General features: G+C 61.6%; 105 protein-coding genes, 3 pseudogenes and 1 riboswitch (1 of these 109 running past the window's edge). Of the genes and pseudogenes, 52 read left to right on the plus strand and 56 right to left on the minus strand.

All coding sequences use genetic code 11. The features are described from left to right. On the minus strand, positions 1 to 59 hold the start of the coding sequence (locus tag BLQ92_RS07775) for an alpha/beta fold hydrolase (RefSeq protein ID WP_090683172.1). The gene continues 796 nt to the left of window position 1, outside the view; the window shows 59 of its 855 coding nt (coding positions 1–59); it begins with the start codon at positions 57 to 59; its stop codon lies beyond the left edge, outside the window. An 83-nt stretch (positions 60 to 142) separates the two neighbouring features. Then, the gene (locus BLQ92_RS07780; protein WP_090683174.1) at positions 143 to 838 is read right to left on the minus strand and encodes an alpha/beta fold hydrolase; all 696 of its coding nucleotides are present in this window, start codon (positions 836 to 838) and stop codon (positions 143 to 145) included. Positions 839 to 1,010: 172 nt separating this feature from the next. Here BLQ92_RS07780 and BLQ92_RS07785 point away from each other — a divergent pair, with 172 nt between their 5' ends. The 3 genes from BLQ92_RS07785 to BLQ92_RS07795 all read left to right on the plus strand — a co-directional run bounded on the left by BLQ92_RS07785 (position 1,011) and on the right by BLQ92_RS07795 (position 3,277). Beyond that, complete coding sequence (locus BLQ92_RS07785; RefSeq protein ID WP_090683175.1) at positions 1,011 to 1,643, plus strand: CGNR zinc finger domain-containing protein; 633 nt, start codon at positions 1,011 to 1,013, stop codon at positions 1,641 to 1,643. 106 nt (positions 1,644 to 1,749) lie between these two features. Continuing rightward, a complete protein-coding gene (locus tag BLQ92_RS07790; protein ID WP_090683990.1) occupies positions 1,750 to 2,163 on the plus strand; it encodes an LIC_13387 family protein in 414 nt (137 codons plus the stop codon). 136 nt (positions 2,164 to 2,299) lie between these two features. Next, entirely contained in the window at positions 2,300 to 3,277 is a 978-nt protein-coding gene (locus BLQ92_RS07795; protein ID WP_090683177.1) for a zinc-binding alcohol dehydrogenase family protein, read from the plus strand. A gap of 15 nt (positions 3,278 to 3,292) precedes the next feature. On the opposite strand, the gene BLQ92_RS07800 is transcribed toward BLQ92_RS07795, so the two are convergent. From BLQ92_RS07800 to BLQ92_RS07820, 6 genes are all read right to left on the minus strand, one after another. After that, positions 3,293 to 3,817, minus strand: a complete 525-nt coding sequence (locus BLQ92_RS07800) for a YybH family protein (protein ID WP_244106421.1) — start codon at positions 3,815 to 3,817, stop codon at positions 3,293 to 3,295. A 21-nt stretch (positions 3,818 to 3,838) separates the two neighbouring features. Continuing rightward, a complete protein-coding gene (locus BLQ92_RS07805; protein WP_090683179.1) occupies positions 3,839 to 5,134 on the minus strand; it encodes an NAD(P)/FAD-dependent oxidoreductase in 1,296 nt (431 codons plus the stop codon). Then, a complete protein-coding gene (locus BLQ92_RS39255) occupies positions 5,134 to 5,322 on the minus strand; it encodes a hypothetical protein (RefSeq protein ID WP_143016530.1) in 189 nt (62 codons plus the stop codon). Before BLQ92_RS39255 ends, BLQ92_RS07805 begins: the two co-directional genes overlap by 1 nt. 19 nt (positions 5,323 to 5,341) lie before the next feature. Beyond that, positions 5,342 to 5,740: a YybH family protein gene (locus tag BLQ92_RS07810; RefSeq protein ID WP_090683181.1), complete on the minus strand. Its 399-nt coding sequence runs from the start codon at positions 5,738 to 5,740 to the stop codon at positions 5,342 to 5,344. A gap of 38 nt (positions 5,741 to 5,778) precedes the next feature. Continuing rightward, complete coding sequence (locus BLQ92_RS07815; protein WP_090683183.1) at positions 5,779 to 7,311, minus strand: GMC family oxidoreductase; 1,533 nt, start codon at positions 7,309 to 7,311, stop codon at positions 5,779 to 5,781. Between the two features lie 117 nt (positions 7,312 to 7,428). Beyond that, positions 7,429 to 8,370 (minus strand): LysR family transcriptional regulator, encoded by a 942-nt coding sequence (locus tag BLQ92_RS07820; RefSeq protein WP_090683185.1) that lies wholly within the window; start codon positions 8,368 to 8,370, stop codon positions 7,429 to 7,431. A 317-nt stretch (positions 8,371 to 8,687) separates the two neighbouring features. On the opposite strand from BLQ92_RS07820, the gene BLQ92_RS07825 reads away from it, so the two are divergent. Beyond that, a complete protein-coding gene (locus BLQ92_RS07825) occupies positions 8,688 to 9,599 on the plus strand; it encodes a LysR family transcriptional regulator (protein WP_090683187.1) in 912 nt (303 codons plus the stop codon). A 12-nt stretch (positions 9,600 to 9,611) separates the two neighbouring features. On the opposite strand, the gene BLQ92_RS07830 is transcribed toward BLQ92_RS07825, so the two are convergent. From BLQ92_RS07830 to BLQ92_RS07840, 3 genes are all read right to left on the minus strand, one after another. Then, positions 9,612 to 10,292, minus strand: a complete 681-nt coding sequence (locus tag BLQ92_RS07830; RefSeq protein ID WP_090683189.1) for a queuosine precursor transporter — start codon at positions 10,290 to 10,292, stop codon at positions 9,612 to 9,614. Between the two features lie 61 nt (positions 10,293 to 10,353). Then, on the minus strand, positions 10,354 to 11,265 hold the full coding sequence (locus BLQ92_RS07835; protein ID WP_090683191.1) for a LysR family transcriptional regulator: 912 nt from the start codon (positions 11,263 to 11,265) through the stop codon (positions 10,354 to 10,356). Between the two features lie 2 nt (positions 11,266 to 11,267). Then, the gene (locus BLQ92_RS07840; protein WP_244106423.1) at positions 11,268 to 12,491 is read right to left on the minus strand and encodes a GNAT family N-acetyltransferase; all 1,224 of its coding nucleotides are present in this window, start codon (positions 12,489 to 12,491) and stop codon (positions 11,268 to 11,270) included. Positions 12,492 to 12,863: 372 nt separating this feature from the next. Here BLQ92_RS07840 and BLQ92_RS07845 point away from each other — a divergent pair, with 372 nt between their 5' ends. After that, positions 12,864 to 13,325, plus strand: a complete 462-nt coding sequence (locus BLQ92_RS07845) for a YybH family protein (RefSeq protein ID WP_090683193.1) — start codon at positions 12,864 to 12,866, stop codon at positions 13,323 to 13,325. Positions 13,326 to 13,392: 67 nt separating this feature from the next. Here BLQ92_RS07845 and BLQ92_RS07850 read toward each other — a convergent pair whose 3' ends face one another. Together BLQ92_RS07850 and BLQ92_RS07855 are read right to left on the minus strand one after the other, a co-directional pair. Then, positions 13,393 to 14,226, minus strand: coding sequence for an NHL repeat-containing protein (locus tag BLQ92_RS07850; RefSeq protein WP_090683195.1), 834 nt, complete (start codon positions 14,224 to 14,226; stop codon positions 13,393 to 13,395). A gap of 170 nt (positions 14,227 to 14,396) precedes the next feature. Continuing rightward, complete coding sequence (locus BLQ92_RS07855) at positions 14,397 to 15,500, minus strand: alkene reductase (protein ID WP_090683198.1); 1,104 nt, start codon at positions 15,498 to 15,500, stop codon at positions 14,397 to 14,399. 233 nt (positions 15,501 to 15,733) lie between these two features. Here BLQ92_RS07855 and BLQ92_RS07860 point away from each other — a divergent pair, with 233 nt between their 5' ends. Then, positions 15,734 to 16,660 (plus strand): LysR family transcriptional regulator, encoded by a 927-nt coding sequence (locus tag BLQ92_RS07860; protein WP_090683200.1) that lies wholly within the window; start codon positions 15,734 to 15,736, stop codon positions 16,658 to 16,660. A 1-nt stretch (position 16,661) separates the two neighbouring features. Here the strand turns inward: BLQ92_RS07860 and BLQ92_RS07865 are convergent, their stop codons facing one another. Beyond that, positions 16,662 to 17,336: a peroxiredoxin-like family protein gene (locus BLQ92_RS07865; RefSeq protein ID WP_090683202.1), complete on the minus strand. Its 675-nt coding sequence runs from the start codon at positions 17,334 to 17,336 to the stop codon at positions 16,662 to 16,664. 236 nt (positions 17,337 to 17,572) lie between these two features. On the opposite strand from BLQ92_RS07865, the gene BLQ92_RS07870 reads away from it, so the two are divergent. The 4 genes from BLQ92_RS07870 to BLQ92_RS07885 are packed head-to-tail and all read left to right on the plus strand — an operon-like array spanning position 17,573 to position 21,806. Continuing rightward, complete coding sequence (locus tag BLQ92_RS07870) at positions 17,573 to 18,316, plus strand: DUF3348 domain-containing protein (RefSeq protein WP_090683204.1); 744 nt, start codon at positions 17,573 to 17,575, stop codon at positions 18,314 to 18,316. Between the two features lie 10 nt (positions 18,317 to 18,326). Next, entirely contained in the window at positions 18,327 to 20,489 is a 2,163-nt protein-coding gene (locus BLQ92_RS07875) for a DUF802 domain-containing protein (RefSeq protein ID WP_090683206.1), read from the plus strand. Then, complete coding sequence (locus tag BLQ92_RS07880; RefSeq protein ID WP_090683208.1) at positions 20,486 to 21,133, plus strand: OmpA family protein; 648 nt, start codon at positions 20,486 to 20,488, stop codon at positions 21,131 to 21,133. The genes BLQ92_RS07875 and BLQ92_RS07880 overlap by 4 nt, the downstream gene beginning before the upstream one ends. A 13-nt stretch (positions 21,134 to 21,146) precedes the next feature. After that, on the plus strand, positions 21,147 to 21,806 hold the full coding sequence (locus tag BLQ92_RS07885; RefSeq protein WP_090683210.1) for a DUF2894 domain-containing protein: 660 nt from the start codon (positions 21,147 to 21,149) through the stop codon (positions 21,804 to 21,806). Between the two features lie 67 nt (positions 21,807 to 21,873). On the opposite strand, the gene BLQ92_RS07890 is transcribed toward BLQ92_RS07885, so the two are convergent. Beyond that, a complete protein-coding gene (locus BLQ92_RS07890) occupies positions 21,874 to 22,224 on the minus strand; it encodes a winged helix-turn-helix transcriptional regulator (protein ID WP_090683212.1) in 351 nt (116 codons plus the stop codon). Positions 22,225 to 22,379: 155 nt separating this feature from the next. On the opposite strand from BLQ92_RS07890, the gene gstA reads away from it, so the two are divergent. Continuing rightward, positions 22,380 to 23,036 (plus strand): glutathione transferase GstA, encoded by a 657-nt coding sequence (gene gstA / locus BLQ92_RS07895; protein WP_090683214.1) that lies wholly within the window; start codon positions 22,380 to 22,382, stop codon positions 23,034 to 23,036. On the opposite strand, the gene dnaN is transcribed toward gstA, so the two are convergent. After that, positions 23,005 to 24,105 carry a DNA polymerase III subunit beta gene (gene dnaN, locus BLQ92_RS07900; RefSeq protein WP_090683216.1) on the minus strand — a complete coding sequence of 367 codons (1,101 nt, stop codon included), beginning with the start codon at positions 24,103 to 24,105 and terminating at the stop codon, positions 23,005 to 23,007. The two genes, gstA and dnaN, sit on opposite strands and share 32 nt — an antisense overlap. 686 nt (positions 24,106 to 24,791) lie before the next feature. Between dnaN and BLQ92_RS07905 the strand changes: the two genes are divergently transcribed. The 9 genes from BLQ92_RS07905 (at position 24,792) to BLQ92_RS07940 (ending at position 33,183) form a co-directional block, all read left to right on the plus strand. Next, the gene (locus BLQ92_RS07905; RefSeq protein WP_280517437.1) at positions 24,792 to 26,117 is read left to right on the plus strand and encodes a chitinase; all 1,326 of its coding nucleotides are present in this window, start codon (positions 24,792 to 24,794) and stop codon (positions 26,115 to 26,117) included. A gap of 130 nt (positions 26,118 to 26,247) precedes the next feature. Continuing rightward, complete coding sequence (locus BLQ92_RS40405; RefSeq protein WP_208449379.1) at positions 26,248 to 26,571, plus strand: hypothetical protein; 324 nt, start codon at positions 26,248 to 26,250, stop codon at positions 26,569 to 26,571. A 61-nt stretch (positions 26,572 to 26,632) separates the two neighbouring features. Continuing rightward, complete coding sequence (locus BLQ92_RS40410; protein WP_208449380.1) at positions 26,633 to 27,067, plus strand: hypothetical protein; 435 nt, start codon at positions 26,633 to 26,635, stop codon at positions 27,065 to 27,067. Between the two features lie 70 nt (positions 27,068 to 27,137). Then, positions 27,138 to 27,470 (plus strand): DUF2322 family protein, encoded by a 333-nt coding sequence (locus BLQ92_RS07915; protein ID WP_090683220.1) that lies wholly within the window; start codon positions 27,138 to 27,140, stop codon positions 27,468 to 27,470. Positions 27,471 to 27,571: 101 nt separating this feature from the next. Then, positions 27,572 to 28,084: a DUF2569 family protein gene (locus tag BLQ92_RS07920; protein ID WP_090683223.1), complete on the plus strand. Its 513-nt coding sequence runs from the start codon at positions 27,572 to 27,574 to the stop codon at positions 28,082 to 28,084. Between the two features lie 97 nt (positions 28,085 to 28,181). Next, the gene (locus tag BLQ92_RS07925; RefSeq protein ID WP_090683225.1) at positions 28,182 to 28,673 is read left to right on the plus strand and encodes an SRPBCC family protein; all 492 of its coding nucleotides are present in this window, start codon (positions 28,182 to 28,184) and stop codon (positions 28,671 to 28,673) included. Between the two features lie 46 nt (positions 28,674 to 28,719). Then, positions 28,720 to 30,708, plus strand: a complete 1,989-nt coding sequence (locus BLQ92_RS07930; RefSeq protein WP_090683227.1) for a S9 family peptidase — start codon at positions 28,720 to 28,722, stop codon at positions 30,706 to 30,708. Between the two features lie 147 nt (positions 30,709 to 30,855). Beyond that, positions 30,856 to 32,667 carry an ABC transporter transmembrane domain-containing protein gene (locus tag BLQ92_RS07935; protein ID WP_090683229.1) on the plus strand — a complete coding sequence of 604 codons (1,812 nt, stop codon included), beginning with the start codon at positions 30,856 to 30,858 and terminating at the stop codon, positions 32,665 to 32,667. Positions 32,668 to 32,739: 72 nt separating this feature from the next. After that, positions 32,740 to 33,183: a hypothetical protein gene (locus BLQ92_RS07940; protein WP_090683231.1), complete on the plus strand. Its 444-nt coding sequence runs from the start codon at positions 32,740 to 32,742 to the stop codon at positions 33,181 to 33,183. A gap of 2 nt (positions 33,184 to 33,185) precedes the next feature. Here the strand turns inward: BLQ92_RS07940 and BLQ92_RS07945 are convergent. From BLQ92_RS07945 to BLQ92_RS07955, 3 genes and pseudogenes are all read right to left on the minus strand, one after another. Continuing rightward, positions 33,186 to 34,888 (minus strand): annotated as a pseudogene (locus BLQ92_RS07945) (TonB-dependent receptor family protein). Between the two features lie 194 nt (positions 34,889 to 35,082). Beyond that, positions 35,083 to 35,472, minus strand: coding sequence for a DUF2946 domain-containing protein (locus tag BLQ92_RS07950; RefSeq protein ID WP_279607938.1), 390 nt, complete (start codon positions 35,470 to 35,472; stop codon positions 35,083 to 35,085). A gap of 189 nt (positions 35,473 to 35,661) precedes the next feature. Continuing rightward, a complete protein-coding gene (locus BLQ92_RS07955) occupies positions 35,662 to 36,723 on the minus strand; it encodes a HoxN/HupN/NixA family nickel/cobalt transporter (protein ID WP_090683234.1) in 1,062 nt (353 codons plus the stop codon). Positions 36,724 to 37,203: 480 nt separating this feature from the next. On the opposite strand from BLQ92_RS07955, the gene BLQ92_RS07960 reads away from it, so the two are divergent. After that, on the plus strand, positions 37,204 to 37,722 hold the full coding sequence (locus tag BLQ92_RS07960; protein ID WP_090683235.1) for a GNAT family N-acetyltransferase: 519 nt from the start codon (positions 37,204 to 37,206) through the stop codon (positions 37,720 to 37,722). Positions 37,723 to 37,818: 96 nt separating this feature from the next. Here BLQ92_RS07960 and BLQ92_RS07965 read toward each other — a convergent pair whose 3' ends face one another. Beyond that, on the minus strand, positions 37,819 to 39,246 hold the full coding sequence (locus BLQ92_RS07965; RefSeq protein WP_090683237.1) for a DNA-binding protein: 1,428 nt from the start codon (positions 39,244 to 39,246) through the stop codon (positions 37,819 to 37,821). 351 nt (positions 39,247 to 39,597) lie between these two features. Further along, positions 39,598 to 40,932 carry a carotenoid oxygenase family protein gene (locus BLQ92_RS07970; RefSeq protein WP_090683239.1) on the minus strand — a complete coding sequence of 445 codons (1,335 nt, stop codon included), beginning with the start codon at positions 40,930 to 40,932 and terminating at the stop codon, positions 39,598 to 39,600. A 255-nt stretch (positions 40,933 to 41,187) separates the two neighbouring features. Here BLQ92_RS07970 and BLQ92_RS07975 point away from each other — a divergent pair, with 255 nt between their 5' ends. The 4 genes from BLQ92_RS07975 to BLQ92_RS07990 all read left to right on the plus strand — a co-directional run bounded on the left by BLQ92_RS07975 (position 41,188) and on the right by BLQ92_RS07990 (position 45,685). Next, positions 41,188 to 42,207, plus strand: a complete 1,020-nt coding sequence (locus BLQ92_RS07975; protein WP_090683241.1) for an ABC transporter substrate-binding protein — start codon at positions 41,188 to 41,190, stop codon at positions 42,205 to 42,207. Positions 42,208 to 42,295: 88 nt separating this feature from the next. Then, on the plus strand, positions 42,296 to 43,618 hold the full coding sequence (gene tcuC / locus BLQ92_RS07980) for an MFS transporter (RefSeq protein WP_090683243.1): 1,323 nt from the start codon (positions 42,296 to 42,298) through the stop codon (positions 43,616 to 43,618). A gap of 20 nt (positions 43,619 to 43,638) precedes the next feature. Then, on the plus strand, positions 43,639 to 44,316 hold the full coding sequence (locus BLQ92_RS07985) for a response regulator transcription factor (RefSeq protein WP_090683245.1): 678 nt from the start codon (positions 43,639 to 43,641) through the stop codon (positions 44,314 to 44,316). Continuing rightward, complete coding sequence (locus BLQ92_RS07990) at positions 44,306 to 45,685, plus strand: sensor histidine kinase (RefSeq protein ID WP_090683246.1); 1,380 nt, start codon at positions 44,306 to 44,308, stop codon at positions 45,683 to 45,685. The genes BLQ92_RS07985 and BLQ92_RS07990 overlap by 11 nt, the downstream gene beginning before the upstream one ends. Here BLQ92_RS07990 and BLQ92_RS07995 read toward each other — a convergent pair. Beyond that, positions 45,660 to 46,295 carry a cytochrome b gene (locus BLQ92_RS07995; RefSeq protein ID WP_208449381.1) on the minus strand — a complete coding sequence of 212 codons (636 nt, stop codon included), beginning with the start codon at positions 46,293 to 46,295 and terminating at the stop codon, positions 45,660 to 45,662. The genes BLQ92_RS07990 and BLQ92_RS07995 overlap by 26 nt on opposite strands. A gap of 653 nt (positions 46,296 to 46,948) precedes the next feature. Between BLQ92_RS07995 and BLQ92_RS08000 the strand changes: the two genes are divergently transcribed. The 3 genes from BLQ92_RS08000 to BLQ92_RS08010 all read left to right on the plus strand — a co-directional run bounded on the left by BLQ92_RS08000 (position 46,949) and on the right by BLQ92_RS08010 (position 48,725). Beyond that, positions 46,949 to 47,395, plus strand: coding sequence for an Ohr family peroxiredoxin (locus tag BLQ92_RS08000; protein ID WP_090683248.1), 447 nt, complete (start codon positions 46,949 to 46,951; stop codon positions 47,393 to 47,395). A 224-nt stretch (positions 47,396 to 47,619) separates the two neighbouring features. Continuing rightward, entirely contained in the window at positions 47,620 to 48,123 is a 504-nt protein-coding gene (gene msrA / locus BLQ92_RS08005) for a peptide-methionine (S)-S-oxide reductase MsrA (protein WP_090683250.1), read from the plus strand. Positions 48,124 to 48,269: 146 nt separating this feature from the next. After that, on the plus strand, positions 48,270 to 48,725 hold the full coding sequence (locus BLQ92_RS08010) for a MarR family winged helix-turn-helix transcriptional regulator (RefSeq protein ID WP_090683251.1): 456 nt from the start codon (positions 48,270 to 48,272) through the stop codon (positions 48,723 to 48,725). A 7-nt stretch (positions 48,726 to 48,732) separates the two neighbouring features. Here the strand turns inward: BLQ92_RS08010 and BLQ92_RS08015 are convergent, their stop codons facing one another. Then, complete coding sequence (locus BLQ92_RS08015; protein ID WP_090683253.1) at positions 48,733 to 49,656, minus strand: LysR family transcriptional regulator; 924 nt, start codon at positions 49,654 to 49,656, stop codon at positions 48,733 to 48,735. A 131-nt stretch (positions 49,657 to 49,787) separates the two neighbouring features. Between BLQ92_RS08015 and metE the strand changes: the two genes are divergently transcribed. Continuing rightward, complete coding sequence (metE, locus tag BLQ92_RS08020) at positions 49,788 to 52,082, plus strand: 5-methyltetrahydropteroyltriglutamate--homocysteine S-methyltransferase (protein ID WP_090683255.1); 2,295 nt, start codon at positions 49,788 to 49,790, stop codon at positions 52,080 to 52,082. A 221-nt stretch (positions 52,083 to 52,303) separates the two neighbouring features. Further along, positions 52,304 to 54,232: a TonB-dependent receptor domain-containing protein gene (locus BLQ92_RS08025; protein ID WP_090683257.1), complete on the plus strand. Its 1,929-nt coding sequence runs from the start codon at positions 52,304 to 52,306 to the stop codon at positions 54,230 to 54,232. Here the strand turns inward: BLQ92_RS08025 and BLQ92_RS08030 are convergent. Further along, positions 54,229 to 55,419: a multidrug effflux MFS transporter gene (locus BLQ92_RS08030; protein ID WP_279607942.1), complete on the minus strand. Its 1,191-nt coding sequence runs from the start codon at positions 55,417 to 55,419 to the stop codon at positions 54,229 to 54,231. The genes BLQ92_RS08025 and BLQ92_RS08030 overlap by 4 nt on opposite strands. 523 nt (positions 55,420 to 55,942) lie before the next feature. Here BLQ92_RS08030 and BLQ92_RS08035 point away from each other — a divergent pair. Then, positions 55,943 to 56,773, plus strand: coding sequence for a MipA/OmpV family protein (locus tag BLQ92_RS08035; protein WP_090683260.1), 831 nt, complete (start codon positions 55,943 to 55,945; stop codon positions 56,771 to 56,773). Positions 56,774 to 56,940: 167 nt separating this feature from the next. Then, positions 56,941 to 57,369, plus strand: a complete 429-nt coding sequence (locus tag BLQ92_RS08040; protein ID WP_090683262.1) for a DUF4430 domain-containing protein — start codon at positions 56,941 to 56,943, stop codon at positions 57,367 to 57,369. 8 nt (positions 57,370 to 57,377) lie between these two features. On the opposite strand, the gene BLQ92_RS08045 is transcribed toward BLQ92_RS08040, so the two are convergent. After that, positions 57,378 to 58,325, minus strand: coding sequence for a DUF2059 domain-containing protein (locus BLQ92_RS08045; protein WP_090683263.1), 948 nt, complete (start codon positions 58,323 to 58,325; stop codon positions 57,378 to 57,380). A 200-nt stretch (positions 58,326 to 58,525) separates the two neighbouring features. Here BLQ92_RS08045 and BLQ92_RS08050 point away from each other — a divergent pair, with 200 nt between their 5' ends. Next, complete coding sequence (locus BLQ92_RS08050; RefSeq protein ID WP_090683265.1) at positions 58,526 to 59,428, plus strand: LysR substrate-binding domain-containing protein; 903 nt, start codon at positions 58,526 to 58,528, stop codon at positions 59,426 to 59,428. 6 nt (positions 59,429 to 59,434) lie between these two features. Here BLQ92_RS08050 and BLQ92_RS08055 read toward each other — a convergent pair whose 3' ends face one another. Beyond that, entirely contained in the window at positions 59,435 to 60,838 is a 1,404-nt protein-coding gene (locus tag BLQ92_RS08055; protein WP_090683266.1) for an MFS transporter, read from the minus strand. Between the two features lie 277 nt (positions 60,839 to 61,115). Between BLQ92_RS08055 and BLQ92_RS08060 the strand changes: the two genes are divergently transcribed. Further along, the gene (locus BLQ92_RS08060) at positions 61,116 to 63,068 is read left to right on the plus strand and encodes an aconitase family protein (RefSeq protein WP_090683268.1); all 1,953 of its coding nucleotides are present in this window, start codon (positions 61,116 to 61,118) and stop codon (positions 63,066 to 63,068) included. A 222-nt stretch (positions 63,069 to 63,290) separates the two neighbouring features. After that, positions 63,291 to 64,763, plus strand: a complete 1,473-nt coding sequence (locus BLQ92_RS08065; RefSeq protein WP_090683270.1) for an MFS transporter — start codon at positions 63,291 to 63,293, stop codon at positions 64,761 to 64,763. A gap of 41 nt (positions 64,764 to 64,804) precedes the next feature. Here the strand turns inward: BLQ92_RS08065 and BLQ92_RS08070 are convergent, their stop codons facing one another. Both BLQ92_RS08070 and BLQ92_RS08075 read right to left on the minus strand, forming a co-directional pair. After that, positions 64,805 to 66,061, minus strand: a complete 1,257-nt coding sequence (locus BLQ92_RS08070; protein WP_090683272.1) for an MFS transporter — start codon at positions 66,059 to 66,061, stop codon at positions 64,805 to 64,807. Positions 66,062 to 66,162: 101 nt separating this feature from the next. Next, positions 66,163 to 67,089, minus strand: coding sequence for a LysR family transcriptional regulator (locus tag BLQ92_RS08075; RefSeq protein WP_090683274.1), 927 nt, complete (start codon positions 67,087 to 67,089; stop codon positions 66,163 to 66,165). A gap of 119 nt (positions 67,090 to 67,208) precedes the next feature. Here BLQ92_RS08075 and BLQ92_RS08080 point away from each other — a divergent pair, with 119 nt between their 5' ends. From BLQ92_RS08080 to BLQ92_RS08095, 4 genes are all read left to right on the plus strand, one after another. Beyond that, entirely contained in the window at positions 67,209 to 68,120 is a 912-nt protein-coding gene (locus BLQ92_RS08080; protein ID WP_090683276.1) for a LysR family transcriptional regulator, read from the plus strand. A gap of 262 nt (positions 68,121 to 68,382) precedes the next feature. Then, the gene (locus BLQ92_RS08085) at positions 68,383 to 69,645 is read left to right on the plus strand and encodes an ATP-binding protein (RefSeq protein WP_143016531.1); all 1,263 of its coding nucleotides are present in this window, start codon (positions 68,383 to 68,385) and stop codon (positions 69,643 to 69,645) included. A gap of 129 nt (positions 69,646 to 69,774) precedes the next feature. After that, positions 69,775 to 70,434, plus strand: a complete 660-nt coding sequence (locus BLQ92_RS08090; RefSeq protein WP_090683281.1) for a glutathione S-transferase family protein — start codon at positions 69,775 to 69,777, stop codon at positions 70,432 to 70,434. A gap of 196 nt (positions 70,435 to 70,630) precedes the next feature. Next, on the plus strand, positions 70,631 to 70,975 hold the full coding sequence (locus BLQ92_RS08095; protein ID WP_090683283.1) for a superinfection immunity protein: 345 nt from the start codon (positions 70,631 to 70,633) through the stop codon (positions 70,973 to 70,975). On the opposite strand, the gene BLQ92_RS08100 is transcribed toward BLQ92_RS08095, so the two are convergent. Then, positions 70,966 to 71,256, minus strand: a complete 291-nt coding sequence (locus tag BLQ92_RS08100; protein WP_090683285.1) for a hypothetical protein — start codon at positions 71,254 to 71,256, stop codon at positions 70,966 to 70,968. The genes BLQ92_RS08095 and BLQ92_RS08100 overlap by 10 nt on opposite strands. 438 nt (positions 71,257 to 71,694) lie before the next feature. Then, on the minus strand, positions 71,695 to 71,871 hold the full coding sequence (locus tag BLQ92_RS39880; protein ID WP_175772647.1) for a hypothetical protein: 177 nt from the start codon (positions 71,869 to 71,871) through the stop codon (positions 71,695 to 71,697). 12 nt (positions 71,872 to 71,883) lie between these two features. Between BLQ92_RS39880 and BLQ92_RS08105 the strand changes: the two genes are divergently transcribed. From BLQ92_RS08105 to BLQ92_RS08120, 4 genes are read left to right on the plus strand one after another with little or no spacing between them, the layout of a single operon-like run. Next, positions 71,884 to 73,791: an SPFH domain-containing protein gene (locus BLQ92_RS08105; RefSeq protein ID WP_244106337.1), complete on the plus strand. Its 1,908-nt coding sequence runs from the start codon at positions 71,884 to 71,886 to the stop codon at positions 73,789 to 73,791. Positions 73,792 to 73,807: 16 nt separating this feature from the next. Further along, entirely contained in the window at positions 73,808 to 74,917 is a 1,110-nt protein-coding gene (hflC, locus tag BLQ92_RS08110; protein WP_175772648.1) for a protease modulator HflC, read from the plus strand. Continuing rightward, positions 74,914 to 76,062 (plus strand): SPFH domain-containing protein, encoded by a 1,149-nt coding sequence (locus BLQ92_RS08115; RefSeq protein WP_090683286.1) that lies wholly within the window; start codon positions 74,914 to 74,916, stop codon positions 76,060 to 76,062. Before hflC ends, BLQ92_RS08115 begins: the two co-directional genes overlap by 4 nt. After that, a complete protein-coding gene (locus BLQ92_RS08120; RefSeq protein ID WP_090683288.1) occupies positions 76,059 to 78,206 on the plus strand; it encodes a heavy metal translocating P-type ATPase in 2,148 nt (715 codons plus the stop codon). The genes BLQ92_RS08115 and BLQ92_RS08120 overlap by 4 nt, the downstream gene beginning before the upstream one ends. A 58-nt stretch (positions 78,207 to 78,264) precedes the next feature. Here BLQ92_RS08120 and BLQ92_RS08125 read toward each other — a convergent pair whose 3' ends face one another. The 7 genes from BLQ92_RS08125 to BLQ92_RS08150 all read right to left on the minus strand — a co-directional run bounded on the left by BLQ92_RS08125 (position 78,265) and on the right by BLQ92_RS08150 (position 82,951). Then, positions 78,265 to 78,501, minus strand: coding sequence for a hypothetical protein (locus tag BLQ92_RS08125; RefSeq protein WP_090683289.1), 237 nt, complete (start codon positions 78,499 to 78,501; stop codon positions 78,265 to 78,267). Positions 78,502 to 78,957: 456 nt separating this feature from the next. Beyond that, positions 78,958 to 79,092, minus strand: coding sequence for a hypothetical protein (locus BLQ92_RS41065; protein ID WP_279607940.1), 135 nt, complete (start codon positions 79,090 to 79,092; stop codon positions 78,958 to 78,960). 144 nt (positions 79,093 to 79,236) lie between these two features. Beyond that, complete coding sequence (locus BLQ92_RS08130) at positions 79,237 to 79,584, minus strand: hypothetical protein (protein WP_090683291.1); 348 nt, start codon at positions 79,582 to 79,584, stop codon at positions 79,237 to 79,239. A gap of 174 nt (positions 79,585 to 79,758) precedes the next feature. Then, positions 79,759 to 80,769 carry a DUF2891 domain-containing protein gene (locus BLQ92_RS08135; RefSeq protein WP_090683293.1) on the minus strand — a complete coding sequence of 337 codons (1,011 nt, stop codon included), beginning with the start codon at positions 80,767 to 80,769 and terminating at the stop codon, positions 79,759 to 79,761. 21 nt (positions 80,770 to 80,790) lie between these two features. Beyond that, entirely contained in the window at positions 80,791 to 81,741 is a 951-nt protein-coding gene (locus tag BLQ92_RS08140; RefSeq protein WP_090684000.1) for a DUF979 domain-containing protein, read from the minus strand. Continuing rightward, on the minus strand, positions 81,741 to 82,430 hold the full coding sequence (locus BLQ92_RS08145) for a DUF969 domain-containing protein (RefSeq protein ID WP_090683294.1): 690 nt from the start codon (positions 82,428 to 82,430) through the stop codon (positions 81,741 to 81,743). The genes BLQ92_RS08140 and BLQ92_RS08145 overlap by 1 nt, the downstream gene beginning before the upstream one ends. Positions 82,431 to 82,708: 278 nt before the next feature. Next, positions 82,709 to 82,951, minus strand: a complete 243-nt coding sequence (locus BLQ92_RS08150; RefSeq protein WP_090683296.1) for a hypothetical protein — start codon at positions 82,949 to 82,951, stop codon at positions 82,709 to 82,711. Positions 82,952 to 83,883: 932 nt separating this feature from the next. Here BLQ92_RS08150 and BLQ92_RS08155 point away from each other — a divergent pair. From BLQ92_RS08155 to BLQ92_RS08165, 3 genes are read left to right on the plus strand one after another with little or no spacing between them, the layout of a single operon-like run. Next, positions 83,884 to 84,579, plus strand: a complete 696-nt coding sequence (locus BLQ92_RS08155; protein ID WP_090684002.1) for a helix-turn-helix transcriptional regulator — start codon at positions 83,884 to 83,886, stop codon at positions 84,577 to 84,579. After that, on the plus strand, positions 84,552 to 85,871 hold the full coding sequence (locus tag BLQ92_RS08160) for an MFS transporter (RefSeq protein WP_143016532.1): 1,320 nt from the start codon (positions 84,552 to 84,554) through the stop codon (positions 85,869 to 85,871). Before BLQ92_RS08155 ends, BLQ92_RS08160 begins: the two co-directional genes overlap by 28 nt. A gap of 13 nt (positions 85,872 to 85,884) precedes the next feature. Then, a complete protein-coding gene (locus BLQ92_RS08165) occupies positions 85,885 to 86,475 on the plus strand; it encodes a thiamine phosphate synthase (RefSeq protein WP_090683298.1) in 591 nt (196 codons plus the stop codon). Between the two features lie 22 nt (positions 86,476 to 86,497). Here BLQ92_RS08165 and BLQ92_RS08170 read toward each other — a convergent pair whose 3' ends face one another. From BLQ92_RS08170 to BLQ92_RS40600, 11 genes are all read right to left on the minus strand, one after another. After that, positions 86,498 to 87,802 (minus strand): NAD(P)/FAD-dependent oxidoreductase, encoded by a 1,305-nt coding sequence (locus BLQ92_RS08170; protein ID WP_090683299.1) that lies wholly within the window; start codon positions 87,800 to 87,802, stop codon positions 86,498 to 86,500. Then, positions 87,802 to 89,103, minus strand: a complete 1,302-nt coding sequence (locus BLQ92_RS08175) for an NAD(P)/FAD-dependent oxidoreductase (protein ID WP_090683301.1) — start codon at positions 89,101 to 89,103, stop codon at positions 87,802 to 87,804. The genes BLQ92_RS08170 and BLQ92_RS08175 overlap by 1 nt, the downstream gene beginning before the upstream one ends. Positions 89,104 to 89,173: 70 nt before the next feature. Continuing rightward, a complete protein-coding gene (locus tag BLQ92_RS08180; RefSeq protein WP_090683303.1) occupies positions 89,174 to 90,766 on the minus strand; it encodes a DUF3138 family protein in 1,593 nt (530 codons plus the stop codon). A 37-nt stretch (positions 90,767 to 90,803) separates the two neighbouring features. Further along, positions 90,804 to 91,712 carry an ABC transporter permease subunit gene (locus BLQ92_RS08185; protein WP_090683304.1) on the minus strand — a complete coding sequence of 303 codons (909 nt, stop codon included), beginning with the start codon at positions 91,710 to 91,712 and terminating at the stop codon, positions 90,804 to 90,806. Further along, positions 91,709 to 92,683, minus strand: a complete 975-nt coding sequence (locus BLQ92_RS08190; protein ID WP_090683305.1) for an ABC transporter permease subunit — start codon at positions 92,681 to 92,683, stop codon at positions 91,709 to 91,711. The genes BLQ92_RS08185 and BLQ92_RS08190 overlap by 4 nt, the downstream gene beginning before the upstream one ends. Next, positions 92,680 to 93,849, minus strand: coding sequence for an ABC transporter ATP-binding protein (locus tag BLQ92_RS08195; protein ID WP_090683306.1), 1,170 nt, complete (start codon positions 93,847 to 93,849; stop codon positions 92,680 to 92,682). Before BLQ92_RS08195 ends, BLQ92_RS08190 begins: the two co-directional genes overlap by 4 nt. 202 nt (positions 93,850 to 94,051) lie before the next feature. Continuing rightward, positions 94,052 to 95,185 carry a polyamine ABC transporter substrate-binding protein gene (locus tag BLQ92_RS08200; protein WP_090683308.1) on the minus strand — a complete coding sequence of 378 codons (1,134 nt, stop codon included), beginning with the start codon at positions 95,183 to 95,185 and terminating at the stop codon, positions 94,052 to 94,054. Between the two features lie 76 nt (positions 95,186 to 95,261). Next, positions 95,262 to 96,698, minus strand: a complete 1,437-nt coding sequence (locus BLQ92_RS08205) for an aspartate aminotransferase family protein (protein ID WP_090683310.1) — start codon at positions 96,696 to 96,698, stop codon at positions 95,262 to 95,264. Between the two features lie 35 nt (positions 96,699 to 96,733). Next, complete coding sequence (locus BLQ92_RS08210; protein ID WP_090683312.1) at positions 96,734 to 98,068, minus strand: glutamine synthetase family protein; 1,335 nt, start codon at positions 98,066 to 98,068, stop codon at positions 96,734 to 96,736. Positions 98,069 to 98,099: 31 nt separating this feature from the next. Then, the gene (locus BLQ92_RS08215; protein ID WP_090683313.1) at positions 98,100 to 98,894 is read right to left on the minus strand and encodes a gamma-glutamyl-gamma-aminobutyrate hydrolase family protein; all 795 of its coding nucleotides are present in this window, start codon (positions 98,892 to 98,894) and stop codon (positions 98,100 to 98,102) included. Positions 98,895 to 99,200: 306 nt separating this feature from the next. After that, positions 99,201 to 99,422, minus strand: a complete 222-nt coding sequence (locus BLQ92_RS40600; protein ID WP_410815763.1) for a hypothetical protein — start codon at positions 99,420 to 99,422, stop codon at positions 99,201 to 99,203. Positions 99,423 to 99,855: 433 nt separating this feature from the next. Here BLQ92_RS40600 and BLQ92_RS08225 point away from each other — a divergent pair, with 433 nt between their 5' ends. From BLQ92_RS08225 to speB, 3 genes are all read left to right on the plus strand, one after another. Continuing rightward, complete coding sequence (locus tag BLQ92_RS08225; protein WP_090683318.1) at positions 99,856 to 100,407, plus strand: cupin domain-containing protein; 552 nt, start codon at positions 99,856 to 99,858, stop codon at positions 100,405 to 100,407. Positions 100,408 to 100,498: 91 nt separating this feature from the next. Then, positions 100,499 to 101,986 (plus strand): aldehyde dehydrogenase, encoded by a 1,488-nt coding sequence (locus BLQ92_RS08230; RefSeq protein WP_090683319.1) that lies wholly within the window; start codon positions 100,499 to 100,501, stop codon positions 101,984 to 101,986. Positions 101,987 to 102,117: 131 nt separating this feature from the next. Next, positions 102,118 to 103,083: an agmatinase gene (gene speB, locus BLQ92_RS08235; protein ID WP_090683321.1), complete on the plus strand. Its 966-nt coding sequence runs from the start codon at positions 102,118 to 102,120 to the stop codon at positions 103,081 to 103,083. Positions 103,084 to 103,111: 28 nt separating this feature from the next. Here the strand turns inward: speB and BLQ92_RS08240 are convergent, their stop codons facing one another. The 3 genes from BLQ92_RS08240 to BLQ92_RS08250 form a co-directional block, all read right to left on the minus strand. Beyond that, complete coding sequence (locus tag BLQ92_RS08240; protein ID WP_090683323.1) at positions 103,112 to 104,383, minus strand: MFS transporter; 1,272 nt, start codon at positions 104,381 to 104,383, stop codon at positions 103,112 to 103,114. Continuing rightward, positions 104,380 to 104,913, minus strand: a complete 534-nt coding sequence (locus BLQ92_RS08245; RefSeq protein ID WP_090683324.1) for a MarR family winged helix-turn-helix transcriptional regulator — start codon at positions 104,911 to 104,913, stop codon at positions 104,380 to 104,382. Before BLQ92_RS08245 ends, BLQ92_RS08240 begins: the two co-directional genes overlap by 4 nt. Before the next feature lie 100 nt (positions 104,914 to 105,013). After that, on the minus strand, positions 105,014 to 106,246 hold the full coding sequence (locus BLQ92_RS08250; RefSeq protein ID WP_090683326.1) for a D-amino acid dehydrogenase: 1,233 nt from the start codon (positions 106,244 to 106,246) through the stop codon (positions 105,014 to 105,016). 41 nt (positions 106,247 to 106,287) lie between these two features. Next, a riboswitch (glycine riboswitch) is annotated at positions 106,288 to 106,401 on the minus strand. A 298-nt stretch (positions 106,402 to 106,699) separates the two neighbouring features. Between BLQ92_RS08250 and BLQ92_RS08255 the strand changes: the two genes are divergently transcribed. From BLQ92_RS08255 to BLQ92_RS08265, 3 genes and pseudogenes are all read left to right on the plus strand, one after another. After that, positions 106,700 to 107,596: a LysR family transcriptional regulator gene (locus tag BLQ92_RS08255; RefSeq protein ID WP_090683328.1), complete on the plus strand. Its 897-nt coding sequence runs from the start codon at positions 106,700 to 106,702 to the stop codon at positions 107,594 to 107,596. A gap of 337 nt (positions 107,597 to 107,933) precedes the next feature. Continuing rightward, on the plus strand, positions 107,934 to 108,335 hold the full coding sequence (locus BLQ92_RS08260) for a nuclear transport factor 2 family protein (RefSeq protein ID WP_090683330.1): 402 nt from the start codon (positions 107,934 to 107,936) through the stop codon (positions 108,333 to 108,335). Positions 108,336 to 108,393: 58 nt separating this feature from the next. Beyond that, positions 108,394 to 109,149 (plus strand): annotated as a pseudogene (locus tag BLQ92_RS08265) (SDR family oxidoreductase). On the opposite strand, the pseudogene BLQ92_RS08270 reads toward BLQ92_RS08265, so the two are convergent. The 5 genes and pseudogenes from BLQ92_RS08270 to BLQ92_RS08290 form a co-directional block, all read right to left on the minus strand. Then, positions 109,148 to 109,291, minus strand: a pseudogene (locus BLQ92_RS08270) (SDR family NAD(P)-dependent oxidoreductase); the annotation flags it as partial. The pseudogenes BLQ92_RS08265 and BLQ92_RS08270 overlap by 2 nt on opposite strands. A 72-nt stretch (positions 109,292 to 109,363) precedes the next feature. Continuing rightward, positions 109,364 to 109,759 (minus strand): DUF427 domain-containing protein, encoded by a 396-nt coding sequence (locus BLQ92_RS08275; protein WP_090683332.1) that lies wholly within the window; start codon positions 109,757 to 109,759, stop codon positions 109,364 to 109,366. 100 nt (positions 109,760 to 109,859) lie between these two features. Beyond that, a complete protein-coding gene (locus tag BLQ92_RS08280) occupies positions 109,860 to 110,606 on the minus strand; it encodes an SDR family NAD(P)-dependent oxidoreductase (protein ID WP_090683333.1) in 747 nt (248 codons plus the stop codon). Between the two features lie 442 nt (positions 110,607 to 111,048). Continuing rightward, the gene (locus BLQ92_RS08285; protein ID WP_090683335.1) at positions 111,049 to 111,660 is read right to left on the minus strand and encodes a DUF3331 domain-containing protein; all 612 of its coding nucleotides are present in this window, start codon (positions 111,658 to 111,660) and stop codon (positions 111,049 to 111,051) included. 324 nt (positions 111,661 to 111,984) lie between these two features. Continuing rightward, positions 111,985 to 112,974 (minus strand): zinc-dependent alcohol dehydrogenase family protein, encoded by a 990-nt coding sequence (locus tag BLQ92_RS08290; RefSeq protein WP_090683337.1) that lies wholly within the window; start codon positions 112,972 to 112,974, stop codon positions 111,985 to 111,987. Between the last annotated feature and the right edge of the window lie 11 nt (positions 112,975 to 112,985).

A 112,985-nucleotide genomic window follows, 5' to 3' on the forward strand; every position in this document is an offset into this window, starting at 1 on the left:
TCGCGATAGAAAATCTTGACGCCTTCTACGTCGGCGTAACGATAGGCAATGGAGGACATGAGTTTTCTTCCCAATGTATCAAGTGGTCTGCCGGAGATGGCAGGGGGTATGCGGCTGTTGAAATGACAGGCCGTCAGCATCGTTAGTGAGCCGAAATTGCGTGCGCCGCTTCAACTATCACGCGGGTCACGGCGTCGGGGTCCGTCACGATTGGCGTGTGATCGACCGGATATGAGTGCACCCGCGCGTTCATCCGCTGCGCCATGAAATGCTGGGTGTCGCGACTGATCATCCGATCCTGCTCGGCAATCAGGAACCAGCTTGGACGGTCTTTCCAGAGTGGACGCCCGACCGCCTCGCTGATGCATGAAACGGAAATGGGCCGCTGAACCGCACCGAGCACTGTCAATTCCCGAGGCGCCGCGTGTTGCGCGAAGGCCGAGGCGAACGCCTCGTCAGGCAGCCAGATCAGCTCATGCCGGTCCGGAACCAGTTTCGGCGCCAGTGGGTGCGTTTCGCCACGGTAGAACACCTCGCCAACCGTTTCGCCTTCGTCCGGCGCAAGTGCGGCCACGTAGACCAAAGCTTTGACGTTTTCGGCGCGCGTCGAGCCGATCACCGCGCCGGCATAGGCGTGCCCGGCGAGTACCACCGGGCCGTCGATTCGCTCGAGTGCTCGATCCAGCGCGGCCGCGTCGTCGCGCAGGGAAGTGAGCGGCAGCGACGCCGCGATTGCCCTTATGCCATGAACCTCCAGACGCTCGATGACCTTGCTCCAACTCGAGCCGTCTGCCCACGCGCCGTGCACAAGCACCGCGCTCACAGTGTCAGTTGCCATTTCTCGCTCCTTTGAAGAATAGATGTGGGGATTGCCTTCGACGCTTACACATCGTTTATTTTGGTAACTATCCTAATGTGTTTTTACAGGTTACAAAGATTTTATGTAACTTGTCAAGATCGTTTTTAGTGGTTACGATGAGGCTATCGACACTTCAGTTTCATCATAAGAAATGGACTACCGTCAGATCCCCGCGATATTCGTCGCTGATGCGACCGGACTGGATTTTCTGAACTCGGTGGCGACGCCCGTTGATGAGGAGGTCGACTGGATCACCGATGGAGAGGGCCTGCTATCCTGGCTGGGGCAGGCCGGGCTTGTCCCTTCCGGGGTGCTCGAGACAATGCGGGGTCGCTGCACATCTGCTGAACTCGACGAGGTTGCGCAGCGGGCACGCGAACTACGCGAGTGGTTCAGGGATTTTGTCCGCAAGCGGAAAGGGCGGCCCTTGCTCGCCAAAGATCTGCGCGAGCTCGAGCCTTTGAATCAACTGCTTGAGCGGGACGCGCAGCATGGTGAAGTCGTCGCGAAGACGGCGGATGGCGTCACGACCTTCGAACTGCGCGCGAACCGGCGCTGGCAATCAGCGGAGTCGTTGCTGATGCCGATAGCCGAAGCGCTGGCGCGACTCGTCTGTGAGGAGGATTTCACCTACGTGAAGGCGTGCGAAGGCCCTCGCTGCACGTTGATGTTTGCCGACCATACGCGCGGTCACGCGCGCAGGTGGTGCAGCATGGCGATCTGCGGTAACCGTGCCAAGGTTGCAGCGCACCGGAAGCGGGTTAAGGAGCAGGAACACGGCTAAGTGTCAGTCTTTTTCCAGTTTCGGTACGCCATTGATCGACGAAGCGGACGGGCATAGCACGCGCCGCTGAACTCAGACGTTGGGCCCCAACAATCGGGAGAACATCTTGGCCGCAAAAATTCTCATGGCGCTTAGTGCGAGCATTATGTGTGCGCTCGGAATTGTTCACCTTGTCTATACGTTCTGGGGGCCAACGCTCACACCCCGCGACCCCGCGCTGCAAATCAGCATGAGCCAGATTTCACCTGTCATTTCGAAAGAAACCACCATGTGGCGAGCCTGGATGGGCTTCAATGTGAGCCACAGCATGGGGCTTATCTTGTTCGGCCTGGTGTTTGGTTTTCTGGCATTGGCTCACAGCGAACTTCTGTTTCGATCGCCGTTCCTGCTGGTTGTCGGGCTGGCAATGCTTGGCAGTTTTGTGGTGCTCGCCAAGGTTTACTGGTTCAGTGCGCCTTTCGCAGGCGTCAGTATTGCTTTGGCCTGCTATGTCGCCAGTATTGCGTTATCGCGGGCTTGATGAGGCCGGTTATCTCGGTGTTGCTTCCAATGATGGAAATCTGCTTCGCGACCTGCCGGCTTTGCCCGGCCATTCGCGTCACCTAAGATAGTTGTCGAAGGCTTGAGTGGCGCAGTGGATGTCTGAGGAGCCGATGATGACAAGCATGAAAGCAGCAGTGATCTACGAAGCGGGTGGCCCCGAAGTATTGAAGCTCGAAACCCGCCCGGTGCCTTCGCCGCGCAGCGGCGACGTGCTGATTCGCGTGAAAGCGTTCGGACTGAACCGCTCCGAGCTATTCACGCGTCAGGGGCTGTCACCCGGCGTGACGTTTCCCCGCATCCTCGGCATCGAAGCGGTCGGCATCGTCGAGGCCGCACCCGGTGGCGAGTTCAGGCCGGGCGACGTCGTTGCAACGGCGATGGGCGGCATGGGACGGCAGTTCGACGGCAGCTACGCCGAGTACACCTGTGTGCCTGCCAGCCAGGCGCAGCCCTTCAAATCGTCGCTGCCGTGGGAAACACTCGGGGCGATGCCGGAAATGCTGCAGACCGCATGGGGATCGCTCTTCAAGGCGCTGCGGCTCGCCGAAGGCGAGCGTCTGCTGATTCGCGGCGGCACGACCTCGGTGGGACTCGCGGCGGCCGCCATCGCGAAGCATCATGGCGCAGTCGTCATAGCGACCACGCGCAATCCTGCACGCAGCGACCTGTTGCGGGAAAACGGTGCGGACCAGGTCGTGATCGATATCGGCACCATCTCGGAGCAGGTCCGCGAGGTCTCGTCAGGTGGCGTCGACAAGGTGCTGGAACTCGTCGGCACGTCCACACTGATGGACTCGCTGCGTTGCGCGCGGCCACGCGGCATTGTGTGCATGACCGGCATGGTTGGCAACGCCTGGTCGTTTTCCGAGTTCAGCCCGATGGAGGCGATCCCGAGCACCGTTGCTCTCACCACCTATGACGGCGGCACGAGCGAGTTCATGATGATGCCGCTTGCAGAACTCACCCAACTGGTGGAAGCCGGCACCTTGCGCATCAATCCGGGCAAGCTCTTCAAGCTCGACGAGATCGTCGAAGCACACCGCTGCATGGAAGAGAATCGCGCGGCCGGCAAGATCGTCGTGCTCACCTAGCGGGAACCGCGCTGGCTAGCCTTCTCCCTGCTTCGGGTCGGTGTTGAACGTATACAAAACGATCTTCCACGTGCCGTCGATTTTCCGCAGCACGAAGACTTCGCGGTTGTAGTCCGTCACTTTCTTGCCGTTCTCAATCACGGCCGCCCCGACGTGATGGTGCGTACGCACGACAGCCGTATCGCCATATACGTTGATTGCATCGTAGGCGAAGTGGGTGGTGAAATTGGCAATCTTGAAGAGCGCGTCATAGCCCGCTACTTTCTGCTCATGTGTTGTATAGGTTCGCTTATCGTTCCACTCGGCCACGCTGTCGTCGGCGAACAGCCCGACAATCGCGTTGGTGTCCTTCGAATTGAGCGCCTCCTGATAACGGTTGACCACGTCATACACCGCCTGCTGCTCGGCTCGCACGGATGGATCGGACGAGTAGGGAAGGTTGTTCTCTTCAGCGGCGGATAAAGGTATTGAAGAAACCAACGCCAACAGTGCGGCAACCATCGCCGTTGCAATGTAGGCAATCAGGGCATGTTGTTTCATTTGAATCCTCCAGTTGCTAAGTCAGTCATGTCTTGCCAGGTTGCGAGCGCTATCTCGCGTTGTGGCCAGAAATTCATGAATACTGGCGACGACAGCCGCGCCTTCTCCTGCAGCGGCGGCAACCCGCTTGATCGAGCCGGACCGCACGTCGCCAATCGCAAACACCCCCGGCACGCTTGTTTCGAGTGGAGTCCGGATAAGCCCGGTTCGCGCTTCAAGCACGCTACCGGTCAGCACGAAACCCTTTTCGTCGGTCATGACCTGAGCGTTATCGAGCCACCCTGTGTTGGGCGTCGCGCCGGTGAAGAAGAACAGATGCGAGGTCTTCAACACGCACTCGCCCTCGGGCCCTTTGCTGCGCACCGCGGTGATCGAGCCACGCTCGTGTGCGATGCCGGCGACCTGTGTCTGCATGTGCAGCGTCACATTCGACAGGGCGCCGATCCGCTCGATCAGATAGCGCGACATGCTGGCTTCCAGATTGCTGCTCCGAACCAGTACATGGACGTGCGCCACACGCGATGCCAGATAGACGATTGCCTGGCCTGCCGAATTGCCGCCCCCGACCAGCATCACTTCCTTGCCCTTGCAGATTTCGGCCTCGACGGGAGAAGCCCAGTAATACGTTCCACGGCCCCCAAAACGGTCGAGACCGTCGATCTGGGGCCGTCGATATGCCGCGCCGGTGGCGATCACGACGGTGTGGCACTTGACGCGCCGGTTGTTGTCCAGTTCCAGCTCGATCGGCGAACAATGACAGTCGAGCGAGCGGATACGCGCGGGAACGACGATCTGCGCGCCGAATTTCTGCGCCTGGACGAATGCCCGTGCGGCAAGCGCCTGTCCCGTGATTCCCGTGGGAAAGCCGAGATAGTTTTCTATCCGCATGCTGGCACCGGCCTGGCCGCCAGGTGCGCGCGCATCGAACACGGCGACTGAGAGCCCTTCGGATGCCGCGTACACGGCCGCCGCCAGCCCTGACGGTCCAGCTCCTATCACCGCAACGTCGTACACGCGCTCGACATCGAAATGCGCGAGCCAACCCAATTGCGATGCAAGTTCGGCTTCGCTAGGCGCGCGAAGCACCGAACCGTCCGGGCAGATGACAAGCGGCAAATCCTCTTCGGACTTTGTCACGCGCCGCAACCACGCGGCGCCGTCAGGGTCGTCGAACGCGTCGATCACCGTATGCGGGTGCGAGTTGCAGGCGAGAAACTCCTGAAGCGCGACGACGCGAGCTTCGTCCTGTCTGCCGACGATGACCGGGCCACTGCCGCCCTCGATCAACCTCACGCGACGCAGGATCATCGAGCGCATCAGACGCTGCCGTACTTGTGCATCTTGCGGATGTCCGCGTCGGACAGCAGCGGATGCAGTTGACGATCGCGGCAACTGGGAGGATCGGGGAGAGTCGCCAGTTCGTCCTGGTCTTGCTTGACAAACGCGGTATAGGCACCCTGAACGATCGACGTGCTTGGGGCGCTTCGTTCCAATACTGTATTCATGATCACACCATCGCAAGCGTCACACCGCAGCGGGATTGGTGGTCGAAAACGCGTAACGCGCGATCTTCCACGTCCCCGCCACCTTCTGGAACAGGAACAACTCTTGATTGGCTTCCGCTTTGCTCTCACCGGTCGCATGTATCTTCACCGACCCGGCGGAGTTGGTCCGCGCCACTACCCAGTCAGGCGAGAGCTGGCGGATTTCCTGCACCGCGAATTTCACCGTCAACTGGATCGCGTCGAACACGATGTCATAGGCGCTTCTGATCGCCTCTGCGCCGACGCTCGACTGGAAGTGCTGCGGCATGAACACGCCATCGTCGGCATACAGCAGCATCACCGCGCGAGTACTGGACGCGTTCAATGCGGCCTCGTATTGATTCAATACGTCCGCAACGGCTTTTTCATCTGCATTCATTTCACTTCTCCTTTCAAAAGGGCGAGGCGCAATCCTGGTCAATCGTAGTAACGCTCGGTGATGTGCTCGGCCGTCGCGATCGTCGTGATGTTGGTGGCGACGGAAATGGCGTCCGGGAAAATCGACGCGTCCACCACGCGCAATCCTTCCAGTCCATGCACGCGGCCTTCTGTGTCGACCACAGCTGCCGGGTCGTTGGGGAGGCCCATCGGCGCCGTCGAGGTCGGGTGGTGATAGGTGTCGAGAGTCGACCTGATCGAATCCATGATCTGTTCGTCGTTCAGCGCCGCCGGACCCGGCGCGAGTTCAGAATCGATCAACGCCGAGAGTGGAGCGCTCTGGCCGATCCGGCGCGCGAGCTTCACACCCTCGAGCAGACGCGCGCGGTCTTCGGGGGCCGCGAGGAAGTTCAGATCGATTCGAGGCGCCGCCAGCGGAGCGCGGCTGGTGAGACGCAGGGTGCCGGCCGACACAGGCCGGGTCAGTGCTACGGCTAGCACGAACCCCACCCCGGTCGGACTCTGGTCATGCGGGAACAGGTGCGTGGCCGTGATGTGAAGGTCCATGTCGCCGTTTCTCGCTGTCGAGCTGTGGGTCCACAGCTTCGCGCCAATCGCGGGCGACTGCCGCCCGATCCGCTCGGGGCGGGCGGCATAGGCGTTGTAGTAGAACGGGTGATCCTTGAGCCGCCGGCCAACCGGCAAATCGATAAGCTCGGGAATGGCTAGCGTCTTGAGGTCCGCACCGGGACCGACACCGGAGCGCAGAAGGATCGCAGCGCTGCCGTAGGTCCCCGCGCTCACGATGACTTCGCCTGCATGGAGCCGCTCGCCGTCCGCAAGCTGGACACCGATTGCGCGCTTGCCGTCGAACAGCACCTTGTCGACCACCACACCCGCTCGAATCTGAAGGTTGTCGCGGGAGCGCACACGGTCGTTGAGATATGCCATGCCGGTGTTGACCCTCACGCCGTTCACTATGTTCATCGAGTACGGTCCGACGCCGTCTGCGTCCGGCGCGTCGAAGTCATCGATCAACCGATAGCCGTTCTCCAGCACCGCATCGATGAACGCCTGCTGCATCGGCGTTGTTTCGTTGCGGGTCAACTGGCGCACGGGGAGGGGACCGTCGTATCCGTGCAGCGCGGCACAGCCGTTATCGCGACGCTCCAGCCGCTTGAAGGACGCGAGCATGTCGTCGTAGCTCCAGCCCGGCAGCCCCCAGTTCCTGAAGTCCTGAGGCCGTGCGCGGATCGCTACCGCACCGTTGATAGCGGAGCTGCCGCCGAGCACCTTGCCGCGGATCGCATTGATGGGGTGAGGGATATAGCCCGCCTCGCTGCGAAACCCCCAGTCGTGCTCCGCGTCGCCTCCAACGGTATCGCTACTGGCGAGAACGTGAGGATACGACCACGCGGGATAGGCCGGTCCTGCTTCAAGCAGCACGACCGAGCGGCGGATTCTCTCGCTCAGACGAGAAGCCATCACGGCGCCAGCTGAACCGCCTCCCACGATCAGAACGTCGACAACCCGTTGCGTCGACGTCGCGGCGGTTGCGTTTTGCTGTTCCATCACGCTCTCCGTTCAGGACCTCTGCATGGCTAGAACGATAGTCACGGCTTGCGCTGCAGAACAGGTAGCGGATGTCGAACTCGAGGTTCGATTTGCTCGAACGCCGGCTCGCGGTATTCAGACCGCAAGCGAGCCGTTGATCAGCCCCGCGGACACCAGATTGGCGTCCCAGTGCGCGGGGTGGCCAACCTGCTCGGCAAGGAACTCGATCAGGACGTGGATCTTGGGTGGAGTGCGAACGGTCTTGCGATAGACCGCTGATATCTGTCCGCCGGAAGGGGAATAAGCCTGCAGAACGGGGACGAGCTCCCCGGCCAGTATCGGTTCCGCAGCAAGAAAGGTCGGCAGAATCGCCAGACCCAGTCCCGCACGCGTGCCCTCGAGCAGCAGGTGGCCGGAATCCGTGCGCATGCGCGTCCCGATACGGAACGACTGGCGCTTGCCGTCGATCGGCAGGCTCCACATGCCGTTCGGTTCACGGTTGTAGTAGATGAGCCCATCGTGATGGGCCAGATCGCAGGGATGGTCCGGCGTGCCCCGTTGTTCGAGGTAAGCCGGGCTCGCACAGATCACATGACGGTTCACGGTAATGGTCCGTCCCACCAGGCTCGAGTCGGACAGCTCGCCCATGCGGATCGCCATGTCGTACTGGCCGTCCTGCAGGCTGACCACCCGGTCCTGGGCTTCTACATCCAGACACAGATCCGGATGCAGCGCGGCGAACCTCGAGAGTATCGGGGCAAGGTGGCGGGTCATGAAGGCCATGGGGACTGCGAGCCGGAACGTGCCGCGCAGACTCGACTGAACCTCCTGTACCGACTCCTCCGCGCGCTCCACGTCTTCCAGAACGCGCGACGCACTTTCGTAGAACACGACTCCAGCCTGCGTCATACGCAGCGGTCGGCCGCGCTCGAGCAATGCGCATCCCAACCGTTTTTCCAGCTGCTGCACACGTTCGCTGACGATCGACTTCGTCGTGCCCAGGCGTCGTGCCGCCTCGGAAAAGCTGGCCGCTTCCACGACGGTCACGAAGGTGCTCATGTCCGAGAATTTGTTCATACGGAATCCTCAACGTGGTGTATGTAACCCCGTCGAGTTCGACTCTGTCTGTCCATGCGCGATCGGTCGAGCGAGCGCAGATGCGCTGTCGCGACAGCGATCGGATGTTACGAAGGGTATCGCACCCGGCATTGCCCGGTTAGACGGCAAAGCGGGAATCAGATTTCCATTTCTGGAAAGATCGCAGCGGCGCGCGGGCGGTTTCCGACGCACGCCGGAGCTGCCTGGCGTCTCCTCCTTGTCCGGCGGGAGGGGATGTTGCAAAATGAGGACGCAAAATCTGGGCACAAATCGAGCTTTCCACATTTGGAAAAGCGATGGCGGATCTCAACTCGCTGGTGGTATTCGCAAAGGTCGTGGAAGCCAACAGCTTCTCGGAGGCGGCACGCCGCCTCAACATGCCGATCTCCACCGTCAGCCGCCGCATAGCCGAACTGGAGGATCAGCTCGGGGTGCGCCTGCTCGAGCGCTCGACGCGAACCCTGCGGCTCACGGAGTTGGGACGGGAAGTGTTCGAGCATGCCGTGCGCGGGGCTCAACTCAGAGACGCGATCGAAAGCGTTGTTTCAAGCCGCCTTTCCGACATCTCGGGCACCTTACGGCTGTCCGCTCCGCCGAGCCTTTCCGATACCTTGCTGACACCGCTCGCGATTGTGTTTCAACGGCAGTATCCGAATCTGCGCATCCAGATCCTCGTCACCGAGCGCTTTGTCGAGCATATCGCCGACGGGGTGGATCTGGTGTTCAGGCTGGGCGCCTTGCGCGATTCGTCTCTGGTCGCGAAGCGGATTTTGACCTACCGCCACCAGCTCGTGGCGAGCCCCGGCTATCTCAAGACTTGCAAGCCGCCGCGGACGCCTCAGGATCTGCTCGATCATCGGCTGCTGGCCTTTTCGCACTGGAAGCCGGATAGCACCTGGACGTTTGTTCATAAGAATGGCAAGGACAAGGAGACGCTCACCTTTCAGCCGTCTCTCGCGATGAACGATTTCGCCGGCCTCGCGCCTGCGTTGCTGATGGGCAGCGGCATCGGCGAGCTTCCGCCAATCATGCAGCCTCATCTCCTACGCGAGGGCAGGCTCGTCGAGGTCATGCCCGACTGGCACTTTCGTACCTTCAATCTTTCTCTGGTGCATCTGGGGAACCGGCACGTATCGAAGCCATGCCGGCTTTTCAAGGACTTCGCGGCACAAATGGCGCCTACGCTTTTTCCTGACCTACCGAGCTGAAAGACCCCTGGACTAGTGTATTAAGAACGGGTTGAAATCGGTGCCGTAGTCGTAGTGATCGATGTTCTCCGAAGTCTTCAGGAAGCGGACCACCCGGTACGTAACGGGAAGCATGACCACTTCGACGACCACCTTCGCGGCCCACCCTGCAACGATCCCCTGGAGCAACAGGCTGCCGGGAAATACGCTATGCAATGCGATGCCATAGAACAGGATCGTGTTGACGCCTTCCCCTGCCACGGTCGAGCAGACGAAACGAGCCCAAAGGCGCCTGCCTTTGTCCCAGATTTTCATCTTCGCCAGAACATATGAATTGCAGATATCCCCGGCGAAGAAAGCTACGAGCCCGGCAATCGAGACCTTCACACCTGGCGAAAATATGGTCTGAAAGGCGGCGTCGTGGACGAAGAAGGCCGCAGCCGGCACGAACAGTTGCCCTCCGGCGATGGCAGATCCCGCAATCGAGCAGAACATCGAAATCCAGATCACATGACGCGCCTGAGCGTAGCCGTAGACTTCAGTCAGGATGTCGCCGATGAGATAGGTAAACGGAAAATACAGCACCGTGACAGAGACGCCCACGCCACCGGCGGAGATGATCCTCGACCCTGTAAAGTCCGATACCAACAGGAAGGTCACGTTCAGAGCCAGCAGCAGGTCGAGATATCTGGGCGTTCGGTCAAGGCGCAGCATCCGGATACCTCCGTCTTTCACCTGGGCGAATTGGCACGATCGCTTCACGCAGGTTGTCCGCTCAGACTGGCAACGAGCCGAACAGGCTGGGCACCATTTGAGAGGCAAACTCCTTGAAGACACGCACCTGTCGTGGCAGATACCGGTCGCGCAAATGCGCGATGGTGAGATCGAACACGGGAAGGTGCCATTCTGGCATCACTTCAACAAGTAAGCCGTTGCGCAGGAGTTCAGGCTGGACGATAGGGGGTAATTCGCCGATCCCGCAGCCTTCGAGCAAAGCCACGACAAGGCCCGCATAGTCGTTCATGGCGATGGCGGGTTGGAAGGAAAGCGTCTCGGCATCCCGCCCATTTGCATGAATGAAGCTCCAGCTATAGTTTGGCTTCCAGAACGAAAAGGCGAAGAGCCGGTGCTCGCGCAGATCCCTCGGCGCTTTCGGTGGTTCACAGGTGGCTAGATACGCCGGGCTCGCCACCACCTGATGCCGGTAGGTCAGCAGCCTGCGCGCAACGAGTGCCGGGTCCGTGAAGACGCCGACCTTGAGCGCGATATCGACATCTTCCGCGATCTGATCGACGATCCGCTCGGTGATGAATACCTGCACCCGGACGTTCGGATAGGCAGCCTGAAACGCGCTGACCACTGGAACGATCAACGAGTCGGAGATACTTGGGGGCGCGCAAAGACGCAACGTACCGGAGACGTCCGAGATCCGGTTCGAGATGATGTTGTCGACTGCTTCACTGACTTCGGCGGTATGCCGCGCGAGTTCCAGAACTTCGGCGCCCAGATCCGTGAGCCGCAAATGGCGGGTCGACCGGTCCAGCAGGCGCACGCCTAGCTGATTTTCGAGCTCAACGACGCGGCGACTGACAGTAGAAATCGGCATTTTCAAACGCCGCGCTGCCTCCGAGAAGCTGCTGGCCTCGGCGACCTTGGCAAAAACCAGCAGGGAGTTGAGGTCTTTCATCGTCAACGGCGCAGCGCGCGACGCACGGCGGTGACATGCAGGGCGGACCACCGATGATCAAGGCTGTTGGCAATGGTCTTTCTGACTCCGCGCAGCGCGCGGGCTAGATAACCCGCCAGCAATGGAAGTTCCGCCAACCGGCCGCGTGCGCTTAGAAACAGCGTATGCGTATCATGCAGCGTTTCACGATTTGCCCAATGCACCTTGTAGGCGGCGTAAAGCGGACGGAAATCAAAATCGCGCCCGTTCGCGTGCGCCCACTTCACACAGAATTCCTGTAGAAGATTGCCGGGCGAGCCGGCGCTGAATGCCTCGTCGTAGGTCATGATGAAGCCCTCGAAGGACTGCGGGCTGACGAGATTCACCGACGCTGCTATCGGCCTGCCATCGAGCTTCAGGAACGTGACGAGTGGTGTGGTAGACAGGTCAGTCCGCCGCGCCAGCGCGACGAAAAAGTCCCGTACCGCTTCATTCATCAAGTACTGGGTATTCAGCCCACGGGATATCGCCCAGCGCCGCTTCGTCGCAAATAGCCACGTCAAAACCGCCTCTGCATCATCGGCGCTCTTGCACCAGCCGAGTTCCGGTTGGCCCCTCGCACTCAACCATCGGAGATGGCGTCGCAAGTCTGCCCGAAGCGACTTTGACAACGTGGCGGAAAAATCGTCCCATCGCTCGAATTGTCGCAGGCGGATTGAGTAACCGGGAAGCTCATGCAATCGTTTCGGAATGAAGGGCAGCAACCACGACTGCTTGAGCGGCCCGATCGCTTCCTGCAATGCGCTATCGCTTCTTACGAAACGAATCTCGAGCGTGTCTGCGCGAACCTCCAGCGCAGCATGAAGCACTTCGGCGATAACCGTATCGCCTGCTCGCGCATGCACGAGTGGAGCGCCATATTCTTCATCGCTTCCGCAACCCAAGGGCCTGGCGATCCGCAGCAGACCCTTGCGGTAAATTGCCAGTGGCAAAAGGGCACGCAATTCGCCTTGCTCGTACACCATGGCAACGGCAACACCCGCGCCTTTTGCGAGTGCGATTTCGGCGGCCAGCTCACAGTAGGAATACGTCAGACAGAATGAATGGTCTTGCGCTGCGGCTGCGAGGTTATCCCATTCGTGGCGGAGGGCTCTGAACGAATCCATGTCCGCGAACATCCTGGCTTCGCGCCGAAACTGGAACGACCCCGGTGCATAGCTTGCGACGGGAAGTGGTTCGATCAACATCTCGGCCTCCACTCCAATGCCGAGGTTAGGAGCCTTCGCGCCATAACCTCCCCCTTACGATCGAACTTGCTGTTTTGCGAACCACTTTTCAATGCTAACGGCGCGCGAGGACGGCTCCTAGTCGGATAAAGACGGATGGGGAAACCACCCGTAGGAAACAACGCGCTCGATCATTGGGGAAAGATGGCCTCCTGCCGTAGGCAAACCCACCCGACGCCTAAAGCGATTCGAAATTCGATCGTCTTGTGATCGACTGATGATAGTGAAACGGCAATTATCAAACGAAGAGACAGAATCTACGATGCGTTCGACGGTTCGAACCCGGACCGAATCGATTCACCTTCATCGTCGTCACTCGCGAGGAGCATCGCCATGGATAGCAGATCGAACGCTTTAAGGATTCACGTCAGGGAGCAGGGGAGCGGCCAGTTTGTCGCCGAGCTGGAGCGCCGCGTCGGCATGCCCTACACGCCGGAGCAGGTTCCGGTGGCCTTCGATGCCAATTTCAACGCCGGTGATATCGACGGTGTGGTCAGCTTGTTCAGCGATAACGCGACGATGCGCATGCCGGACGGCGGAGGTGTGGTAACCGGCATCGAGGAATTGCGCCGCCAGTTTTCGGGGCTGTTGGCGAACGATGTTCGGATTTGCAACAAGGTACGCCTCTCGCTGGTGAGCGACGACGTTGCATTGGTGTTGCTGGATTGGACGCTGACCATGAGATTGCCGGACGGCCGGCACGTCGATCAAGGCGGCACAGCTACGCAGGTCATGGGGCGGGGCGGCGACGGGGTATGGAAGCTGCGGATTTCTAACCCGCTTGGGACCCGTTGATCCGCCCTGCAGACGATGGCCGACAGATAGCGCCTTGCCGGCGTACTCGCTAAATCGAATGGACGCCTCAAGCAAAGAAAGCGATGGCCTGGCCGTTTAACTTTGACATTTCGACAACTGGACCCAGGCAGCGTCCGTCGGCGAAGTCGAACGCAACGACTGAATCCCGGGCGACGCAATAGAGATATCCCTCTGGACCGAAGCGCAGACCACGGGGACGATGAAAGCTCATTTCCGGATCGACCCGGAACACGCGGACAAGATTGCCGGTCGAGCGATCGTATTCGCGGATGGTGCATACCGCATCCGGCTTGCCAAAGGGGAACTCGCTAGACACAAGAACGTTTCCGTTCGGCCCAATCGCGAGATCCAGTGGACTCACCGAGTCGTCCGTAATGAATCGGGAAGTAAGCGGTCGACCGTCCGGGTAGAAAACGACGATGTTGTTTTCTCCCTCACCGTCTGGCCCGATGCCTGAAGCCAGGAAAAGCTTTCCATCTGTACAGAAGGCGAATCCGCGAGGATACGGAACCACACCGGCGGGCAGGACGGATTGCGCGGCGCCGTCGAGAGATGGGGGGAGTGCGGCAATCGTTCTTGCGCTACGCAACCCAACGTAATAGCGCCCATCGGGTCCGAGGTTGCCGCCTCCGGCATTCAGTCCTGGAACGTGGCCTGTATCGCGTACTACTGTTCCAAGGATGTCGAGCGCGAGGACGCGGTCGTCTCCGCTATTGACGTAGAGATGCTGCCGATCCGCACTAAGGCTCATGCCGCGAGGGTCGACGATGCGAGGGTCGTCGCTGAAGGAACCTGTGAAGGTGCCGTCGAGGCGGAATGACAGGAGCGCCCCGTATCCGTCGCCGTTTGAGCCGGAGGCACTGGTAACCAGAATGTGCATATCGAGTCCTGCAAGATAGTTTGGAAGCTCTCGCCGTGCCGTGTCGAAGTGGCTAACTCAGCGACCGGCGCTGCGTTAGCGCCGGTCGCTGCGTGCTTCAGGCTGTACTTGTGTGATCAGAGTTAGGTGCCGGAATCCGCTCTTCCGGGTCCGGCTAGTGGGGGAGCGACCTACGCCGCCTGCGTTTCAGCATGGAACGGATAGTCGGTGTAACCGCGTGCGTCACCACCATAGAACGTGCTGCGGTCGTACCGATTGAGCGGCAGGTTCAGCCGCAGGCGCTCGGGCAGATCGGGGTTGGCGATAAAGTGGCGGCCAAACGCCACGATATCCGCGTGACCCGCTTCGACGATCGCGTCCGCCGTCTCTTTCGTGAAGCCGCCTGCGGCGATTAGTGTGCCGGCGAACTTCGGACGCAGGTGGCGCGCGGCAACCGGGTCGTGAGTTTCGCCGATGGTTTCCGTCCCTTTGATACGCGGCTCGACCACGTGGAGATACCCGATACCACGCTGGTCCAACTGCTGCGTCACGTAACCGAAGGTGGTTTCCGGATCGCTGTCGTGCATCGAGCCATAGGTGCCGCTCGGCGCAATGCGCACGCCGACACGGTCTGCGCCCCACACCGAAATCAGGGCGTCCGTCACTTCGAGGAGAAAACGGGCGCGATTTTCGATCGCCCCGCCATATTCGTCGGTGCGGGTGTTCGAGCCGTCCTGGAGGAACTGGTCCGGCAGGTAGCCGTTTGCGCCGTGCAACTCCACGCCGTCGAAGCCCGCGCGTAATGCCCGCTCGGCACCCCTGCGGAAGTCCTCGATAATGGCGGGTATTTCGTGCAGTTCAAGCGCACGGGGCATGGCAAATTCGACTTCGCCGTTCACGGAATACGCGTAGCCTTCGGCTTGCAGCGCTGACGGAGCGACGGGCGCCGCGCCACCTGGTTGAAGATCGGGGTGGGACTGACGGCCGACATGCCACAACTGAAGGAAGATGCGCGCGCCCTTGGCATGCACGGCATCCGTGATGCGGCGCCATCCTGCGATCTGGTCGTCGGAGTAGATTCCGGGGGCCATTGCGTAGCCGTAGCCTTGCAATGAAACAGGGGTTGCCTCCGTAATGATGAGGCCACCTTCGGTGGCGCGCTGCGTGTAGTACTCGACCATCAGGTCGCCCGGCACGTCGCCGGGCTCCGAACGCATGCGCGTCAGCGGCGCCATCGCGACGCGGTGGGAAAGGGTATAGGGTCCAACCTTGGCGGGTGAAAACAGTTTGCTCATGGAGTTACTCCTGGCGGATCAGTTAGTACCGGCTTGCGGCACGAGCGCGTTAACATGTACGACGGCTCTGGAATGGCTGCCGGACGAGATCGCGATAGCAGTTCGCCAGGCACGGACACATCGTCGTTGTTTTGGACGGGCCGCGGTAGGCAGCTTGACCGCATAACAGACATTCCCTTGAGGCATATCGGGCGACGCATGCCCTCCAGACATCCGTTCCAGGAGGGACGACGATGGATCGATTGACAGCGATGGAAACGTTCGTGTGTGTGGTGGATTCGGGTTCTTTTTCGGCGGCAGCGCGGCTGCTGAACGTTGGACAGCCAGCCGTTTCCAAGTCCATTGCGCAACTCGAAGAGCGGCTCGCGGTTCGACTGCTGCTCCGCTCCACGCGCGGCTTGACGCCGACCGAGGCGGGCCATGCCTTTTACGAGCGCGCCAAGCGGGCGATCGAAGAAGCCGACGAAGCGGAGGTTGCGGCAAGAGGATCGGCTGGCGCTCTCTCGGGGCGTCTCCGGATTTCCGCGGCGGTGACCTTTGCGCGGATTCACATCGTTCCGCACCTTCAAACCTTTCTCGATCGACACCCTGAGCTCAACGTCGACATCGTGCTGGACGATGAAAACATTGATTTGCTGGAACACGGCATCGACGTAGCGATCAGGATCGGGGTGCTCGGCGACTCGAGCATGACCGCACGCAAGGTCGGTCACGGCAGGCGTTGTGTCGTCGGCACACCAGCCTGGTTCGCGAAAGCCGGCGAACCGCGGGTCCCTGCCGATCTGCTATCGCATCAGGCGATCGTATATGAGCAGGACGGCGGCGGAAACGTGTGGTCGTTCAGGCGAGGCGATTCGGAAACGGCGGTTGCCGTCGCCGGGCGCGTCCGAGTGAACGCCGCGGAAGGCGTGCGTGCGGCCGTGCTCGCCGACATGGGCGTTGCGATTGCGTCCGAATGGATGTTCGCGCCGGAAATCGAGAGTGGTGCGGTAAAGCGGGTGCTGGCCGACTGGGAATTGCCTGGCCTCGACCTGTGGGCCGTTTTTCCGAGTGGGCGCATGGTCAGTGCGAAAGCACGCGCTTTCGTCGCCTGGGTTGAGGAGTTGTGCGGTTTTAATCCAGTCGTTCCCGACTCATCGCCGGGAACGAACGTCGGATAAATCAGGAGGCCGAAACAACCTTCTTGCGCAGGACCGGCAGCATGTCCTGCGGCTCAGGGCGGTGCGTATAGTCCGGGTTGACTTCCGAGTACAGGATCGTTCCGTCTTGTCCGACCACGTAGCGCGCCGGCATCGGCAACGTCCAGCTGCCGTCTCCGTTGAACGCTGGCAGATCGTTCTTGAGGTTCTTGTACAGATCGACGAGATAGTCGGGCAAAGCAAAGCGGATGCCGAATGCGGCCGCCACGTCGTTGTGCGTGTCGCTCAGGATCGGGAAGCTTAGCTTGTTGGTGCGGATCGATTTGCGGCTATTCACGGCATTCTGCGGTGAGATCGCCACCAGATTGGCGCCTTCGGCCTTGAACGCTGGCAGCGCTTCTTCAAGGGCCGTCAGTTCAAGATTGCAGTACGGGCACCACACGCCACGATAGAAGCTGATCACGAGCGGCCCGCGCTTGAGCAGGTCGACCGACGACACAGGATTGCCATCGGGGTCATTGAGGGTAAATTCCGGCGCGACGTCGCCCGCTTTGAGCGCGCGTGCGGCTTGACCCGAGGCCACGAGTTCAGCCGTGGCACGTTCCATGACCGGATGGATTTCCGGCGGTGCGAAGTAGGGGGCTTTGCCGCCTTTGAAATCGGCTTTGAATGCGTCGAGCCTGGCTTGTAGTGACATGACGATCTCCTTCCTGATGAGGTTTAACGCAGATTGCGTAGGAGGGATCGTCCGCCAAGGCGAACCGGTGGAGAAGGCAGCGCGGCTGCATAACTGTCATTCCGGCTGGGCATGGGCGGGCGGTGAACCACTCCCGACCGGCCTCAAAATCCCCCGCCAACCCACCCCTCAAACCCACAACCGTCGGCTTTCACCCCATCTACGTGTAAACTGCTGCCTTTTTTGACTCTGGCGGTATGGTGCAAGTCCCACAGCGCACAGCTCTGAGTGGTCCGGCGCTTATTCGCTTGCTTGCTCGCGTGACGGACCTCGATGTGGCCGAGTCCAGCCAATCGCTCTCGGACCGGCTAAGCCAATGGCTCGGCTGGACCGACGCGATCGGGCTGTCCACGGCACTGAACGGCAGTCCGCCGGCCGTCACGCCGGGCGCGCGCGGCTTCGGCAGCGCCGAGGAGGACGAGTGCGCCCGCGTGCGCACCTCGCTGGTGAATAGCATTGCCGGCGAGAGCGCGCCCAGCCGTCCCAGCCGGCGCGGGCTTCCGCAAGCGCCTGCGGCGGGCGCCGCCACGGAGGTAACGGTCGACTACGCGGTGTTCCGGCATCGCTATCTCTCCCTGCAGCAGTCCATGGAGACCAGCATCGGCAACCTGCGTGGGCGGTTGCGGGCCATACTGGCCGCCAAAACGCCCAGCATGGCCCGGCTCGCCGTCGTGGATGCCGTCATGGAGCGGGCCCTGAGCCCGCGTGAGCGGAGCCTGCTGGCCTCGGTGCCAGGGATGCTCGCGGGCCATTTCGAGCGTTTGCGCCAGGCCGAGCAAGCGGCGCTCGCCGATGCCGAGTCCGCTGGAGAGGCCGTAGCCGTCACGCCAGGCGCCTGGCTGGAAGCGTTCCGTAAGGATATGCAGAGCGTGTTACTGGCCGAGCTGGATGTTCGTTTTCAACCGGTCGAAGGGTTGCTCGCGGCCCTTCGTACCCGCTAACCGGGACGCTATGTCCAAGTATCTGATCAATTTTGTGGTTTTCCTGGCGGGTCTCGCCGCTGTGTGCTGGATCGGTGTGGGCTACCTCGGCTCGAACCCATTGGCGCTGGCCGTTACCCTGCTGATTGGCGCCTGCTACGTGGCGGGCGCGTTCGAACTGCGCCGCTATAGCGAGGCGACTGCCACGCTGGGACGCGCCGTCGCAGGCCTGTCCGGGCCGCCGGCGAGCCTGGGTACGTGGCTTGATGCGCTGCATCCGACCCTGCGCAATCCGGTGCGCCTGCGCGTCGAAGGGGCGCGCGTGGCTTTGCCGGGACCGGCGCTGACGCCGTACCTGGTCGGTTTGCTCGTGCTGCTGGGCATGCTGGGCACGCTGCTGGGCATGGTGGCGACCTTGCGTGGCACGGGCCTCGCCCTGGAAAGCGCGACCGACCTGGACGCGATCCGCGCCTCGCTGGCGGCACCGGTCAAAGGGCTGGGATTCGCGTTCGGCACCTCGATTGCGGGCGTGGCCACCTCCGCCATGCTCGGGCTGCTCTCCGCGTTGTGCCGCCGCGAGCGGATCCAGGCCGCGCAACTGCTCGACGTCAAGATCGCCACCGCCTTGCGGATCTACTCGCAAGCTCATCAGCGCGACGAAACCTTCAAGCTCCTGCAGCGGCAAGCCGAGGTGATGCCCACTCTGGTCGATCGCCTGCAGTCGATGATGGCCACCATCGAGCAACAGAGCCACGCCTTGAGCGAGCGGCAGATTGCCAGCCAGGACGCCTTCCATGGCAAGACAGAGGCTGCCTATATGCGCCTTGCTGCTTCCTTGGAGCAATCGTTGAAGGCGAGCGTTGCTGAAAGCGCCCGCACCGCCGGCGCAGCGTTGCAGCCGGTGATGGAGGCCACGCTGGCCGGACTCGCGCGCGAGTCGGCGGCGTTGCAGGGCACGGTCAGTGAGGCCACGCAACGGCAGCTGGACGCTGTCAGCGAGGCTGCGCAACGTCAACTGGACACGGTTCGCGACGCCGTGCAACGGCAACTGGACGGCCTGTCGACTGGCTTCGCGGCTTCTACCACGACTGTGGCGGATATCTGGAACAAAGCCCTGGCGGGGCACCAGCGCTCCAGCGAGGCCCTTGCCGAGCACCTGCGCAGTTCACTGGACCGCTTCACCGAGACCTTCGAACAACGTTCGGCCGGCCTGCTGGACGGCGTGTCTGCGCGGCTGTACGCTACGGCGGGCAGTGTGTCGCGGGCGTGGACCGAAGCGCTCGCGCGCCAGGAAAGCGTCGGCGAGAAGCTGGCCGCTCACAACGAGCAGGCGCTCGCCGCAGCTGCTGCGACCTTCGAGCAGCACTCGGCGGCGCTGGTACGCACGCTCGGCGAGTCGCAGGTGGGCTTGCAAGCGGAATGGGTCTCGCGTGACGAGCAACGGCTGGTGGCGTGGACCGAGGCCCTCGGTTCGATCGCCGCGACCTTGAGCAAGGAATGGGAGCAGACCGGCACGCGCACCGCGAGCCGTCATCAGGAGATCTGCGAAACGCTGGCGCAGACCGCGCGCGACATCTCGGCACAGACGCAAGCGCATGCCAGCAACACGATCGCCGAAATCTCCGGGCTTGTGCAAGCCGCTTCGGAAGCCCCGAAGGCGGCGGCAGAAGTCGTTGCCGAACTGCGCCAGAAGCTCTCCGACAGCATGGTTCGCGATACCGCGATGCTGGAAGAGCGCAGCCGCTTGCTGGCGACGCTGGAAACCCTCCTCGATGCCGTCAACCACGCCTCCACCGAGCAGCGTGTGGCCGTCGATGCGCTGGTCGCCACCTCGGCAGACCTGTTGGAGCGCGTCGGCACGCAGTTCGCCGACAAGGTCGAGCAGGAGACCGGGAAGCTCGGCGCGGTTGCCGCGCAGGTGACCGGCAGCGCCGTCGAGGTGGCGAGCCTGGGTGATGCATTCGGCGCGTCCGTGCAGGCGTTCGGCGAGTCGAACGAGAAGCTGGTGGCTCACTTGCAGCGTATCGAAGCCGCGCTCGACAAGTCGCTCGCACGCAGTGACGAGCAGCTTGCCTACTACGTGGCGCAGGCGCGGGAAGCCATCGACCTGAGCATGATGTCGCAGAAGCAGATCGTCGAAGAGCTTCAGCAGCTCGCGGGCGAGCGGGCGTCCCCCGGAGTTGAAGCAGCATGAACGAGGAAATCGACGGCGGCGCGGAAGCCACGGCTCCGATCTGGCCGGTCTTCGCCGACCTGATGTCGGCGTTGCTGGGCGCTTTCGTATTGATCCTGGTCTGCGTGATCGGGCTGCAGCTCGAACTCTCGACGAGGCTCGAGCAGGAGGTCAAGCAGCGGCAAATGGAAACGCAGCGCCGCAAGACCCTGGAGGAGGCACTGGCCGGGCCGCTGGCAGCGGGGCGGGTGACGCTGGTCAACGGGCGCATTGGGATCAATGGCAGCGTGTTGTTTGCGCTGAACTCCGATCAGTTGCAACCGGAAGGCCGCGACGTATTGAAAAGCCTGGCAGGGCCGCTATCCGCTTACCTGCGCGCCAATGATCAGATCCTGATGGTGAGTGGCTTTACCGATGACCGGCAAGTGCGGGAAGCCAACCGGCGTTTTGCCGATAACTGGGAGCTGTCGGCTCAGCGCGCGTTGACCGTGACGCGCACGTTGATCGATGAAGGTGTGCCGTCTTCCTCAGTATTTGCGGCGGCGTTCGGCTCGCAGCAACCCGTGAGCTCAAATGCCGACGACGCCGGACGCGCACGGAACCGGCGCGTGGAAATTGCGCCTGTCCCCAGGCCGTCTAACGCGATGGTGAAGCCCCGTGAATGACGGTGGTCGCGACATGACGAGCGGAGTGCGAGCGCAACTCGACGCATGGCGCGAGCGCGGCGCCGATCGCCTCGATCCTGTCCGCTTTCGTTTTATCGAGGCGCTGGATCGGCGCGCAGCTGGGCACAGCGGCGAGGTGCGGCGTCTTCTTGACGGCAGGCTGTCCGAACTGCTTGCGGTATATGCCGACGATCTGGGGCGTGCAGCGTTGGGCGTTGGCGAATCCGATAACACCGATGCGACACCAGAACCGGCTCGTGAGTCGCTTGCTGGGCTGAATGACTACATTGCCAACCACCGTGCGCGAGCCTCTGCTTCTATGGTTGGTGAGGGTCGCACTGCAGGTCACGCTTTGCCGCGGCCACATTCCTACCCGGAACTCGAAGCGCTTGAGTACTTCAGAGAAGTTTGGTCCAGGTTCCGCACCGGCCGGCAGTTGCAGCAGTCTCTTGAGCAGGTGCCGGGGAATGCCGGTCCGCTCAATTCGAGCAGCCTCGTCCACCGGTCGCTCTCGTTGATGCGCGAATTGTCGCCGGGGTATCTGCAGCAGTTCCTTTCCTACGTCGACGCCTTGTCCTGGATGGAGCAGATGAATAGCGGCGACGTGCCGACGGGTAAAGATGCGCCTCGTACGGGGAACGTAAAGAAGGGAACTCGGGGGAAAGCGCGCTAGCGCGGTCGCCGCAGCGGGAATTTGCTGCCTGAGCCTTGAGAGGGCGGGCGCGGATGCTGAGTGTTCGTTACGATGCCGCTGACTGCACTTCAATCTCTTCCTCGGCACGGCCCTTAAGCCATAGACCGAAGTCCCGCATGACTTCCACGACAGGTCGCAGACGCTCGCCGTCCTCAGTCAGCCGATACTCCACCTTGACCGGCACTTCCGGGAAAACCGTGCGATCTATCAAGCCAGCCTCTTCGAGCGCTCGAAGATCAAGCGTAAGCATACGCTGTGAGATACCTGGCGCGTCCCTGCGCAGATCGTTGAAACGTTTTGGACCATCGAGCAGGTATGAGACCAGCAACAATCGCCAGCGACCGCCGAGCAGGCGCATCGCTTCCTCCACGGAGCACCCAGTTGCGCTTTTTTTCATCGTTTAGCCTTTGCCAGGTATACTTTTTTTAACTTCACCACAAAAATCTGCCTTCTTCTCTTTTGATCCCAAGTGCGTGATATTAGCCGCGTTGCCATGAAAACGTATGGTACCGGTTACTTATTGGACACACACCGCACAGGAGAAGGGAAGGTATGAAGCTCTATCACGCACCCGGCAGTTGTTCTCATTCGATTTGCATCGTACTGCACGAAACCGGCTTGCATACGCAAACGATTAAAGTCGATGCGCGCAAGCACCTGGTCGAGGATGGAACGAGCTACCTGGATGTCGCCCCTCTGGGCTATGTGCCGCTTTTGCAACTCGACGATGGCACGTTTCTACGTGAGGGACCGGTCATTGCACAGTACCTCGCCGACCAGCGCCCTGAGACGGAACTGACACCGGCGCATGGCACCATGGATCGCTACCGGCTTCTCGAATGGCTTAACTTCCTGACTTCGGAGATTCATAAAGGTTTTATCCCGCTGCTCTATGCTGTCGCAGCGGGTAAGTACGTCGACACGGCGAGGCCAAAACTCGAGAGCCGGTATCAGTGGATCGACCGACAGCTAGCAGATAAATCATTTCTGATGGGCGAGCGTTTTACGATTGCTGATGCTTATTTGTTTGCGCTAACCAGGTGGGGTAAGGCAAGCTGGATGCAGTCGGTATACAACGTGAATATCGACCTCAGTGCGCACCGCCACTTGCAGTCCTGGTATGAGCGTGTATGGAGCCGACCGGCCGTTCAGCAGGCGCTGGAAGCGGACGGGTTCATCACTTCCGCAATGCCATCACCACGTATCTGAACGCTTCATCACCCGGTGCGACGAACAATGCGCTTAGTTTGCTGGCACTCAAACGAAAGTTAAGCGTCTCGGTTCGAAGTGTTGCCATCGCATCGAGCAAGTAGCGGATGTTGAAGCTAAGTTCAACCGGTGCGCCGTCGTAGGCAATGTCAAGCTCTTCAAACGATTCTTCATCGTCAGGGTTGTTGAGGCTGATCTGCAATCGGCCGTGGCCTGCGGAGCATTGAATGCTCCTGAATTTTTCGGTGGTGAGCACGGCGGCGCGCTGCAAGCAGGCATGAAACGCTTGTCGTTCAAGCGTGAACTCCGCCTCGAACCCGGATGGGATCACTCGCTTGAAGTCGGGATATCGGCCCGAGATGAGCTTGCATGTGAAGAAGACTTTCCCAAACGCGAAACTCGCGTACCCCGACGCGGCGGTAATCAGCACCGTCGAGTCGTCCTCCGGCAGCAGGCGAATCAGTTCGATGATCGCCTTCCTGGGGATGATCATTTCCTGCGCATCGTGGCTGGTTTGTGAAGGGATGTGGGCGGTGGCGAGCCGGTGCCCGTCGGTCGCCACTGCGGTGAGTTCGGGACCGCCAATCAACAGGGTGCCGTTCAGGTAGTAGCGAATATCGTTGTCCGCCATGGCAAAGTGCACCATATGCAAGAGGCGTTTCAGCTTTCCTGCTTCGACGGAAAACGATAGCTCAGGCTTCGCGCTACGCTTGAGTTGCGGAAAATCTTCAGAACGCCCCGCGTGGAGAGAGATCCGGCTGCCCGGCCCCTGGATGATGAGGCGGCTTCCGGACAGGGAGAGGCTAAGTTGCGCGTCGGGCATGGCACGCACGACATCCAGAAGCTTGCGTGCGTTGACGGTTAAGGCCGTATTGGACTCACTGGAGTCGATAGTCTCCGTCGCGCTTAGCTCCAACTCCAGGTCGGTGCTTTGGAACTGCAGTTGTTTTCCTTCTGTCGCAACTAGCACGCTGGAAAGAACGGGGACGGTGCTACGCCGTTCCACGATGCCGCAAACGATTTGTAGAGGGTGAATGAGGGCATCACGTGGAGCTGTCAGAAACTTCATGAAATTCCTCTAACGTTGGGAGGCGTCGCAACTCTTGTATAACCCTCGCCATACAAATTCGTCATCCTAATTGTATGGAGGGGTGCAATGTTTTCTTGTCAATCGGACTGGGTGTTACCTGTCGGTCAGCGGATTGTCTCGACCGACTGGGCCGCAAAGGGTTAAGGCTGCGTTGACATGGCCGAACAATAACCCGTGGATTTAATTGAGTCAACTGACAAGCTTCACTTGTCATCGGGCGTGTGGCCAAATCCTCCCAGAGCGAACTTTCCTTTTCGCGCCCTTGGCCTTACGTCGCGGTCATTCGCGCCGATGCGCGGATCCTTGCCAGGTTATTTCAAGCGGGACTGTATAGGCCGACGCGCAGCGAACTCACTACAATCAGCGGCTAATTGGACCGCAAGGACCTCAGCGCGAAGGGTCGAAAATTCTCTGAACACCTCATCGAGCCGCTTTAGACGTTATGGCGAGCACGCATTGCGCATGCTTTGAGTGGCATCTCATACAAATCGTTGTACTTAGCATATTTCGTTTTTGCATATCGTGAAATCTCCTTTCAAACGGGCAACCGTCTGCCAATAATGTTCTTGCTATCAACCCGGGGCCGTCGCCCGTATGGGTCATTGCAAACACTCGGCGTCCCCTTTAAAAATGGAGAAGAAATGAGACGGATGTCATCGAGGATCATGGCCGCTTCGGCCATTTTTGTGGGCGCCATGAGCAGTGCTTTCGCTTCCGGCGTCTACGTACCCTATGTGGACATGACGGCATGGCCGACGCCATTGATCGACGTGATCGGCGTCCAGCAGGGTATCCAGCAGTTCACCATGGCTTTTGTCGTGTCCGGCAATAACCAGTGTGTCCCATCATGGGGCGGTGTGCAGAATATCGGGCCTGGCAACACGTCCGATCTGCTCACCTCTATTTCCACCTCGGTCTCAAACTATCGGGCCAAGGGCGGTGAAATCTCCATATCCTTTGGTGGCGCCAACGGCTTGCCGCTGATGCAGGCCTGCACCAGTGCCTCGACATTGCAGAGCGCATACCAGACGGTGATCGACAGCTATGCGGTAACGCACATCGACTTCGATATCGAAGGTGTGTCGCAGGAAGATACCGCGTCAGTCACGCGTAATTTTCAGGCGGTTCAAGCGCTCCAGTCGGCCATGGCCGCAAAGGGCACACCGTTGCACGTCACGCTTACGCTGCCGGTCATGCCGACTGGTCTCACTCAGGATGGCCTAAACATTCTCAACGCCGCTATCGCCAATAACGTCGTATTCGACGCCGTCAATGTGATGGCGATGGACTACGGCGGTGCCTCGATCGAGATGGGGCAGGCGGCGATACAGGCCGCATCGTCGCTGTACTCGCAACTCGATACCGCATACAAAGCGGTGGGGCAGACGAAGACCGATGCGCAGCTTTGGCAGATGGTCGGTGTGACGCCTATGATCGGGGTGAACGACGTGCAGGGTGAGACATTCACGCTTGCTGACGCGCAGTCGCTGCTGAGCGTCGCCAATAGCGACGGTTTCGGCATGTTGAGCAACTGGTCGGTGGGCCGCGATCAGGCCTGTGCCAGCAGCACGGGTTCTGCGTCGCCGAGTTGTTCGGGCATTCAGCAGACGCCGTACGCGTTTGCCGCGATCTTCGGGCAGCTCAACGGCCATTGGGGATCGGGCGTAACGCAGGACCCGTCGTATGGCGGCGGATCTTCGGGGGGCACGCCGGCTGCGGGTGCGCCGTGGTCGGCCGCTCAGATCTATACGGCGGGCATGACCGTTACGTATCAGGGCGCTACGTACAAGGCTCAATGGTGGACACAGGGTGACATACCCGGCCAGTCGGCGGTATGGGTTCTCGTGTCGGGGCCTGTTCCAACATGGTCCCCGACGATGTCCTATTCCGGAGGGTCCTGTGTGATGTACTTTAATGTGAAATACTGCGCCCAGTGGTGGACCCAGGGCAACACGCCGAGCAGCGGCGGTGTCTGGGTCAAATCGAGTTGATGGCGCTTGAACTGGAACGCGCAGAGTGTCGTCGACGGGAGTTAGCTACAGCGGGATGACTGCGCGTTGCAACACGGTCACGACCGCCCAGCCAGTTCAGATTCCAATCTCCTTTGCCGACGGATAGTCAATGCGCATACCTTCGCTCGACAGAAAGATCGCGTTGCCGCTCTTCGTCTTGTCCGTCACGCAGATAATCGGCTGGGGCACGGTTGGCTTACCCGCGATTGCCGGCAGGCAGATGGCCGCCGACCTCAAGATGGACATCTCGTCCGTCTTTGCCGGCGGCTCGGTGTTGTACGTGGTCATGGGTCTGTGGGCGCCCATTTTGGCCAGAGCATTTGCCCGATTTGGTGCGCGGCGCATCATGATCGGCGGCACGCTTCTGGCTGATTGCCGCGGCGATCACACTCAACGCATTCGTCACGTTTGGGTTCAGCGCGATTTTTATTGAACTGCTCAAAGCGGTCGGGTTGCCGGCGTTACAGGCGGTCGCCTTTGGGTCAGCGCTCGGCGTGATTCAGGTCGGCGCCCGCGCGGTCGGTTTCATCGGGGGCGGCAAGTGGGACGGTATTTCAACCGGTATCTTTGCGGGCGTTGCTCTTCCCGTGGCGATGGTGCTGCTTATAGTGGGCCACGGTACGCATTCGGCGGCTGCGGTTTTCGTCGTTCTCTATGGATTGGGCAGTGGCGCACTTGCCGTTGCGCGCGCAACCATCCCGCTGGTGTTCTATGACCAGGCCGAATATGCATCGGCGGCATCGCGCATCGCACTGCCTCTGAACCTGATCTCTGCAGCTTCGCCGCCGCTTTTTATCGCCTTGCTAACCCGGTTTGGTAGCGACGCCTTGCTGGAAGTCGCCATTCTGTGTTCCGGAACGGCGCTGGTTTTGCTGATGTTGCTTACACGTCGAAGGCCGGCGTTGGATCACGCGGCGCGAGCGGTGTGAGATGCGCAGAACCCTATCGGATAAGATACGGGCCGCCACAAAATTTTTTGGAAAAGAAGGAGTGTTTTCAGTGATTCAGCCGAGCAACGTATTCAAGGATAACCTCGCCCAGTTGCCTGCCATCGACGGCATTGAGCGTATCGATCTGGTCGACGGCAAGGGCGCCGTTGTCGCGAGCATCGAGAATAAGCCGGGCAAGCAGGGCTCTCTGGCGGTGTACCACTACCTGCAGCAGACCTTCGGCACGCTGGATGCGAAGGCCGCCGAGCATGGACTCGCGGTGTTCGCCGAGCATACGGTGGACGCGCGCAGTCGTCCGGGAGCACATCCGAATGTCGACCGCCTGCTCGAGGTCGCCGCGGGTGGAGAGGCGTTGCGCATCGAGGTCATCGCAGCAGCTTGAGAGAGCGGCCGGGCGCGGCTATTTGCCGTTCCCGGCCCGCACGACGTTCGCATCGCCTGAATTCCGGGTCACCGCAGCCTCTTTATCTTCATGATTGCTTGATGCGACGTCCCTTCTTAGAGCGACAAAATCTGAGTTCAGTCCAGTCCCAAGCTGGACCTGTCGGTATCGGTGGTTGGCTCATTCTGCCGATCCTCCAATTGTGCGGAACGATCCTGAGAATTCTTTGGTACTTCGGCGATCTCGTCAGAGAATGGAAGTACACGCAAGCCATCATTGCCGGTGGCGACAGTGGTCTGGACGCCATGCGTCTGCTGCTTACTGTCTCGGCCACATTAAGCGTTGCAGCAGTCGTTGTCGCGGCGCTCTGCCTTTATGGCATCTTCGCCCGTTCACCGACAGTGCCTCGGATAATGACCGTTTTTTATATCGGGGCGGTCCTCGCAATCCTGGGTAAGAGCTTGCTGTCCCATTTCCTTTTCGAGGGCGGCGTCGCCGGTGCTCTAATGGACTCGGACAATTTCTTTGACATGATTTGCGTCATGGCGGTAGCCGCGATCTGGATTCCGTATTTCCACCGCTCGAAGCGCGTCGCGAATACCTTTCGGATTTGATGGTGACGAAAACGCTTCGGTACCCAAAATTGGCGGGCATCCAGATGTTTAGAATGGGCTAATATCTGCCGCTCAGACTTCACCTTATCTTGCCGGCATGAACTCGACCTTCGAACAAAAGTCCACGCTGCCGTTAAGCGCAGCCGAGGTATGGCGCCACGTGACGACGCCGGAAGGCATCAACGACGAACTATTCCCGTGGTTGCGGATGACGATTCCAGCCAAATTGAGGGGCAAGGCCATCGACCAGTTGCCTTGTGGCCAATACCTTGGCCGAAGCTGGTTCCTCGCACTCGGCGTACTGCCGGTGGACTTTGACGACATAACACTGGCCGAGGTCGGACCGGACTACCGGTTCAAGGAAACCTCGCGCATGCTCGGAATCCGTAGCTGGGTGCACGAGCGCACGATCCGCGACATAGGCGGGGGTAGCGAGGTGCATGATCGACTGAGCTTCGAGCTGCGGCGGCCGGGAGTATGGATTCCGGGGTGGCGGCACGTGATGATGGGTATATTGACGTTTCTGTTTCGTCATCGCCATGCGCGATTGATTCGATGGGCGGCGGATCGCGAGAAACACAGCAACTAGCGCTCAGCCAGCCCTTCACGCCCTTTCTCCAACCTCTCGCTCAGCCATGAATTCCAATTCTTCAGCCTCATCCCCGCAAGCAGGATCGCCGCGCTCTGCGGCATTTGGCAGCTGGGAATCGCCGGTTACCGCTCAGGTGGTTGTAGGCGCAACGATCCGGCTTGGACAGATTCGTAGCGGGGCCGACGGCATTTACTGGACCGAGGGCCGTCCGCAGGAGAAGGGCAGAAACGCGATCATCCGGCTTCGTGCCGATGGCGCCGTGGACGAATTGACAGCGGCGCCGTTCGACGCGGCAACGCGTGCACATGAGTACGGTGGCGGCGCCTTGGCGGTGACGAAGGCTGGCGTGTTTTTCAGCAACTTCAAGGATCAGCACGTCTATACGTTGGATGCCTCCGGCCAGCCAAAGGCGGTGACCCATACCGACGGCCTGCGCTATGCCGACCTGATTGCCGATCCGGCTCGCGGACGTCTGATCGGTGTTGGCGAAGACCATCGTGAAGGTAGCCATGAACCGGTCAATACGCTGGTCAGCATCGCTCTGGCAACTGGCGAGACCGAGGTGATCGCAGGCGGCCACGATTTCTTTTCCTCGCCATGCCTCAGCCCTGACGGCACGCAGCTCGCCTGGTTGACATGGGACCACCCCAACATGCCATGGGATGGCACGGAACTGTGGGTAGCGCAGATTGCGGACAACGGCGCGCTCGGGACACCGCGCCGGGTTGCGGGCGGAAAGGCCGAGTCGCTGTTTCAGCCGGCATGGTCGCCAGCCGGCGATCTGTACGTGGTATCGGATCGCAGCGGCTGGTGGAATCTGTATCGGTTGCGCGGCGACGCATCCGATACCGCACAGATCAATGACACGCTCGAAGCGGTTCATCCGATGGAGGCCGAGTTCGGCAAGCCGCAGTGGATCTTCGGGATGACAACCTACGGCTTCACGGCAGACGGCCGCATTGTCTGTCTTTACGAGCAGGATGGCGCCACGCATCTGGCGGTGTGCGATCCGTCAAACGGCGCGCTCGACGAAATCCCGACGCCCTACAGCACGATGCGTGACCTGCAGGTGGACGGTGAACAAGCGGTCTTCATCGGCAGTTCGCCGACTGCGGGCGAAGCGGTCATCGCACTCGATCTGCCCACGCGTACCTGTCGCGTCCTGCGCAGCTCGCAAAGCACCGAGGTGGATGCACGCTATGTCTCGGTTGCCGAGCCGGTCCGCTTCCCAACCGAAGGCGGTCTGCACGCTCATGCCTTTTTCTATCGGCCGGCAAACCCCGACTTCGAAGGGCCGGAGGGCACCTTGCCGCCGCTGATCGTGATCGCCCACGGCGGTCCGACTTCGGCGACCCATTCCGGTTTCAAATGGGCGGTGCAGTACTGGACCAGTCGGGGCTTTGCCGTCGTCGATGTCGACTACGGCGGCAGCAGCGGTCACGGTCGGGCATATCGGCAGCGGCTTGACGGGCAATGGGGCATCACCGACGTCCACGACGCGATCAATGCCGCGCGCTACCTGATCGAGCAGGGGCGCGTGAACGGCGACGCACTGGCAGTGCGTGGCGGCAGCGCGGGCGGCTATCTGGTGCTGTGCGCGTTGGCCTTCCACGATTTCTTCAAGGCGGGCGCCAGCTACTACGGGGTGGGCGACCTCGAGGCGTTGATGAAGGACACGCACAAATTCGAATCGCGCTACTTGCTAAGGCTGGTCGGCCAATACCCGCAGGAGCAGGCTCTCTACCAGGCCCGTTCGCCCATCCATTTCGTCGAGCAGATGTCGAGCGCAATGATCCTGTTCCAGGGCTCGGAAGACAAGGTTGTGCCGCCGAACCAGGCCGAATCGATCTATCAGGTGGTGCGCGCAAAGGGCTTGCCGGTTGCTCACGTGCTCTACGAGGGTGAAGGGCATGGCTTCAAGCGCGCCGAGAACATCACGCACTCGCTGGAATCCGAGCTCTATTTTTACGGAAAGGTGTTCGGCTTCGAACCCGCCGACAAGATCGAGCCGGTGGTGATCGATAATATCTGATGCGTCGCTGAGCGGCGGTGACCGGGCATGCCTGCCAGGCATGAAGCCCTGCCGTCCGCCGGCAAGCGCCGGTCTCGCCGGTATTCCGCCGTCGAATCCGCAGGACTGGCACAATCGGGAGGATCTTCTAGCCGCCAGGAAATCCCCATGTCAGATGCCGTCCCGCGTTCGTCGCGTATCGGTCCCCTGTTTGCCCTGTTTCCTTTCCTGCGACCGTACGCCGGGCGCTGGGCGCTCGCGTTCCTCGCGCTGGTGAGCTCCGCTGGGGCGACCCTGGCGTTGCCGGTAACGTTCAAATACCTGATCGACCGTGGCTTTGCCAGCGGCGACCGGGCGCACATCGACCGCTATTTCCTTGCGCTATTCGTCGTGTCGCTGCTATTGGCGGGCGCCACGGCGATGCGTTTCTACCTGGTATCGTGGCTCGGCGAGCGGGTCACCGCCGACCTGCGGCGTGCCGTCTACGACCACGTGCTGGGCATGAGTCCGCAGTTCTTCGAGACCACCCAGACCGGCGAGGTGCTGTCGCGGCTGACGGCCGACACCACTTTGATCCAGGCCGTGGTGGGGACCAGCCTGTCGATGGGCCTGCGTAATTTCTTCCTGCTGACGGGGGGAGTGGCGATGCTGGCGGTGACGAGCCCGGTGCTGTCGGGCTACATCATCGCGACGCTAGTCGTGGTGGTGGCGCCTATCGTTATCTTTGGACGGCGGGTGCGGCGGCTCTCGCGCGCCAGCCAGGACAAGGTGGCGAACGCGAGCGCGCTGGCGGGCGAGGTGCTCAACGCCATGCCGACAGTGCAGTCGTTTACCCAGGAGCCTTACGAGGCGCGGCGCTTTGCCGGCGTAGTGGAGGTGGCGTTCGACACGGCGCTTACGCGGATCCGTGCGCGGGCCTGGTTGACCGCCGTGGTAATCGTGCTGGTGTTCGCCGCGATTGTGTTCGTTCTCTGGCTCGGCGCGCAGCAGGTCATGGACGGGCGCATGACCGCGGGTCAACTCTCGCAGTTCATTCTCTACGCGGTATTCACCGCCGGCGCGGTGGGCGCACTTGCGGAGGTGTGGGGCGAATTGCAGCGGGCCGCGGGCGCGACCGAGCGTTTACTGCAATTGCTGGCGGCGCGCTCGCCGGTGGTGCAGGCCGAACCGACTATCGCGCTGCCTGCGCGCGGAGAGGGGATCCGCTTCGAGGACGTGAGCTTCTCGTATCCCTCCCGCCCGGGTATCGCGGCGCTCTCGGGCCTGTCACTGCATGTCCGCGCGGGGGAGCATGTCGCGCTGGTCGGACCGTCCGGCGCTGGCAAGACCACCTTGTTTCAACTGCTGCTGCGCTTTTACGACCCGCAGGCGGGCAGCATTCTGATCAACAGCGTGCCGACGCGGCAGGTTTCGTTTGCCGATTTGCGGCGGGCAATTGGCGCGGTGCTGCAGGAATCGGTGATTTTTTCGGGTAGCGTGCTCGACAACATTCGCTACGGCGCGCCGGAAGCCACCCTCGCACAGGTCCAGCAAGCCGCTGAAATGGCGGCTGCGGCGGGCTTCATCGAGGCGCTGCCGCAAGGCTACGACACGTTCCTGGGCGAGCGGGGCGTGCGGCTTTCCGGTGGACAACGTCAACGCATTGCGATTGCCCGGGCGATCCTGAAGAATCCGCCCATCCTGCTGCTCGACGAGGCCACCAGCGCGCTCGATGCCGCGAGCGAGCGGCTCGTGCAAACGGCGCTCGACAACGCCGCGCAGAACCGCACCACGCTGGTCATCGCGCACCGCCTTGCCACCGTACAACAGGCCGACCGGATCGTCGTGCTGGAACAGGGGCGCATCGTCGCGCAGGGACGTCACGTTGAGTTGCTGCAAAGCTCGCCGCTCTATGCGCAGCTTGCTGCGCTCCAGTTCGGCGAGCCGCTGGGGCAGACGAGGGACCGCGACACCGCGCAGGACCGCGTCGATCAGGTGTGAAGGCGTGAGCGGTCTCATCGTGCCCTTTGTGCAGATTCGACATCTAACCGCCAATGATCGACAATCAGAGGCATGACTGGCGGTAACCTGGATCGGGTGGTGGAAATGGGAAATGCGACGGTAAACAGCGGGCTGTCCGACACGAAGCGTTGGCTGAAGGAACTGGTCGAAGCGGGCGAGGCCGCGGTCGCGAACGCCGAAAGGTTCACGGCTGATAGCGGCGCGGCAGGCGAAATATTAGAGCTTGTGACTTCACAACGCGATCTGGTGCGTGGCGATGTCGTCAAATTTCGAGCCAGGCTGGCTTCACTCGACCCGGTCAAGCAGGTCGAGAAAAAATTTGCCGTAACCTTCGACCATCGCTATTGGAAGCCGGGTACTTTCGTGTATCCGATCCACGTGTTTCTCGATCCCGAGCACCGCTTCTCGGCACAACAGATTCAACAGATTCAGGCGCTCAAGGTCGGCGAGCAGATCGATCTCGCCGATGGCCGGGTGGTTCAGCGCCAGACGTAAAGCTAGAACGCGTAGCGCATCCCCGCGAACACACTTCGACCCGCTCCCGGATAGAAGATCGCGGTACTCATCGCGGTGCGCGCATCCGCGATCGTGCTGATGTCGGTCACGTAGCGCTGGTTGGTCAGATTGCGCGCGTCGACGAAGATCGATAGCCCTGTCTTGAAGTCCATCCCTGCCTGCAGGCCTAACAGCGTGTAGCCGGGCACGCGAAGCGTGTTCGCATTGTCCGCCCAGGCGCCCGCCGGCACCCAGTCAACACTCGCGGATACGTGGAAGCCGTTCGGCCGTGTGTAGCCGAGCACGCCGCGCAGCACATTGACGGGCACGCCGGCGATCCGGTTCGAGCCGAATTGCGGATCGTCCTTGAAGCGGAAGTCGCTCAGCGTCCATACACCCGTCAGCGTGACCCGGTCGCCGGCGCCCGGCCGCGACAGATTGCGCAACAGATCGACCGATGCCGCGGCCTCGATCCCCTGCAGCACCGTCTTGTTGGCGTTGAACGTCGCCGCCGGCACGTTCGGATCGGTTGTGTACGCCATCAATTGATCGCGCACGAGCGAACGGTACGCGGTCAGGTCCCAGCTAAACCGGTCACGTGTGCCGCGCGTGCCGATCTCGAGCGTCCACGCATGCTGCGCCGGCAGCGGCGTGAAACCCGTCACGCCGTTGAAGGTCTGCGTTAGATCGATGAAGTCCGGCACGTCCTGGCTGCGCGTGATGTCGATATACGCCTGCGTATTGCGATCCGGCTGCCATAGCAATCCAAGCTTCGGATTGATGCCGGAATACGTTTTGCTGGTCGACTTGTAGTTCGGATCGTTTGCCAGCCCACCATAGTCGATGTATTCGCGCACCGAGCGTAGCGCTTTCACGCCCGTCATCAGTGCGAGCGTTGGCATGAAGAACCAGCGGTTCTCCATGTACGCCTCGTAGTTGAATGCCTGTTGCGTCGAAGCGAGGGTCTGCGCGCCGCTGTTGCCGTTTACGTTCACGTACTGGTTTGCCTGGGTACGGCCGCCGAAGACGCGCGCGCCGACGATCAGGTCGTCGCGTATCCCGTTCAGCGTGAAATGACCTGTGTAGCGCGGTGCGAAGCCGTAGGTCCAGCCGTCCTGCTCGAGCACCTGGAAGATCGGATGATCGAGGCTCTTGTGGATCGCCCAGGTGTCGAACCGCAGTTCGCCGGAGTCGAGCTGGATCGTGGTGCGGTTCGCGATTCGCTCGGTGCGCGTATTGCGAGCCTGGTCGCCTGCAGCGCGAGCGGATCGATCTGGTAGTAGTCGCCGCTGCCGTCCGCGAGGTTGGTCGGAATGCCGTCCTGGAGGATTTCGAGGCCGCGCGTGTGATACGACCGCGCGATGCCCGAGCCGCGGATCGACACGCGCAGCTCCTGGCCGTAGCGGTTTTGCACAAACACGCCCGGCACGTCCTGCAGCACGTCGCGCAACGTGAATGCGTAGGTGTTCGTATAAGAACTGCTGTCGACGAAGCCGACCGAGCCGACCGTCTGCTCGAGTGTGCGCTTTAGATCTGCCGTCGTTTTCGAGGTCAGCGACGGATTCGCGTGGCCTTCGACTACGACGGCCGGCAGCGTCGCCTCGGGCTGCTGCCGCTGCTGCGGTGGCGTTTGCGCGTGCGCTTGCCATGCGAGAAACGCGAGCGCGCCGGATAGTGCGCGGGCCATCGGAGCGATGTTGGTCATGGTGATTCTTCTTGTAGGTTTTGAGTCGATACGGCCGCGATGAATGTGCCCAGGTCGCACGCGCCCAATGCGATAGCCGCGGCGTCGCGCGCACGGGCGCGACGCCGCAGGTACGGCGGAAGCCGGCTATCGATCAGGACGAGCACGAGCGCGCCTCGGGCGAGGCGAAACCTGCTGACGAAGCGCGCGAAAGATCAGGAGAGGACGGGAGGGCCGCGAGGCGCGGCAGTGGACAGCTTGCGAGACTTGAGACTGGGCGCCGCGACGAGCGGCGTGTAGACGCGATTGACGAAGCGCGCCGCTAGAGGCGGCTGCGATACGACAGGTGGCAGCGCGAAATGCGGCGTGCCCGCACAGTACGGACAATGCGCCGCCAGGAAGGATTTAACCGGGGACGGCTTCGACGTGCCCTCGTCGATCACGATGTGCCGCGCGCCCGACGCAGAGCAAAGCTGCAGCACGAGCACCGACGGCGAGTGACTGGCACTGGCCTGGGCGATCGTCGGCATGAGCGCTTGACACAGCATCGCGAATATCGCGAGCCATGCGGCCATTCCTTGACGAACGCTTACGGTTTTTTTCATAACCGTAAACTTTATCGATTTTGTTCGCGGCGATACACGACTAATTGTGCGACGCGTTGTCGCATATCGGAATCAAGCAAATTATGTATTTTGCATCGGGATCGTAGGCGCGACCTTGGGCGTTCGCGGCCATGATCAGCCCCGCCCAAGGCCGCAGCGACGGTTCGTCTGCCCGCCGCCTCAGCACGCTCAAATCTGCGGACTTGGCTCCGCCTCGTCGAAACGCTTCACCCGATAAATCACCAGCGAGGCGATCCAGCTGACGGCAAAGATGCCGATGATGATGTAGCCCAGCACGCCGAAGTTATCGTTTAGCGAGCCGATCGCATCCCAGACGGGTCCCTTCAGCTTCAACTGGTCGGCGAGCAGGCCAAGGGCCTCGATACCGCCGATCACGACGGCGACGACGATCGACACGAGCGTGATCGTCATGTTGTAGTAGATCTTGCGCAGCGGCTTCTGGTAGGCCCAGCCATAGGCGCCCAGCATCAGGTGGCCGTCCAGAGTGTCGATGAGCGACATGCCCGCGCTGAAGAGCACCGGGAAGACCATGATCGCCCATGGCGAAAGGCCTTTCGCCGCCTGGGTGGCCGCGATGCCGAGCAGGCCGATTTCGGTGGCGGTATCGAAGCCGAGGCCGAACAGGAAGCCGATCGGATACATTTGCCAGCTACGTGTCACGAGGCGAAAGAGCGGACGGAAGATCCGCGCAACGAAGCCGCGGTTGGCAAGCAGCATGTCAAAATCATCGTCGATATACGCGCCCCCGCTGCGTACGTGGCGCCACGCACGGAAAATGCCGCGCAGAATCAGGAAGTTCATCAGCGCGAGCGCAAACAGGAAGAGGGCCGAAATGACCGTGCTGACAATCCCGCCGATCGCCTGAAAGTTGTCGAAGCGGCCCTTCATCGCGCTCGTTGCGATCGCGACGGCGACCGATGCAAGCACAACCACCGTCGAGTGGCCGAGTGAGAAGAAGAAGCCCACAGCGACGGGGCGCTTCTTTTCCTGCATCAGTTTGCGTGTGACGTTGTCGATAGCGGCAATGTGGTCGGCATCGACAGCGTGCCGCAGACCGAAGCTATAGGCGAGCATCGCCGTGCCGAGCAGCACGGGATAGTCGTGGAAAGCAACGAGCGCCCATACCCAGGCCAGGACGTTGATGGCGATCAGCACGCCGTAGATGCCAAATAGTTTGCTGCGAACTCTTGAATCCGAATCGTTGAAAATCTCGATTAATCGATCGTACATATTGAATTTCCCGGAAATGACGCGTTCCGTGTCAGGTGGAAAGGAGGACACCGCGAGGTCTGACTCCGGGGTGAGGCCGAGACTACAACCCTCCCGATACAGTGGCGCGACCGCGCCGGAATTTCACCGGCTTCCCGCTATGTCCGTGTATAGGTACTGCTAGTTGGAGCTTATACATGGTCAATAGCGAAAAGTCGAATCCTTGTACGGTGCGAAATGGCAAGGCTGTCGAATGGCCTTCGATTAAGTGCTGTCGGCGATCGCAAAGTCGCTTTTCCGGGTCTTGTGGCCCGAGGCTTTTCTCGACGGGAGAGGGATGTCGCGATGTAGTTCGGAGAACTGATCTATCGGATGTCAATCTTTGTTTCTCGGTATGACAGGCGCGGAGTGAGCAAGCCGGCGAGGCGTTGCGCCAATGCCCCCGAATTTCGCGCATGAAAGTATCATAGGCGACCATTTCTTCGCAGAGGAACAGCATCAGTGAATAAGGATCAGGTCACGGTCAAGCCATTGACGATTCAAGACGCGGAGGCATTCAAGGCACTTCGCCTGAAGGCGATTTCAGATTCGCCGGCCGCCATTTGGCCGACCTACGAAGAAGAGGCCCGGACCACGCCGGAAGCGATCGGCGAGCGGATTCGACAATCCGGCACGCAGATCGTATTCGGTGCGTTTGACAGTTCACGCTTGATCGGCATCGCGGGTTTGCGGCGGCAGCCGCTCTTGCAGGTTGCCCATAAAGCGGTTTTGTGGGGAGTACTCGTCGATCCGGAATGGCGTGGAAGCGGTGTGGCCCGCATGCTACTTGAATCGATTGTTGCCCACGCTCGGGCCACCGCCGTATTGCAAATCCACCTGGCTGTGCACACTGAGAATCCGCGTGCGCAACGACTGTATCGATCGCTCGGATTCGAGCCGTATGGTTTGGAGCGTCGTGCGGTGCGCGTCGCGGACCGGTTTTACGATGAAGAACACATGGTGTTGCGCCTCGATAGCTGAGCGCCAAGAGCGGGATGAACTCGCATCAAACGAAAATGGGCGCCCGCTTGTGGGCGCCCATCTCCTGGACCTGCTCGGTGCTCCGGAAAGCCGGAATTAGCCCGCGTGGGTTTGAGCGGCCTGATCGACGATCTGCTGCTGGACTTCTTTGCGCAGCAACGGGTTACCCGGACTGACCCGAGCCAGCTCGACAATCAGTCTGCTGCACAGCGTGCTGCGGCCGACCGACTGGGCATTCACCCAGGCGGCGTGTTCCTTGAGCGGCGTAAAGTCGGCACGCAGTTGTTCGGCACGCTGCTTCCATTGCGCGCAATGCAGGATCGCTTCGTCGAGCTTTGTCTGCAGCGCCTGGCGCTCCTGAGCGAATGCCTGTTCGATCTCGGCGATACGCTGTGCCGCTTCTTCCTGTGCAGCGTGTGCCGCGCTCGGATCGGCAGCCGGCACGTGGGCGGCTTGAGCGGCGACGGCCAACTCTGCTTCGAGTTCCTGCACGCGGGCTTCAGCGGCGCAAGCACGCGCCTCGGCCAGAGCCAGTTGCTCGCTCAGGATGTTTGCGTTCTCCGGCTCAGCGGCGAGCGGTTCTTGCTGGTCGAAACCGGCGAAGCCTTCGGTGGACTCGACGGGAAGATGCGACTCGAATGCGGGCGCTTGTGCAGCTTCCTCAAACGCAGCTTCGTGATGCACGGCTTCGGTCTCGCCGAACGCGACGGCGTCAGGCGCGAAATCTTGCGCCGCATGTTCCGACACGGCGTGTTCTTGAGCGGCATCTTCCAGCACAGCATGTTCTTGAGGCGCGTGCTCGGACATTGCGTATTCTTCAACCGCATGTTCCAACACAGCATGCTCTTGAGCCCCATCCTCCGACACTACGTGTTCTTGAGCCGGATATTCCGCTTCCGCATGTTCTGCCACCACATCTTCAGACACCGCCTGCTCGTTCACTGCCTCACTCTCGAGCGATGCCTCGTGCGCGTGCTCTTCGACGAGCGGCGACGATTCTTCGAATGCTGACAGATGGCTTTCTGTTTCAGCCGGCAGATCACTCGCTGCGACCGCCGAACTCTGAGCAATAGCTGGAACAGGGTTCTCTTCAACCGGGGAAATCAAGCGCGTCGCACCGGCCGGGGAGTGCTGGAACTCTGCCAGTTTGCGCTTGTAGGCTTCCAGTTCATGAAGCGTACGCGTCAAATCGATGTACAGCATGCCGGTTTCGCGCTCGGCCTGTTCGGTGCGCTCTCTCAGCGCGCGCATTTCGGCATCGACCTGGCCGCGCACCCCTTTTTGAGCGACGGCCCAGCAACGCTCGATGGCGTCGCGCATGACATCGCCGAAATCGTCGGGCGTCGGCAAGGTTGCGAGTCCCGCATCGACGGGAGTCATTCTTTCATCGCGCCATTGCTGAAGCGTTTCCGCGATTTCCGGCAATGACTGGCCATATGCTTCCAGACAAACGGTGACAGGAGAGATGGCGCGACCTTCATTCTTCAGACGGTTCGCGATCTCAAGGACGTCATCCCTTTTCATAAGTTACCTTTGATAGGACACCGATACGGCTGGCCAACTGTTGCAGATGGTCTGTGAGCGCCGCGCCGCCGGTATCGTGCACGTGTCGAGCGAAATCGAAGAAGTTTCAAACAGAACCTAGCCTGCCCACGTAAACGGTAAACGGCCTGTTCGGCCGATACTTTAGCGGATCGTTAAATCTTTCGACACCTCTATGTGGCAACGAAGCTCAACAAAAAATAGTCACCGGATTGCCATATGGATGAGTTAGCTTACAGGCCGAAATTTTTCTATTTGTAAGGTATCTTGAGGGGCAGATGGTTTGCTTACCTAAGTGACTTCTGACCCCAGCTGTTGCATCCTCGTTTCGCCTTAGCTGTTGTCCTGAGAAACCCACGTACCGTGAAATCCTGCCGGAATCCGTCTGGGCAGATGGACCGTCGCGAGCGGGTCAGCTTCGATATTGCGTGCATCGAGGATGACCAGATCGCTCGTATCCGTTGCACGCCGGTAGACGCAGACGAGCAGCCAGCCATCGTCTTCAGCAGAAGCGGCGGGGCGACCCACAAACACCGGTTCGCTGTTCTGATCGCCTTCGGGAACCCGATATTGCTGCATCGAGCCGTGTTCGAGGTCATAGCGAACTACGCCTCGAATCTCAGTGTTGGTCGGCTGCTTTGCAGCGTAGAGAAACCGGTAAGGACGACCCGTGCGAGTTTCGTTGATACGTGGCAGCTCAATGCCGGCATCATCCGTCTGCTGCTCGATCACGGTTCCTCGATCGAGGTGAATGACGTAGCGCCACAGCACGCCAAGCGGGTTGTCCTCGAAACCTGCCGCATCGTCCGCGAGCCGGAAGAAATGGGAATATCGAACCACATCCAGCACGACGGTCGCTTCATCCGCATCGTAGGCATTCACCACGTGCTGGATAAAGCACGGCGCGATGTCGAACCAGCGCAGCTTGCCACCATGCCGGTCAATCACGCCGATGCGTGCCGCGCGCTCGTCATGCCAGCGCAACGGCATGCGAAACCCGCGCGATAGCATCGAGAAATCGTACGCAACGTTGAGGTCCAGCAGGATGCTGCGGCTCGCGGTAATCGCCATGTCGTGCATCATCGGCGCGGATGGCAGTTCGATCTCGATGTCGACGCTGGACCTGCCTGTCGCATCCGTCACCCCATAGCGTAGCCAGGGTTTTTTCCAATCGGCGCGAAAGGTCATGAGTTCGCCTGTCTGCGGATCGACTTTGGGATGCGCGGTCATGCCGCCCGCCAGTCCCAGGTGGCGACGCGCGGCGCCGAGCGTCTCGAGTTCAGCGCTGATCGCGAGCGGAGGCCCGCCTTCGGCCAGCGCCAATATTTCGCCCGCATGCTGGAGCACGTTGACGTTCGGATTGGTGTCGAGCAGAAACGGCACAAGCTCGGGATGATGCACGCGCGCCCACCGCTGGGTGCGCGTCCAGCGGTTGCGATAGCACGTGACGCGCCCGTCTTTAAACGCGATGCCATGCAGCATGGCGTCTTCCGGCCACCAGTCCAATACGTCGTTTCCTGTGAACCGGCCGCGCAGCGGGTTGGGGCCATTGCGGATCAGCACGCCGTTCAGCTCATGCGGAATTGTTCCAGTGACGCGGAGATCGGCAAGGTCTACTTCATCCACCACGGGCGCGATGGCGCCGGCGTTCAGGTCTAACGCAGCCACGGTTGTTGTCCTTGAGTTCAAGTGGTCTGCAATTTATACCCGGGTAAAAATAAAGTCAATAATACCCGGGTATAAATAAATGCCTGACGAAGGAGGAGAGGACGTCCGGCGAGGGTAAACACCCACAACATTTCGTGGCGACGGAAAGCAGGCAGAAGGCGTCGGTTTTTTATACTCCACCCACGCAAGCACAGCACCAGACGATCCGTAGATAACGGACGGTGCTTCACACCAGGTAGGTAGGAGACACCCTCAATGCCACTCTTCACCCGCATCATGGCGCTCGCCTCGACCGCCTGTGCGATCCTGTTCTCGGCGCCTCAGGCAGATGCCGAAACGCTGACGCTTATGACGGGTGGCGCGTCGAAGATCGTTTATCTGCCGGTCACACTGGCCTCGCGCCTCGGTTACTTCCGCGACGAAGGTCTGGATGTGGAGATCCTTTCCGAGCCCGCCGGCGTCGATACCGCTACCGAACTGATCGCCGGCGCCGTTCAAGGCGCGGTGGGCTTCTACGACCATACGATCGATCTGCAGAGCCGCGGTATGGAAGTGGAGGCGATCGTCGTCCTGGCGCAGTCCGCAGGACTCGCGGAACTCGCCTCGACCAAAGTCGCGCAGCCGATGCAGAGCATGGCGGACGCCCGCGGCCGGAGACTCGGCGTGACGGGGTTCGGCGCTTCGACCCATTTTCTGAGCCGCTATCTGGCGCAGCAGGCAGGCCTTGCCGCGAGCGTTTATACGGTAGTACCGATCGGTCCAGACAACGGCTTCGTCGACGCGATGATGAAAGGCTCGATCGACGCAGGCATGGTCGAAGAGCCAACCGCATCGCGGCTGCTCGCCTCAGGCACCGCCCACATGCTGGTGGACATGCGCAGCATCGAGGGCACGCGCGCGGCGCTCGGCGGCCCATACGCAGGAGCCTGTGTGTATGCGCAGCGCAAGTGGGTGGCGAGCCACCCGGACGAGACCCGTCACCTCGTGCGCGCGCTGACCCGCGCGCTCGCGTTCATTGCATCGCACAGCGCGAGCGAAATCATGGCGGTCTTGCCAAAGGACTTCGTTGGGCCAAACGAGTCGCTGTACCGCGAGGCGCTCGCGGCCTCGATTCCCTCGTTTTCTCGCGACGGCAGGATGCCCGATGGCGCACCGCAGACCGTGCTGTCCGTGCTCACCGCAGTCGACCCGTCGATCCTGCCGCGTCACGTCGACCTGGCGCGGACCTACACCAACCGGTTTGCCGACGAGGCTAACGCCATGCCGGCTCGCTGATCCGTCACGTTTCCACCTGTAACGAAGCCTTATTCGGTGGCATTGAGATCCACCGAGGACGGGCTCGTCCCTCACCATTGAGGTCATCATGACATCCTTATCTTCGTCGAGCGAAACGGCCGCGGTTGCACCGGACGCCCCAAGAGAATCGCGCGTGCGCTCGGTGTTTCGCGTCACCAGCGGCAACTTTCTCGAGATGTACGATTTCACCGTGTACGGCTATTACGCGGCCGCGATCGCGGCTACGTTTTTTCCGACCGGCAACGAATTCGCCTCGCTGATGTTGGCGCTGTCGGTATTCGGCGCCGGTTTCCTGATGCGTCCGATCGGTGCGTTGGTGCTGGGCGCTTACATTGACCATCATGGCCGCCGCAAGGGCTTGATCCTCTCGCTAATGCTGATGGCGGTGGGCACCGCATGCGTCGCGTTTGTGCCGAGCTATGCGCAGATCGGCCTCATCGCCCCCGCCATCGTGCTGTTTGGCCGCTTGTTGCAGGGCTTTTCCGCCGGGGTCGAACTGGGTGGCGTCTCCGTCTATCTGTCGGAGATCGCGACCAAGGGCAACAAGGGCTTCTATTGCTCATGGCAGTCGGCGAGCCAGCAGGTGGCCGTGGTGTTTGCGGCATCGCTCGGCGTACTGTTGAACCGTCTGATTCCCGCGTCCGAGATGAACACGTGGGGCTGGCGCATCCCGTTTATCGTCGGCTGCCTGATCGTGCCGTTTCTGTTTTATGTGCGGCGCTCGCTGCAAGAGACTGAAGAGTTCGCGGCGCGCCGCCATCATCCGAGCATGGCCGAGATCGCCCGCTCGATGTTGCAGCATTCGGGGCTCATCCTCGCCGGCATGGGCCTCGTGATCATGACGACCTCTTCGTTCTATCTGATCACGGCCTACACGCCGACCTTCGGCAAGGTCGTGCTGAAGCTGACGTCGCTGGATGCGTTGCTGGTCACGGTGTGCGTGGGCGTATCGAACTTCATCTGGCTGCCGATTGCGGGCGCCGTGTCCGATCGCATCGGCCGCCGCCCGGTGCTGCTGGCCTGTACCGTGCTCGCGATTCTTACTGCGTATCCGGTGATGCACTGGATGGTGGCGCAACCGTCGTTCGTCCGTCTTCTGATGGTTGAACTGTGGCTGTCGCTGCTCTATGCGTGGTACAACGGCGCGATGGTCGTCGCGTTGACCGAATTGATGCCGGCGCATGTGCGGACCACCGGGTTCTCGATGGCGTACAGTCTCGCTACCGTGATCGGCGGATTTACGCCGGCCATCTCGACCTGGCTGATTCATACTACGGGCGATAAGGCTTCGCCCGGTGCATGGATGTCATTTGCCGCGCTGTGCGGGGTCACGGCAACCATCGTTCTGTACCGTTCGACCAGGACGCGGGAGCAGTACAGGACGGCATGAACGCTTTGGGGATAGATGCGATGAGGCTATTGCTCGTCGAAGATAACGATCAGCTTGCGCACTGGCTTGCGCGAATCCTGCAGGACGACGGCTTCATGCTCGATCGCGTGAGCGACGGCGAAGCCGCCGAAACCGCATTGCGCTCGGTGCCCTACGACGTCGTGCTGCTCGACCTGAATCTGCCTCATCTGTCCGGCAAGAGCGTATTGCGGCGCATGCGCGAGCGCGGCGACGCCACACCGGTGTTGATCCTGACCGCAACCGGCGCAGTCGACGAAAAGGTGGTGTGCCTCGGCGCGGGCGCCGACGACTACATCGTTAAACCCTTCGATGCGCGCGAACTGGTGGCGCGGGTGAAGGTGCTGGCGCGGCGGCAGTCGTCGTCGCGCTCGAACCGGCTCAAATGCGGCAATCTCAGCTACGACATGGACCGCTGCCAGTTCGCCGTCGAAGGCGAGCCGCTGACCTTGACGCCACGCGAACACGCGGTGCTCGAGGCCTTGATCCTGCGCGCCAAGAAGACTGTGGCCAAGACCATGCTGGCGGATTCGCTCAGCAACGCGGACACGCCGACCAGCGAAGACGCCATCGAGATCTACGTATCGCGGCTGCGCAAGAAGCTGGAAAAGAGTACCGCGACCATCATCACGCTGCGCGGCCTCGGCTATCTGCTGGAAGACGGCGCCGATGACGAATAGCCTGCGGCTCAGGCTGTTGCTATGGATGCTGCTGCCGATGACGGTGTATGTCATCGCGGCGGGACTGATTGCACGCGATAACGCGCAGCGCACGGCGAGCCTGTTGCAGGACGAAGCCTTGCTGTCTTCGGCGCGTGTGATGGCCGGCGATATCCAATGGGAGAGCGGCTATCTGCATGCGGAAATCTCGCCTAGCGCGATCGAAATTCTGAGTTCGCCAGCCGGCGACGAGGTCTTTTTCAGCATTCGCGAAGTGGGCGGGGCGACGATTGCGGGCACCTCGGATTTCCCGCTGCGCGTGCCGGGCGACGCGCCGCTCTGGTATGACGCGACGGTCAGCGGACACCCGATTCGCGCGGTATCGCTGATTCGCCCCATGTACGACTCGGGCGTGACGAGGCGGATCGTGGTGTCGGTGGGACGCACGCTGATGCAACGCGATGCGACGGCTACCGCACTATGGAGACCGCAGATGCTGCATTTTGCGGGCATCGTGGCAATTGCGGTGGTGCTGGTGTGCGTGGGATTGACATTCGAGCTGCGTCCCTTGATGCGGCTGGCGAAAGACATGCTGGCGCGCGCACCGAATGTCTCGCTGCGGGTGCACGCCGATCCCCTGCGCAACGAATTGCGGCCGATTGTCAGCGCGTTCAACCAATGCCTCGATATTATCGAGCGCAAGACCGCCATGCAGCGGCGCTTCATCGCGGACGCGGCACATCAACTGCGCACGCCGCTCACCTTGCTCGGCACGCAACTGCAATACGCGAGGCGCCAGGACGATCTCGCTCAACTGAAAGAGACCCTGCTGGCCATGCACCGCAGCAACCTTTCGCTGGTGGCGCTGACCAACCAGTTGCTGCTGCTCGCTCAAGCGGAAGCCGCGGACTATGCGGATTTTGAAGGTGCGCCCGTCGATCTGCGTGCGGTCGCCACCGGGACGATCGAACAGCTTGCGTTGCTCGCGCAGCGCCGCAATGTCGAACTGTCGGCTCGTCTCGATGAGCCTGCGCAAGTAATGGGCAATGAACCGCTGTTGTCCGTGCTGCTCTTCAATCTGCTCGACAACGCGATTCGCTATACCCCTGCGGGTGGGCATGTGGCGCTCGAGATCCGTTCGACGGATGCACGCGTGGTTCTGACCATTACCGACGAGGGGCCGGGCATATCCCCTGAGCTTCGCGATCGGGTGTTCGAGCCTTTCTTCCGGATTTCTAGCGAACAGGGCAGCGGACTCGGCTTATCCATTGTCCGGGAAATCGCCCGGGCGCATCTGGCGGAGGTGGTGCTGGACGATGGGCCCGGTGGCGTGGGGTTGAGCGCTTCGGTGCTGTTTCCGGGCGCTAAAGCATTCGCCCCAACACGTTGATACGCGCGATCAACTGGTGTTTGACGACCGCGAGGACGTGCAGCACGATCAACCCCGCCAGCAGCGCGCAACTGGCGCGGTGTACCGCGAAGATGTGCTCGGTGAGTGCGCCTTTGGCAAACGGTGTGTGAATCTCGACCACGCCGAAGAACGAATAACCGTTCGGGACCATCAGGAAGCCGCTCGCCAGCACGGTAAAGATCGTCAGGTAGATCAGGTTGTGGACGCCGGATGCGAGCGAGCGTTGCCAGGCGGATGCAACCGGTAGCGCGCGCGGTTCGGCGCGGACGAACTTCCAGATTAGCCGCAGCGGAAACAGCAGGATCAGCACGGTAGAGACCGACATATTCAGTCGCGACAGGAAGTCGTGGACGGCTCCGCCGGCTGTGTGCGCGAGCGCATAGCCCACGACGCTCGCATAGATGATGACGGCGGCGAACACCCAGTGGAAAAAGCGCGTGAGGCCGTCGTAACGATCTGCAGGTCGTGCGTTGCTCGAGCGGGACGCGCTGCGTTCGCCAAGGCGATCGTGTTGCTCAGCGGTGGAGCGGAAATGGCCTGAATGGTCTCGGCTATGAGTTGCCGCCTGCAGCATCGGGTTCACAGACATCCTCGGGTCCAAAGTCGTTAAGCCGTTTCGAAACGTCAATGCGCTTTGCTCGGCGAGGACTTGGGACGCTCAGCGTCGGCCCACGACTCTCCACGAGGCAGGGCATCGTACCTATCGTGCATAGGTTCGTCAATAGAAATGAAAATGACAATCATGCGCATTTGCGTTAGCTCTCAATGAGCTTGCAATCTGCTTTCGTGATGGGGATGACGAGGAGGTACGGCTTTTGAAACGTCGGCGTTTCGTCCGTCAGTAAAAAGGCGGCCGGCGAGCGCCAATTCAAAGGCGGCTCACTGCATATCTCTGAGGCGGCAGCCCGGGAGACCCGGGTGCCGCTCAGCGGCTCGGCCACGGTATCCGGTGTTTCTGGCGATGTGGCGCCGGTGCATTTTGCCCGGCTCGATGAAATCCGTATCGGTGCGGCGAGGCTGACAGGGCCGTACGCGCAAGTTGTCGATTTCGGTTTTTGGCGGGGACGCACCCAAGCAGCAGGGGCTTGCTGGCATCATCGGCTATTAATAACTCGCATGCGATTAAAACGTATGCGTTTGACATTGCCAGGCTTTTCCGTCATCATGCATCGCATGCGAATAGATCGCATGCGATTTAAACTCACGGTACACCCCTTACCCATATCCATCAAGGAGTTCAGCATGACCAAGATCGAAAAAGTCCTCTTCTCGGGCAACACCCACACCACGGTCAACCACAACCCCAGCGTACAGCGTGGCGAGTACGGCGTCGTCGATATCAAGCTGTCGGCGCCCGGCGGTCAAAACCATGAGTTCATCGCCGCCGAGCCGCACCCGAGCGCCGAGCAACTGTTTGCGGGTGCCTGGTCGGCCTGTTACATCTCCGCGCTTGGGATTGCGGCCTCGCTGAAGAAGATCACGCTGCCACCCGATTCTGCCGTGGATATCCAGGTAAACATCGGTCAAACCGGACCCGCCTGGTTCCTCGGCGCCCAGTTCACCGTCCGCGTGCCGGGTTTGGCACAGGATGTTGCGGAGGCGATCGCACACGCGGCCCATCAAATCTGCCCATACTCGAAGGCGGTGCACGGAAACATTGAAGTCGCGATGAACGTCGTTACGGCCTGATGCGGCAAAGCTCGCGTCTTTGCCCGCCGCCGGATTGAGGCCAGTCTGCCGAGCGCGTCGATTTCTGGCATGCTGCCGGGATCGCCAATGGCGACCCGGCAGCAAGTTTTTCACGAGGCGAGGGCGGAGCCATTGAGGCGCTCGCATCCACCGGGAGCCGGTGAACGAACTAACTTACGATTTGCGTACTCAATAGAGTCGCGCCACTGATGGAGATGAATGACATGACGACGCAAACCGAAACCGCCATCCTGGCCGGCGGGTGCTTCTGGGGCATGCAGGACCTGCTGCGGCGCTATCCCGGCGTGCTGTCCACGCGCGTCGGCTACTCGGGCGGCGACGTGCCCAATGCGACCTACCGGAACCATGGCACGCACGCAGAGGCTATCGAGATCGTGTTCGACCCAAGCCAGATCGGCTATCGTCAGATCCTCGAATTTTTCTTCCAGATTCACGACCCCACAACCCAAAACCGCCAGGGCAACGACCTTGGGACGAGCTACCGCTCGGCCATCTTCTATCTCAGCGACGAGCAGAAACAAGTGGCCGTGAAGACCGTGGCGGATGTCGACGCATCCGACCTTTGGCCCGGCAAGGTCGTCACCGAGATCGCTCCTGCGGGCCCGTTCTGGCAGGCAGAGCCGGAACATCAGGACTATCTGGAACGCCATCCCGACGGCTACACGTGTCACTTCATCCGGCCGGGCTGGAAATTGCCCGTCGCTTGAGTCAACGGGCTGGATCGACCAGCGGAGCCAATACGACCGGTCCGTGACCGCAAGCGGTGCAAATTTAAATACAACGCGATATAATCGCATGCGATGTTATAGCTTCACCCTTGCGAGCCACAACTCCTTAGCCTATGAGGATGCTGATGAAATCTGCGGACCAAGCGTCGCCCACAATGCTCTCGGACTTCCTGTGTTTCGCGGTTTATTCCGCGAATCTGGCGTTCGGCAAGGCCTACAAGCCGATACTTGAGGAGCTTGGACTCACCTATACGCAATACATCACGATCATCGCGCTGTGGGAGGAGGACCACCAGACGGTCAGCGGGCTCGGCGAGAAGCTGTTTCTCGAATCCAATACGCTCACACCGATCCTGAAGAAGCTCGAGGCGATGGGCTACCTGGAAAGGCAGCGCGATCCCGAAGACGAGCGCCAGGTGCGGGTCAGTCTCACGAAAGGCGGTCGAAAGCTGCGCGAAAAAGGCCTGAAGATGAATCTCGCCGAGGCGACCGGACTCGCGCCGGACGAGTTCGCGAAAGTGCAGAAGGCGATCGTGACGCTGCGCAATAACCTTATCCGCTCAGTTCAATCCGTCGAATAAGCGTCGTTTATTCGACGCTGGACAGCAGCTCGATACTGTCGAGTTGCGCGGCGCAGATGTCGCGCACGATCGACACAAAATCGTCGAAGTAGGGCCGGCCGCTCGTCCCTTTGGGCGCGATCGCATAGAGCTCGCTCCATAAGCCGTCCGTGCCCACACGTTTTGCCAGCACATAGTCGTGGTCGATGTAGTTCTTCAAACCCCAGTTGGGCAATGCCGCAATGCCCCGGCGGCTGGCAACCAGTTGCATGATCGCGATGGTCAGCTCGGCCGTGCGGCGCTCCAGCTTGATGCCGGCTGGCTCTAATACTTCGCGAATCAGGTCGATGCGCGATTCGGGAACCGGGTAGGTAATCAGCGTCTCACCCAGCAGGTCTTCGGCACTCACGCGCCGCTTGTTGCGCAGACGGTGCTCGTTGGCAATCACCACTTGAATCTCGAAGCGAAACAGCGGGGCAATGTCCAGATTGCGTCGCTTGACGGGCTTCGAGCCGATCACCACATCCGCTTTCCCCTCGCTTAGCAGGCGCATCGGGTCGGCGTGGAACCCGGCGACCAGATCGACCTCCACCTCCGGCCAGCGGCGGCGAAACTCGTCCATCACCGGCATCAGCCAGTCGAAACAGGTGTGGCATTCCAGCACGATGCGAAGCTCACCCTTGACTTCGCCTTTCAGGCGCACCACGTCCCGCTCGGCTGCAGCCACGGCGGCCACTGTTTCGCGGGCCAGCGCCAGCAGCCGTTCGCCCGCCACGGTAAAGCGCAGGCCTTGCCGGGTGCGCTCGAACAGGGACACTTCGTAGTGCGCTTCCATGTCGCGAATCTGGTGGGACAGGGCGGACTGGCTGAGGTTGACGCGTTCGGAGGCGCTGACCAGCTTGCCTGAATCGGCAATCGCAATCAGAGAGCGGAGATGACGCAGTTCAAGCATGGCGCCGTCCGGGGAGGCCAGCAGCCGTCAGGCGGGTGATATGAATATGGCTCATACAATAATGAAAACATGTCGCTTGATGAATCATAGCGCGACTTTCAAACTGTGGCCCATTCAGTTAAGGATCCACTATGGCCTGCACCCACATACATGGTTTTCCGCGCATCGGCGCCAATCGTGAACTCAAGTTCGCCCAGGAGTCGTTCTGGCGCGGCGAGTCCGACGACGCCTATCTGCGCAGCGTCGCGCAGGCGTTGCGGGCTCGTCACTGGGAACAGCAGCGCGCGGCGAAGCTGGACTTCGTTACGGTAGGCGATTTCGCGTACTACGACCCGATGCTCAATCTCACGGCGCTACTCGGTGCGTTGCCCGAGCGCTTCGGGTTCGAGCCGGCCTCCCTCTCGCTTGCCCAGTACTATGAACTGGCGCGCGGCAACAAGGCGCAGCCGGCGATGGAGATGACCAAGTGGTTCGATACGAACTACCACTACCTCGTGCCGGAACTGGGCCCGGATACGACCTTCAATGGCGGCGTGAGCTGGTTCTTTGACGAGATCGACGAGGCGCTCGCCTTGAATCTGCCGGTCAAGCCCGTGTTGATCGGGCCGATCACGTATCTGTGGCTCTCCAAGAGTCAAACACCGGGTTTCGACCGGCTGTCGTTGCTGCCGAAGCTGGTGATCCGCTACGTGCGGATTCTCGACGCGCTGAAGCAACGCGGTATCGAATGGGTGCAGATCGACGAGCCCGCGCTGTGTCTCGACCTCGAAGGTGAATGGCTCGAAGCGTTCTCTGCGGTGTACGACGTGTTGGGCGCCTCGGGCGTCAAGGTGTTGCTGGCGACTTACTTCGACACGGCCGCCGATCACGCGACGCTCGTCGCTCAGCTACCGGTGCATGGCGTGCATATCGATCTGATCCGGGCGCCAGAGCAACTCGAGGTATGGCGCAAGGCGCTGCCGGCGGACAAGGTGCTGTCGGCCGGTGTCGTCGACGGGCGTAATGTCTGGCGTGCCGACCTGGGCGCAATTGCCGGGTCGCTGCAGACACTTCATGCAGAACGCGGCGACCAGCTCTGGATTGCACCGTCGTGCTCGCTCCAGCACGTCCCGGTCACGCTTGCTTCGGAAAAGAAACTGGATGCCGAAGTGAAATCATGGCTGGCTTTCGCCACGGAAAAGCTCGATGAACTTGGCGTGATTGCGCTCGCCTTGCGCGATCCGGCAGCAGCACAAGCTCAGCTCGCGGCTACCGATGCGGCGCTCGCCACGCGGCGCAGTTCGAGCGCGGTCATGAACGTGCTGGTGCAACGAAAGGTCGCGACCGTCACGGATGCGATGGCGAGCCGCAAGAACCCGTTCGAAGACCGCAGTCGCGTGCAGCGGCATTCGCTGAAGCTGCCGCTCCTGCCGACCACCACCATCGGCTCGTTTCCGCAGACGCCGGCGATCCGCCAGGCGCGTGCCGCCTATAAGCGCGGTGAGTTGCGCGCACTCGAGTACCTCGAACGCATGCGCGCGGAAACCGCGACGGTGGTGCGCAAGCAGGAGGAACTCGGGCTCGACGTGCTGGTGCACGGCGAGGTGGAACGCAACGACATGGTCGAGTATTTTGCCGAACGGCTGTGGGGCTATGCGTTGACGGAGAGCGGCTGGGTGCAGAACTACGGTTCGCAGTGCGTCAAGCCGCCAATCATTTACGGCGACGTCTTCCGTCCTGAGCCGATGATCGTGGATGGCGCCTGCTACGCCCAGTCTTTGACGGACCGGCTGGTGAAGGGCGTCCTGACCGGGCCGGTGACGATGCTCGAATGGTCGTTCGTGCGCGACGATCAGCCTCGCACGACCACCGCCTTGCAATTGGCATTGGTGATTCGCGACGAAGTGCTCGACCTCGAAAAGGCTGGCATCCGCATCGTCCAGATCGATGAGCCGGCATTCCGGGAGGGATTGCCATTGCGCAAGTCGAACTGGGCCGAGTACCTGGAATGGGCCACGCGGGCCTTCAGGATTGCAGCGGGTGGCGTTTCGGACGCGACGCAGATCCACACCCACATGTGCTATTCGGAGTTCAACGACATTCTGCCGGCAATCGCCGCACTCGATGCGGACGTCATTACGATCGAAACGTCGCGCTCCTCGATGGAACTGCTGGACGGTTTCGGCGCCTTCGCCTATCCGAACGGGATCGGGCCGGGCGTCTACGACACCCATTCGCCGCGCGTGCCGAGCGTCGAAACGATGCAAGGCTTGCTCGAGCGCGCCTGCGAGGTGATTCCCGCCGAACGGCTCTGGGTCAACCCCGATTGCGGTCTGAAGACGCGCGGCTGGCCGGAGACGGAAGCGGCTCTCGCCAACATGATCGCGGCGGCCAGGACCTTGCGGCAGAAGCTCGAAGCGGAGCACAACGGCGCAAGAGCCGCCTGATTACCTTGTGTGTTTTTTTTGCCCCACCCGTGAATTCATTTCCGGGTGGGGTTTTCGGCGTCGATGGATTCAGAAGTAGAATGCGCGCGTACGACTCGTGGAAGCTGGTGCAACTCCAGCGCGGTCGCGCCACTGTGACCGGTTGCAGCATTGACCGGAAGTCAGACCCGGCGTCGTATCCCTCTCTGCCGACTTTGGGGCGCGTAATCCCCTGGAGATTTATGAAGTTCCGTCATTTGATCGTTACCTCTGCCTTGGCCGTGTCCGGCTGGCAGATTGCCCATGCGGACGATTCGTCGCCGCAGCAGCCGGACCAGGTGCCGGCGACAACCACGCTGCCCAATATCCTCGTGACAGGGGATACGCAGCACTTGCCGCAGTCGTTCGATCAGCGCTACGCCTCGACCCAGGTGCTCACCCGCGCGGATCTGGACCGTCTGTCGCCGATCGACCCGAGCATTACGCAGGCCCTCGCTACGCTGCCCGGGGTGACGATTTCGCAAAACGGCGGACCCGGCACTCTCGCCTCGGTCAGCATCCGCGGTTCGTCGGGAAATCAGGTTGCAGTCTTTATCGATGGTATCCGGGTCGGTTCTTCGACCTCGGGCGCAGCGGAGTGGTCTGATCTTCCGACCTCCGCATTCGATCGCGTCGAAGTCATTTCGGGCCCGGCGGCCGCGTCGTTCGGCGCGAATGCAGTGGGCGGCGTCGTGCAACTCTTCACGAACCATGCTTCGAACCAGCCGAACCAGACCACGGTTTCGTTCGGCGGCGGCTCGAACAAGACCTTCGATACGCAAGTGCGCACCTCCGGCAGTATTCCTTCCACCGGTCCGCTCGCTGCTTTGTCTGGCGTGACTTACTCGTTGGGTCTGCATGACTACAACACGGCGGGGATCGATGCGACCCAGCCGTGGGCCTACGGACATGAGGACGGCCGCAATCCGTACCATGCGCAGGACGTGGATGCACGGCTCGGTTACGCGCACGACAACTGGTCGATCTCCACCTTCGCGCTGTATCACAGGTCCAATCTTTCCTACGATGACGCAGGCGGCGATGACTGGCAGCTCGATCATCAATTGACGACGGGCGTGGCGTTCCATCTGGATATCACGCCGTTCACCCAGTTCGATCAGTCGGTTGGGTATGCGAATGATCGCCAGTTCCTCTACGCGCACAATCCGGCTATCCCGTCCGATGAGATCGATTCGACGCGCTTTAGCACGTCGACCTCGTTGACCCATCAGGAAAAAGGCCTGAGGCTCTTCGATCAGCCGCTGTCCGGCGAGACGAAGCTCGCCTACGACTTCTCCCGCGAGCAAGCCTTCCTGCCCGTCGATATCCCGAACGGCGTGCCGACGCGCAACGATTCCGCGGTCTCGCTGCATCAATCGGCCACGCTGGGTGATTTGACGGTGTTCCTGGCAGGGCGCCACGAGATTATCGAGGGCCAGTCGGTCAATACCGGCAATGTCGCCGTTGCTTATGCGATCACCCCGGTTTATACGGCACGCCTCTCGTATGGCAATGCATTCCGTCTGCCGACGTTCGACGACCTGTATTACCCAGGGTATTCGAACCCGAATCTGCTGCCTGAGCGCAGCGATACGGTCGAAGCTGCGCTGGATGCCGCGACCTCGTTCGGCACCTTCACGGCCGCTGTGTACGACACGCGCGTTCACGACCTCATCAGCTACAACTCGGTCACTTACCTCCCGGTGAACATCGGCCGGGCGCATATTCAGGGTCTCGAACTGTCGTACAAGGGGACACTGGCCCAAACCACGGTCGTCAGTGCAGCGGTCGGCATTCTCAATCCGCAGGACGTCACCGGCCAGACGTGGCTTAATCGCCGGCCCCGTCAGACCGTTAGCCTGAGCGTCGATCACACCTGGGACGAGTTCCACCTGCATGCGTTGAGCACTGGCGTTTCTGTGTTGTACGGCGGATCGACTTACGACGACCAGGCCAACGCAATCTATCTGCCGTCATATACGACCGTCGGCCTGCGTGCCGCATACAAGGTCAATTCGCATCTCATCTTGTCCGCAAACCTGTCGAACCTGTTTAACCGTCAGTACGTGACGGCATATGGTTACAACACGCTGGGCCGTACGGCGTTCGGCAAGCTTGCTTATACGTTCTAAGAGCCAGCGCTGGTTACTTCAGCCGTGCTGACTATCGTGTCGGGGACGAGCCGCATCGCGCAAAGTGCGCTACCCAGGCCCATCAGCGCGATGACGCAGCCCATCGGCCAAGGCGTGCCGTCTGCGAACAAACCGACCAGCGCCGATCCCAGGATGCCGGTGCCGTACTGAATCGATCCGACCAGCGCCGATACCGCGCCGGCGCGCTTGGGGAAGGCGCCGAGCGCGCCGGCAATCGAATTGGCGACCACCAGACCGGTCGCCGCAGCGAACGCAAAGAGCGGAATCACCAGCCCCATCAAACCGCCCCAGTCAGTCCAAGAGTCGATCGCCAGCACGATACCTGCAAGTGCTGCGCAGAGCGTCCCGGTTCGCATCAGCCGATCGCTGCCAAGCCGCATCACGAGTCTCGAGTTGATCTGATTCGTGAGCATGATGCCGAGGATCCCCGCGCCGAACAGCACCCCGTAAAACTGCGGCGATACGTGGTGGTAGGTGATATACGCAAACGGCGAACCGGCGATATAGGCGAACGTGCCGCCATAGAAGAAACCGCCGGCGCCGGCATAGCCGATTATCCGGCGATGCGTCAGTAGCTCCGCATAGCCCGCCATGGCACGGCTTAGCGGCGCATGATTGCGACGTTCGGGCGGCAAGGTTTCGGGCAGGGCGTAGAGCGCCGCGAGCGTGGCGAAGCCGACCGCGACGAGCGCCCAGAAAATGGCGCGCCACGATGCGACATGAAGAATCAGGCTGCCCACACTCGGCCCGAGCAGCGGGGCGATGGCCATCACTGTCATTAGCGTGGACATCATTTGCGCTGCGCGGTGGCCGGTGTAGAGATCGCGCACCATCGCGCGAGCCAGCACGACGCTGGCGCAGGCGCCGACAGCTTGCAGCGCGCGCCAGCCAATCAGCATTGGCGCAGTCGTCGAGAGCGCACAGCCCGCCGAACCGGCAATGAACAGGACCAGACCGATTGCGATAGGCAGGCGCCGGCCGTGGCGGTCGGAGATAGGGCCCCACAGAAGCTGGCCCAGGCTGAAGCCGATCAGGTAGCCCGAGATGGTCAGCTCGACCGCGCCGGCATTGGCGTGCAGCGTCGCGGCCATGGCCGGCAGGGCGGGCAGGTACAGATCGGTCGAAATCGAGGCGAAACCCATCAGCAGGCTGAGCGTGGCCAGAATCAGCGGGCCATGCGCTTGCGCGGCTTGTTCAGCGGCGCTTTGAAGACCGCGACATGGTGTGCCCTCGGTGGCAGCGGCGGGAGACGCAGCGGGCGTGTCGGAAGATCGATGGGTGGGCGACATGATTCGAGAATGGACGTTTCCAGTCTCGCCTTGGATGGTGGATCAGAGATCATGATAGCCACCCAACGGCCATCGATATAGACCGATAAACCGCAAGCCGCTATGAGCTGGGTTCATGAATGACGGAGCGCCGCCGTGCCAACGACGCGGCATCTCGCGCCGTTTCCAACCCCGCTCGCGCCGGCCGGTTGCGTTTCGTCGCAATCCGCTGGTCCCCACCCGGGCGCCACGCCATGATCGCCGCGAGTGACCCGTCCTCCCAGCGTGCGTAAGGCGCCGGAAAAGGCACAGGGATACCTCGCCATGTCTGCGGGACCGGGTCGGCTAACCGGACCTCAATCTCCATTACCTCCAAATACTTGACCGGCCGGAGCTGTGAGCTGCGCGCCTGGGGATCTCGATGAAAGCACGTGTAAGTCGTTCTGTTCTCACTCTGTTGCTGGGCACGCTGCTCGGCGCCTCGACGTTCGATGCGATGGCCGACGAAACCGCAGCGTCAACCGCCCCCGATGCCATGTTTGCCGACACCTGGCACTTTACCGCCGGCGGCGGAGTGCTGAGCTTACCCAAGTATCCAGGAGCCAGCGACCGCAAGTTTGAACCCATCCCGCTGCTTGGCGCGACCTATGGGCGCTATTTCATCGGCACGGTGCCCGACGTGAGCGCACCGTTGGGACTCGGCGCTTACCTCTATCGGGACTCGCATTGGCAGGTGGCCGCGATGCTCTCATACGATTTCATCCAGCCGCGCGACCAATCCGACGACGCGCGCCTGCAGGGCCTCGGCGATATTCCTCGCACCGCGCACGCCGGGATCTTCGGCAGCTATACAGTGGGCTGGTTCACTGCGCGCGGCAGCGTCTTTACGGACATTCTCGGCAAGCACGAAGGCACCGTGGCAACGCTTGGCCTGGAAGGCAAGTATCAGCCGAGCGACCGTTTATCGTTAAGTGCCGGGCCCGGCCTGACGTGGGGAAGCAGCCAGTACAACCGTACCTTCTATGGTGTCGATCAAGGCCAGAGCATTAGCTCCGGCTTGCCCGCATACGCACCGGGTTCGGGTGTCGCCTCGTTCAACGTCTCGGTCAAGGCGGACTACCGTATTTCCAGGCAATGGGGTGTCGGCGCGGCAGTGGTGGCCACCGAACTGCGTGGCGACGTTGGCGCAAGCCCGATCGTCGAGAAGAAGACCCAGGTCACGTATGGGGTGTTTTCGAGCTACCGGTTTTGAGTGGCAAGTCTATGCCCTGGCATCACGCTCTACGACTACAACGTTCGGCCGCGTGGCTTTATGCAAAACGCAAGGAAATGGCGTTATCCGACCGTTATTGTTAATTGTAAGTCGTTGGGCGATTGACTAAGCTTGACCAGTTACTCGTCAAACTAACGGAGTGAACCATGGCTGGATTTAATCCGATTACGCTGCGTGCAGTCGACAACACCAATAAGCAACTGTTTGAGTATTCTGTTCCATTCGCCTCGGAAATCACGGCCCTGCAAGTGATGGAGCAGGCCTTCGTGCTCGCGCAAACGCACACGACCTCCGATCCGTTCCTGTTCACGCTGGAGTACTACGGTTATAGCCAGTCAGTGCCGTACCCGGGGTACCTGGGATACGAAGTCGAAAGTATCGCGGGGCTACCGAGCAACTCGCAATTCTATTGGGAGTTGCTGGTCAATGGCGTTGCTTCGTCCAGCGGCGCAAATACCACTTATCCGAATCCGGGCTCGACGGTGACGTGGCAGTACACGGCCATACCGTCGGCGCCGGCCAACCTGTCCAGAAGGGCTGAGCTGGTTCAGAAGCGGCACGCAGGGCGCGCCTGACGGATTCGTCACTGGTACGCTTGCGTGGATGGCGACCACTTGAGTGTGTGTCGCCACTTTCCCCCTTGTTCGCGCAACTGAATGTCGTGGTAACCATTGGTTTCGGTCGGCAGCAGCACTAGCGAATCGCTCGCGTCGGTGACGTCGTGGCTGCGGGTGCCGTCCTTGTGCCAGTCGCCGGCGATCATCTTGTCGAACGACATGGGCTTTGCGAACACGACGCGCAGCGATTGTCCCTCCACGCGGAACAGGTATAACGCTTCGAAATCCGCGCCTCCGCCCGAATAACCCTCGCTCCATCCGGCACGTACGCCAAACGCATATTCGCCGGATTTGATCTGATAGGGCGCAAGGTCGAACCGTTTCCAGCTTTCGGGCATGATGAGCAAGCCGCCTTTGGCATCTTGCGCATCTTGTGCATCCAGCTCTTCGGGTGGATCGATATTCATGCCGCTCCAGTCGGTCTCCTTGTCGACCGGCCCGTCGGTGCGAGCGACAAGTTTCGGTGCGCCGTTGCCGTTGGCTTCGAATACGCCGAACCAGACCTGGGTGCTTTGCGTATCGGTCGGATCGGAATGCTGGCACTCGCCCGGATAATATTTTTTCGAGCTGGCCGCCTCGTCAGGCGTGCTCGCAAGGCAGATCATCGCTACATACGAATTGGGACGCAGCGGCCAGGCCTTTGCGCTCGACAGCACGAGACGCTTCGTGTCTTCTCCCGGCGCAAGTTGCTGCATCAGATAGTCGTCCGTGAATCCTGCCGGCAACGGGGTGCCGAAACGATCGGGTGGTTGGACACCGCTCATCGAAGCGTCGAACATCTTGCGCGCGTCTCGCGTCTGGATCGCGCCTCTGACGCCATCGATCGACTGTACAGTGGTTTGGGCGAAAGCCGGTGTGAGATGAAGCGCGCAGATCAAGGGGGAGAGCGCGAGGGCGGCGAATCGACGTTTCATTGGCTGAGGCGAAGAAAGGGACCGCGTGATTATGGCGAAAAATAGGTGGGGCGTGTGGCTTAGGCGAACAGGCCGAAGCGCCGAAACTTGCCGCTTATGTGCCTTGCATATCTGCGGTGTTCCGCAGCGCTCCAACGGCACCATGCCGTGCCCAAACCACCAAGTGATACCCTAACTCACTCGCCTCCTCGCACCGCCCCATGGAAAACCTCCTCAAAAAGCTCGACCTGACCTCGCTACGCCTGTTCGTCGCGGTCTGCCAGGAAAAGAACATCGCCCGTGCCGCCGAGCGCGAGTTCATTGCGTCCTCGGCAGTCAGCCGCCGTATTGCCGAGATCGAGGCCTTGATCGGGCTGCCGGTCATCCAGCGGCAATCGCGTGGCATCACCGTCACTCCGGTTGGCGAGACGGTACTGCGCTACGCGCAGGCCATCATTGCCAATATCGAGCAGATGAGCGCCGAACTCTCGCGCTTTTCCTCGGGGGCGAAGGGCAGGGTGCGGGTGGTGGCGAACCTCTCATCGATCGTGCAGTTCCTGCCGGAAGACATCGCCGCGTTCACGCGCGTGTTCCCTGAGGTATCGATTGAACTGGAGGAGCAAAACAGCGCGGACGTCCTGCGCATGGTCGAAGAGCATGCCGCCGACTTCGGTATCTGCAATCCCGTCGCGGGCGTCGACGCCCTCGAGCACGTTCCGTATCGTGCCGACCGCCTTGCTGTGCTGCTGCCCGCTGCGCACCGGCTTGCGCAGGCGCAGCGGCTCGCGTTCGCCGATCTGCTCGATGACAGTTTTGTCGGCCTGCACAGTGAGAGCGCGCTTACTCAGCTTCTCGCGCAGCAAGCCGCACAGGCCGGGCGCCAACTGGACGTGAAGATCCGCGTGAACAGTCTCGATGCGCTGTGCCGGATGGTGCACGCGGGACTTGGCGTCGCCGTGGTGCCGGAGCAGGTGGCGCAGTTGTATTTGAACGCGCTCGATGTCGCTCTGTTGCCCTTACGTGACGAATGGGCGCAGCGAAGGCTCATGCTGGTGTTCAAGGCACGGGAGCAGCTGAGCGCGAGCGCGGCCGCCCTGGTCGGCTTTCTCGGGCAAGAGGCGTAACAGGACCTAAGCGGCTCTGTGGCGTTCCAGCCGCGCGAACACGCCGATCGACAACAGCAGAACAAGCGCCACCGAAGCCAGCGCAACGCCAAACTGCCGATAAGCGGCCTCGCCATCCGCCGAGGTCATGAAAATGCCGAACACGGCTACGCCGAACGCGCCGGCTATCTGCCGGAAGAAATTCACCACGGCCGAGATCATGCCGCCGCGCTCCGGGCCGATCGAGTTCATCGCGATCGCCGTGATCATCGACGGGATGAAGCCAATCCCGAAGGTCGTCACTGCGAAGGCCGGCAGCATCAGGGCATAGCCGTTGCGCAGTGCAGGAATGGCGAGGTACAGCAAGCCGGGAATCATGAACACGAAGCCGATCGCGATGGTGCGTTCGGGGCTGTATATCCTGCTGATCTTGCCGCTCAACAGGTTGGAGACGATCAGCGGCAGCGTGATCGGGATGAAGGCGAGGCCTGCCTGCAACACCGTCATCTTCAGATAGTGCCTGAAATAGAGGCTCGAAAAGAACACTACGCCGAAGTAGACGAAATTCACCATGACGGCGATTAGCAATGCCTTCTGCAGTCCGATGTTGCGAAAGATCTCCAGCGGAATCGCCGGATCGTGCGAGCGGTTCTCAACCCGAATGAACAGGGCGAAGCTCGCCACCGCTGCCACCACGAGCGCCTGTTTCACATCGCGCGAAAGCTCGACGTAATTGATGATGAGAACCAGAAGCGTCGTGGCGAAGCAAAGAATCAGCCCTTGGCCGAGCCAGTCCTGCTTCCTCGCCTGGCGCACTGGCGTGGCCCTCACGTATCTCGCGGTGAGAAAGATGCCCAGCGCACAGACCGGCAGGTTAATGAAAAAGATGTACCGCCAGTTGGCGATGGAATTGATGACGCCGCCGAAAATCGGACCACACGTTAAAGCAGCGCCGCCAAACGCCATCCAGATGGACACGAGCGTGAGCCTGAGGCTCTTGTTATCCGGCAGCGACCAGTTAATGACAGCGAGCGAATTCGGCACGATGATCGCCGCGCCAATGCCCTGAACGAAGCGCGCCAGCAGCATGGTGGGCACCGTGGGCGCGATGCCGCATGCGAGCGAGGCGACGCAAAAGGTCGCGTACCCGAGAAGCAGAAAATTTTTGCTGCCGTAGCGGTCGCCGAGCACGCCCGCCGAGAGCAGCACGACAGAAAACGACAGCGTATAGGTATTGACGATCCACTGCAGCATGGCCACGTCGATCTGAAAGTACTGCTGAATTGCGGGCAAGCTGAGGTTGACGATCGAGACGTCGAGTTGCACCACGAAGTAGCCGAGCGACGTGGCCGCCATTAGCAATACAAGCTGCCAGGTGCGCATCTTGTCGTTCACGCCGGCAGTCGCGAATGCAGTCGGAGTCTCGCTCATTGCTGTTCTTCACTTGGGGTACGGATGGCGGGGCCCTGCGCCACGCTGTGCCGGAGTTTCGTGGTCACGCAAGGATGCAATGTGCCGAGTTAAGTGTCCAATACATTATTTGCTGAGTATTAGGTCGGAAAATGTACTAATGGGCTCCGTGTTGGGCCAGAACTCATCAACAGCCTCCATTACGCCGAACCGTCTCCAACCGAGACCTCAGCGTTGCCGCACCAGCACTTCGGCCACAGCGCTGGCCGCCGTATAGTGGCTGAAAGGAGACTCCCCCATGGAAGATGCCATCCGCCTCGACGGCCGCGTGCTGTATTTGTCGCAGGATCCTGCCATTGTCGCGGCCCAGCTTGACGGCCGCGATTTCACGCGCGCCACGGCCGGCCCGCTGCGCGATAACGTCTCGACCGACGAGATCACCCCCGTCACCGTGATGCTCACCTACGACGAGCGCCTCGGCCAGTTCCCCTACGTCGGCTTCAAGGCCGGCGAGGTCTTGCCCATCGGACGGGACGCGGTGAAGAACGGCGGCTTCCGCGTCACGGTGGCCGGCAAGCGCTACGGCAAGGGCTCATCACGCGAATCGAGTCCGCTGGCGGAATTGTCGGCGGGCATCCGGCTGATCGTCGCCGAAAGCTTCGAGCGCATCTATCAGCAGAATTGCGACAACATCGGCATTCTGACCACCACCGACTTCACGGTGCTAGACCGCCTGAGCGCCGGCGAGGCGGTGCCGATCGACGAATTTCTCAAGGGACGCGATGCACTCACACAGCAGATCATCCGCAGCGGCGGCCTGCTCGCGTATAGCAAATTCGCCGACTGGCCGGCGCCGCGCTTGCGCGATGCGGCTAATACTGCGCACGCTACGCCAAACCCCAAGACCCTCGTCGAGAAAATCATCGAGCGGCACCTGCACCCCGGCATCGCCAGCGCGCAGCGCGGCGACGGTGTATTTATCGCTGCTGACTGGCGCTTTAGCCACGACTATTTCACCGGCATGTGCGCCCACCTGATGCATCGGGCTTTCGGCAAGCCGGCGCCGTTGCATGCGCCCGATCACATCATTGCGTTCCAGGACCATCTGGTGCTCGCCGCACAAAGCATCCCGCACGTTCGCGATGGCCTTTTGCCGGGCGTGGCGAACCTCGCGCAGGGGCACACCTCGTTCGCGCAAGACTATCCGGTGCGCTCGCATGGCGCACTCGACGGCGTGCCCGGCTCGGAGGGCATCTGTCACGCGCTGATGGCAGAGCAGTACGCGCTGCCGGGCCAGGTCGTCACCGGCACCGATTCGCACACGCCGCATTCGGGGGCACTCGGGTGCCTGGCATTCGGTGCGGGCGCAACGGAAATCGCCAATAGCTGGGTGACGGGCTACGTGCGCTGCAAGGTGCCGGAGACGTTACGCATCGAGATCGAGGGCCGCTTGCGTGAAGGGGTGACCGCCAAGGACGTGGTGCTCCATCTGCTGCAACTGGACACCATCCGCTCGGGCGGCGCGATCGGCCTCGTGTTCGAATACGGCGGCGACGCCGTGCGCGCCATGTCGATCGACGAGCGCGCCACGTTGACGAACATGGTCGCCGAACTGGGCGGCTTCACCGGCATTGTCGAACCGGATGAGCGCACCGTGGCCTTTCTGAAGGAGCGGCGCGGCGTGGATTTCGCACTGGAAGGCTGGATGAAGAGCGATGCTGGTGCGGTATATCGCGACACTATCCGCATCGACGCCGCCACGCTGCAGCCGATGCTGGCACGCCCCGGCGACCCCGGCAACGGCGTGCCGGCGCCGCAACTCGAGCAGGAGGTGGCGATCGATATCGCCTACGGCGGCTCGTGTACCGCCGGCAAGCGCGAGGACTTCGATTTCTACCATGAGGTGCTGCGCTGGGGTGTCGAGAACGGCCTGACGGTGGCGCCGCACACGCGCCTCTACCTGCAGTTCGGCACGATGGCGGTGCGCCGTTACTGCGAAGAGCAGGGCTATCTGCCGGTGTTCGAGCAAGCCGGTGTGACGCTCGTGATGCCCGGCTGCGGCTCGTGCGCAAACTGCGGGCCGGGCCAGTCGGCTAGCGCGGACGAGGTGACGATCAGCGCGATCAACCGCAATTTCCCCGGGCGCTCAGGGCCGGGCAACGTCTGGCTGGCAAGCCCATACACCGTGGCCGCGAGCGCGCTGGCCGGAAAAATCAGCACCTTCGAACAATTGAAGCTCGCACGCGGCTAAAATGCTGGCCGGGTCTGGTGGTCCTGTCGGTCCCACCGACGAGTCCTTTGGGTCCGGCTTTTCGGCAAAATTCCCGTCGCCCGCGGCGTTGAGCGCAAGCTAAGGTGGCAAGCCCGCCGACACGCATGCTCAGGCAAGTTGGCTCACGAGTGCTACGGAGAACCGGCACAAGACCGGTCACCCAGACAAAACACACAGAGCAGCACGCAGAAGGAGACATGCATGGCCACTCCCGAACAAACCGGGTCCGCTATCCCCGCAACTGCCGGTTCGTCCGTAGCCGGCACGGCCGGTCACACTCCCGGTCATGGCGCCGCCGCGGCGCTCGACGCCGGCACGATTTCCGCGCGCCTTGATCGGCTACCCGCGACGCGTTCCATCTGGAAGCTCGTCGTGCTGCTGAGCCTCGGCTTCTTCTTCGAGCTCTACGATCTGCTCTACACCGGCTACGTTGCGCCAGGTCTCGTCAAAAGCGGGCTGTTGACGGCGACCACGCACGGCCTGTTCGGCACGACCGGGGTCGCGAGTTTTATCGCCGCGCTATTTTCGGGGCTGTTTATCGGCACCATCGCGTGCGGCTTCCTCGCCGACCGCTTCGGGCGCCGCGCGGTGTTCACCTATTCGCTCTTGTGGTACACCGCTGCCAACGTCGTGATGGCGTTTCAGGAGACCGCGACCGGGTTGAACTTCTGGCGCTTCCTGGCAGGCGTCGGGATCGGGGTCGAACTGGTGACGATCGGCACGTACATCTCCGAACTGGTCCCCAAGCAGATCCGCGGCCGCGCCTTTGCTTGCGAGCAGGCGGTCGGATTTACGGCGGTGCCGGTGGTGGCGTTTCTCTCGTATCTGCTGGTGCCGCGTACGTTGTTTGGTCTCGATGGCTGGCGCTGGGTGGTGCTGATCGGCGCACATGGCGCGCTGTTCGTCTGGTGGATCCGCCGCGCGCTGCCGGAGAGCCCGCGCTGGCTCGCGCAGCAGGGACGGGTGGCAGAAGCCGATCGCGTGATGAGCGAACTCGAAGCGAAAGTGCGCAGCGAATACGGCCGTGAGTTGCCACCGCCTGCGCCGCCGGTGCCGGTCGCTCCGCGCGGCAGCTTCCGCGATATGTGGGTGCCGCCGTATCGCAGCCGCACGCTGATGATGACGATCTTCAACATCTTCCAGACGGTCGGCTTCTACGGCTTCGCGAACTGGGTGCCAACGCTGTTGATCAAGCAGGGCATTACGATTACCACGAGCCTGATGTATTCGAGCGTGATTGCCCTCGCAGCGCCGCTCGGACCCATCATTGGCCTCTTTATCGGCGACCGCTTCGAGCGCAAGACGGTGATCGTCGTCATGGCGGCGGTGAATATCGTCTGCGGGTTGTTGTTCAGTCAGGTCGCGCAGGCGGTGTTGCTCGTGAGCCTGGGCGTCTGCCTGACATTGGCTGGCAACATCATCTCGTATAGCTTCCACGCCTACCAGACCGAGCTGTTCCCGACCAGCATCCGCGCGCGAGCGGTTGGCTTTGTCTACTCGTGGAGCCGCTTCTCGGCGATTTTTACGGCCTTCCTGATTGCCTCGGTGCTCAAGGAGTTCGGCACGACCGGGGTGTTCGTGTTTATTGCCGGCGCGATGCTGATTGTCATGCTCGCGATTGGTTTGATGGGGCCCCGAACAAAGGGTATTGAGCTCGAAAAGATTTCCCAATAGCCAAGGCGCTCGAAGCGTGTCGGGGTAGGGCGCGGTTCAACTCAGCTTTTCCGCGCCCACTGAGCGAGTCCCGCGCACGCAACCAGCAGCGTGCCGGTGACGAAGAACACCGAATGCAGTCCAAGCGACACACCGATCGCGCCACCGATCACTGGCCCGACAACTTGACCGCAGAATTGAGCGGACTGCAGATAGCCAAGCATTTGCCCGGTCTTGCTTTCGTCGACCGATTGCCGGGCCAGCTTGGCAATGGAAGGCAGCAGCCCAGCGAGGGTCATCCCCATCAACACACGTAATCCGGCGAGCTGCCACCACTCTACGACGAAGGCCTGCGGGATCATCACGAGGCCGGTCAGCACCAGACAGCCGACGATGACATTCCAGCTACCGATGCGGTCAGCCAGTGCGCCGAGCCGTGCCGCCGTCAACATGCTGCCCAACGCGGAACACGCCATGACCACGCCCGCGATGCGAGTCAGGTGATTGGCCTGAACACCCAGACCGCCGATATACACCGTGATGATCGGTTCGATCGACATATTCGCGAGCAGAACCATCATCGCCGTCACGAGCAGCGCGGCCACCACCACGTAGTTGGACCGGCGCATTGGGGCGGCGGCCTGGCTGGCGGTGCGGCTCTTCGCGTGGTCGGCCGGGTTGAAGTCCTCCTTCACGACGAAGATCGTGAGCAATGCCGCCACGGCGATCATCGCGCCGCCGGCGAAGAAGGTGCCGCGAATGCCGATCCATTCCGGCAACAGGCCGCCAATCAACGGTCCAACCAGGTTGCCCGCGAGCGCGCCGGTCGAGAGGATCCCCAACGCCCAGCCGGCGCGCTCACGCGGCGCCTGCGAGCCGACCATGACGGTGGAGGCCGACGAATAGCCGCCCACCAGACCCGCGATCAAACGCAGCGCGACCAACTGATGCACGCTATGGACGACGCCGATTAACGACATCACCACGGCCATGCCGATGGCAGCGCGCACGAGCATCGGCTTGCGGCCGTAGCGATCCGCCAGACGCCCCCAGAGCGGCGCCGTGGCCGCTGTGCCGAGAAAGGTCGCACCGAATGCGACGCCTGACCATTGAATGATTGCCGACGGCGATTCGACACCCAGTTGCCGGACATACAACGGCAGGAACGGCAGCAGCATGCTCAGGCTGACGAGCGTGGTGAACGAACCGAATACGCAGACGGCGAGATTGCGTTTCCAGTGAAGCTCGTTGCGCTCGGCGTAACCGAGCGAGGCCCGCGGGTGAGCGGGACGCAAAAGGGAGTGAGCAGCTTGATTCATTTCAACCTCAGCGCAGCAAACAGATCGATAGCCACACTGTAGATTGAACCGCTTCAGGAGAGAATCGCCTCGCGGCGGAAGACATTCTTCCGCCGCTCGATTCAATCGGTGCCGGTGGTCACCTGAAACTGCTTGAAATGACGGCGCAAGCGCGGGGTCGCGAAGTCGATAAAAGCGCGTACCTTCGGGACCGAGAGACGTCCCTGCGGAGTCAGGAGATGAACCGGGAGCGGCACAGGTTCGCTATCGCGCAGGACGATCTTGAGCGTGCCGTCTTTGATCTGCTGGGCCACGTGGTAAGAGAACATGCGCGTGACACCATGGCCGGCCACGGCCGAGGCAACGGCGGCCCGGATCGTGTTGACGATGAAACGCGGCGCGAATTGCACCACCAGAGGAAGCGTCGAGTGACCTGTTGGCGGAAAGCTCCACGAATCCAGCCCGAAATGCGTCATCGAGATGATGCGATGCTGGGCGAGATCGGCGGGTTCCTTGATGCGGGGGTGCTTCGCCAGGTAGCGCGGCGCAGCGGCGACGACTCGCCGGACTTCGCCAACCGGGATCGCGATCAACGTCGAGTCGGGTAGATGCGCGATGCGCAGCGCCACGTCGATGCCCTCGTCGATCAGGCTCACCGGACGGTCGAGCAGTTGCAGGCGCACTGAGACGTCTGGATAGCGTTCGATGAAGTCGTCCAGTATCTGCCGCAGCACGTCCTCGCCGGCGGCGACCGGCGCGGTCACAGTCAGCAGACCGCGCGGCGCGGACTTTTCATCCGCCACCAGCAGATCGGCTTCTTCGAGTTCAGTCAGGATACGCCGGCAGGCGGACGCATAGCGCTCGCCCGCTTCGCTCAGCTTGATGGTGCGAGTGGTCCGGTGCAGCAGGGCGGTTCCGGTGTGCTCTTCGAGGAAGGCGATCGCCCGGCTCACCGCTGCGGGAGAGCGGCCAAGCCGGCGGGCTGCGCCTGCCAGGCTGCCTTCGTCGAGCGTAGCGACGAACACCTTCATCGCGTCGATTCGGTCCATGTTGGGTCCGGTAGTCGGCGGCGTGATTGCCTCCCGAAGTCTACCGCGCGTACACTCCTGATCCAATCCATGGCGCCGCGCCAGCAAGTGGCTCATGCCCCTGGTCAGTTGGAGCAACCATGCAGCGTCAATTTGAAGACCTTCTCCTGGGCAGCATCGAACTGTTCTGCCTCGCCGCCGAGCTGGAAAGTTTCACCTCCGCTGCGACGGCGGCAGGCGTCACGCCTGCCGCCGTCAGCCGTTCGGTGGCGCGCCTCGAAACGCGCCTCGGTGTCAGGCTGTTCGTCCGGACGACGCGACAGATCCGCCTAACCGATCTGGGACGACGGTACTTCGAACAGTGCCAGCAGGTCCTGAGGCAACTCGCGGAGGCGGAGCGGGAAGCGACGGGACAACAGGTCACACCGGCTGGCGTCCTGAGAATCAGCATGCCGACGCCGTACGCCCATTACCGCGTGCTGCCCCTGTTGGCGGAGTTTCGTGCGCGCTACCCGCAGGTCACTGTCGAAACGCACCTCAGTAACCGCAACATCGACTTTGCAGACGAAGGCTTCGACCTGGCGATTCGTGGGCGGGCGCCACGGGACTCCAGTCTGATTGCGCGCAAGCTCGAGGACGCGGAACTCGTTGTCGTGGCATCGCCCGCGTATCTGCGCAAAGCCGGCAAACTGAACACGCCGGACGATCTGATCAACCACGACTGCATCCAGTTCGAATTGCCGAGTAGCGGCCGCAACATACCGTGGCAGTTCATGCTCGAGGGCGAGGACGTCGAGGTCGCGACGCTCGGCGGCTATGGCTCATCGGGCGACGTGCTTGGCGGGGTAACGCTGGCGCGTCACGGGGCGGGCCTGTTCCAGACCTATCGGTTCGTGGTCGAGAAGGATCTCGCGGAGGGGACGCTCAAGGAACTGCTCAAGCCGTTTGGCGGCTGCTCGCGGCCATTCATCCTGCTTTATCCGCACGCCCAGCACCTGTCGTCGCGGGTGCGCAGTTTCGTGGACTTTCTGATGGAGAAACTGGGCGCGTAGAGGGCAGCGCTGAGCCGCGGAAAGATTGTGTAAGGACTTGTCGCCCAAGGGGCCTTATTCGTAGGTTCTAATGTCGCCCGCATGAGGGATTATCGGCGTGCAAGTTTGCCTCGCAGGCTCGCGCCTCCCCATTCCGGTCTTTCTTAAGGTTAACGGACGCCGCTGAGGATTCTTTACCCATGTCGCCGACTATTTGACTGACCCGTAGCTGCACTGGCCGCCGCGGGCAGCACAGCTTCCGACTGACAACGAAGAGGAATCGTTGAATACCTTGTTTGTAAGAACCATTTTGCTGTCGATGGTGGTGCTGTTCTCGGTGCGCGCAGGGGTCATGCTGCTGGTATCCGATGCGGCAAGCAGCGACCGCAGCGCTCTGCAGACTGCCGCCTTCACCGAGCACCCAGGTCCCGACGATCGACCGGGCACGCTCTCCGAGCCGCTTGCTGCGATGCCGATGGCGCCGGTTTCACTGGTCCCTGCCGCGATGAAGCTCGACCTCGCGGCGCGGCCGAGAATTGTCGACTTTCGCCCGGCCGTGTACGAGGCGCCGGGTTCCGCCGCGTTGCTGGAGGTTGCGGACACGTGGGCGCCGCACGCGCAGGACGGCGCTCGCGACAATCCGGCATGGTCCGATGAGGTCACTGAGTCGTGGCCGGTGGATTGCCGTTTCGCTTTTGCTGAGTGGGGCTTGTCGCTGGTGCTTCTTGCGCTTGCGTGCCGCGGCCTGTGGCGCGTGCAGCGCCCCTTGCGCAATGTGGCCCACGCGGCCCGCGAAACGGCCGAAGCGGCTCACACGGCATGCAGCCGTCGCATCGCTGCGGCCGTGCGCGAAGAGGGGCCGAGCGAGTTGCGTTGCGTGGTGCGGGCATTCAATGAAATGTCGCGGCGCCGCAATGAGGCGCTCGAAGAGCAGGCGGCGGCGCTGGCGGGACTCGCCCGGCACATGGAACATCAGGCGGCACGGCTGCGCAGCCGCGCGCTTGAGGTCAACGAGTGGCACAAGCGGGTGGCGTTCGTCGAAGACATCGATTCGTTTTCGGACATCGCGCAGCAACTGCTCCAAGTCGCGGGACGCGGCAATGGTGCAGAACAGCTCGTCTCCGTCGATGGCTTCTTGCGCGACCGCTTCTCGATGATCGGCACCATGGATGGCGCCTTGTTCGCCTGCGATCTGAAGGCCGGACCGCAGTTTGTGATGCCGCGCCCGCTGCTCGAACGCTTGATGTCCAACCTCGTCGACAACGCGCTCGAGCATGGCGAGCCGCCCATCGAGATCAAGACTTCACGCGATGCGCACGGCTGGCTCCTCAGCGTGCGCGATCATGGCGCCGGAATCCGCGCGAGCGAAATGGCGAGTGCCACGACGCCTTTCGTGCGCTTGAACGCCACTCAAGGCAGCAGCCAGCACTGGGGCCTCGGTCTCGCCGTGGTGGCGCGGCTGGCGCGCAGTTGCGGTGCGAGTCTCAAACTGGGCAATCATCCCGATGGCGGCCTGTGGGTGCGCCTCGTTCTGCCTGCACGTTGAACACACCCGACGCACAAATTTTCACGCCAATGTCGATCTGCGACGCCGCGGTTCGTCGTAAGGTAAAGCATGCTCTCTGGCGCGCGAGCGTCCGGCAGCTTTCCTCCTTCGTGAACCTAGGCGACCGTCATGACACTGAAGCTCTACGCTCATCCCTTTTCGTCTTATTGCCAGAAGGTTTTAATCGCGCTCTACGAAAACCAGACGCCGTTCGAATTCCGCCAGATCGCCCATGACAACCCGCAATTGATGGCGGAACTCACCGCGTTGTGGCCATTCAGGAAGTTTCCGGTACTGGTCGATGCCGGCCGTACGGTGGTCGAGGCGACCGTCATCATCGAGTATCTGGGCTTGTACCATCCGGGGCCGGTCTCGCTGCTGCCGGCGGATCCGCGCGCAGCGCTCGAGGTGCGCAGCATGGACCGCTTCTTCGACAACTACGTCTCGACGCCCCAGCAAAAGGTAGTGGCCGATAGCCTGCGCGCCGAACACGAGCGCGATCCGCGTGGGGTAGCCGACGCCCGCGCGATGCTCGACACCGCTTACGCCTGGCTGGACAAGACGATGGCAGGACGCGAATGGGCGGCGGGCGAGCGCTTTAGCCTCGCCGATTGTGCGGCCGCGCCGTTCCTGTTCTACGCGGACTGGACGCATCGCATCGACCCGTCGTTTGGCAATGTGCTGGGCTACCGGCGACGACTGCTGGCGCGGCCGTCCTTCGCTCGCGCCGTCGACGAAGCCCGTCCCTACCGCCCGCTGTTCCCGCTCGGTGCGCCCGATCGCGATTGAGCCGTGCAGGGCGGGCCGGAGCGGTCCGGGCCGATTCGGGGCTATTGTTAGCAATACGGCAACTGTGATTTCAGTCTATCGGCATAGACTTTCAATAGGATTCCCCTAAACTTCACTCCACTGTCGCGCTGGCCAAGTGGCTTGGCAGCGCGCTCCCCAGCAACGGAACACAGCGGTAGAAAAGTGAGGTGATCTCATGGTGCAGATACTCGAGGGAGTGGCCGTTCTCGGCGCATTTACCCTTTATATGATCCCGTCGATCGAAGCCGATGCACGCAATCGCGACGACGCCTTTGCCATCACGATGGTGAATGTCCTGCTCGGCTGGACGGTGATTGGCTGGATCGCGGCCTTTATGTGGGCGCGCCGTCCGGCGAGCGAGAAGCGTTTGACCCATCTGGTGCAGCGGACCCGCCGCGCGGTGGCGCGGGTTACGATCGCAAAACTGGTCGCGCACGCCGAGCTTCGTGCCGCATTGCAGCGGCGCATGACCGGCAAGCTGCGCGTGCGCTCCCGTGCTGTATTGGCGCGTCAGTCCTGAGCCGGGGTCGCGGTGCCCGTAGTTGCGTCGCCGCTGAACGGTTTGGCGGCGCCTTCGAGAAAGCGGCGCGTCGCTTCGAACGACTGCAGCATTTGATCGGGCCACGGTGTTTGCAGCATGACGGCCTGATGGTTTTCGAAGGCGCTCGTCAGCAGCTTTGAAAGCTCGGGCGATTGCAGGTGGCGCAGCAGCACGCTCACCGCAATGGCGGTCGCCTGACTGGCGCCGGCCGTCTGCAGTTCGGACGTGGTGAGGGCGGCGAGTTGTTTGTTGATGTCCATGATTGCAAAACGAAAGTTGTGGATGATACCGCGCCCCTCAGGCCCGGACAACCCGTGGGACGGCGCCTGCGCTCGTGGCTTCGGCGCGCCGCCACCGCCACAGTTACAGCCCAATCCAGCGATTTCATATAATTTGGGTTTTACCATCAATAGCCGGAGATTATGCCGCGCGTGATCGCTACGATTGGGCCGCTTAGTAAAAAACTCATGGCGAAGCGATTTCAAGCCGGTTTGAACGGCATTATTGACCGTAAGCCATATGCATAAAAGTGCTTATGCGCAAACGTAAAATCGCTCTAAGGATTCGATAAATCACCAGAGTTAGCTCGTTTTTACGGGCACTATGTCTTCGCCTATGGGCACGAGGCGCCGCCGCAAGCTGCTTGCGTCAACTGTCGCGGCCACACCGCACCGCCATTCCTCCGTTCAATAAGCGCGTCACCATTCTTCAATTGATCGAGCATCGTTAAACACGCGCGGCTCACGATTCACTTGAGTTTCGAATCCCGACGCGTTAAATTCGGCTCGCACGCCGCGGGCGCTGCCAAACAAATCCTGACGAAATACATACAGTTGCATACCGTTGAGCGGGTTCAGGAACTCGCCGCAGGTCATTTAAGGATAGCGATGTTGCATCAGGTGCAAAGCGACGAAGAAACCACGCGCAGCTATCCCGTTTCTGCCATGCGGATCGCCTCGATCAGTCTGGCGCTGGCTGTAGTGCTCGGCGTGCTGCCCCTGCTGCGGGGTGGCTGGTTCGATATCCGCTGGTGCGCCGCCTTGTCGAGCGCATGGCTCGATGTGTTCACGGTCGCGCTCGCGGCCCGGCTGGCCAATACGGGCGGCCGGCACACTGCCACGAGTTCTGCTCAAGCTTCTTCTCAACCATTAGGCTTGCAGGTCTGGCGCCTCGCATGGTGGCGCGCGGCCGCTTCGGCGGTGCTCTCGACGTTGCGCGCGATCCGCTGGCAGCCTTGGGCGGTGCTGGTGTGCGCCGCGCTCGCGGTGGCAGTGGCCTCGTTCGCGTGGCAGCCGCCGGTTCAGTTTGAGTTGGCCGCCGTCTTGCGCCCGCCTGGCGCTGCGCTGATTGCCGGTCTCGCTGCGTTCGCGCTGGCGTTTGGCACGCTCGTCGCCGAGTTGTTCTTCTCGATGCATGCCGAGCGCGGCCGCGCCTGGGCGTCGCTCGCCAATGTGCTGCGCGCCGCACTGCTTAGCGCGCTGGTCGCGGCGATCTGCGCGGTGTTGCTTGCGTACGCAGGCTTTGCTGCCCAGTGGCCCGTGCGGGCCATTGCGGTTTTCAGCGCGGCGATTGCCGCCGAATTCGCACTGCGCGCCGTGTTCTCCTGGTTCGCGCCGCCGCAGATGCGCAGTGGCGACGCCAGCGTGCCCGATAGCCTGGTGGCAAGCCTGCTGCGTCTGCGGCCCTCGCCGCTGGCGCGCTTTAGCGCGCAACTGCGCAGCCGCTACGGCATCGACTTGCGTCAGAACTGGGTGTTGCAAAGCGTTGTGCGCCTGCTGCCCGCGGCGCTCGGCACGATTGTGGTGTGTGCGTGGCTGCTGACGGGCGTCGTGATCCTGGGCCCGGAGCAGCGTGCCGTCTATGAGCGCTTCGGTGCGCCGGTCGCGGTGTGGCAGCCGGGGCTGCATGTGGCGCTGCCCTGGCCGTTCGGCAAGGCGCGCGCCATCGACAACGGCGCGGTCCATCAACTGGTCGTGTCCGGCTCGCCCGAGGATAGCGCTGGCGCCTCTCCGCTGGTGCCCGCCGACGCCCAGACCCCCGAGCAACTGAACCGTCTGTGGGATGTCGTGCACGAAGGTGAAACGAGCCAGGTGATTGCGGGCGCGAGCGGCGACCGGCAGAACTTCCAGATCGTCAGTGCCGATGTGCGGCTCGATTACCGCATTGGTCTCTCGGATGCCGCGGCGCGTGCTTCGCTGTATCGCGCGGACGACGTGCCGGCCACCGTGCGGGCGATTGCGAATCGCGAGGTGGTGCGCTATCTGGCGTCGCACACGCTCGACTCGCTGCTCGAAACGCGTCAGACCGTGATGGCCGATACCTTGCGCCGCGCGGTGCAGGTGCAGCTCGACGGCATCTCGAGCGGCATCGAAGTGGTGGCGGTGGTGATCGAAAGCGTGCATCCGCCGGCAGGCGCTTCGGCGGCGTGGCACAGCGTGCAGGCCGCGCAGATCCGCGCCGAGGCGAGCGTGGCACAGGCGCAGGGACTCGCCGCCCAGTCGCTCGGCGACGCCCAGCAGCAGGCGCAGACCGCGGTCACGCAAGCCGACGCGCAAGCGGCCGATATCACTTCGGCCGCCCAGGTGCAGCAAACCAGTTTCAATGCCGACATGATCGCCGCCCAGGCGGGCGGTCCGGCGTTCGTGCTCGAGTACTACTTGCACAACCTGCAGAAAGGCTTGCAGAACGCTCATGTGACGGTGATCGACGACCGCCTGGTCGAAGGGAATCGCGCCACCATCGACCTGCGCTCGTACGGCGCCGGCGACGCGGCCGGCGCGCGGCGGGTTTATTGATGGTGGCGCGCGGCACATGCCGCTTGGCATCGTACAGATTGCTTCGGGGGATATTGTGAGTTTGAATCATTCGCACGCGCACGGTCATGCGCATCACCACCATCATCACGGCGGAGGTGACGCGCACGGCCATGGCGGCGCTGCAGCCGGCGGCCCCGGGTTCTACTGGCGCGTCGCGCTCGCGGCGCTGTGCGTCGTCATTGCGTTCGCGGTCGCGAGCTTCATTCAGGTGCAGGCTGGCCAGGCCACCGTGGTCACCCGCTTTGGCGAGCCGGTGCGTGTGCTGCTCCAGCCCGGTCTCGCGTGGCGCTTGCCGGCGCCGATCGAGGCGGCCGTGCCGGTCGACCTGCGCCTGCATACGACCTCCAGCGGGCTGCAGGACGTCGGTACCCGCGATGGCCTGCGTATCATCGTGCAGGCCTATGTGGCGTGGCGCGTGCCGGCCAATGCGAACGACGTCGGGCGCTTCGTGCGTGCCGTGCGCAACGAGCCTGACGAGGCGGCGCGGCAGATCCGCTCGCTGCTCGGCTCGGCGCTGCAGACCACCTCGGCGGACTTCGACCTCGCCTCGCTGGTGAACACAGACCCGAGCCAGGTGCGCATCGGCGCGTTCGAAGATGAACTGCGCCGCCAGGTGGATGCTCAGCTCTACCAGGCGTATGGCGTGCATGTCGAACAGGTCGGGCTCGAACAACTGACGCTGCCGGCGGTGACGCTGGCGGCCACCGTCGAGCGCATGCGTGCCGAGCGTGAGACAGTGGCGGCGCAACGTACCGCCGACGGCAAGCGCCAGGCTGCACAGATCCGCTCGGATGCGGATCGCGATGCGCGCATCACGGTCGCCGATGCGAACGTCAAGGCCGCGCAGATCGAGGCGCAGTCGCGCCAGGACGCCGCGGCGATCTATGGCAAGAGTTACGCGGGCAATCCGCACCTCTATACGATGCTGCGCTCGCTCGACACGTTGAACACGGTGGTCAACTCCAATACCAACCTGATCCTGCGCACCGACGCAGCACCGTTTAACGTGCTGGTTCAAGGGCCTGCTGGGCTCGGCGCAACGCAGGCCCAGCCGCCGGGCGCGGCGCAGCCGGCTGCCGCGAAGAAGGGCAAGCACAACCCATGAGTACTGCCGTGGAGACGCCCACACCATCACCCTCGCTCGGACCCGGCGCGCAGGCCGTACGGCTCGCGTTCTGGTTCGTGGTGGTGATCGCGCTGCTGGCCGCCGGGGTTTGGGCGACCTCGAATATCCGCCGCATTCCGGCGGATAGCCGTGCCGTGGTGATGCGCTTCGGCGCCTTCGTGCGTACCCAGGATGCTGGGTTGCTGATCGCCTGGCCGCAGCCGTTCGAAACGGTGCTGCTGATCCCCGGCAGCGCGCGCGTGCTCGAACAACGCATCAGCTCGCTCGACCGCGATCCGCGTGCACGGGCTTCGGATCCGGCCGCCGCCACCGAATCCAGCCAGAACGCGCCGCTGCCGCTTGGCGACATCAGCTCGTGGGGCTTCCAGCCCGACGCCGGGGCGCCGGGGAACGCGGCGCCGTTGCTGCCCGATGCGTTGGCTGGTTCCGGCTATGTGTTGACCGGCGACAAGGGCGTCGTGCAACTGAGCGCGACGCTTTATTACCGTGTGGTCGATCCCTATGCCTATGTGCTGCAAAAAGAGCGCCTCGAATCCGCGCTGCAGCGGCTGGTCGCAGCGGCGGTGGTGGAAGTGACCGCGACGCGCGATCTCGATTCGATTCTGGTGGCGCGCCCCGAACTGCTTTCGACCGACCAGCAGATGGCCGTCAAGCGCGAGCAGTTGCGCGGCGAGATGGCGCAAGCGGTGCAACGGCATCTGAACGCGCTTGCAGCAGCGCACGCGGGCCTCGGCATCGAAGTGGCGCGCATGGACGTGCAGGCCGGGTTTCCGGCGGCCGCCGTCGATGCGTTCAACTCGGTGCTGACCTCGCTGCAAACCGCCGACCGCAATATTGCCGACGCTCGCACCCAGGCTGAGAACATCCGCCAGGGCGCGCAGCAATCCGCCGATCAGATCCTGCAAAACGCGCAGGCGAGCGCCACCGAGCGCGTCGCTAACGCAAAGGACGAAACCACTACGATCCTGCAACTCGAAACGCCGCTCGACGCCAATAGCGATCCCGGCCTGCTGGCGCGCGCCTATCGCGATCGCATCCAGCAGATTTTGGCGAAGGCAGGGCGGGTGACGACGATCGATCCGCACGACGCATCGAGCCTCGTGCTGCCGGGGAAAATTCAATGAGCGCGCATATCGAACCGGTCGAGCGTGCCCCGCAGGATGGCACGACGGCCTCGGTTGACCCGGCTCATGCTGCGGCCGGACACGAGCACGGGCATGAGCATGAGCACGAGCACGAGCACGAGCATGAGCACGAGCACGAGCACGAGCATGAGCACGAGCATGGCGGCGCACATGGCCACGGGTCCGGCCCGGGCAACGCCCATTCGCACGACGGCGACGGCCCGACGATCACGTTGTCGGCGGCGGAACGGCGCATCGTCACGCGGCAGATTGCGCTGGCGTTGCTGGCGGGCGGCTTGCTGCTGCTGTCGCTGGCGTGGCGCTATTTCGCGCCGGGCGGTGGGCAACTCGCCGAAGTGCTGGCGGGACTCGCATCGCTGCTGGTGGCGGGGCCGGTGTTCGCGGGCGCCTGGCATAGCCTGAAGTCGCCGAGCCTGCATGGCGTCACCGACCGGCTGATCGCGCTCGCCATGCTAGCGGCATGGGCGATCGGCGATATGACGACGGCAGCCTTGCTGCCGATCGTGATGACCTTCGGCCATGCGCTCGAAGAGCGCAGCGTGCTCGGCTCGCAAGAGGCGATTCGCGCGCTTGGCCGCCTCACTGCGGGACACGTGCGGCGCGTCAAGGCGGATGGCACGATCGAGGATGTGCCCTATGAGTCGGTGCGCGCCGGCGACACGGTCGAAGTGGCGGCGGGTGCGCGGATTCCCGCCGACGGCCTGGTGCGGCGCGGCCGCTCCAGTGTGGACAACGGACCGATTACCGGCGAGTCCTTGCCGCTCGACGTCGACGAGGGCAGCGCGGTGTTCGGCGGGGCGATGAATCTCGACGGCCCGCTGCGCATCGAAGTGACGCATGCAGGCGAGCAGTCGACGCTCGGCAAGATCATCGAACTGCTGCAACGCGCAGAGCAGGTCAAGCCGCCGATCACGCAAGTGCTGGAACGCTACATGGGCGCTTACCTCGCACTGGTGCTGCTGATCGCGGCGATTGTATGGTTCGCTTCGGCCAATGCCTCGGCGATGCTGGCGGTGATCGTTGCCGCCTGTCCGTGTGCGCTGGTGCTTGCTGCGCCGTCCACGGCGATTGCCGGGATCGCGGTGGGCGCACGGCATGGGGTGTTGTTCAGGAATGCTGCCTTTCTCGACCGGATTGCCGAAATCGATTCGCTCGTGATCGACAAGACGGGTACCCTCACGCACGGTGAGCTGCGCGTCGCCGAGCTTTTCGTGCAGCCCGGGGTGGCCAAAGCCGAAGCCGTTGCGCTGGCTGCGAAGCTGGGGGCGGGCAGTGCGCATCCGGTGAGCCGCGCGCTGACGCGCTATGCCGCTGCGTCAGCCGAGCACGAAGTGGCACCGTTCGAGCGTACGCGCGAATTGCGCGGTCTTGGCGTGGTGGCGGAAACGCCCGACGGCACCGGCGTGCTCGGCCGTGCCGAGCTGCTGCAGGAACATGTGGAAGCGTTGCAAGCGGCGCCCACTGAGATCGACGGGCCGTGCGTCGGCCTCGCGCTCAACGGCCGCTTGCTCGCCTGGTTCGGTTTCGCGGATGCGCTGCGCGCCGAGGCCGCCGGTGCACTCGCTGAGCTGCGTGAGCTGGGCCTTGTGCATCAAACGTTGCTGACCGGCGACCGCGATGCGGTGGCGCACAAGGTGGCGGCCCAGGTCGGGATCGATAAGGTCGTGGCGCAGGCGCTGCCGCACGACAAGCTCGACTATGTGATGCATGAGATGGAAGCGGGGCGTCATCCGCTGGTGGTGGGCGACGGCCTGAACGACGTGCTCGCGATCAAGGCCGGCGCGACCAGCATCGCGATGGGCGAACGGGGCATCGATATTGCTGTGGCCTCCGCCGATATCGTGCTGCTCGGCGACGATCTACGGCGTATTCCGACCTGTATCCGGCTTGGGCGGCGCTGCCGCCGCACCGCCACGATCAACGCGGCGATCGGGCTGCTATGGACCGTAGAGATTATCGCGCTCGCGGCGGTGGGCTTGCTCGGGGCAGTGTGGGTCGCGATCCTGCACAACGTTGGCACGTTTATCGTGATTGCGAACGCTGGCCGCTTGCTGCGCATCGACGAGGATTCGGCCTCGCAGCCGAGCCGCGACGCGCATGCTGGCGACGCGCAGCAAGGCTAACCACGCTCGAGGGTGGTCAGGAGCCGCGCTGCGGTTTAAAGAAGGTCTAGCGGTATTGCTAGATCTCTGCGATTGCCTTGCCGTGCAGAATCGCCGAGTCCAGTTCGTCGAGTTGCACGAGCAGGTCGTCGATAGAGCAGAGCTGGGTCTTGGTGACGTGATGCGAGTCGAGCAACTCGAACAGGCGTTTGCGCCAGTACTCGGGTGGCAGGATGGGGCCGCCAAAATCCCCACATAAAGATGGCTTCATGACTCGCGCGATGTGCGCGATGTCCTGATCGAGCAATGTAAGCATGACCCGCCCCCGTGACGGTTTGTACCTGGTGGCTTAGTGCCATCATTGTTTTGTCTAATTAATACTGTAGATCAAATTCATCGGATGGCAAGCTGCCTAAGTTGACAGGGTGCGGCGCGGTGCGAGAAGACGCAGACCGGTTGCCGGCGGGGCGCGGGCGAGGGCGAAACAGGCCGTTGGCATCAAGGAAAACCATAATGGCAACCGGCCGCGAAATGTCTAGACTGTAACCAAACGTAACCAAGTGTTGCTAATCATAAGTACGGGGATGATCTAAACGGGGCCGCGCCAGACTGGGCGCACTGAAGAGAACGCGGCGGGGTGAAGCCGCGCATATGGAAATGGCCGCAGAGCAATCTGCGGCCATTTTTTTGTGGTTGGCTGATGCCGTTTTAGCTCGCTGTGAGGTACTCAGGCAGCGAGCCTGTGCTACGTTGCGCCACGCGTCAGCGCGCCTTAGTGGCAGCGCTTTTCCCAATGATGGTGGACCTTCACCTTGTGACATACCGGGTGGTGATAGTCGGCGTAGGCCGGCGTGACAACGCCAACGGTGACAGCGGCGAGTGTGAGCGCAAACAGTACTTTTTTCATGGAGCTTCCCTGGTCGGACCGACCTAGTTGATGAACGGTCCCGTATGTTAGCTCCCGTGCCGTGACAACAATGTCAACAAAGGGCAAAAGCTATCGATTGTTGATCGGGGGTTGTTTACAACGTGTGACGGCCGGATGCACAGGCTAGTGGCCATGTCCGCCGCTGCCACTGCTTCCCCCGCTTTGCCATTGGCCGCCCCCATGGCCCCCGCCGCCGTGCCAGTTACCGCCGCCATGCCAGCCGCTGCCGCCGTGCCAGTACCGCCCACCGTAGTACCCGCCATGCGGGTAGTAACAGCAACCGCCGCCGCCCCAGATACTGATTGAGCCGTAGGCGGGCACGTAGCCGTAGTCGTATCCGTACGGGTATCCATACGCATAGCCGGGGTCCGCGTAGTAGCCCTGCCCGTAATACGGATATCCATAACCTGGCGCGACGGCGCAGCCGGCTAAAGCTGCCATGATCCCGAGCGCCGCAATGACGCGAAACATGACGTTCTCCCTCGATATCCGTAAGAAAGAAGTGTCGGCGCCAAGTTCCGGAACAATTGTGTCCAGCGTTTACAAACACGCCGGCGAGCGCCGGGACGTCGGTTGCTCGCGGCGTGCACTAAAGCAGCGGGACTTCGCGAAACGAGATTCTCCCGATCAACCAGCGGGTTTTCGTCACGCTTCGAGGGCAAGCGTGGCAAACGTTGCGAGCCAATGTTCGCCCATGTAGTCCCCGGCGACATGCGCAAGTGCGCTGTCGAGATGGCGTTCGGCCGCTTCGACGAGCAGCGCGCGGCGCGCATCGTTGGCCGGCAGTGCGCGGGCGAGTGAACGCTGGCACCAGGCACGGCTGAGATTCAGGCCGTCGAGGTGAGCGATCTTGCCGTCGGTACGGTCGGTCACGGTGACCGGCTCAAACAGCGTGGCCGGCTGGCGCGCAGCAAGCTGCGGCAGGAATGCGCCGAACCATGCCACGAACTGTTCGGCCGGCAATACGCGCCGCATCAACTCGGCTTCCATGAGCGAGGGCGAGAGGAATTCATCCCCTGCCGGTTCCCATGCCTGACATGCGACATCGTTCCGATACCAGCGATGTGCCGTTTCGACCACCAGCGCCGCCAAGGAATCACGCGAGGTTTGCCGCGCGAAATCGAGCGTCAACGCGAGCGCGAACGCCATGTTGAAATGCGTGCCCACTCGCAACGGATAAGTGGCTTTGGGCAGAAACTCTTCGAAGCGCTCGACGAAGGCTTCGGTTAGCGGTGCGAATGTTTTGCTCCAGCGGGCGGCCTGCGGCAGTTTCAGCTTGTCGATCTGCGCCGATAACGCCAGCAACCAGCCCCAGCCGTATGGCCGCTCGAAGCCGCGATTGTGCGGCAGGTCGAGATACGCGCGTTCGCCAGCCACGTTGGCCTCGGTAAAGTGCTCATCCACCACGGCGACGATGCGCGCAGCTTCGGGCAGATCGGGGAAGCGCTCGAGCAGATGCAGAAGCAGCCAGTAGCCATGCACGCTCGAATGCCAGTCGTAGCTGCCGTAAAAGATCGGGTGCAGCGCGCGCGGCCCCTGGACGTCCTGCGGACCGGCAAGCGAGTGGGTCAGCTTGTTCGGATACTCGCGGGTCAGGTGATCCAGTGCCAGATTGGCAAATTTCGATGCAATAGCAGAAGTGAGTTGAGCAGTCATCGACGCCTCGTCGGGAGCGGGTCAAAAGCGGAATACGAAGAGATACATCAGTAGGGTGTTGACGATCAACAGCAGCAACGCAGTCGGCCATTGCGCCTTGATCACGCCATTCTGGTCCTTCAGTTCGAGCAGCGCGGCGGGCACGATGTTGAAGTTGGCCGCCATCGGCGTCATCAGCGTACCGCAAAAGCCGCACAGCATGCCGATCGCACCGAGGATGGCCGGATTGCCGTGGAATTGATGGACGATCAGCGGCAGGCCGATGCCCGCTGTCATCACCGGAAACGCGGCAAATGCGTTACCCATGATCATCGTGAAGAGGGCCATGCCGAACGTGTAGGCGGCGACCACTGCAAATGCCGAATCGAGCGGGATCCACGCTTTGACGAGTTCGGAGACGACGTGGCCCACGCCAGCCACCGCGAACAGTGCGCCGAGCGCGGCGAGCATCTGCGGCAGGATGGCGGCCCAGCCGACCGCGTCCATCGTATGCCGGGCGTCTTTGAGCGCGTGGATTGGCGCATCGCGCAACATCAGGAGCGCCACGCCGAATGCGACGAGTGTGCCCAGCACAAGCGAAATGAGCGTCAGGCTCTTCGGATCGACGAACGGCACGTACTTGAGCGTGAACGTGCCCAGCAGGGTGACGAAGGGAATCAGCAGGGCCGGAATGAAGAGCTTGTTGCCGAAGCGTTGCGCATGCGCCTCGCGGCGTTCCGTGGCTGCAGTGCTCGCGCTGTCGGGCTTGCCTTTGCCGAGCTTGCCGGACCCGGCGATCAACGCAAGCGCGATGGCGAGACAGCCGGTGACGAAGTGCGGCAACTCGCCGCCGAACATAAACGTCAGGGCGTAGATGCCCCAGAACAGGAAGTTGATGACGCGGCGTGGATTCGAGCGGTCCTGCAAGTTAAACAGCGCGAACGCGGCGAACATCAGGCCGGCGAGGATGTAGAGGGTTTCGAGCTTGATCATCATCGCGCGAAGCTCCGGCGCTGGGGGTTCATTCGATGCGACAGATTGCGGTCGAGCAGCAGCAGGCGGGCGCAGTGGATGAGTAGCGCTGCGACCGCGGTTGGAATGGCCCACACGGAAATCTGCAGCGGTTCGACCGTCACGCCGTTCTGCTCGAGAAAGCCTTTGATAAGCAGAATCGACTGGATAGCGATGAAGATGTCTTCGCCGAAGAACACGGCGATGTTGTCGACGGCGGAGGCGTTCGCGCGAATCTGTTGCCGCACTTCATCGGGCAGTTCGCCGTAGCGGTTGGCAGCGGCGGCTTCCGCCATTGGCGCAATCAGCGGCCGCACCATCTGGGCGTGACCGCCGAGCGAGGTCAAGCCGAGGGCGGCGGTAATCTGGCGGATCACGAAATACAGCATCAGCACGCGGCCGGTGGTGGCCGCCTGCAAGCGGGAAATCAGGTGCCGTGCCTGTTCCTTCAGACCATTACGTTCGAGCAGGGCGATCACAGGCAAGGTTAGCCAGATGAGGCCCATATAGCGGTTCTCGGCGAAGGCCTTGCCGAAGCCGCTGATGATCTCGACCGTGTGAAGGCCGCCCGCCAGACCTGTAGCGATGCCCGCGATCGTCACCACCAGCAAGGCGTTGAAGCGCAACGCGAAGCCGATCACTACGATCGGTATTCCTATCAGAACCAGCATGTTTCCTCCCGTCTCGCTGTGTGGTGACGACGCGGGCAGCCCGGCGCGCGCAGCCCGGCGCGCGCGTCGTCCAGTCACGCGTGCTATTCAAATAGCATCAGTCGTGGCGAGGAAATCTAACACGATAAATTATCGATAAATAGTCAACAAATTGGGGGTGTAGGGTAAACGTTGAGCAAGGCGGGCGTGCGACCGCGCCAAAGAGTCTCTTGTCTCTCTGGCGGGGAGAGGGGGCGGCGTGGCGATTGCCTAGATGAACTGCAGTAGGCTCGGTTTGCTTAGTTACGCATGGCGTTGAATGCGCGATCGACACTGCGCTGGCCATGTTCGCCCAGCCCCGATGCCGCGGCCTTTCGGGAATCGAACGCAACCGAGGTGAGACGGAAAGGCAGTTCCTTCCACAACGGCTCGGCCCTGGTTTGCAGATGGGCAATCACCTGGTTGCTGTTAAATCCCAGCAGTTCAAGGGCAAGCCGAAGCGCAGCGTGTTCCTTGCGCAACGTCTCATCGCTTTGACGCATGGTCTCTCCGGAAAGTGTTCGCTGGATCCAGCTTCAATTGGATATAAAAAGGGTGCCGGCCGTAACCGGCACCAACAAAGGCCTTGGCTTCCGAGGAGGGAAGTTCTTTGCCAAGGCCCCCGAGAGATCTGCCGTTCAGTCTGGTACCTCGCTCGGGTTACGGGGCTTTCGGGGCGAGGCATGTTGCGAACCAGCCTGATGGCCTTGCGCAGCTGAAATGCATGTGCTTATGTGCGTTGCGGCGAATTTCCAGCCTAAGCCATTACGGATAGAACGTAATTCCATCTTATGCGGGCCATTCATCCCTGATCTTCAAGTGTTCGAACTATGATTTCTACTTTTCGGGCGCTGGGCGGAAATAGTCTTGTATCAGCGCAACTGCTGTTTCAGCTTCTGCTCTCCGATGGAGATCGAGCCAGATTCCGGTTGGTCATGTGGCATGCATAGAAAGCCCAAGATCGACGTTGTGCAAAACCGCCCGATAAAACGACGGCGCAGATGAAGTCATTGTCTATTTTTAGAAATAGACTTGCATCCGTAATAAACACTGATCTTATTCGCCTGGCAGTGGGTCCGGTTGTAGGTGAATCCGTGTTCAACAAGCCGATGCATTGCAGCTAACCTATCAACGTTAACAGCTGTCAAATTTCGATCGGCGTGATCAAATTCTTGATGGTTTGCATAGTAGATCGGCCGTGCATCAGTAAACGTTGTGTTAGGTCTGCGAGGGAAGCAGACTTTAAAGCATGTGTAAAAAATGAATGATTAATTATGCGTGACGAATTGTTCTCCATTAATTTGAAAGGCCAGCCGTCCTGCGTCGACTGGCTGGACGTCATCGTGAATTCCGTTTCCATCGGACACTTATCGCCAGAGCTGTGCGGAAGGACAGGATCTGCATCTCCCCGAAACGCCTACTGCAGAGAGATATCATGAAATCCGATAGCGCAGTTATTAGCTTTATAGAGAATTTCCCGGTTTCGGCAAGTTTCAAGGAGGCCGACACGGGGAGATACATTGTTAATAACGCCTATAATTCACGGCAATTTGATGTGGAAAATCCAAAGGACCTTGAGGGACTAACGATACGCGATCTTAATTTCTGTCAACCGGAATGGGGGAAGCAGTATTCCGGTATGATTGAAGAGCTTGATTTTAATGCTCGTGAGAAAAAATCTCACATGCTAGGCAGGCATCAATTTATTGATAATCACGGCGAAGTCCAGCTGGAGGAGATGGTCAAGTTCCCGGTTCTGGGTTCGAGGGGAAATATTCTGGGTATTGTCACTTATCGGCACGACATCACACCAGTACTGTCTCCTAACAATATCTATCATCTTTACCGGGGATTTTACGATGCCAAGAACGCGATCAAGCGTGTGCTGGTCTGCCTCGAAGTCGATCAGTATTTTGTCGCGCAGCCTACCGAAGCGCAATTCCGGGTTTTTCTTTTAAAAGCAGAGCGCTTTGCCAATAAGGAAGTTGCGAAGTTTCTCGGCACGTCAGACCGAACGGTGGAGTGCCATTTGGTCGCACTGCGAAACAAGGTGGTCGAGGGCAATCTGTCCCGCGTCCTATCCCTCGTCAAATGGAGCTCAGGATGCGCCGACAACTCAATCCAGTGCTGAAGATTGCGCTCACCGCCAATCTTTTCGAGTGGTACGAATTTTCGCTTACCGCTTTTATGGCCCTGGAAATCGGCCGGCTTTTCTTCCCCGCTACGAGCGACAAGACAGCCTTACTGCTGAGCTTTTCGGTGTTTGCGAGCAGTTACCTCGCGCGACCTTTTGGTAGCGTGTTTTTCGGCATCCTGGGCAATCGGCGCGGTGCCGGGGCAGCACTCAAGCTCAGCATGATCGGCATGGCGATACCCGCATCGTTGATCGCTTTTTTGCCGATTTATAAAACGGCGGGCTATCTCGCGACGGGGCTATTGGTCGGTCTGAAAATTCTGCAAGGCTTTGCGGCAGGCGGCGAGATGCCATTGAGCGGTTATTTTGTGTCGCTCAACTCCGCAGATAAAAATCGTGGTCTCTATTGCTCCGTGCTGGTGGTCAGTGGCTTCCTCGGTATGTTGCTGGCGTCAGGGATTGTTTTTGTCTTGCCGTACGGCGCTGCGATGCTGGCGAGGCTACTGGGTGGGGAGGGGGGCGGGTACCTGACGGAGTCCTGGCGCTGGCCATTTTTGTTCTGCATTCCCTTGTCGCTTTGGATCTATTCACTCAGATCCTCGATCTCCGCGATCCCGGACGGCGAAGCGCGGCACACATCGCACGCGAGGCCCGCGTGGCCGCTGGTACAAGCCGTTATCCTGGTTGCATTTATGGAGATGCATCTATATACGGCGTTTGTCTGGCTGCCAGCCTATTTGCACAGCTATCTCGGGGTTGCCACTTTCGATGCTCATTTGACTAATGTGATCACGTTGCTGATTTTTTCCATGGCAATGGTGGCAGCAGGTTATGCAACGCGTTGGATAGATGCTTCCAATCTCGTCCTTATCGGCATCGTGTCTTTGATCTGCACCAGTTATCCCTTGTTCGCGATGTTGCAACATGGTGATTTTCTGACGCTGTTATTGGTGCAAGCGGCCTTTGCGGTCATGGCGGGTTGTCTGGTCGGCGTCATTTTTGTTGTGCTTCCCGACTTGTTTAAAGATAATTGGCGCAGTTTTGGCATGGCTAGCACTTACTCTCTCTCTACTGCGCTTTTTGGCGGAACCGCGCCCGTAGTGTGCGCTTATTTGATCAAGGTGACGCATCTGCTGACCGCTCCCGCGCTCTATATAATGGCGATGGGTTTGCTGGCCGTGCCCATTGCGTACGGCATATCCTTGAAGAACCGCCGCCAACGTCAACTTTGCGTCGATCTGACTGACTCCGAGCAACGACGCGCGTCGTCCTCGATTCTCCAACCCTGATCGCTGAGCTTCGATGACTCATTTGTCCAACTTGCCGCCGGCGTATCTGGTCACGCCAGAACCGTCGGCGGACAAGCCCTTAGCCAATTTTGTCGCGCACCTGGAGCGGGCCCTGGAAGCAGGCATCCGCCTGGTGCAGTTACGCGCCAAGACCCTGACAGCCCAGCAGTACGCCGAACTGGCGGAGCAGGCACTTGCGTGTTGCCGGCGCCACGATGCGCGGTTGCTGTTGAACGCCCCGGTCGACGTGGTGCAGGCCTTGCAAGCAGATGGCATACATCTGACCAGCACTCGCCTGATGGCGTGCGCAACCAGGCCGTTGCCGGCGGGACTGCTGGTTTCGGCAGCGTGTCACGATGCGCGGCAAGTGCTGCATGCGAACCGGATAGGCGCCGATTTATTGACCATCTCGCCGGTCTTGCCCACCGCAACTCACACCACTGCTGAGCCTCTGGGTTGGCCGCGGTTTCGCGAACTCGTGGCGCTGACCACGATCCCGGTGTATGCCTTGGGCGGGATGACGGCCGATACGCTGGATGAAGCCCGCAACGCCGGTGCCTGTGGCATTGCGGCGATTCGGTCGCTGTGGGGAGGCGTCGCCTGAGGCGGGACTTGCACCTCGCGAGTTACAGCAACTCCCGAATCCGGTGATACAACATCCCCAACTCCAGCGCCGGACCGCGTAACGCTGGGCCGCCGGGAAAACGCGCATGACGCAGCTTGGCGAACAGATCGAACGCCGCGGTTTCCCCGGCAATCGCCTGCGCGACCACACGCCCGGCAATCCCGGTCAGCGCCACGCCATGCCCGCAAAACCCCTGCACATAGAAGTAGTTCGGATCGATCGAGCCGAAATCCGGCGCGCGGTTGCGCGTGACGTCCACAAACCCGCCCCATGCGAATTCGACTTTCGCATCCGCCACTTGCGGAAACACATCCACCATCCGCTTGCGAATCTGCTCCGACAACTGTGCAGGCGCCGCGCCGGTCGAACTGGCCCGGCCACCGAATAACACGCGGTGATCGGCCGAAACACGGAAGTAATCGAGGAAGAAGTTGTTGTCGCACACCGCCTCGCGTTTGGCGATGAGTGCGGAGGCACGCGCCTCGCCAAGCGGCTCCGTGGCGACGATATACGAGGCAATCGGCGCGATGCGTGCTGCGACTGCCGCAGGCAGCGCATCGCCGATGGTCGCGTTGCCGCATGCCACGACGAAGCGGCAGCGCACTTCGCCATTTGCCGTACGCACCGCTGGCCGCGCGCCGCGCACGACTTCAATCACCGGCGAGTGGGCGAACAACTGCGCGCCTTCACGGCGCGCCGCATCCGCGAGACCCAGGCAGTATTTGAGCGGATGCAGATGCCCGGAGATCGGATCGTAGACTCCCGCCAGATAGCGCTGCGATGCGACGCGGGCGCGGATCTCATCCGTATCGAGCCATGAGAGCTTCGTATAGCCCATTCGCGACGACACCTGATCCATCCATGCCTGCAGATCGGGCACGCGCTTCGGTTTGGTCGCAACGGTCAGATAACCGGGCGTGAAATCGCAATCGATACCGTAACGCTCAATGCGCTCCCGCACCAGCGCGACGCCTTCCACCGACATCGCCCACGCCGCGCGCGCTCCATCGAGTCCGAGCTGCTTTTCGATGATGTCGTCTTTTGCGAAGCCTACCAGCGTCTGGCCGCCGTTACGGCCCGACGCGCCCCAGCCGGGCCGATGCGCCTCGAGCACCACGACCGACAACCCACGCGCCCGGCATTCGAGCGCAACCGATAGCCCCGCAAAGCCCGCTCCGATCACGCACACATCCGCTTCGAGCGTGCCGTCCAGCATCGGGCCGTCGACGAGCGGACGCGCGGCGCTCGCCTCGTAATAGGAGTTGCGGATCAGTGCATCCGCGCGGCGGTCGAGACTGTCGGTCATCAAAGCAAATCCTTCATTCGATACCAGGCCATCGCGAGGACGAGGGCAGGGGTGCGCAGTGTAGCGCCGCCCGGAAAGTCGCGGTGGCGAATCTTGCCGAACAGGTCGAAACGCGCGGCCTGGCCGTCGATCGCCTCGGCGATCAGCTTGCCGGCGAGCCCTGTGGTGTTGACGCCATGCCCCGAGAAGCCTTGCGCAAAATACACGGTCGGCGAGAGCCGTCCGAAATGCGGTGCGCGATTCATCGTGATATCGACGAAGCCACCCCACGCGTAATCGACCTTCACGTCGGCCAACTGCGGGAAAGTCTTCAGCATATCGCGGCGCATTGCTTCGCCGAGATTGCGCGGCGCGAACCTCGAATAGCTGACCTTGCCGCCCCACAATACGCGGTGATCGGGGGCGGGCCGGAAATAGTCCAGCACGAAGCGGCTATCGCAGATCGCCGCCTGCGCGGGCATCAAGGCCTGGGCGCGCGCTGGGTCGAGCGGCTCGGTGGCGATCACATAGGTGCCAACCGGCATGATCTTGCGCGACACGTCTGGCGCCAGCGCACCGAGCCAGGTGTTGCAGGCGAGCGCAACGAATTGCGCCTGTACCTGGCCGCGAGCGGTTTCTATCACATGCCCGCCACTGCCGTTGCTCGCGCTGCTGATGCGGGTCACGCAACTGTTTTCGAAAATCTGCACGCCCGCAGCGCTCGCAGCGCGAGCGAGACCCAGCGTGTAATTGAGCGGATGCAAATGACCGCTGTCCGGGTCGAACAGGCCACCCAGATAGCGCGTCGACTGAACATAGTGGCTCAGGCCGTCCTGCTCGATATAGCGGAAACGGTCATAGCCAAAGCGTGCTTGTGCTTCGTCGCGCCATTGCCGCAGCGCAGTGACATCGCGCGGTTTGTTCGCCGCGTGGAAATAGCCGAACTGGAGGTCGCAATCGATCTGGTGCCGCGCGACGCGATCCTTGACGATCTCCAGCGTCTCGAGTCCCATCTCCCACATACGCTTGACGTCTTCGGCGGGCATATGCTTGGCGAACGTATCCATATCGCATGCAAAGCCGCCGATCAACTGACCGCCATTACGCCCGCTCGCCGCCCAGCCGACTTTCGAGGCTTCGAGCAGCGCGACGGAATAGCCGCGTTCGGCAAGATTCAGCGCCGTCGAGATACCGGTGAGGCCGGCGCCGATCACGCAGACATCCACCTTCAAAGGGCCGTCGAGCGGGGCGTGACGGGTTGTATCGTTGAGCGTGGCCGCATAGTACGACACGGCATGGGGTTGGTTCGCGAACCGGAGCATAGGCAGAAAACACACTAGATGCCGAAAGTGCGGCGCCGTGCAGCGTGGCGCCGTACTTCGGCGGTACAGGTTAGAACGCGTAGATGAATTGCGTGGCCAGCATGTCGTTAGACTTGCCGTACGAACCGCTGTTGTGCAGGAACACGTCCTCGGTCGCCCAGTCGTGACGATATTCGACCTTGACGGTGATCTGCTGGGTCGGATAGAACAACAGATCCAGCGCGACGTCCTGGTGGATTGCACCCTTGCACTCGAAGCCAAGGCCGCCATTCGCCTTCGAGTTTGCCAGGCAGCTCGCACCGATACCGAAGCCGTTGGTCGGATCCATGCCGTTCGAGTTCAGCACGACGCCACCGCCGCCGCCGCCGTTCTTGGTGTCGGCGAGCACGTCGTAGCGCGCGGTGACCCCCATGCGGCCTACCGTCGGCAACGTGAACTTGCGGTGCGCGAGCAGCGAGATGCCGTACCACTGGGCCTGGCCGCCGTTAAATGCCGCATTTTGTTGCTGGCCGTAGTCGAATTCGGCGTTATACGTCGCGTCCGCCAGTGTATAAGCCGCGTCGGCTTCAGCGAAGAAGAACGTCCCGAACGCGCTCGGCGCTACGCCACCCGAACCGTAAACGCCTGGCAGCGGGTTGCCTTGCGCATCCGTACCCTGTGCCAACGTCTGCCGGCCGATATTGAACGAACCGCCAATATCCAGCGCGCTAGACCACGTATAGTCGACGCGAGCCGTGAAAGTCGGAATCTTGTTGCTGGAGGTGATAGGGTCGCCCAGGGCGTTGGTGCCCGTCTGAATCGAAGACCCATACGTGCGGTACTGTTCGTTGCCCAGCATGAACTTCCAGGCCCAGTTGCTGCTGTCGCCCGTGTAGTTCACGCCTGCACCGACGTAGCTGCCCGGATCCGAGAAGTCATACAGCAGGTTGTGCGTGAGCGTTACCATCTGGTTCGACTGCTGCACTTCATAGCCGCCGAAGCTCGGCATCAAGCCCGCGACGAACGTCGTCGTGGCCGTGACCGGCACCGTGACGACAGCCGTATTCAGGATGTCGAGACCGGTGCTGCCGTGTTCGTTCTGCAGCAACGTGATGCCGTTGCCGCGGTTCGGCATCAAGGTGATTTCAGCCGACGGCGCCATCGGGCCGACACCGAAGGTCTTCTTGATGTCGAGGTAAATGTCGCCGAACGTGCTGTTGAAGTAGTCGTAGCTGCTTTCGTGGTTGGCGAACAGGAACGACGAGCTGCTCAGATCGCGGTTATAGACATAGGTCGGATCGATATAGCCCGTCACCGAAAGACCGGCAATCGGCCCGGTGTTCTGCGCATCCACCAGCGAATCGACCTTCAACTGCTGATTGGCGATCTGCTGCTTCATTGCGTCGACCTGATCGTTGGTCAGCGTCGCCTGTGACTTGCCATAGTCAGGCGACGAAATGTCCACCGGTGCTGCGGCCACGGCAGGCGCGGCGGGCGCCGCCGCTGCCGGAGCGGCCGCTACCGTTTTGGGTTTGGCCGCCACCTCGGCCCGCAACTGCTTCACCTCCTTTTGCAAAGAGTTCAGTTGCGCCTGCAGCGCCTTGATCTCATCGCTAGTGGTGTCCGCCATGGCGATGCCTGGCAGACTCCCCGCCACTAGCAGGCAGATGAGTTTCTTTCTCATGCACATTCTCCTTGTTGGTCGTATTGCCAGGAACTGCTTAAACTTGGACGGCACCGAGCGACTTGCGCACGGTAGCGGGCTGGGTGACAGGGGCGGCATCGGCGGCTTCCGCGACCGCAAAAGCCATCTGCATATCTCGGGTGCGTTTGCGTTCGCGAACCTGCATCCAGCGGTTCACGGCGATCACGCCAACCGTCACGACGCTGATGAAGATCGTTGCGAGCGCATTCATTTCCGGGTTCAAACCGAGCCGCACGCGCGAGAACACAACCAGCGGCAGCGTGGTGGAGCCAGGCCCGGAGAGGAACGCGGAGAGCACCAGATCGTCGAACGACAGCGTGAACGACAGCAACCAGCCGGACATCAGCGCCTGCGAGATCAGCGGCAGCGTGATCAGGAAGAACACCTTGAAGGGCGTCGCGCCGAGATCGAGCGCGGCTTCTTCGAGCGACTTGTTCAGCTCCTTGACACGTGACTGCACGATGATCGCCACGTAGGACACGCACAGCATCACGTGACCGATCCAGATCGTCAGCAAGCCACGGCCCTTCGGCCAGCCGAGCATCTGTTCGAGTGCGACGAACAGGAGCAGCAGCGAGATGCCCTGAATCACTTCGGGAATCACCAGCGGCGCGTTGATCATGCCGGCGAACAACGTGAAGCCGCGAAAACGTCCGAAGCGCGCGAGCACGAAACCCGCCCACGTGCCGATCACTACCGAAGCGCATGCGGTCAGCAAGCCGATCTTCAGCGAGAGCCATGCCGCGCTGAGCAGTTCGTCGTCTTGCAGCAAGGCGCCGTACCACTTCAGCGAAAAGCCGGACCACACGGTGACGAGTTTCGACTCGTTGAACGAGTACACGACGAGGCTGATGATCGGGATATAGAGGAACAGAAACCCGAGCGTCAGGACGGTGTTGGACAGCTTTCTATTAGGCTTGATCATTTCGCGCCCTCCAGTTCCTTGACCTGGTAGTACTGGAACACGGCCATCGGCACGAGCAGCAGCAGAACCATTGCGACCGTCACGGCAGATGCCATCGGCCAGTCCATATCGTTGAAGAACTCGTCCCACATGACGCGGCCGATCATCAGCGTATCGGCGCCACCCAGCAGTTCAGGAATCACGTATTCGCCCACCGCCGGGATGAACACCAGCAGGCTGCCGGCGATAATGCCGTTCTTCGACAGCGGCAAGGTGATACGCGTGAAGGCGGTCCACGGTTTGGCGCCGAGGTCGTACGCGGCTTCGAGCAACGTCAGGTCCATCTTCACCAGGTGTGCATACAACGGCATCACCATGAACGGCAGGTACGAATAGACCATGCCGATATAGACGCCAATATCGGTGTGGTATAGCCGCAGCGGCGAGTGGATCATGCCGATGGCCATCAGCGTGTGATTGAGCAGGCCGTCGTCCTTGAGAATCCCGATCCACGCATAGACGCGAATCAGGAACGAGGTCCAGAACGGCAGCATCACGCCCATCATCAGCAGGTTGCGTTTAGCCGGCTCCGAGCGGGCGATGTAGTACGCCACCGGATAGCCGATCATCAGGCAGAAGAAGGTCGAGATCGCGGCCATCTTCAGCGAGCTGATGTAGGTGGCGATATACAGATCGTCCTGCAGCAGGAACGCGTAGTGACCAAGCTGGATTGCAAAGTGGACGACGCCGTCTTTGACGCTGAGTAGATCCGTGTATGGCGGAATGCCCAGGCGCAAATCGGCGAAGCTGATCTTCAGCACCAGGACGAACGGCAGCGCGAAAAACAGCGTGAGCCACAGGAACGGCACGCCGATCACCGTGGTGCGGCCGGACGGCAGCAGAGCGGCGAGGCGCTTTTTCAGCGAACCGAGCAGGCGGCTGCTGGACGGCGCGCCGAGCGCCGCGGGGGAGGAGGTAGTGGGATTGCTCATTGCGTCACCACCACGCCGCTAGCGGGCGACCAGTAGACGAACACGTCGTCGTTATAGGCTGGCGCCCCTTCGCTCATCAGATGCGAACTGGAGAGGTTCGACACCACCGTCTTGCCGCTCGGCAGGCGCACGTGGTACAGCGAATAGCTGCCCATATAGGCGACATCCGAAACCACGCCACGCGCCCAGTTATGCGGCGTCGAAGGCTTTTCGAGCGACACCTTCACGCGTTCCGGACGCACCGAGATGCCCACCGGCATGCCGAGCGGCCCGGTAATGCCGTGGCTCACATACATGCGCGCTTCGAGGTCTTCGCTTTCGACGAAGATGTGATCGGGTTCGTCCTCCACCACCACGCCTTCGAACATATTGGTCGAACCGATGAACTCGGCCGAGAAGCGGCTGTTCGGAAACTCGTAGACCTGCGAGGGCGTGCCGATCTGCACGATTCGGCCTTCGCTCATCACGGCGAGGCGCCCGGCCATGGTCATCGCCTCTTCCTGATCGTGCGTGACCATCACGCAGGTCACGTCGACCTTCTCGATGATGTTGACCAGTTCCAACTGGGTCTTCTGGCGAATCTTCTTGTCGAGCGCGGACATCGGCTCGTCGAGCAGCAGCAGCTTGGGGCGTTTGACGAGCGAGCGGGCCAGCGCCACCCGCTGTTGCTGACCGCCGGAGAGCTGGTGCGGCTTGCGGCCCGCGAACTTGCTCATCTGCACGAGGTGCAGGGCATCGGCCACGCGTTCCTTGATTTCGTTCTTCGGCGTGCCTTCCTGCTTGAGACCGAAGGCGATGTTCGCCTCGACGCTCATATGCGGAAACAGTGCGTACGACTGGAACATCATGTTGACGGGGCGCTTGTACGGCGGCATGGCCGCCAGGTCTTCGCCGTCGACGAAGATGCGCCCCGAGGTGGCCGTTTCCAGCCCGGCGAGCATGCGCAGGAGCGTGGACTTGCCGCAGCCGGAGCTGCCGAGCAACGCGAACAGTTCATTCTTCGCGATGGTCAGATTGACGTTATCGACAGCGGTGCTGTCGCCGAATTTCTTTACGACGTTTTCAATGCGGACAAATTCGTCCGTTTTGCTTTTAGTCGTAACAGCGGGTTTGGCCGCAGTGCGGGTTACCTGGGCGGCGCTATTTGTTGAGGTCGTCGAGTTCATGGTGTAACCATTCCTTGCAGATCGCGGGCGTGAGCTTTCCCGTGTGGGGCGCTCAGGCGGCCCACAAAGGTCTGCTGCGATCGGGAAACATGGGACTGCGCTTGCAAGGCGCAGGCTGACTGCCTTATTGCCGATTCAGGCGGAGAGGGATCGAGCGACCCCTGCTCCGCGGTTTTAGATGCTTATATGCGTGATTAAAAAATCAGTGGCCGGTTTTGAGCTGAGCCCAAAGGCGGTTTTCAAGGCGCAGGATGTCGCTCGGCATCGGCTTCATCAGCGTCATCTTGCTCAGCACGTCGTCACCCGGATAAACGGTGGTGTCCTGAGCGACGCCCGGCGTCACGAACTGGCGTGCAGCCTTGTTGGCGGTCGGGTAGAACACTTCGTTGGTGATGGCGGCGTTGACCTTCGGATCTTCGATGTAGTTGATCCACTTGAGCGCGGCTTCTGGGTGCGGTGCATCCTTCGGGATCACCATCACGTCGAACCACAGCAGGCCGCCTTCCTTGACGTTCGAGAACTTGACCGTGTAGGAGCGCTTCGCTTCAGCGGCACGGCGGCTAGCAATGCCGACGTCGCCGGACCACGCCACTGCGACGCACACGTCGTTATTGGCAAGGTCGTTGATGTAACCGGAGGAGTTGAACTGGGTGATATACGGGCGGACTTTCTTCAGCACTTCGAAGGCAGCCTGATAGTCGGCCGGGTTCGTGCTGTTCGGATCCTTATGCATGTATTGCAGCACCGCGGCGAAGACGTCGACGGCCTGGTCGAGGAACGACACGCCGCAGCCCTTCAGCTTGGAGAGGTTGGCCGGATCGAACACCAGCGCCCAGCTATCCACCGGTGCGTCGGCGCCAAGCGCCTTTTGCACGGCCTGTACGTTGTAGCCCACGCCGTCGGTGCCGTATGCCCAGGGCACGCCGTACTGGTTGCCCGGATCGGCGTCGGTGATCATCTTCATCAGAACCGGGTCGAGGTTCGCCAGGTTCGGCAGCTTGGATTTGTCGAGCTTCTGGTAGACACCGGCCTGAATCTGCTTGGCCATGTAGTTGGACGTCGGCACCACGATGTCATAGCCGGAGCTGCCCGCCAGCAGCTTGGCCTGCAACGTATCGTCGCTATCGTAGTTGTCGTACTTCACATGGATGCCGTCCTGCTTCTCGAAGTTCGGAATCGTATCCTTGGCGATATAGTCCGACCAGTTGTACACATTCAGATCGGTGTCGGCCGCAAGCGCCGGTGAGACCGACAGCGCAGTAAAGCTCGTGACGGCGAGAAGCGCGGCCCCCGCGACCGCATGACGAAGATGACGTCCATTATGACTAGCGCTCATGGCTTTTTTTCCCTTGAAGTTAAAGTCCCGGCATGAGCGCATGTCGTGGTGCGTCCATGCCGGAAAAGAACTGCCGTTACGAAATTCCGAGTTGTTGTGCGGTCGCGTCAATGGCTTTCTTCGCCTTCGAGACGATCTCGTCGATTTCCTGCTTCGTGATCACAAGCGGCGGCGACAGCAACATCCGGTCGCCGGTGGCGCGCATGATCAGGTTGCCGTTGAAGCAGAAGTCGCGGCAGATCGTGCCGACATCGCCTCCGTTGGCAAAACGCTTGCGCGTTTTGGGTTCCTGCGCGAGTTGCAGGCCGGCCACCAGCCCGACGCCGGCGATGTCGCCGATAATCGGATGGTTCGCGAAAGTCTCGCGCAGCTTCTTCTGGAAGTACGGGCCGGTATCGGTCTTGACGCGTTCGACGATCTTCTCGTCGCGCAACAGCTTGAGATTGGCTACAGCAACCGCAGCCGCGACCGGATGGCCGGAGTAGGTGAGGCCGTGATTGAAGTCGCCGTTTTCGATGATCGCCTTGGCAACGCGGTCATGCAGGCCGACCGCACCCATCGGGATATAGCCGCTCGTCAAACCCTTGGCAAGCGTGATGAGGTCAGGCTCGAACTCGAAGTGCTGATGGGCAAACCATTCGCCGGTGCGTCCGAAGCCGCCAATCACTTCGTCCGCCACCAGCAGAATGTCGTATTTGCGGCAGATGCGCTGGATTTCCGGCCAGTAGGTGGACGGCGGGAAAATCACGCCGCCCGCCCCCTGGAAAGGCTCACCGATAAACGCGGCGACATTCTCCGCGCCGATCTCGAGGATCTTTGCTTCGAGTTGCTGCGCACGGGCGAGGCCGAATTCTTCCGGCGTCAGATTGCCCTCGGCTTCGCCGAAGTAATACGGTTGGTCGATATGGACGATGTTCTCGACCTTCGACGGCATCTGCTCGTGCATGTAGCCCATGCCGCCGAGCGTGCCGCCCGCAATCGTCGAACCGTGATAGCCGTTCTTGCGCGAGATCACCACCTTCTTCGCCTGCTTGCCCTGGGTCGCCCAATATTGATGGACGATGCGCAGCACGGTGTCGTTGCCTTCTGAGCCGCTGTTGCAATAGAAGAAGTGGTTAAACGGCGCCGGCGCGAGTTCCGCGAGCAGCGCGGACAGTTCGATCACCGGCGGGTGGGTGGTCTTGAAGAAGGTGTTGTAGTAGGGCAGCTCCATCATCTGCCGGTAGGCGGCTTCGGCGAGTTCCTTGCGGCCGTAGCCGACATTCACACACCACAGACCGGCCATGCCGTCGATGATCTGGTTGCCTTCGGAATCCCACAGGTACACGCCTTTGGCCTTGACGATGACGCGGCTGCCTGCCTTGTTGAGCGAACCCATATCCGAGAACGGATGAATGTGGTGTGCCGCGTCGAGCGCGCGATACTCCGCGGTGCTGCGTTGTTGCGAAACCTGCGCGGCTGCGGCCGGCTGGGCCGGTTGCACGTACGCGACTTCTTCTGTTCTGTAGCTCATGTTGCCTCCAGTAGTTCGGTTTGCCTCGCTGCGTCTTAAACGTGCAGCAGCAGATGCCGGCGTTCCCACGAACTGATCACGCGGAAGAACGCTTCGTATTCGGTTTCCTTCAATGCCAGATAGGCCTTGACGAATTTTTCGCCGAGCACTTCGGCGATCGGCTCGCAGGCGCCCATCAGCGTCAAACCCTCTTCGAGATTGCGCGGCAATTGATAGGGCAATTCGTAGCCGTCGCTGATCAGCGGTTCGGTTGGGCGCAGGTTCTGCGTCATGCCGAGGTAGCCGGCCGCGAGCGTCGCGGCGATGGCGAGGTACGGATTGCAGTCCACGCCTGGAATGCGGTTTTCGATGCGGCGTGCGGCCGGCCCCGAATGCGGAATCCGGAAACCCACCGTGCGGTTGTCGTAACCCCACTGCACGTTGATCGGCGCAGCCATGAAGCGTGACAGACGGCGATACGAATTGATGTACGGCGCGAAAATCGGCATCAACGCCGGGGTGTACTTCTGCAGACCGGCGATATAGCCGTCGAACAGTTGGGTCGGCTTGCCGTCCGGACCGGTGAAGAGGTTCTTGCCGGTTTCCTCGTCGACGAGGCTCTGATGCATGTGCATCGCCGAGCCCGGTTCGCCTTCCATCGGCTTGGCCATGAAGGTCGCATACATCTTGTGACGCAGCGCGGCCTCGCGCACGGTGCGCTTGAACAGGAACACGCTATCCGCCAGCTTGAGCGGATCGCCGTGCATGAAGTTGATTTCCATCTGCGCCGCGCCGACTTCGTGAATCAACGTGTCGACTTCGAGTTCCTGAATATCGCAGTACTCGTAGATGTCTTCGAAGAGCGGGTCGAACTCGTTGACCGCTTCGATCGAGTAAGCCTGACGGCCCGTTTCCGGACGGCCGGTCCGGCCGATCGGCGGTTGCAGCGGCAGATCCGGGTCCTTGTTCATGTCGACCAGATAGAACTCGAGCTCCGGCGCGATCACGGGTGTCCAGCCCTTGGCCTTGTACAGCTCCAGCACGCTGCGCAGTACCCGGCGCGGCGAGATGGCAACCGGCGTGCCGTCGAAGTGCACGCAATCGTGAATCACTTGAGCGGTGGGGTCGACCGCCCACGGAATCAGGCGGATCGTTGAAGCATCGGGAACGCAGACCATGTCGGGATCGGTGACGCCGGTGAGCGAGCCGTCTTCCGGATAATCCCCTGTGACGGTCTGGATCATCACCGCTTGCGGCAGGCGCATGGATTCGCCGGATTCGAACTTGCTGCGCGGAATGATCTTGCCGCGTGCGATCCCGGCCATGTCGGGAATGATTGCTTCGATCTCGGTGATGCGGTGTTGCTTCAGAAATTCGTCGATGTCTTGCATGATTGTTCTCTCAGTTTTTGCGCGGGCCGGTTCAAGCCTGGGTGGTAGCGGCGGATGCCGCGCCGTAGCCGGCCCTGGTGCGCATTCGATCGCGGCATGCATCGCCGAAGGCCCGGAAGATCGCGGTGGAGAGCGCGTCGCTGGCGTGCTTCCACTCGGGGTGCCACTGCACACCCAGAGCGAAGGCGCGTGCCTGCTTGACGCTCACCGCTTCGATCAATCCGTCTGGCGCAATGGCTTCGGCCACGAGGCCGTTGCCCAGCCGCTCGACGCCTTGTCCGTGCAAGGAATTCACACGCGCTTCATTCGCTCCCGCTGCGAGACGCTGCAGCAGGCCGCCTTGGATCAGCGCGACGGAATGCGACGGTGCGTATTGCACGTCCAGTTCGTCTTCCTTGTTCTCGCGGTGGTCATGCAAACCGGCCACCGTGTGAACGCTTTGATGCAACGTCCCGCCGAACACCACGTTCATTTCCTGAAAACCGCGACAGACCGCGAGCACCGGCACGCCGGCGTCGATAGCGGCGCGCAGCAGCGGCAGCGTCGTCGCATCGCGTGCGGCGTCGTGCAGCGTGCCCGGCGCGCTGGCGTCGCCGCCGTAATGGTGCGGCTCGACATTCGAATAGCTGCCGGTGAACAGCAAGCCGTCGACCGTCGCCAGAATCTCGGCGGCCGCCTGACGGTTGCCGAGCGCGGGCAGCAGCATCGCCAGCGCCTGTGAGCCGTCGACGATAGCGGCGATATATTTCTCGCCGACTACGTGCGACGGATGCACTCCCATCATCGTTCTGTCGGCGCTAATGCCGACCAGAGGTCTGGTTCGCATGACTAATCTAATGGACGTGTTTGTTCCCCGCGGGATGCGGCACGAACAACGTTAAAACAGGCGCGGCACAATTCCGCAGCCGTGCGCAGGGCGCAAAGCCACCAGAAAGGCAGGCGGGGGTCGTGAGCGGACCGTGCCGCGCGTTGCTATCAGGAAGACCGTTCGATTCGGCCTGTTGCCCCGCGTACCAGCACAACACGCCCATGTGACAGGCGATAGCGCGCGGACTCAAGCACCGGTGCCGGCAGGGGCACACTGGCACGCTCAAGCAAACAGGTGAACCGAACGGTAAATAGGAGGGAGGCGCTACGGCAGCAGCGAAGCGACCTCGTCCGTGCGCACGGCGATAAAAGCGCGCGCAGAGACGGAGTTGTGACGTCGAACGGAACGGCGGGACAGGATCGTGAAGACGGACAGAAAGCGGCGAAACGCAAGGCTGCCGTTGCTGCCGTCGGCGATGGCGCCTTCAGGACGAAGCGATCTCGCCTGACTGCGTTCCCACCTAACCAAAGGGCCTCGGACTCTCACGATTACACTCGACTAGCGACGTTGAAAGTATTGAACGCCTCGCTCAGCAAACGCACAGGGCGTTTAAAGAAACGTGACGCGGGATGATCGTCTCGTGCCGTAGCGAACCTGCTTCGCTGCGCCAGAAAACACTCGTTTGAGGTCTATGACGGTGGCATGACGATCGCCTGTGAATCAGCATATACGAGCCAAAAATGCCGTCAAATCATTTTTATAAAAGATTTATCAGGGCTTACCCGAGGCAATAGGCCAAAACCCGAGGAGTGGGTACGTGTGTTGCGATAGTCAGTATTTCGAATTCCTTTCAGGGTTTTCCCCAGCAGCGGCGGCAATAAAGTGATTAGAATATTCAACACTCGCGCAGCGCTTGCACGATCCCATGCTCGCCTTGCTGGTTCCTTCAACCCGGTTTATCCACTCTGAGAGTGCAGCGATGTCCATCGAAGTTGCGACCCGTCTGCAGTACATCCGTAAGAAGAATGGCCTGTCTCAGCGCGAGCTGGCCAAACGGGCGGGCGTCACCAACGGCACTATTTCGCTGATCGAACAAAATCGCGTGAGTCCCTCAGTCGGTTCGCTCAAGAAGCTGCTCGAATGCATTCCGATGAGTCTTGCCGAGTTCTTTACCTTCGAAGTGGAAGCCGACCGCTCTGTCGTGTCGCGCCGCGCCGACATGCCTAACCTCGGCAACGAGTCGATCGAGTTCTATCTCGCCGGCTCGGGCGTGAAGGATCGCAACATGGGCATCCTGCGCGAGGTGTACCAGCCGCTCGCGGACACTGGCCCGGAAATGCTCGTGCATACCGGACACGAGGGCGGCGTGATCGTCAGCGGTCAGATCGAATTGACCGTCGAGGGCTGCACGTGGCTGCTCGACCCCGGCGACAGCTACTACTTCGAAAGCCGCTTACCGCATCGTTTTCGCAATCCCAGCGCGGAACACGTCTGCGAAATCGTCTCGGCGAACTCGCCACCGAGCTTTTAGACAATCCGCATCAACGCCGTTGCGACGCCGGCGATAGCTGCAAGGGCAGCTCTCGCGTTGAACGTCGAACGCATAACATTGAGGCATCCTGATGGAAAAGACCCTGGCTTACTGGCAAGACAAAGCCGCAACGCTTTCGATCGAAGGCCGCGCGTTTATCGATGGCGAATATCGCCACGCTGCAAGCGGGCGCACCTTCGATTGCCTGAGCCCGATCGACGGCAAGCTGCTCGCCAAGGTGGCCGATGGCGCCGCCGAGGACGTGAACGCCGCGGTGGCTGCTGCGCGGCGCGCGTTCGATTCGCGGGTGTGGTCCGGGCTGAATCCACGCCAGCGTAAAGCGATTCTGCTGCGCTGGGCTGGCTTGATGCGCGAGCATCTCGACGAGCTATCGCTGCTTGAAACGCTCGATGCCGGCAAGCCGATCGGCGATACCACCTCGGTGGACGTGCCCGGCGCCGCGTATTGCGTCGAATGGTTCGCCGAAGCCATCGACAAGATCGGCGGCGAAGTAGCGCCGGCCGATCATCATCTGGTGGGGCTGGTGACGCGTGAGCCGATCGGTGTGGTGGCGGCCGTGGTGCCGTGGAATTTCCCGATCCTGATGGCGTCCTGGAAGTTCGGCCCGGCGCTGGCGGCGGGCAATAGCGTCGTGTTGAAGCCTTCCGAGAAGTCGCCGCTGACGGCCATCCGGATCGCGCAACTGGCCCGTGAGGCGGGCATTCCTGCGGGCGTGTTCAACGTCGTGCCGGGCGCGGGCGAACCAGGCAAGCTGCTGGCGCTGCATCCTGATGTGGACTGTCTCGCCTTCACGGGTTCCACCAATGTCGGCAAGCTGATCATGCAGTACGCCGGTCAGTCGAATCTGAAACGCGTTTGGCTCGAACTCGGCGGCAAGTCGCCGAACATCGTGATGCCCGACTGCGCGGACCTCGACCGTGCCGCCAACGCCGCCGCAGGCGCGATCTTCTACAACATGGGCGAGATGTGTACGGCGGGTTCGCGTTTGCTCGTGCATCGCGACATCAAGGATGTGTTTGTCGACAAGCTGATTGCCGCGGCGCGCAGTTATACGCCGGGCAATCCGCTCGACCCGAAGACCTCGATGGGCGCGATCGTCGACCAGGTGCAACTGGAGCGCGTGTTGAGCTATATCGAAGCAGGCCGTGCGGAATCGAAACTACTGCTCGGCGGCGGCCGTGTGAAGCAGGAGAGCGGTGGCTACTATATCGAGCCGACCATTTTCGACACCGCGCCGAATGCTAAAATCGCCCGCGAAGAAATCTTCGGTCCGGTGTTGTCGGTCATCACCTTCGATACCGTCGAAGAGGCCATCAGGATTGCCAATGACAGCGAATACGGTCTCGCTGCAGCGGTCTGGACCGCCAACCTGACCACCGCCCACGAAATGGCGCGAAGTCTGCGCGCCGGCACCGTGTGGGTCAACTGCTACGACGAAGGGGGAGACATGAACTTCCCGTTCGGCGGCTACAAGCAATCGGGCAACGGCCGTGACAAGTCGTTGCACGCACTGGAGAAGTACACCGAGCTGAAGTCTACGCTGGTGCGGCTGCGCTAAAGGATTCGCAAGCCAGCGTGGCGGTGCGCCATCAGGCACCGTCGCGTTCCCAATGAATCCGAAGCCGGGCGATACGCGCACAACCTCAGGAAACTCGCGCGTGTTGCCGGCATGTTTTATCAGGTCATCCCATGACTGAACTCCTCTATGGCGACGGTGCAATCCGCCGTCCGTCCCTCTACGGTTCCTCGATCGAAAACACCTACGCGGGCGTGCTGTCGTTCATGCGACGCAAGTACACGCGCGAGCTCGACGGTGTCGACGTGGCGATTTCGGGCATTCCGCTCGATCTGGCCACCACATTCCGCTCCGGCGCACGCCTGGGTCCTGCCGCGGTGCGGGCGGCGAGCGTGCAGTTGTCCGAGTTGCATCCCTATCCGTGGGGCTTCAATCCGTTCGACGATCTCGCCGTGACCGACTATGGCGACTGCTGGTTCGATGCGCATAACCCCATGACCATCAAGCCGGCGATCGTCGAACACGCACGCACGATCCTGCGCTCGGATGCGAAGATGCTGACGCTGGGCGGCGATCACTACATTACGTATCCGCTACTGATCGCGCATGCCGAGAAGTATGGCAAGCCCTTGTCGCTGATCCATTTCGACGCCCACTGCGATACCTGGGCCGACGACAGCCCGGATAGCCTGAACCACGGTTCGATGTTCTACAAGGCAGTGAAAGACGGCTTGATCGATCCGAAGACCTCGGTGCAGGTCGGCATCCGCACGTGGAACGACGACTTCATGGGCATCAATATTCTCGATGCCGCGTGGGTGCATGAACATGGCACGCGTGCTGCGGTAGAGCGGATCATGTCGATTGTCGGCGAACGTGCTGCGTATCTGACCTTCGATATCGACTGCCTCGATCCGGCCTTTGCGCCGGGGACGGGCACGCCGGTCGCGGGCGGCTTGTCGTCCGCACAAGGACTGGCGATAGTGCGCGGCCTGGGTGGGGTCAACCTGATCGGGGCCGATGTAGTGGAAGTCGCACCTGCTTATGACCAGAGCGAGATCACCGCAATCGCGGCGGCGCATATCGCGTGCGATGTGCTGTGTTTGTGGCGACAACGCAAGGTGGCCGGTGCGCGTTGATGTTCCACTAAGGCCTTGAAAACCGGCGTTAGCTCGCGGAAGACGCTCCGCGTGGCTGACGCTGGCCTTCGAGCAGACCGAGTGTATAGACGGCAAGTGCGCCGCTTGCCAGCGCTAGTTGCCAGATCAGCATGTCGTTGCCGAGCGCTTTCATCGCAAAGCCGGCGATCAGCGGTCCGGCAATCGAGCTGGCGCAGAACGTCAACGAAATCAGCCGCATATTGCGGATCAGCGCGCTCTTGTCGCTGCAAGCCGCGGCGTAGACGCCGAGCGTGAGGAAGGCGCTATTCAGACCGCCTAACACCAGCGCACTCGCGCCGAGCAACCACGAGGCCGGCGCCGCGAGTGCAAACGAAACAATCGCGAGCGCACTGACGGCGGCGCAGACGATGACTGCGGTGGCCAATCCGGCGCGATCGGCCAGCCAGCCGACCGGAAACTGCAGGACCATGCCGCCGACTCCGAACCATGTGAGCAGCGTTGCAGTCTGCGTGACGCTTAGACCACGCCCGTCGGCAAAGAGCGGAAACAGGCCGAATAGCGCGCCGTCGCCGAGGCCGCCAACTACTACGACGACCATGCCCAGAGCGACTAGCGGATCGATGAGCTTTGCCGGTTCGCCAGCAGCGTATTGAGCGGACCGCTTCCTGAACTGTGTGGCATCCGCAGCTTCCATCGTTTCATGGGCGGCGACGGGGCGCACGATCTGATCTTGGTGGACATCAGCGGTTGCGTTATCCGCCGCATCGGAACCGGCCAGCCAAAGGGGAACGGCCGCGACCAGGGTGAACGCCGCGCCGGCCATAAAGACGAGCGGGCCATCGACGCCGTACCATGCGGCGAGAGCCGGGCCCGCAACCCCTGCGATTGCGATCAACGCCTCATGCAGGCCAACCACACGTCCGCTAGCATGCGCCGGGACCATCCGGTACAGCCAGGTCTCGTTGGCGATCCAGCGCAGCCCCATGCCGAGTCCGATCAGGAAACCAGGCACGATCCACAACGGCCACACCAGCGCGCGAATGCTGACGAAGGCGAGGACCGTTGCCGCTAGCGCGATTGCCACCGTTCGTTTTGCGCCGAAGCGTTCAACCAGCCGCGGCGCTACCAGCAGCCCGGCGAACATGCCCGCCCACTGAGCCGCGGAAAACAGTCCGGCGCGCGGCGTGTCGAGCCCTTGATGCGCGAGCCACACAGGTAACACCATAAAGCCGATCCCGAACTGGCCGATCTGCGTGAACGCCGACACGGCGGTCAGCGCAGCAATGGCGTGCCAGCGCACCGGCGTGACGGGAGTCATGTGCCGCTCCGCTGCGGCATGGGCAAGCCCTGTTCGCGACATTCGACCGGACAACCGGCCTTGAGGCAGGGGCCGTCGTCGCACAGGCGGCATAGTTGCATGGCATGCGCCGGGTCACGGGTTTCGTGCCAGAGGATCTTGATCAGAAGATCTTCGAACACGACGCGTTCGTTTTCGTCGAGACGGCCAATTACGCGTTGCAGCATCCGTTCGCGTGACGTTTGCAGGCGCTTGACTTCGCGCTTGCCGGCAGCGGTGAGGGCGAGCGCCACGGCACGTTTATCGGCGCCCGCTTTCTTTTCGATCAGACCCGCCTCGACGAGTCCCGCCACTGCGCGGACGGCGGCCGGATGCGAGAGGTCCACCGCATCGCGCAGCACTTCAATGGACGAATACGGATACTGGCCGACCGCGTTGAGCATGGCGCGTGCCGTGGGGCCAGCGAGGGCGGGCACGGTGTTCTGTGCGTTCATTTCGTCCGTCACCAGCAGGGCGAGCACGCCGAGCAGATTTTCTGTGCGCTGCGTCATGACAATGCCTAAATGTGTGCAGTGTGCATATATGCATGTTGCACACATTGAGACGGTAACGCAAGCTTCTTTTTTGACGGCGTCGTAAGGCCCGAAGGGACTAGGCTGCGCGCCGGCTGGTCTGTTCGATCACATCCGCTACGCCCGCAGCGGTGGCTGCAGACAGCGTCCAGCCAAGATGGCCGTGGCCGGTGTTATAGAACACGCCGGGCAAGCGTCCTTTGCCCACCTTCGGCAACATGCTCGGCAGCATGGGCCGCAACCCTGCCCACGGTATGACGCGCGAGGTGTTCACTTGCGGGAAGTAGCGGCGCGTCCATTCGGTCAACGGAGCAATCCGTTCCGCGCGGATATCGCGATTGAAGCCGTTGATCTCGGCCGTCCCGGCCACGCGGAAGCGGTCGACGCCAAGGCGGCTGGTGACGATCTTGGCGCTGTCGTCGAGCAGGCTGACCCAGGGTGCGCCTTGCTGGCTCGCGGCATCGTCGAGACAGACCGTGATTGAGTAGCCTTTGACTGGGTAGATATTGACGTGGTCGCCGAGCATCGAGGCGAATTCACGGCTCCTGACTCCCGCGCAGACTACAACCTGCGCAAAGCTCTGCTGAAGCGGCTCGCCTGCTTGAGTCGCGGCGACGCTGAACGCTCCCGTCGCATCACGCGTAATCGAAGCAATCTCCGTGTCGTAGAGGAAATTGACGCCATGGCGTTCGCAGGCTTGCGCGAGGCCGCGCGTGAACTTGTGAATATCGCCGGTGGAATCGGACGGGGTAAAAAAGCCACCGTGGAAGGTGCCGTCGAGCGTGGGTTCGATGCGGCGAATCTCAGTCGCGCTGACCGCTTCGCGGTCGAGACCGCCTTCCTTGAGCAGGGCGTTCACTTTGGCCGCGGTGTCGAATTCCTTGCGGGTCTTGTACACGTGCAGGATGCCGCGCTGCTCGTGGTCGAACTCGATGTTTTCGCGCTCCGCCATCGAAAACAGATGCTGCCGCGCGGCAATCGCGAGACGCACGGTTTCGATGGTGTTGGCCCGATAGTGCGGAATCTGCCGCAGAAACTCGCCCATCCACGAGTATTTGTGCCAGTTCGGCAGCGGATTGAGCAGCAGCGGTGCGTCGCGGGTCAGCATCCAGCGCAGGCCTTTGAGGACCGTGGCGGTGCTGTTCCACACTTCCGCGTTGCTGGCCGACAACTGGCCGCCATTGGCGAACGAGGTTTCCATCGCGGCATAGCGGTGGCGTTCGAACACGGTGACGTTAAAGCCGCGTTGCGCAAGGGCGTAAGCGGTCGTGACGCCGGTAATGCCGGCGCCGATGATGGCGATGCGTGACATGTGATGGTCCAGAGTAAGTGAGCACGGCCGTTTCCGGCTTCCATGCCCCATCTGTCCCTGTACCTGAGAGTTTCTTTCCGTGCGCAGCCCATTGCCGGGCGGACGGAAATCCCCTTCGGTGGGCGCGTGAAGCGCCGCTCTCCAGATGTTCCCGCTGGGCGGTCCTTGTGCCTGAGAGTTTCCGGGGCGGTTGCTCCGTCGGCGCCGTCACCACCTTTCGGTGTGACAGTCTCTCCCGCGACAGCGTGTAGAACGGCGTAAAGGTAGCGGTTGCCAATAAATACGGCAAGCGGTTTTTTGTGTGTGGGCTTCGTGGCAGCCTCCGTGCGCGCTTGCCAGAGTGGTGGGGTTGGCGTGTTTTCATGCGTGGCGGCTATCTGCGCTTATTTGCGCAATACGCATCAATCGTATAGCCTTGCTCAGGTTCATCCGCCCTGACACCAGCCCGGCACCGTGAAGGACATTCTCTCCCTCAAGCTCTATACGCGTGTGGCGCGGCTCGGCAGCTTCTCGGCTGCGGCGCGCGAATGCGGGCTGTCGCAATCGCAGGTATCGCGGATCATCGCGGAGCTCGAAAGCGACCTGGGGGCGCGGCTGCTCACGCGCACCACCCGTGCCGTCATGCTGACCGATGCGGGCGCTGAGTTTCTCTCCCGGCTCGATCCAATCCTCATTGCGCTCGAGGACGCCGAGCAGAGCGTGCGCGAAGGCAGCGAGTTGCGCGGCATGTTGCGCATGAGCATGCCGGGCAGCGTGGCGATCCGCGAGATCATTCCGCGCCTTGCGCCGTTTCTCGAACGGCATCCCGAACTGCGTTTGCAGATGTTGCTGGGCGACCGGCCACGGGATTTCGTCAAGGAAGCGGTGGATGTGGCCATCCGGCTCGGGCGCCTGATCGATTCGAGCGCCACGGCCATGCTGATTACCCAGATTCCGCGTGTGATCATCGCCTCGCCCGGCTACGTGGACCGCCACGGCGTACCCACGGGACCGGAGGACCTGGTGCGCCATCGCATCGTCGACGGACCGGCCTCGGTGGTCTCTAGCGGCTGGCAATTTGCGCGAGCCAGCGGCGAGGAGGTGGCGGTGGACCTCGAGCCGCATTTCTCGACCAACGAGAACGAAGGGGCGGTTGCCGCGGCTGTGGCCGGCATCGGCATTACTTCGACGAGCGAATGGGCCTGCCGCCGCGAGCTGGCCGACGGTTCGCTGGTGCGGCTGCTGGTCGACTGGAAGATGGCCGATATCCCCGTGCATGCCTATTTCCCGATGGGCCGGGCGACCCGCGCGGCCGGACGCGCGGTGGTCGAGCATCTCACCGCCGATTTTCGGCGTGAACAGCACGGTTGATTGGCCTAGACGCTTTCTAGAGGCTTACTGCGGCCTTTGTTTGTGCCGCGGCAATCTTGCGGCCACGCCGCGCAAGCGGTGCACAGCGGCGTCACCTACGGCAACGCTAGCTAGACCGCACCGCCGCCTGATCTATGTATCCCATGCATAAGAGATAGCAGAAACGAACGGCTACCGCCTCGGCTGCCGTGCCGCTATCTTTGCTTTCATAACGCGCTTCCACTCTACCGGCACGCTACTCGCGCAGCCGAGGGGGCGGCACGTCCCATCGATTCCGACCGGGTTTGCGCGGCGCGCTGATTGCCGAGGCCGACACGGCACTTTCATCGAGACTGACATGAGCAAAACCACTCCTGAACAAAACAAGGCCCTCGTGCTCGAGGCTTTCGACACGCTTTTCAACAAGCGCGACTATGCGGCGGCTGAGCGTTTTTGGTCGGAGCGCTATATCCAGCATAGCGCGCACATTGCGCCGGGACGCGAGGGTCTGTTCGGCTTGATTCGCACGCTGCCGGACAACTTACGCTACGAGAACCAGTTGATCGTGGCCGAAGGCGACTATGTGATTGCGCATGGCCGCTTCTCCGGTCACGGTAGAGCGGCGGCGTGGATTGCAGCCGACGTGGTTCGCTTCGAAGACGGCAAGCTCGCCGAACACTGGGACGTTCTGCAGGACGAAGCAACCCAGGCGCAATCGGCAAGCGGCCTGCCGATGTTCGGCGACCGGTTTCCGGCCTGAAGCCCGATAGATTGACTACTGGAATATCCACGATTACAGCATCCTTAAGGACACCATCATGAAACTCAGTGGAAACACGATCTTTATCACGGGCGGCGGTTCGGGCATTGGCCGCGGACTGGCCGAGGCGCTGCACAAGCGCGGCAACAAAGTGATCATTAGCGGACGCCGCCGCGGCCCTCTCGACGAAGTGGTGGCGGCTAACCCCGGCATGGCGGCCATCGAACTGGATATGACCGATCCGGCGAGCATCGAGCGCGCAGCGGCGCAACTGATCGAGGACTATCCGGAACTCAATGTGCTGATCAACAATGCCGGCATCATGTAGCCGGATGCCGCTGCGGGGCGGATCGACGACGCGTTGCTTGTTGCCACCGTCACGACGAATCTGCTTGGACCGATCCGCATGACCTCCGCGCTGATCGATCATCTCAAGACGAAGGACGATGCGGTGGTGGCCTATACGAGCTCGGTGCTGGCGTTTGTGCCACTGGCGCCGACGGCGGTGTATTCATCGACCAAGGCGGCGTTGCATTCGTACATTCTGTCGCAGCGCTTCATGTTGCGCGATACCAAGGTGCGGGTGCTCGAAATCGCACCGCCGTGGGTGCGCACCGACCTGATGAACAGCCGCAAGGCCGAACAGGCGATGCCGTTGGATGCTTTCATCGACGAAACCATGGTCGTCCTCGGTACCGACGCGGATGAGATTCTGGTGGAAGGCGCGAAACTGTTCCGTGGCAATCCGGGGCCGGGTGAGCATGAACTCGTGAATGGGTTCAATGCGCAGATGGTTGAGGTGTTTGGCGGGTGAGTGCTTCGGCGAGTTCCCGGCCCGCTTCGGCGCGCCGTCCGGAGACAACGACGCCGGCCTTGTCATGTGCAAAAGCAAAAGCGGTGGCGCGGCCAATGCCGGTCAGTGCGCCGGTAATCAGTACGACAGGTGGGGTAGTCATTGCATATCCTTGATCGACTGGCGCGAACAGTCCATGCGATCGCTCGCGCCCGGATTAACAAGCTTTACCGACTCAGGCATGCGTCTCGATGGAATCCACCCGGTCCGGGTAGAAGGCGAGGTGATCCTTGATCGCCGCGACCGCGGCATACGGCTTCTCATAGGTCCAGACCGCATTGACCGAGCGCTCGCCGCCGGAAGGGATCGAGAAGTACGCACAATCGCCCTTGTAAGGGCAATAGGTGGCATGCGCGGTGCGTTCGAGCAGCGTCATGTCCACGTCCTTGCGGGGGATGTACAGGACGGCTGGATAGGCGGCCTCGCGCAGCGTCAGCGCTTCGCGGGTATCGGCGATCACTTTGCCGCCAAGCGTGACCACGATGCGTGCCGGGTTCGGCTCGATGGTGATCGGATGATCGGGACCTGGAACCTTGACGGTTTTGCCTGCCGGATTGACGTTGCTGGACATGGACACGCTCCTTGGGTTGATTCGCCTCGCGTTTCAGCAAGGCGAGGCCAGTGTTTCAGTCCGTCACCGCTCAGGCGGAAAACGGGGTGAAGTCGATAGATTAAAGCTTTGAGCCGCCGTCGACGTGCAGGGTGTCGCCCGTCACCCAGCGCGCCTCGTCGGAGGCGAGGAAGGCAACCGCGCCAGCAATGTCGTCCGGCTGGGCGATGCGCTTCAAGGCCTGCATGCCGAGCGCTATGTCGCGGCCCGCATCGGTTTTTGTGAAGTTGGACATATCGGTGGCAACCACGCCGGGGGTAACCGCATTTACGCGGATGCCGCGTTCGCCGAGTGCCGAAGCAAAGTGCTTGACGAGGGTATCGACAGCGCCTTTGGTGGCCGAATACGCTGAGAGCACGCCTACCGCGGAGCGCGCACCGAGCGACGACAGCAGCACGACGCTGCTGCCCTGACCGAGCACCGGCAGCAGCTGTTGCACGAGGAAGTAGGGCGCGCGCACGTTCACGGCGAACAGGTCGTCGAAATCCTCGACCGTGGTGTCCTCGATGCTAGCCGCCTTCGAGATGCCGGCGTTGGCCACGAGGATATCCAGACGCTCGCCGACCATGCCACGCACTTGTTTCGCAAGCGTATGCGGACCGTCAGCCGCGCGCAGGTTCGCGCCGACCTTCTGTGCCTTGCCGCCGGCTGCGCGAATTTCCGCGACGACTGCGTCTGCTTCCTTTTCTCCGCTGCTGTAGTGAATCAGAACTTCGGCGCCCTGTTTGGCGAGTGCAATAGCGCTGGCGCGGCCAATGCCGCGAGAAGCGCCGGTAACGAGGGCGGTCTTGCCGGTGAGGTTAGTCATGGTCAATCTCCTGTTCGGTTTAAAGCTGTTCGGTTTAAAGCTGTTGTGCTGGTGGCGCGCGGGTGCACGTCTGTAACCGGGTGGATCGGAGCGGCGGCGCCTGATTCGTAAAATGCGTTTGCGTCGCTGCCATGGAAGCTAATCTAGTGGCGCGCGGGGCAAAGGAAAAAGACTTTGTGGGCTGGTGGGCATGCCTCGCGGGTATGCCTGAGAGGTGCTGCGCCGGATTGTTCGGGCTGGGTAGCCCAATGCGGCGCGATGCAGAGGAATATTGGGGGGAAGGAAGCTATGTAGGCGGGTGCATGATCTTGCGCCAGAGACAGACTGTGTAGTGCGCTTCTCGGCGCGTAGTATGAGGCGTGCCCGCGAGCCTCGTTAGCAGGCACGCCTCAGCTTGGCCTGACGCTGCACAGGTCCAGGCTGAGACGGCTGCTTTGCCGCGTTACGCGGAGGCTTCGAGTTCCTCGATCGCGTCGGCAAGCACCATTTGCGCGGCATTGGCCGGGCGTGCCGCCGTGCGGCCCGCCGGTCCATAGACCGCGTCGCCGCGCACGATGCTGCTGCCGGTAAGCGCACAAACCCCCTGCGATCGCGCGATCCTGCGAATCCAGAGTTGCTCGCAGTAGTTAGCGGCGGTGGAGTCACACCATGTAATCGAAACGGACTTGGGGCTGAAACGCTCAACGAACGTGACCACCGCGCTCTCCGCGCTAACCGATGGAGCCCGCGCACGATCGGCCGCCGCGCCGCGGCGCGCCTGATTGGCGCAGTCGCGTCCTGGACGGGACGCGGGCCTGCGTGAGGTGGTTTGCGTGTCCCCTGCATTGCGGGTTTCTTTCAAATCGCTTTCGCTGGCTTTGTCCTGCGTAGGCGCTGCGCTTTCTTTCAGGCCGGCAATCACGACCGCCCACGGGTCAGCAAGACGGGGAGGCGCGAGTGCCGATACCTTCGACGCTTGAGCCTCGCCGGTGGATACAAAGGCACGCTCGACGACGTCGTTACGCTGTGCCGCATTGTTCTTCAGATGCCGATTACGCGCTGTGGGCGTCTTCATCGTGGCTGCGAAGTCTGGCTCGGGTCCTGTAACGTTCACGTCGAATCCTTTGTTTAGTGCCCTCCTCGGGGCCGCACGCGTCCATCGCGGCGTGCCGCGACGGCTTGTTGCGGTGCTCCCCGCGGCGCGTCGCGAAGACGCAAACACCCGTCGTGACGGCGCGCGGCACAACGGGGCAGGTGGCGGGTGGCGGATGGCCGGTGTCATTGGCGACACCTTGGAGGGCATCTTATCGACTGGCCCGAGCGAGATAAATGCGCGTTCCCTGAAAACACCGTTTGGGTTCGGCCAACAATGCAGGGGGCGCCGTTGCGCCCCCTTGGGTCAAACGGTTACGACGATCTTGCCGAACTGGCCGTTCTGCTCCAGGTAGCGGTGCACCTCTACCATCTCGTCGAACTTGAAGGTCCGGTCGATAACCGGCTTGAGCGCGCCGCTCTCGAGACCCTTCAGGACGAACTCCACCGCGGCTTTGCGACGGGCTTCATTGCCGCTCGTCAGCCAGATGTTGTGCGCCTTGACGGTGGCGACCTTGGCGATCATGTCGAGGATCGGTAGCGGTGTGGCTTCGCTGCTGAGCGCGCCATAGATGTAGACGATGCCATTGAAGGACAGCGCCGCGATCAGCTTCGCCAAGGTCGGGCCGCCGACCGGATCGAACACGACGCGTGCACCATTGCCGCCGGTGATGCGCTTCACTTCCTCCACGAGGTCGGTTTCCTCTGTGGCGATCACATGCGCGGCGCCGGCGTCGAGCAACTGCTGGCGCTTGGCCGAGGTGCGCGTGAGGGCGATGGTCGTCGCACCTGCATAGTTGGCGATCTGGATCGCGGCGAGGCCGACGCTGCTGGAGGCCGCCGGAATGATCACGAAGTCGCCCTTCGTGACCTGCGCATCTTCGATGAGCGCGCCATACGCCGTGACGTACATCATCCAGACCGAGGCGGCTTCCTCATACGACAGGGTCTCCGGGTGCTTCACGACCGCATAGTCTGGTGCAATGATGACTTCGCCGTAGGTCGAATACTGATTCATCGAGAACGATGGGATGAGGTTGACTTTATCGCCTGCTGCAATTCCGCTGACACCGGGACCGACGGCATCGACGATGCCCGCTGCTTCGTAGCCGAGGCCTGCGGGAAACTTGACGGGCTCGATGTAGACATCGGTGCGCCACATGGCTTCAGCGCGGTTGATGCCAATGGCCTTCACGTCAATGCGAACTTCATTCGGACCCGGGGCGCGAACTTCATGCTCGATGAATTCGAGCACTTCCGGCCCGCCGGCTTTTGCAAACTGAATAGTGCGTGACATATGAACCTCGT

The organism is Paraburkholderia phenazinium (assembly GCF_900100735.1).
GTDB classification, from domain to species: Bacteria; Pseudomonadota; Gammaproteobacteria; order Burkholderiales; family Burkholderiaceae; genus Paraburkholderia; species Paraburkholderia phenazinia.

Excerpts from the sequence above, each read along its gene's own strand:
- BLQ92_RS07920 (WP_090683223.1), top strand. The coding sequence starts at position 27,572 with ATGCGACGTCCCTTCTTAGAGCGACAAAATCTGAGTTCAGTCCAGTCC.
- BLQ92_RS07890 (WP_090683212.1), bottom strand. The coding sequence starts at position 22,224 with ATGAAAAAAAGCGCAACTGGGTGCTCCGTGGAGGAAGCGATGCGCCTG.
- BLQ92_RS08195 (WP_090683306.1), bottom strand. The coding sequence starts at position 93,849 with ATGAACTCGACGACCTCAACAAATAGCGCCGCCCAGGTAACCCGCACT.
- BLQ92_RS08175 (WP_090683301.1), bottom strand. The coding sequence starts at position 89,103 with ATGCTCCGGTTCGCGAACCAACCCCATGCCGTGTCGTACTATGCGGCC.
- msrA (WP_090683250.1), top strand. The coding sequence starts at position 47,620 with ATGACGACGCAAACCGAAACCGCCATCCTGGCCGGCGGGTGCTTCTGG.
- BLQ92_RS08075 (WP_090683274.1), bottom strand. The coding sequence starts at position 67,089 with ATGGACCGAATCGACGCGATGAAGGTGTTCGTCGCTACGCTCGACGAA.
- BLQ92_RS08055 (WP_090683266.1), bottom strand. The coding sequence starts at position 60,838 with ATGAGCGAGACTCCGACTGCATTCGCGACTGCCGGCGTGAACGACAAG.
- metE (WP_090683255.1), top strand. The coding sequence starts at position 49,788 with ATGGCCTGCACCCACATACATGGTTTTCCGCGCATCGGCGCCAATCGT.
- BLQ92_RS08090 (WP_090683281.1), top strand. The coding sequence starts at position 69,775 with ATGACACTGAAGCTCTACGCTCATCCCTTTTCGTCTTATTGCCAGAAG.
- hflC (WP_175772648.1), top strand. The coding sequence starts at position 73,808 with ATGCCGCTTGGCATCGTACAGATTGCTTCGGGGGATATTGTGAGTTTG.
- BLQ92_RS08095 (WP_090683283.1), top strand. The coding sequence starts at position 70,631 with ATGGTGCAGATACTCGAGGGAGTGGCCGTTCTCGGCGCATTTACCCTT.
- BLQ92_RS07820 (WP_090683185.1), bottom strand. The coding sequence starts at position 8,370 with ATGAACAAATTCTCGGACATGAGCACCTTCGTGACCGTCGTGGAAGCG.
- BLQ92_RS07990 (WP_090683246.1), top strand. The coding sequence starts at position 44,306 with ATGACGAATAGCCTGCGGCTCAGGCTGTTGCTATGGATGCTGCTGCCG.
- BLQ92_RS08165 (WP_090683298.1), top strand. The coding sequence starts at position 85,885 with ATGACTCATTTGTCCAACTTGCCGCCGGCGTATCTGGTCACGCCAGAA.
- BLQ92_RS08285 (WP_090683335.1), bottom strand. The coding sequence starts at position 111,660 with ATGAAGACGCCCACAGCGCGTAATCGGCATCTGAAGAACAATGCGGCA.
- BLQ92_RS08000 (WP_090683248.1), top strand. The coding sequence starts at position 46,949 with ATGACCAAGATCGAAAAAGTCCTCTTCTCGGGCAACACCCACACCACG.
- BLQ92_RS08200 (WP_090683308.1), bottom strand. The coding sequence starts at position 95,185 with ATGAGCGCTAGTCATAATGGACGTCATCTTCGTCATGCGGTCGCGGGG.
- BLQ92_RS08015 (WP_090683253.1), bottom strand. The coding sequence starts at position 49,656 with ATGCTTGAACTGCGTCATCTCCGCTCTCTGATTGCGATTGCCGATTCA.
- BLQ92_RS08010 (WP_090683251.1), top strand. The coding sequence starts at position 48,270 with ATGAAATCTGCGGACCAAGCGTCGCCCACAATGCTCTCGGACTTCCTG.
- BLQ92_RS07995 (WP_208449381.1), bottom strand. The coding sequence starts at position 46,295 with ATGTCTGTGAACCCGATGCTGCAGGCGGCAACTCATAGCCGAGACCAT.
- BLQ92_RS07865 (WP_090683202.1), bottom strand. The coding sequence starts at position 17,336 with ATGTCACTACAAGCCAGGCTCGACGCATTCAAAGCCGATTTCAAAGGC.
- BLQ92_RS08215 (WP_090683313.1), bottom strand. The coding sequence starts at position 98,894 with ATGCGAACCAGACCTCTGGTCGGCATTAGCGCCGACAGAACGATGATG.
- BLQ92_RS08185 (WP_090683304.1), bottom strand. The coding sequence starts at position 91,712 with ATGATCAAGCCTAATAGAAAGCTGTCCAACACCGTCCTGACGCTCGGG.
- BLQ92_RS08155 (WP_090684002.1), top strand. The coding sequence starts at position 83,884 with ATGAAATCCGATAGCGCAGTTATTAGCTTTATAGAGAATTTCCCGGTT.
- BLQ92_RS08105 (WP_244106337.1), top strand. The coding sequence starts at position 71,884 with ATGTTGCATCAGGTGCAAAGCGACGAAGAAACCACGCGCAGCTATCCC.
- BLQ92_RS08150 (WP_090683296.1), bottom strand. The coding sequence starts at position 82,951 with ATGCGTCAAAGCGATGAGACGTTGCGCAAGGAACACGCTGCGCTTCGG.
- BLQ92_RS07815 (WP_090683183.1), bottom strand. The coding sequence starts at position 7,311 with ATGGAACAGCAAAACGCAACCGCCGCGACGTCGACGCAACGGGTTGTC.
- tcuC (WP_090683243.1), top strand. The coding sequence starts at position 42,296 with ATGACATCCTTATCTTCGTCGAGCGAAACGGCCGCGGTTGCACCGGAC.
- BLQ92_RS08040 (WP_090683262.1), top strand. The coding sequence starts at position 56,941 with ATGGCTGGATTTAATCCGATTACGCTGCGTGCAGTCGACAACACCAAT.
- BLQ92_RS07870 (WP_090683204.1), top strand. The coding sequence starts at position 17,573 with ATGGTGCAAGTCCCACAGCGCACAGCTCTGAGTGGTCCGGCGCTTATT.
- BLQ92_RS08280 (WP_090683333.1), bottom strand. The coding sequence starts at position 110,606 with ATGACTAACCTCACCGGCAAGACCGCCCTCGTTACCGGCGCTTCTCGC.
- BLQ92_RS39880 (WP_175772647.1), bottom strand. The coding sequence starts at position 71,871 with ATGACCTGCGGCGAGTTCCTGAACCCGCTCAACGGTATGCAACTGTAT.
- BLQ92_RS07955 (WP_090683234.1), bottom strand. The coding sequence starts at position 36,723 with ATGTACGATCGATTAATCGAGATTTTCAACGATTCGGATTCAAGAGTT.
- BLQ92_RS08025 (WP_090683257.1), top strand. The coding sequence starts at position 52,304 with ATGAAGTTCCGTCATTTGATCGTTACCTCTGCCTTGGCCGTGTCCGGC.
- BLQ92_RS07880 (WP_090683208.1), top strand. The coding sequence starts at position 20,486 with ATGAACGAGGAAATCGACGGCGGCGCGGAAGCCACGGCTCCGATCTGG.
- BLQ92_RS08135 (WP_090683293.1), bottom strand. The coding sequence starts at position 80,769 with ATGACTGCTCAACTCACTTCTGCTATTGCATCGAAATTTGCCAATCTG.
- BLQ92_RS08080 (WP_090683276.1), top strand. The coding sequence starts at position 67,209 with ATGCAGCGTCAATTTGAAGACCTTCTCCTGGGCAGCATCGAACTGTTC.
- BLQ92_RS07850 (WP_090683195.1), bottom strand. The coding sequence starts at position 14,226 with ATGCACATTCTGGTTACCAGTGCCTCCGGCTCAAACGGCGACGGATAC.
- BLQ92_RS08100 (WP_090683285.1), bottom strand. The coding sequence starts at position 71,256 with ATGGACATCAACAAACAACTCGCCGCCCTCACCACGTCCGAACTGCAG.
- BLQ92_RS07800 (WP_244106421.1), bottom strand. The coding sequence starts at position 3,817 with ATGAAACAACATGCCCTGATTGCCTACATTGCAACGGCGATGGTTGCC.
- BLQ92_RS07940 (WP_090683231.1), top strand. The coding sequence starts at position 32,740 with ATGACTGGCGGTAACCTGGATCGGGTGGTGGAAATGGGAAATGCGACG.
- dnaN (WP_090683216.1), bottom strand. The coding sequence starts at position 24,105 with ATGAAGTTTCTGACAGCTCCACGTGATGCCCTCATTCACCCTCTACAA.
- BLQ92_RS07835 (WP_090683191.1), bottom strand. The coding sequence starts at position 11,265 with ATGAAAGACCTCAACTCCCTGCTGGTTTTTGCCAAGGTCGCCGAGGCC.
- BLQ92_RS07845 (WP_090683193.1), top strand. The coding sequence starts at position 12,864 with ATGGATAGCAGATCGAACGCTTTAAGGATTCACGTCAGGGAGCAGGGG.
- BLQ92_RS08180 (WP_090683303.1), bottom strand. The coding sequence starts at position 90,766 with ATGAGAAAGAAACTCATCTGCCTGCTAGTGGCGGGGAGTCTGCCAGGC.
- BLQ92_RS08260 (WP_090683330.1), top strand. The coding sequence starts at position 107,934 with ATGAGCAAAACCACTCCTGAACAAAACAAGGCCCTCGTGCTCGAGGCT.
- BLQ92_RS08060 (WP_090683268.1), top strand. The coding sequence starts at position 61,116 with ATGGAAGATGCCATCCGCCTCGACGGCCGCGTGCTGTATTTGTCGCAG.
- BLQ92_RS07985 (WP_090683245.1), top strand. The coding sequence starts at position 43,639 with ATGAGGCTATTGCTCGTCGAAGATAACGATCAGCTTGCGCACTGGCTT.
- BLQ92_RS08120 (WP_090683288.1), top strand. The coding sequence starts at position 76,059 with ATGAGCGCGCATATCGAACCGGTCGAGCGTGCCCCGCAGGATGGCACG.
- BLQ92_RS08290 (WP_090683337.1), bottom strand. The coding sequence starts at position 112,974 with ATGTCACGCACTATTCAGTTTGCAAAAGCCGGCGGGCCGGAAGTGCTC.
- BLQ92_RS07935 (WP_090683229.1), top strand. The coding sequence starts at position 30,856 with ATGTCAGATGCCGTCCCGCGTTCGTCGCGTATCGGTCCCCTGTTTGCC.
- BLQ92_RS07795 (WP_090683177.1), top strand. The coding sequence starts at position 2,300 with ATGACAAGCATGAAAGCAGCAGTGATCTACGAAGCGGGTGGCCCCGAA.
- BLQ92_RS07855 (WP_090683198.1), bottom strand. The coding sequence starts at position 15,500 with ATGAGCAAACTGTTTTCACCCGCCAAGGTTGGACCCTATACCCTTTCC.
- BLQ92_RS07785 (WP_090683175.1), top strand. The coding sequence starts at position 1,011 with ATGGACTACCGTCAGATCCCCGCGATATTCGTCGCTGATGCGACCGGA.
- BLQ92_RS07925 (WP_090683225.1), top strand. The coding sequence starts at position 28,182 with ATGAACTCGACCTTCGAACAAAAGTCCACGCTGCCGTTAAGCGCAGCC.
- BLQ92_RS08205 (WP_090683310.1), bottom strand. The coding sequence starts at position 96,698 with ATGAGCTACAGAACAGAAGAAGTCGCGTACGTGCAACCGGCCCAGCCG.
- BLQ92_RS08210 (WP_090683312.1), bottom strand. The coding sequence starts at position 98,068 with ATGCAAGACATCGACGAATTTCTGAAGCAACACCGCATCACCGAGATC.
- BLQ92_RS40405 (WP_208449379.1), top strand. The coding sequence starts at position 26,248 with ATGCGCATACCTTCGCTCGACAGAAAGATCGCGTTGCCGCTCTTCGTC.
- BLQ92_RS07780 (WP_090683174.1), bottom strand. The coding sequence starts at position 838 with ATGGCAACTGACACTGTGAGCGCGGTGCTTGTGCACGGCGCGTGGGCA.
- speB (WP_090683321.1), top strand. The coding sequence starts at position 102,118 with ATGACTGAACTCCTCTATGGCGACGGTGCAATCCGCCGTCCGTCCCTC.
- BLQ92_RS07810 (WP_090683181.1), bottom strand. The coding sequence starts at position 5,740 with ATGAATGCAGATGAAAAAGCCGTTGCGGACGTATTGAATCAATACGAG.
- BLQ92_RS08250 (WP_090683326.1), bottom strand. The coding sequence starts at position 106,246 with ATGTCACGCATCGCCATCATCGGCGCCGGCATTACCGGCGTCACGACC.
- BLQ92_RS08145 (WP_090683294.1), bottom strand. The coding sequence starts at position 82,430 with ATGCTGGTTCTGATAGGAATACCGATCGTAGTGATCGGCTTCGCGTTG.
- BLQ92_RS08245 (WP_090683324.1), bottom strand. The coding sequence starts at position 104,913 with ATGACGCAGCGCACAGAAAATCTGCTCGGCGTGCTCGCCCTGCTGGTG.
- BLQ92_RS08045 (WP_090683263.1), bottom strand. The coding sequence starts at position 58,325 with ATGAAACGTCGATTCGCCGCCCTCGCGCTCTCCCCCTTGATCTGCGCG.
- BLQ92_RS39255 (WP_143016530.1), bottom strand. The coding sequence starts at position 5,322 with ATGAATACAGTATTGGAACGAAGCGCCCCAAGCACGTCGATCGTTCAG.
- BLQ92_RS08160 (WP_143016532.1), top strand. The coding sequence starts at position 84,552 with ATGCGCCGACAACTCAATCCAGTGCTGAAGATTGCGCTCACCGCCAAT.
- BLQ92_RS07885 (WP_090683210.1), top strand. The coding sequence starts at position 21,147 with ATGACGAGCGGAGTGCGAGCGCAACTCGACGCATGGCGCGAGCGCGGC.
- BLQ92_RS08225 (WP_090683318.1), top strand. The coding sequence starts at position 99,856 with ATGTCCATCGAAGTTGCGACCCGTCTGCAGTACATCCGTAAGAAGAAT.
- BLQ92_RS07805 (WP_090683179.1), bottom strand. The coding sequence starts at position 5,134 with ATGCGCTCGATGATCCTGCGTCGCGTGAGGTTGATCGAGGGCGGCAGT.
- BLQ92_RS08130 (WP_090683291.1), bottom strand. The coding sequence starts at position 79,584 with ATGTTTCGCGTCATTGCGGCGCTCGGGATCATGGCAGCTTTAGCCGGC.
- BLQ92_RS08170 (WP_090683299.1), bottom strand. The coding sequence starts at position 87,802 with ATGACCGACAGTCTCGACCGCCGCGCGGATGCACTGATCCGCAACTCC.
- BLQ92_RS07950 (WP_279607938.1), bottom strand. The coding sequence starts at position 35,472 with ATGAAAAAAACCGTAAGCGTTCGTCAAGGAATGGCCGCATGGCTCGCG.
- BLQ92_RS08275 (WP_090683332.1), bottom strand. The coding sequence starts at position 109,759 with ATGTCCAGCAACGTCAATCCGGCAGGCAAAACCGTCAAGGTTCCAGGT.
- BLQ92_RS41065 (WP_279607940.1), bottom strand. The coding sequence starts at position 79,092 with ATGAAAAAAGTACTGTTTGCGCTCACACTCGCCGCTGTCACCGTTGGC.
- BLQ92_RS07875 (WP_090683206.1), top strand. The coding sequence starts at position 18,327 with ATGTCCAAGTATCTGATCAATTTTGTGGTTTTCCTGGCGGGTCTCGCC.
- BLQ92_RS08065 (WP_090683270.1), top strand. The coding sequence starts at position 63,291 with ATGGCCACTCCCGAACAAACCGGGTCCGCTATCCCCGCAACTGCCGGT.
- BLQ92_RS07975 (WP_090683241.1), top strand. The coding sequence starts at position 41,188 with ATGCCACTCTTCACCCGCATCATGGCGCTCGCCTCGACCGCCTGTGCG.
- BLQ92_RS07965 (WP_090683237.1), bottom strand. The coding sequence starts at position 39,246 with ATGAAAAGGGATGACGTCCTTGAGATCGCGAACCGTCTGAAGAATGAA.
- BLQ92_RS08125 (WP_090683289.1), bottom strand. The coding sequence starts at position 78,501 with ATGCTTACATTGCTCGATCAGGACATCGCGCACATCGCGCGAGTCATG.
- BLQ92_RS08230 (WP_090683319.1), top strand. The coding sequence starts at position 100,499 with ATGGAAAAGACCCTGGCTTACTGGCAAGACAAAGCCGCAACGCTTTCG.
- BLQ92_RS08050 (WP_090683265.1), top strand. The coding sequence starts at position 58,526 with ATGGAAAACCTCCTCAAAAAGCTCGACCTGACCTCGCTACGCCTGTTC.
- BLQ92_RS07860 (WP_090683200.1), top strand. The coding sequence starts at position 15,734 with ATGGATCGATTGACAGCGATGGAAACGTTCGTGTGTGTGGTGGATTCG.
- BLQ92_RS08070 (WP_090683272.1), bottom strand. The coding sequence starts at position 66,061 with ATGAATCAAGCTGCTCACTCCCTTTTGCGTCCCGCTCACCCGCGGGCC.
- BLQ92_RS07905 (WP_280517437.1), top strand. The coding sequence starts at position 24,792 with ATGGCCGCTTCGGCCATTTTTGTGGGCGCCATGAGCAGTGCTTTCGCT.
- BLQ92_RS07930 (WP_090683227.1), top strand. The coding sequence starts at position 28,720 with ATGAATTCCAATTCTTCAGCCTCATCCCCGCAAGCAGGATCGCCGCGC.
- BLQ92_RS08115 (WP_090683286.1), top strand. The coding sequence starts at position 74,914 with ATGAGTACTGCCGTGGAGACGCCCACACCATCACCCTCGCTCGGACCC.
- BLQ92_RS08240 (WP_090683323.1), bottom strand. The coding sequence starts at position 104,383 with ATGACTCCCGTCACGCCGGTGCGCTGGCACGCCATTGCTGCGCTGACC.
- BLQ92_RS08140 (WP_090684000.1), bottom strand. The coding sequence starts at position 81,741 with ATGATCAAGCTCGAAACCCTCTACATCCTCGCCGGCCTGATGTTCGCC.
- BLQ92_RS08190 (WP_090683305.1), bottom strand. The coding sequence starts at position 92,683 with ATGAGCAATCCCACTACCTCCTCCCCCGCGGCGCTCGGCGCGCCGTCC.
- BLQ92_RS07825 (WP_090683187.1), top strand. The coding sequence starts at position 8,688 with ATGGCGGATCTCAACTCGCTGGTGGTATTCGCAAAGGTCGTGGAAGCC.
- gstA (WP_090683214.1), top strand. The coding sequence starts at position 22,380 with ATGAAGCTCTATCACGCACCCGGCAGTTGTTCTCATTCGATTTGCATC.
- BLQ92_RS08035 (WP_090683260.1), top strand. The coding sequence starts at position 55,943 with ATGAAAGCACGTGTAAGTCGTTCTGTTCTCACTCTGTTGCTGGGCACG.
- BLQ92_RS07830 (WP_090683189.1), bottom strand. The coding sequence starts at position 10,292 with ATGCTGCGCCTTGACCGAACGCCCAGATATCTCGACCTGCTGCTGGCT.
- BLQ92_RS07840 (WP_244106423.1), bottom strand. The coding sequence starts at position 12,491 with ATGTTGATCGAACCACTTCCCGTCGCAAGCTATGCACCGGGGTCGTTC.